The organism is Saccharopolyspora indica (assembly GCF_027853965.1).
GTDB lineage: Bacteria > Actinomycetota > Actinomycetes > Mycobacteriales > Pseudonocardiaceae > Saccharopolyspora > Saccharopolyspora indica.
Genome location: NZ_JAQGLB010000003.1, coordinates 1 through 115,343, shown reverse-complemented (window position 1 = coordinate 115,343; position 115,343 = coordinate 1). Strand labels below are relative to the sequence as shown.

The window sequence follows — 115,343 nt, the reverse complement described above, 5'->3', positions numbered from 1 at the left end:
CGGGCACCCGGGCGTCGTCGAAGAACACCTCCGCGGTGTGCGCCCCGGCCTGGCCCATCTTCGCGTTCGGCGGCCCGATCCGGACCCCGTCCAGCCCGGTCTCGACCAGGAACACCGAGATGCCGCCGTGCACGTCCTCGCCGGTGCGGGCGAAGACCACCAGCACATCGGCGTGCGGGGCGTTGGTGATGAACCGCTTGGCACCGGAGAGCACGTACTCCTCGCCGTCGCGGACCGCCTTGGTGCGCACCGAGCTCGGGTCCGAGCCCGCGCCGTCCTCGGTGAGCGCGAAGGAGGCGATCGCCTCCCCGGCGGCCAGCCGAGGCAGCCACCGCCGCTGCTGCTCCGCGGTGCCGTACTTGACGATCACCTGCCCGGCGATGCCGTTGTTGGTGCCGAACATCGACCGGAACGCCGGGACCGCGTAGCCCAGCTCCATCGCCAGCCGGACGTCCTCGCTCATCGACAGGCCGAGCCCGCCGTGCTCCTCCGGCAGGGCGAAGCCGAACAGTCCCATGTCCGCGGCGGCCTCGCGCAGCCGCGCCGGGATCGCATCGGTCCGCTCGATCTCGTCCTCGGCGGGCACCACCTCGCCGCGGACGAAGTCGCGCACCGTGCGCAGCACGTCGTCGAACACGTTCGGATCCATCGCACCACCCATCACTCGGCCCCGGCCTTGACGCCGGAGGTTTCGGTTTCCGCGGCCGCCCGCGCGGAGCGGGTCAGCAGGGCCCGGACGCCGATCAGCGACATCAGCACGGTGACCACCGCCCAGCCGATCACCGGCACGATCGAGCCGAAGGAGGTCAGCAGCAGCTGCCCGATCATCGGGGTGGTGCCGCCGAGCAGCGTCCCGGCCAGGCCGTAGGACAGCGAGATCGCGGTGTAGCGCACGCGCGCCGGGAACGCGTCGGCCAGCACCCCGGCGAGGATCGAGTAGAACATCACGTGCGGCAGCGTCGCGGCCACCATGCCGACCACCGACCACGCGAAGCTGCCGGTGCTGATCAGCAGGAACATCAGCGGCATCACCGGCAGCTCGGCGACCAGCAGGATGGTCACGACCTTGCGCACCCCGAACCGGCTGGCCAGCACCGCGCCGAAGGGCTGCACGAAGAACTGGGTGATGCTGGCGATGAGCACCACGGTCATGAACGTCTCGCGCTCGAAGCCCAGCTCGTTGGTCGCCCACGACACCGCGAAGGTGTTCTTGAAGTACGCCGCGGAGAACACGATCGCGCAGGCGAACACGCCGAGCGCCACCAGCCCGGTGTGGTGGCGGAAGGTGTCCAGCAGCGGGAACCTCGCGACCTGCCCGGTCTCCTTGAGCCTGGTCAGCTGCGGCGATTCGGCGATGCTCAGCCGGATCACCAGGCCCAGCACCACCAGCACCGCCGAGGCCAGGAACGGGATGCGCCAGCCCCAGCTGTAGAAGTCGTCGTCGGGCAGCTGCGAGACGAGGGTGAAGGCCAGCGCGGAGAGGATCTGGCCGGACGGCGAACCCTGCTGGGCCCAGGACCCGGAGGTGATGCTGCGGCCCTTCGGCGCGTGCTCGGTGGCGATGAGCACCGCGCCGCCCCACTCGCCGCCGACGGCCAGGCCCTGCACCACGCGCAGCAGCACCAGCAGGATCGGCGCGGCGATGCCGATGGTGGCGTAGGTGGGCAGCAGGCCGATGCCGACGGTGGTGAAGCCCATCAGCAGCAGCGTGATGATCAGCGCCTTCTTCCGGCCCACCCGGTCGCCGAGGTGGCCGAAGACGATGCCGCCCAGCGGGCGGGCCAGGAAGCCGACCCAGAACGTCGCGAACGACACCAGCACGCCGATCGCGGGGGTGACCACCGGGAAGAACAGCTTGCCGAACACCAGCGCGGAGGCGGTGCCGTAGATGTAGAAGTCGTACCACTCGATGCTGGTGCCGACGAACGAAGCGATGCCCGCTCTGCGGCCCATCCTCTCCTGCTCGGAAAGACGTCTCATCGCACTGGCTCCGTCCGGACTCCTGCCGCAGCAGGTCGAAAACCGTTGGGGCGCCGGATGATTTGGCCAACGCGTTGAACGCCGCGCCGCGATCCCCGGTGCCTCGAAGCTAGGTCAGCGGATGTGTTCCGTCTAACACCAAAATCGGCTAGGTTTGATTCGGCTGCGCGACACAATGCGCGTTGACCTGGGCAAAGCCGCTCGTGGTCGGGAGGTCGGTGTGGAGCTGCGCCACCTGCAGGCGTTCGTCGCCGTCGCCGAGGAGCTGAACTTCCGGCGCGCCGCGGTCCGGCTGCACATGTCCCAGCCGCCGCTGTCCCAGCAGATCAAGCGCCTGGAGCACGAGATCGGGGTGCCGCTGCTGCGGCGCACCACCCGGCAGGTCGCGCTCACCGCGGCAGGCGAGGCGTTCCTGCGCGAGGCGCGCAAGACGCTGGAATCGGCCGAAGCGGCGCCGAGGCTGGCGCGGCAGGCGGCGGCCGGTGAGATCGGCACGGTGCGGCTCGGGTTCAGCGGGCAGACCTCCTACCAGGTGATGCTGCTGATCGTGCGCAAGTTCCGGGAGCGCTACCCGGACGTGCGCTTCGAGATCCTCAGCCCGCTCTACGGCGGCGAGCTGGTCGACCGGATCCACCAGCAGGAGGTCGACGCCGGGCTGCTGCGGCTGCCGGTGCCGACCGAGGGCCTGCGCGTGCGGGAGCTGGAGCGGCACCCGCTGGCGGTGGCCCTGCCGGAGCACCACCGCCTGGTCGGCCGCGGCGTCGGGATGGCCGACCTGCGCGGCGAGCCGGTGATCAGCTACCCGACCAACCGGGGGTCGGTGGTCAACCAGCTGGTGCAGGCGGCTTGCCTGCGCCACGGCTTCAGCCCGCGCTTCGTGCAGGAGGCACCGGACACCCACACGATCCTGTCGCTGGTGGGGGCCGGCTCCGGGATCGGTCTGGTCCCGGCGACCGCGGGGCACCTGAAGGTGCCGGGCGTGGTGCTGGTGCCGGTGCACGACGCGCCACCGGTTCCGCTGGCGCTGGTGTGGCGCGCGGACGACGCGAACCCGGCGCTGGCCGGTCTGATCGGACTCCTGGACGAGGTCGTCGCCGAGCTCTGACCGCTCGGCCAGGGTGGTGGGCGGGCTGCCGATTTCGCGCGAAATCGCCAAAGCCTGGGCACAGGTGTCGACGATTTCGCGCGAAATCGCGTCAACGCGCTTCGGAACCGCACCCGCTCCCCCAGACGGAGCCCCGACGGTGTCCCTGATCGCCAGCCGGTCTGGTCGCCGCTGGTGTCCGGGCATCGCGGCTTGGCACGTCCGGTCCCGGGGCGTGGTGGGGCCGCTTGCGATTTCGCGCGAAATCGTCACCGCTCAGGCGTGGGTGTCGACGATTTCGCGCGAAATCGCGAACGTCCGGCACCACCGCCGACGGCCGAGATGCGGGCTGGCGGGCGTTGTGGCGGCGCTGGAGTCCGCTCCGAATCGCACCTCGACGATCTGCGTCACAATATCCATTGTGGACCTCGCTGCGAGTTTTACTTGGTGTGAAACGAGAATGGTGGAATGTGGCGCAGTGCACTCCGGTTCGGCGTAACTCCGGTGCGGTGGTCCACGACAAGCACGGTGGACAACCGGTCGACGCCGACCGGTCCGCACATCTGAACAAGGAGGTCTTTGGTGACTGCCGACCGGCCGGAGCGTCGGGCTTGGTGGATCTGGGGCGCGGCGGTGATCGCTTATCTCGCCGCGGTCTTTCACAGGGGGAGCTTGGGGGTCGCCGGAACGCAGGCGCTGGACCGCTTCGACGTCGGTCCGGCCGCGCTGAGCGCGTTCACGGTCCTGCAGGTCGGCATCTACGCCGCCATGCAGATTCCCACCGGATTGCTGGTGGACCGCTTCGGTTCCCGCCGGGTGATCACCGTCGCGGTGGTGCTCATGGGGGCCGGGCAAGTGCTCTTCGCCGTCGCCGACTCGTACTCGGCGGGCCTGGTGGCCCGCGCGGTGCTGGGCCTGGGCGACGCGCTGATGTGGGTGAGCATCCTGCGGCTGGTGGCATCGCACTTCTCCGCCCGCCGGTACGCGCTGGTGGCAACGGTGTCCAGCGCGCTGGGGGCGCTGGGGGGTGTTGCGGCCACGTTCCCGCTGGCGATGGCGTTGCAGAACCTGGGCTGGGCCGCGACGTTCCTGCTGGTGGGCGCGCTCACGCTGGGATACGCGACGGTGACCGGCACGGTCGTGCGCGACGTCGCGCCGGGTGGTGCGCAGCCGCGCCGCGGCGGGGCGGTGTTCCGGCAGGTGCGCGAGGCGTGGTCGGTGCCGGGCACCCGGCTGGCGTTCTGGACGCACTTCAGCACGCTGTTCGCCTCGGGTGCGCTGACGCTGCTGTGGGGCTTCCCGTACCTGGTGAACGGGCTCGGCGTGCCTGCGTCGACGGCGAGCGTGCTGCTCAGCCTGCTGATCATCGGCCAGGTCGTCGGCGGCCCGCTGGTGGGCGCGCTGATCGGCCGCCGCCCGGAGTGGCGGATGTGGATCGTGCTGGGCTACCTGGCGATCAACGCGCTGTCCTGGGTGGTGCTGCTGAGCTGGCCGCAGGGGCGCCCGCCGATCGCGGTGATCGCCACGACGTTCCTGATCTTCGCCTTCGGCGGCCCGGTTTCGTCCGTGGCCATGGTGCTGGCGCGCGACTTCAACCCGATGCACCAGGTCGGCACGGCGACCGGCCTGGCCAACTCCGGTGGTCACTCCGCGACGGCGCTGGGCGTGCTGTTCGTGGGGCTGCTCCTGGACCTGGGGCAGGGCATGCCGGGCGGTTCGGAGTACCGGGTCGCGATGCTGGCGCTGGTGGCGCTGCTGCTGTTCGGCGCGTCCCGCACGGTGGTGTGGTGGCGTCGCGCCCGCGCGGAGGTCTTCGCGGCGGAAGCCCGGGGCGAAGGAGTTCCGGTGCTGCTCACCCGCCACCGCTGGGACCTCGCGACCCCGCGCCGACCCGTCGCCGCCTGATCTGCAGGTGGAAGGGCGCCTTCGAACCGTCGAAGGCGCCCTTCGGCGTGCACCCGCACGGCACACGTATCCTACTTGTGGGAAAAGTGTGACCGCTCGTTGTGGGAGGCGCTGTGGACGCCAAGGATCTGCCGTCCGGGCCCGGCAAGTTCGCCGGGACCGTCAAGGTCGGGGAGAAGGGGCAGATCGTCATCCCCAAGGGGGCGCGGGACCTGTTCGGGATCAGCCCCGGCGACACCCTGCTGCTCCTGGCCGACGCCGAGCAGGGGATCGCGATCGTGCGCCAGGACCTCTTCGACAGCTTCATCGCCCAGGCCATGCCGTCGCGCCCGGGCGCGGAGCGGGCAGCGGACGAGAAGTGAGCGCAGTTCGCCGCTTTTTCGCTATGCGCGGCGGGTTTCCGCTCGTCGGAGGCGGGCCGGTGCGGTTTCCGGGAGGAACAGCAGGCAGACCAGCGACAGCGTCAGCAGGGCGGCCAGGTAGTAGCCGACGTTGAGCGGATCGCCGGTGCCCGCGATGATCCGGTTCGCGATCATGGGCGTGATGCCGCCGCCGAGGACCGCGCCGAGGTGGTAGCCGAGGCCGACGCCGGACTGCCGCTTCTCGCGCGGGAACGCCTCGGCGAAGAAGGTGTACATCGGTCCGAAGAGGACGCCGGTGCCGACGAATCCCAGCACCACGGCGGTGTTCACCGCGAAGACGCTGCCCGCCGAGGCGATCGGGAACATCACCAGCGCGGCGGCCAGGGACAGCACGGCTCCGGTCAGCATGACCGGCTTGCGCCCGATGCGGTCGGACAGCCACGCGGCGGTGATGTTGAGGATCGCGTGGCAGGCCAGACCCAGCAGGGAACCGTTCACGATCGCCTGGCGGGGCAGCCCGAGCCCTTCGGGTGCGCTGGCGGTGGCGTAGGAGAGCATGAACGTCAGCAGCGTGAAAGTCGTCGCGGTGAGCCCGATGTTGACCCCGGCGGTCAGCCCGATGCGGCGCCAGTCGGACTTGATCACGTCCAGGAGCGGCCGCGCGACGCGGGTGTCGTGCGCTTCGTCGGCGACCATCTTCCGGAAGACCGGGCTCTCCGCCACGCCCTTGCGCACCCACAGCCCGAGCAGCAGCACCAGGCCACCGGCCAGGAACGGCAGCCGCCAGCCCCAGTCCCGCACGTCCTCGTCCGGCAGGAACAGGACCATGGCGAAGGCGAAGTTCGCCAGGATCGTCCCGATCGGCGAGCCGAGGGCGACGAACGAGCCGTACACGCCGCGACGGTGCACCGGCGCGTGCTCGATCGCGAGCACCGCGGCCCCGGCGCTCTCGCCACCGCGAGCCACGCCGTGCAGCAGCCTGAGCGTGACGAGCAGCAGCGGCGCGGCGACACCGATGACGGCGTACGCGGGCAGCACGCCCATGCCCAGCGTGGCCAGTCCCATCAGCAGGAATGCGGCCGACAACGCCGTCCGGCGGCCCTTGCGGTCGCCGATCCAGCCGAACACCGCGGCGCCGAGCGGGGCCATCACGAACCCGGCGGCGAAGGTCGACAGGCTGAGGAAGGTGCCGAGCCAGGCGTCACCGGTCTTGAAGAAGACATCACCGAACACCAGCGCCGCGGCGGTGCCGTAGATGGTGAAGTCGTACAGCTCCAGGGAGGTGCCGACACCGGCGGCCACCCCCACCCGCAGCACGCTGGACGACTGCTCTGCCTGCCGGGTCGAAGTCATCGGAAGTCCTCACGCGCGGTCAGTGGTGACCGACACGTTAGGAAGTCGGGTGGACCGCACCCAGTGGTGAATCCCTCACCGGGCTAGGGGAATCCTGTACCGCACCGGGAAAAGCAGCGACCCCGGGGCCGTCTCCCGTCGGTGGTCCGACGGGCCGAACCGGACGCAGTTCGGAGCCCCGGGGTCGGGTAGCTGCCTGGTATTCGCCGACCGCTCACCCGCGCGACCAACGCACGCTGGGCCGGCTGGGCGGTCCTAGCGGACAGCCACCTCACAAGTCCTGTACGTCTTCAACGTCGGACCACCTCCTTTCCTGTGTACCGAGGAGGTTAGGCCCCGGCCCGCAACCCGGGCAACTGATTTTTCCGCGGGCCGGATCAGGCCGAGACGAGCCGGATGCCCGCGACCGCGTCGCTGTCGATGAGGCCGCCCTCGCCGCCGGGCACGGTGGGCAGGTCGCGCGCGGTGATCCCGTCGAGGTAGACCCCGGCCTCCTCACCGGCCTCGGCCGCGGCGGCGGACTTGCGGCGCACGTCGATGCTCTTCACCCGCACGGCGCGCTCGTCTCCGGGGAGGTGCAGGACGGCGTTCTGCCCCTGCTGCACCTGCCCGCTCTCGACCCGGCCGGTGAACACGAGTCCGCGCATCGGCACCGAGAAGACGGTCTCCACGACGAACGCGAACGGCTGCGGTGGCCCGGTCGGCGTTCTGCGCCGCGAGAAGAGTCCCATGACCAGCAGCTTAGGCGTGCTGTCCGGCTCCGATCAGCGCGGTCGCCGCTTCCCGGTGATCGCCGCGCGGCCAGCAGGACGGCCGCACCGGCCAGCGGAACGAGCGCCGCCGCGCACGTGGTTACCCAGGACGTCGCCGTGGCCAGCGGATGCGCGAGCGTGACGAGCCCGACGGCGATGGCGGGAAGCCCGGCGCCCAGGTAGAAGGCCAGGTGCAGCGCGCCGGTGATGGCGCCGCGCTCGCCGGCCGGCGCGACCGCGTCGACGGCTGCCGCCGCACCTCCGTAGGCCAGGCCGTGCCCGGCACCGGCGACGACGGCGGCGAGCAGGGTGACCGGGATCGAACCACCGGCGCTCCCCGCCAGCAGGCCGAGGCTGATCAGCAGTGCGGCGAGCCCGATGAGCTGCGCGTTCCGCGTGCCGAGCCGGGGCACGAGCGGTTGGGCCAGCACCGAGCAGATCAGGACCGCGCCCAGGATCCCGCCGATCACCGCCTGATCGCCCTGCGCGCTCCGGTCGAGGAGGGCCGGGATGACCGCGAGGAACAGCCCGGCCACCGTCCAGGCGAGAAAACCGGTCGCCGCGGCCGAGGTGAACAGCACCCGGATGCCCGGCGGGATCTCCGGCCGGGTCGGTGTCCACCGGCCGGTCCGCGGTGCGCAGCCGGTCAGGTTCGCCACGCGCCGCCATCCGATCCCGAGCAGCGCCAAGTGCAGGAGGAACGGCAGGACCTGCGGTGCAGGTGCGTACTGGGCCAGCACTCCGCCGGCGATCGGCCCCGCTGCCGTGCCCGCCACGAAAGCGGTGCTGGCCAGCACCGCGCCGCTCACCCGCGCAGGCGCCCGCTCGCTGATCAACGCACTGGCCGCCCCGGTCGCCGCGCCCAGCGCGAGTCCTTGCGCGGCTCGCGCGACCAGCAGCCACTCCAGGCTGGAGGCGAAGACGAAGCAGGCCGACCCGAGCGCGGCCAGCGCGATGCTGACCCGCAGCACCGACCGCGGCCCCACGGCGTCCGACGCTGATCCGAACAGCAGCAGCGCAGGCGCGCTGACCAGCGCGAACGTCGCGTAGATCAGCGTCATGGCGAGATCGCTGATCGCGAAGGAACCCTGGTAGGCCGGGTACAGCGGACTGGGCAGGTAGGCCCCGGCCGTGAGCACGACCAGCACGAACAGGCCGGTGCGCAGCTCACGCGCGCGATCGGCGAGCGGCAGGGGAGCGGGGGAGTTCGCGAGCGTCACGCCTCCCAGGTTGGCCGCTCCGACTCGGAAAGAAAATCAAACGATCTTCGACAGAACCGTGCAAAATGGTTGAATGATCGACCCGAGGCTCAAGGTGCTCCAGCTGGTGGCCCACCACGGCACGGTCACCGCCGCTGCCGCGGCGCTGCACTACACCCCGTCCGCGGTCTCCTACCAGCTCCGGCAGCTGGCCGAGGAGCTCGACGTCGAGCTGGTGGCTCAGCGCGGTCGCGGCATCCAGCTGACCGCGGCGGCCCGGGCTCTGCTGCGGCACGTGGAGGCCTTGCAGGCCCAGGCCGAACGCGCCTGTGCCGAGCTCGCGTCGCTCTCCGAGGAACCCAGCGGCTCGTTCACGCTGTGCGGTTTCTCCACGGCCGCGACGAACCTGCTGCCGCCCGCCGCCGCGGCGCTGCGCGAGCGCCACCCGGGCCTGCGGGTGCGGGTGATCGAAGCCGAACCGGCCCGGTGCTTCGACCTGCTGCTGGCGGGCGAGGCGGACCTCGCGCTGGTGATCAACTCGGCGGACACGCCGTCCACCGCCGACGAGCGCTTCGACCAGCAGCCGCTGCTGGACGACCCGCTGGACCTGGTGGTGCCCGCGCGGCACCGCTTGACGGAACTCCGCGCGGTCACCCTCGCCGACGCCGCCGACGAGCCGTGGATCGTGGCGCTGCCCGGCGGCGCCTACCACGATCTCGTCCGAACTGCCTGCATGGCAGCGGGTTTCACGCCGAACATCGCCCACTACGCCAACGAGTGGGACACCGGTGCGGCCCTGGTGGCCCACGGCTTCGGCATCATCCTGGTGCCCCGCCTCGCCCGCCTGCACGACGACTGGCCGGTCGTCCGCCTGCCCCTGCACGGAGAACCGGTCCCGGCCCGCCGGATCACGGCGGCGACCCGCCTCGGCCGACGAGACCACCCGGCGGTGGCAGCGTCCCTCGACGCGATCAGCGCCACGGCAGCAACGCTGCTCCCGCCATCACGCCTGCGGTGATCGCACCTGATCCGAAGTGGATGGTCGCTCACCCCGACGTCCGCGCCGTGACCAGCCAACCGCGAGCGGGAAGTCGCACGACGCCTCCTCTCTCGCAGTCGAGGAGCACCTGGATGACCGCCTGCCGCGCGTCGTCGACGGCGCGCGGGGCCGCGTTGCGGGTCATCGAGCTCAGCTGCCCGGCGAGCAGGAAGTCCGCGGCCTCAGCGGCGTTCGCGCCGACGACGCTCGGGACCTCGATCCCGGTGACGGCCGTCCGGTCGAAGCCGGCGGCGGTGAGCACGGCGCGGACGTGCTCGGGATCGGCGAAGTCCACCACACCGGGCGCGTGATCCTGCATCTCCGGCATCGGGAGGTGCGCTGCCAGCGCGGCGAAGAGAGCCTGAACCTCCTCGGCGGGGTCCCGGTGGCAGACGAAGGCCAACCGGCCTCCGGTGCGCAGCGCGCGGCCGATGTTGGTGAACGCCGCGGCGGGATCGGCGAAGAACATCACGCCCGCCTGGCTGATCACCACGTCGAAGTCCCGCTGCGGGAACGGGTGGACCTGGGCGTCGGCCTGTTCGAAGTGCACGTTGCCGATGCCCTCGGCGGCCGCGCTGCGACGTGCGCGGTCGAGCATCGGTGCGGAGAGGTCGACGCCGACGGCCCGTCCGCGATGCGCTCGCAGCGCGGCGACCCGGGTCGTCAGCCCGGTGCCGCAACCGATGTCGAGCACGCGGTCGTCTTCGACGATCGCCGCCGCGTCGAGGAGGCGTCCGGCGAAACCGCCCGCCATCGCGTCGTAGCGCTGGTGGTGATCGGCCCAGTGGTGGCCGTCCTGGCCGTTCCAGGTCCGGTACTGCTCGTGGTTGGCGATGTGCTCCAGCAAGGTGTTCTCCGTTTCCGCTCGGGGTGGCCGAGAGTGCCGGGACGCTCTGCCACCGGCCTCGCACGCCGCTGTCACGGCGGTGGCACAGTGGTGGGATGTGGATCGGTGTCCTGGGGCCGCTGCAGGTGATTTCCGGCGGTGAACCGGTCGAGATCGGTGGTCTGCGGCTGCGCGCGCTGCTGGCCCGGCTCGCCGTGGACGCCGGGCGCGCGGTCCCGGTGGAGGCCCTGACGGAGGCGGTGTGGCCCGAGAGCACGCCGGAGAACCCGGCGCACGCACTGCAATCGCTGGTCGCGCGGCTGCGGCGGGCGTTGCCGGACCGGTCCGCGCTGCGGTCGGTCGCGATGGGCTACCTGCTCGAACTCGGGCCCGCGCAGGTCGACCTGCTGCGGTTCGAAGAACTGGTCGCGGAAGGCCGCCGCGCGCTGCGCGATCGCCGGCCTGCTGCTGAGACCTTGCGCGCGGCGCTGGAGCTGTGGCGGGGCGATCCCTTCTCGGACGTGCCCGCGGCGCCTTACGCCGCAGCGGAAACCATGCGGCTCGGTGAGTTGCGGCTCAGCGCCGTGGAAGACCGGATCGACGCGGAGCTGATGTCCGGAGCGCACCGGCCGGAAGCGGTGGCCGAACTGGAAGTGCTCATCGCCGCCCACCCGCTGCGGGAGCGGCTGCGCGTTCTGCTGCTCACCGCGCTGGACCGGCAGGGCAGGCAGGCGGAGGCGCTCGCGGCTTACGAGGCCTACCGCGCGCTGCTGGCCGACGAGCTCGGCAGCGATCCCGGACCGGAGCTGCGGGAACTGCACCTGGGCCTGCTGCGCGGCGAACTCCCGCGCTCCGCCCTCCCCGCGGAGCTGACCAGCTTCGTCGGCCGCGCCGAGGAGTGCTCCGCCGTGGAAGAGCACCTCCGGCAGGACCGGCTGGTGACGCTGGTCGGACCCGGTGGCGTGGGCAAGACCCGGCTCGCCACGGCGGTGGCGGCCCGGTCGACCGGCACCGTGTGGCTGGCCGAACTGGACCAGGCGGCCGACCCGGCGGACGTGCCGCACGCCATCGCCGCGGCCATCGGCGTGCGAGGAGCGGGCGACATCGTCTCGCGGCTGGTCGAAGCGGTGGCCGCCGCGGAATCGGTGCTGGTGCTGGACAACTGCGAGCACGTCATCGATTCCGCCGCGGCGGTGGCGCACGAGCTGCTCCGCCGCTGCCCGCGGTTGCGGGTGCTGGCCACCAGCCGCGAACCGCTGGGCATCACCGGTGAAGTGCGCTTCCCGGTCCATCCGCTCGACCAGGACGCAGCCGTCCGCCTGTTCACCGATCGGGCGCGCGCGGCGAACCCCGGCTTCGCCGCCACCGACGAGGTGGCCGAGATCTGCCTGCGGCTCGACGGGCTGCCGCTGGCGATCGAGCTCGCCGCCGCCCGCCTGCGGACGATGTCCTTCGCCCACCTGGTCGCCCGGCTGGCGGACCGGTTCAGGCTGCTGACCGGCGGCAGCCGCACCGCGATGCCCAGGCACCGCACCCTGCGCGCCGTCGTGGCCTGGAGCTGGGAGCTGCTCACCGACGTCGAACGCGAGGCGCTGGAACGACTTTCGGTGTTCTCGGGCGGTTTCGGGGCGGACGGGGCCGAGCGGGCGGGGATCGCGGGGGAGACGGTCGACTCGCTCGTGGACAAGTCGTTGCTGCAGCTGTCCGGCGAGCGCTACCGCATGCTCGACACGATCCGGGCTTACGGCGTCGAGCGGCTGCGGGAGACCGATCGCCTGGATCGCGCGCGAGAACGGCACGCCGAGTGCTTCCTGGCCTTGGCCGAACTAGCCGAGCCGCAGCTGCGCGGATCCGGTCAGGTGCGCTGGGTGGAGCGGCTGGCAGGCGACCGCGACAACCTCACCGCGGCGCTGCGCTTCGCCTCCGACAGCGGTGCTTCCGACACCGCAGCCCGGCTCGGTGCGGTGCTCGGGCACTTCTGGCTCGTCCACGGTGATCACGCCGAAGCCGTGCAGCGGTTGGGCGCGCTGCTGCGCACCGGTTCCGGCGATGCTCGGACGACCACCTGGTACCTGCTCAACGCCATGTTCACCGGACAGCTCGCCGAGGCCAGAGCCGACGTCGAAGGCTCGCGGCAAGCTGACGAGCCGCTGGTCGACGCGCTGATCGCGCTGGCCGACGGCGACATCGCCGCGGGCTTGGCGGCGACCGAACCGCACTTGGCCCGAGCCGATCCGTGGACCCGCGCGATGTTGTGGCTCGCACGGGCTTTCCTGCACGGCTTCACCAGCGACATGCCCAACGGGATCCAGGACTTGGTCTCGGCAGCGGCGGATTTCGAGGCGTCGGGCGATGTCTGGGGACAGGCCCTGGTGCTGATGTCGCTGGCCTCCGCCCACACCGCGGCAGGCTCGGTGGAGGACGCCATCGCCGCCCTGGACACCTCGCGCGCGCTGGCCCGGGAACTCGGCGACGACGGCCAACGGGTCTGGCTGGCGGGAATCCGGATCAGCGCGGGCGAGGCCGCCACGGCCCGAGCGGAACTGCTGGAGATCATCGCCGAAGCGCGATCAGCGCACCACGTCGCGCTCGCCCGCCTGGCGCTGGCCGATCTCGCGCGCCAGTCCGGCGACCTGGAGCAGGCCGCGGACCTGCTCCGGCTCGCCGAGGAGCAGGCCACGCCGGAGAGCCGGCCGTTCCAGATCCTGCACCTGAGCGGAACGGGATTCCTCGCCACCGCCCGAGGCGATCACGACCTGGCCGAGAGCAGGCTGGACGCGGCGCTGTCGATGGCCGCCGCGATGCCCGACCCGCCCATGGTGGCCAAGGTGGGCGTGGGCAAGGCGGACCTGCTGCTGCGCCAGGGTGAACCGCACCGGGCCGCAGCGCTCCTCGGCGCCGCGTGCGTCGTGCGCGGTGGCCCCGACGCGCACGACCCGGACGTCGCACGGCTGACCCGCGACCTCCAGGAGGTCCTGGGGCCGCGGGACCACCGGACCGCCTACGACCAGGGCCGCGAACTGGCCACCGCCGACGCGCTGGAGCTGCTCCAGCGGTGGTGACTCAGCCCAGCTTCGCGGCGAACTGGTCGCGGCACCCCGCGCAGCAGAAGGCGTGCACCCGACCGTCGACCTCCAATGTGATCGCGCCATCGTCCAGCGGCACGATCACTCCGCACAGCGGATCCTCGACGGCCTTGCCCGCGGCCAGATCCGCCCGGTAGGGCTCGCTCATCATCTCGACGATCCGCGCCGATCTCGTCACCTCCCCGAACAGCCCGATCCCGCCCTCGGGAACGCCGAGCACGTGCACCTGAACGACCGGCTCCTGATAGGGCCGCGCATCACCGGTGACGGTCGCCAGCGCCTTCGTCGCCCAGGAGATGATGAACTCGCTCATCTCCTTGCGCCACGGCCCCGGCACGTGCACCCGGACCACGTACTGCGCGGGCCCGCCCGGTTCGAGCACCCGGCCGCCCGCGACCCACAACTCCGGTTCGTGCACCACCACGTGGAACAACGACCCGAACACCCCGGTGATCCCGGCGTGCCGCTCCGCGTCGGGAACGAACTCGTCCGGAGAGCCCAGCGTCTCGGCCACCTGCCGCCGCTGATCGGCGCTGAGCGCGCCCTTGGGGGCGAACAGCTCGACGAACATCATCCGACTACCTCCTTGATCCGGAGCCGCCGAGCTTGCACCGCTTCGCTGCCAGATCGCTCCCACGCCGCTGTCAGATCAGTTCTCGTCGGCGGGAGCGATGACGGAGAGGAGCTGCAACTTCTCGTAGCTCTCGCTGCCGGGGGCGGCGGTGTAGACGAGGAGCACGTGCGACTGGTCGGGGTCGAGGAGCGTCTGGCAGTGCAGTTCCAGAGCACCGACTTCCGGGTGCGCGTAGCGCTTGATGCCGTTGTGGCCGATGCCGATCTCGTGTTCGTTCCAGACGGTGCGGAACTCCTCGCTCTGGGCGAGCAGGAGTTCCATGAGGTGCGCGGCCCGCGATCCGGGTCCGCGGAGCGTGACCAGCTCGCGCAGCCCGGCGGCGAAGACGCGGGAGTGCAGCGCGTGGTCGCCGGGGTGGTACCGGGCCCGGGTGGCCGGGTCGGTGAACCACCGGTAGCCGATGCTGCGGGCCGGGCCGGTGTAGCGGGTGGTGTCGCCGGTGAGCGCGACGCCGAGCGGGGTCTGCCGGAGCGTCTCGCCGAGCTCGGTGACGATCTCGGCGGGGGTGTCGGCGAGCCGGTCGAAGATGCGGAGCAGACCGGGGCCGATGTGCTCGCTGGTCGCGTCCCTCGCGGGCGGGTTGTGCCCGGCGAGGCGGAACAGGTGGTCGCGTTCGTCGAGGGACAGGTGCAGGCCCTGCGCGATCGAGGCGATCATCTGCTCGGACGGGTGCGGCCCGCGCTCCCGTTCCAGCCGGCTGTAGTAGTCGGCGGAGATGTGGCAGAGCGCGGCGACTTCCTCGCGGCGCAGCCCGGTGGTCCTGCGCCGTTGCCCGCGCGGGAGGCCGACGTCCTCGGGCTGGAGCGACTCCCGGCGGTGCCGCAGGAACGCGGCGAGCCCGGCTCGATCGATCACGGCTGCTTCCTCCCCGGTACCGGAGCCGTTCATCCTGCCACCGGCGCCGGACGGCTGCCTCGGATCGTCGATCCCCCCTTCGCGGCCAGCCTGGGATCGGGAGGCCGTGGATGTCCCCGCGGAACGGGCGCAGCCTGGGGTCACCTTCCAGCGCAACCAGGAGCAGCACATGGCACGCACCCGACCGGACATCACCGTCGCCGACCTCTCCGGGAAGCTCGCCGTCATCACCGGCGCCAGCGACGGGGTCGGTCTGGGCCTGGCGACTCGCCTGGCCGCCGCCGGTGCCGAGGTCGTCATGCCCGTCCGCAACCGCCGCAAGGGCGAAGCGGCGATCGCGAGGATCGAGCAGCAGCACCCGGGAGCGGCGGTGTCCCTGCGCGACCTCGACCTCTCGTCGCTGGCTTCGGTCGCCGCGCTGGGCACCGCGCTGCGCGAGGAGAACCGTCCGATCCACATCCTCATCAACAACGCCGGCGTGATGACCCCGCCGGACCGGCAGACCACCGCCGACGGGTTCGAGCTGCAACTCGGCAGCAACCACCTGGGCCACTTCGCCCTCGTCGCCCACCTGCTGCCCCTGCTGCGCGCGGGCCGCGCACGCGTGACCTCGCAGATCAGCGTCGCCGCCAACCGGCACGCCATCAACTGGGACGACCTGAACTGGGAGCGCTCCTACCAGGGCCAACACGCCTACAGCCAGTCCAAGATCGCGTTCGGCCTGTTCGGCCTGGAACTGGACCGGCGCAGCCGGGCCGCGGGCTGGGGCATCACCAGCAACCTCGCCCACCCCGGCGTCGCCCCCACCAGCCTCCTGTCCGCACGCCCCGAGCTCGGCCGGGCACGAGACACCGCCGGCGTGCGACTCATCCGCGCTCTCGCCGCTCGCGGCATCCTCTTCGGAACGGTCGAGACCGCGCTGCTCCCGGCCCTGTTCGCCGCGACCTCGCCGAATGCGCGCGGCGAGCGCCTGTACGGCCCCAGCGGCCTCGGACACCTCTCCGGCGCACCCGCCGAACAGGCCCTCTACTCCCGCCTCCGCAGCGAGCCCGACGCCGAACGAATCTGGCAGCTCTCCGAGACCCTCACCCGCACCTCGTTCCCGACGGATCGGGCACCTCGCGGTCAGTCCTCGTCGACCGGGTCGGGGAGGGTCCAGCGGTCGGGGCGGGGGCGGATGCAGGCGTAGTAGTAGGCGTAGCCGATGGCCAGGATGACGAGGGTGATCGCCACCGGGATCCAGTCGCTGCGCAGGTTCTCGTAGATGACCACCGCCATCGCCGCCAGGGCCAGCAGCGGGGGCAGCGGCCAGGCGGGCATGCGGTAGACCGCGCGCTGGGTGCGGCCGCGCAGGCGGCCGAGAAGGGCCGCCAGGCCGACCATCACGTAGGTGATCACCAGGCTGGCCCCGGAGCCGAGCAGCAGCACCTCGAACGGCAGCAGCGCGTAGGCCAGCGCACCGAGCGTCGCCACCGTCAGGGTCGCCACCACGGGGGTGCGCAGGCGCGGGTGGATCCAGGCCAGCGGGCGGTTGATCGCGTCGGGCCAGGATCGGTCGCGGGCCGCGGAGTAGAGGCTGCGGCCGAGCTGGAGCATGATCGCGATGACCGCGTTGATCACCGCGATCGCGATGCCCAGGCTGACGATCGTGTTCAGCGCCGTTCCGCCGCGGGCCAGCAGGAAGTAGTTCATCGGCGATTCGGCGGCGACCAGGCCCGGCATGCTCGGCGTGCCCAGCAGCACCGCGACCAGCGGGACGAGCTCGGCGAGCACGGTGATGGCCAGCGACCAGAGGATCGCCCGCCCGATCGTCCTGGTGGCCTGGCGGGTCTCCTCGGCGTAGTAGACGGCGGTGCCGTAGCCGTTGTAGGCGAAGATCGCGATCGCGGTGTAGGAGACCACCAGTCCGGCCGAGGCCGCGGTCAGGGTGCCGCCGGGGCCGGCGGTCTGCGCGGTCCACAGCATGGAGACCGGTTGGGTGACGTTGACGAAGCCGAGCACGGCGAGCACGGCCAACGCGAGCAGTTCGAGCACCAGGAAGACGCCGGTCACCCAGGCGTTGGTGCGGATGCCCAGCACCGCGATCAGGCCGGTGGCGATGATGACCACCACGCCCACCCAGTGCCCGTCCAGTGCGGACCAGACGACGCCGAGGTACTTGCCGGTGCCGCCCGCGATCACGCCCAGGATCAGGATTCCCGCCACGATGGTCAGCAGGTACAGGGCGAAGCCGGTGGCCTTGCCGACGGTCCGCGCGACGAACGCGTACTCGCCGCCGGTGATGGGGAAGGCGCTGGACAGCTCGGCGTAGCACAGCGCCACCACGACGCCGACCACCGCGGCGATGGCGAAGGCGACCGCCGAAGCGCCCGCGACGCCCTGGATCACCGACGGCACGATGATGAACACGCTCGACGCCGGTGTCACCGCGGAGAGCGTGATCAGGATGTTCTCTCGAAAGCTCAGCGACCGGGAGAGGTCTTGGCGGTAGCTGGTGTCGGCTTGCGGCGTGACTTCTCCGGTCATCGGGCACCTCGACCTTCGCGACCATTGTTTGGCGCAAGAGTCAAAGAACGAACGCGTCATGTCAAGGGTGGTTGGGCCATCTTGTTGACTGGATTGGCGCGAGTGCCAGATAATCCTCGACATGGCGCGTCCCAGTCGGAAACCGGTGCGCCGCGAACACCTCGTCGCCGCGGCGACTCGTGCGGTCGGCAGCCAGGGGCTGGCCGGGCTGAGGGTCGCCGACGTGGCGGAGCAGGCGGGTGTGGTTCGCGGTTCGGTGCACTACTACTACCCGGATCTCTCCGAGCTGCTGCGCGAGGTGTTCCGGCGAGCGGTGGAGCGGTTCTGCACCGACCGCGCGGCGATGCTGTCCACAGTGGAGGACGCGCGGTGCAAGCTGGTCGCCGCGGCCCGCGCGGGAATCCCGTGGCGGGCCGACGACGAGCTGGTCAACGTGCTCTACGAGTTCAGCACCGCGGTCCGGCAGGACGCGAACTACTCGGTGATCGCGGAGAGCCTGTTCGACCGGCAGGTCACCATGTACGGCGCGGTGCTGGAGATCGGGCGCGCGCAGGGGCACTTCCGGCCGACCGCGCCGATCCCGGACATCGCGGCGAATCTGGTGTGCCTGGAGAACGGCTACGGCCTGGAGATCATCTCCGGCAACGCCGTGGTGCCCCCGCAGCGCGCGTTCGAGCTCATCCTGTCCTACGCCCGCGGCGCCACCGGCTGCGAGGACCTGACCGCCGACCTGGTCGAGGGGGAGAACAGTTGACCGCCACCCGAACGCCTGCCGGACTGCCCAGGGCTCGTGGGCTGGGAATCCCGTTCGACGGCACGCCCGGCCAGCACAACGCCATCACCGACGTCCCCGGGGTCGAGGTCGGGTGCAAGACCCTGATCGAGGGTGAGGCGGTGCGCACCGGGGTGACGGCGATCCTGCCGCGCGGCCGGTCCGGAGTGGCCGATCCGTGCGCCGCGGGCTGGTACTCCCTCAACGGCAACGGCGAGATGACCGGCACCGCGTGGATCGAGGAGACCGGCTCGCTGACGCTGCCGATCGGGATCACCAACACCCACGCCATCGGAACAGTCCACAGGGGACTGATCGACTGGGTGGTGCGGAACCGGCCCGAGCTGGCGCGCGAATGGCTGCTGCCCGTCGTCGGCGAGACCTGGGACGGCTACCTCAACGACATCAACGGCCCGCACGTCCGCACCGAACACGCCGCGCAGGCCGTGGACGCCGCCCGGCCCGGCCCGGTCGAGGAGGGCTCGGTCGGCGGTGGCACCGGGATGAACTGCTACGCCTTCAAGGGCGGCAACGGCAGCGCTTCCCGGCTCGTCGAGCACGAGTCCGACGGCTATGCGGTCGGTGTGTTCGTGCAGGCCAACTTCGGCTCCCGGCGGGAACTCGTGGTCAGGGGCGTGCCCGTGGGGGCGCAGCTGTCGGCGGACAACCTGATGGAGCAGAGCGACTGGCTGGCCGCACCCGGCGCGGGATCGGTGATAGTCGTGGTGGCCACCGACGCGCCGCTGCTGCCGGGGCAGTGCACCGCGCTCGCCCGCCGGGTGCCGCTCGGTCTCGCCCGCACCGGAACCACCGGCGGCCACTTCTCCGGCGACCTCTTCCTCGCCTTCTCCACCGCGAACCGAGGAGCCCTGACCAGCACCATGGCTCCAGGAGGCGCGGCCTACGAACAGCTTCGCTTCATCCCGTGGGGCCGGATGGATCCGTTCTACGAAGCCACCGTGCAGGCCACCGAAGAAGCGGTCCTCAACGCGCTCACGGCCAACGCGGACATGACCGGCCGCGACGGCCACCGAACCCCGGCCCTCCCGCACGACCACCTCACCGACCTGCTCCGCAAGTCGGGCGTGCAGCTCAACCGCGCTTGACGTGAGTTGGGGAAACGGCCCGGCTGACTCCGCCGAGAGCTCTCCGGCTCGGGTGCCCTCGGCGGAGTTCTTCGCGGTCAAACCCAGACGAGGTGCAGGTTCGACCGCCTGGAAAGCCGGTCCAGCGCGGCCTCGGCGGACTTGAAGCTGGCCCGCAACTGCCCGGAGGCGCTGACGACGTCGGCGCTGTCGTCGAAGGCCATGCCCCAGTACTCGACGTGCCCGTCCTGCCGATCGCCGACCTCCTCGCACAGCGCGAACACCCGAGGAGCGTTCTCCCGAGCGAGCTCCTGAAGAGCGGCCACGAACTCCTCCTCGCTCCACAACGGCAACCCCGACATAGCAACCTCCCTGTGATCCAGGTCATGACACTGGAAATGGTGTCGTAAAGATTTACGGATGGCGATAACTCGATGGGGTGCTCTTGATCGTCCCGGTCCTGGCGGGGGTGCAGACTGATCGTGGAGTCGTGACTGTCAGGAGGGTGTCCATGGTGGACCGGCAAGACCCCTCGGCCCTGCGCTGGCTCGTCGGTGTGGAGCTGCGCAACTTCCGCGTCCGGGCGGGCGAGACCAGCGCCGCAGCAGCGCGGGCGATCGGATGCTCACCTGGCAAGATCACGCACCTGGAGACCGGGCGTTACTTTCCGCAGCCCGACGAGGTGGCGGGGCTGCTGAAGTTCTACGGCGCTCCGGACTGGGAGGTAGAGCGGCTGAACTCGCTCGCTGGCCGCGCTGACCAGAAGACCTGGTGGGCACCTTGGGTGGATGTCCTGCCTGACTGGCTCAAGACCTACGTTGGGCTGGAAGGAATTGCGGGGTCGCTCTTCGCTTACCAGGCACTGATCGTGCCGGGTTTGATGCAGACGGAGGCCTATGCCGCGTCGTTGACGATGACGAGTGCTCGTGTCCGCCCTGATCACAACGAGCGTTTGGTGAGCTTCCGGATGGCTCGCCAGCGCAGGTTGGTCGACGGTGCGCCGTTGCAGCTGAACGCCGTGATCGAGGAATCGGTGCTGGATCGTCCGATCGGTGACCGCGAGGTGATGCGGGAACAGCTTCAGCATCTCCTCGACTTGTCGGCGCAGGACAACATCGACCTTCGCGTGCTGCCGACGTCGGTGGGACCGCATGCTGGGCTGAACGGAACGTTCACGGTGCTCAACTTCTCGGACGCGCAATCGATCGGTTACGTCGAGATCCCCGATGGCGCCGTCTACATCCAGGACCAGGACCAAGTAGCCGCTTACATTCACGCGGCCGACCGGCTACTGTCTTCCGCGTTGCCCGAGGAGGCTTCGGCGGAGGCGATCAGGAGTCGCCTGGCCGAATGAGGGAAGGCTGCTCGCGATGTCTGGCCGCGTGGTGTGGCGGAAGTCCAGCTACAGCGACAACGGCGCCGACTGCGTCGAGGTGGCATTCGTTCCGGGGCAAGGCCTCTCAGGATGGCGGAATTCCAGTCACAGCATGAACCAGGGCGCTTGTGTGGAAGTGGCGTTCAACGACGTCGCGGTGGCTGCGCGTGATTCGAAGGATCCGGAAGGTCCGGTGTTGGTGTTCTCGCGGGGTAGTTGGGCCGCATTCCTCGCTGGGCTGAGCGAGTGACGCGCCGTTGAGGGCTAACGGGGTTTAGCCGGGTTCGGTCGGAGCCGGGGGCCACGCTTCGGGGTTGAGGACGCCCAGCGCGTAGGCACGGGCCACCAGTGCCGTCCTGCCTCGCACGTTCCAGCGGCGGGAGAGCTGCGTCAGGTGGTAGTTGACGCCGTCCACGGTCAGGCCGACCGCTTTGGCGATCCTGGCGGTCGTGTCGCCGCCCGCTGCTAGGGCGAGGATTCGCGCTTCCACCCCGCTGGCCGGTGGTTCCGGCTGGTCGGGTGGTGCTTCGTCGCGTTCGCCGAGGATCCGGAGCACCAGCATCAGGGCCGGGGGAGCGTCCGCGGTGTCGCTGACCGGGGTGACGTCGACCTCGCCGTAGCGCTCGACGCCGGTCGGCGGGGTCCAGCTGACCTCGACCGGGTAGCGGGACCTGCGGTGCAGGCGGACGGCCTCGGCGATCGGGTGGAGCCGGGCCTTCGCGCGGGGCCGGAAGAAGTCGAGGGCGTTGCGCCCGCGCATCTGCCCCGGCAGCAGGCCCCACTCGGCGGCCATCGCCGGGTTCGCCAGCAGGATGCCGCCGTCGGCCTCGCAGAGCGCGATCGGCGTCGGCAGGTGGTCGAGCAGGAGGATCATGCGGTTGCGCCAGGTGATCGCTTCCCGGCGCCAGTCCTCCGCGTGCGGTGGTCCGCACGACTCGGGGTCCATGTGCTGCTCCCTGCGTGTTGCGCACGCCGGTCGATTTGGCAAGTCCCAGGTGCACCGGCGGACTACACGATTATGCAGTGCGGCGGCGGCCGCGGGGGTTCGCGCGGGGTGAGTGTGGAGGGGACCGCTCTCCCCGGCGGTTCCCCCAGCGCGAAAGGCGGTTGGCCCCCACATGGCCGCTCTGCTCCAGCCCGGCATCCCCGTCGTCGACGTGTCCGACGAGCCGACCAGCACGCCCGTCCTGCGGTCGATGCGGCTGGTCCGCCAGCACGGTCCGGCTTTCCTCCAGCGCCAGCACGGCCAGGACGCGCTGCTGGTCAGCAGCCTGGAACTGGTCACCGAGCTCTCCGACGAGCAGCGGTTCGGCAAGGCCATCGGACCGGCGCTGGAGAACGTCCGCGAGTTCGCCCACGACGGCCTGTTCACCGCCTACAACGACGAGCCCAACTGGGCCAAGGCGCACGACGTCCTGATGCCCGCCTTCGCCCTCGGTTCGATGCGCGCCTACCACCCGGTGATGCTGCGCGTCGCACAGCGGCTGATCGAGGTGTGGGACCGCAGGTGCGCGGCGGGCAGCCCGGTCGACGTGGCCGACGACATGACCCGGATGACGCTGGACACCATCGGCCTGGCCGGTTTCGGGTTCGACTTCGGTTCGTTCGACCGGGACGAACCGCACCCGTTCGTCGACGCCCTGGTGCGCTGCCTGCACTGGGCGATGACCAAGCTCAGCCGCGACCCGGACGCCGATCACGCGCGCACCGACGAGGCGTTCCGCGCCGACGCGGCCTTCCTCGCCTCGGTGGTGGACGAGGTCATCGCGACGCGCACCGCTCCCGGCGCACCGGCCCCGGAGAACGAGGACCTGCTGGGGCTGATGCTCAGCGCCACCCACCCCTCGGACGGGACCACCCTGGACCTGGCGAACATCCGCAACCAGGTGATCACCTTCCTGATCGCCGGGCACGAGACGACCTCCGGCACCCTGGCCTTCGCACTGCACAACCTGGTCAAGCACCCGACCGCGCTGCGGATGGTGCAGCGCGAGGTCGACGAGCTGTGGGGCGACCAGGGCGATCCGGAACCGACCTTCGAAGACGTCGGCCGCCTGCACTTCACCCGCCAGGTGCTCAACGAGACGCTGCGGATGTTCCCGCCGGCACCGGGTTTTTCGCGCCAAGCCCGCCACGACACGGTGCTGGGCGGCATCCCGATGCGGGCGGGGCAGTGGGCGTCGGTGGTGACCCCGATGCTGCACCGGGACCCGGTCTGGGGCGACAACCCCGAGCTGTTCGACCCCGCCCGCTTCACGCCCGAGGCCGAAGCGGCGCGCTCCCCGCACGCCTTCAAGCCGTTCGGGACCGGCGAGCGCGCGTGCATCGGTCGGCAGTTCGCGCTGCACGAGGCCACGATGCTGCTCGCGATGCTGGTCCACCGCTACCGGCTGCTCGACCACGCCGACTACCAGCTGCGCATCAAGCAGGCGCTCACCATCAAGCCCGACGGCTTGACCCTCGCCCTGGCCCGGCGCACCTCGGCGGACCGCGTCGCCGCGCCTGCCCAGGCCACCGAGGCACCCGCCGCGGACAGCGGGCTGCCCACGCGGGTCCGGCCGGGGACCGGAGTCCTGCTGCTGCACGGCAGCAACTACGGGACCTGCAAGGACTTCTCGGCCCAGCTCGCCGACGCCACCGCTGAGATCGGCTGCGACATCGCGATCGCTGCGCTCGACGAGCACACCGGCGCACTGCCCACCGACCGGCCCGTCGTCATCACCGCCGCCTCCTACAACGGCCAGCCCACCGACGACGCGGCCGAGTTCGCCCGCTGGCTGGAGAACGCCGAACCCGGTGCCGCCGACGGCGTCACCTACGCGGTCCTCGGCGTCGGCGACCGCAACTGGTCCGCCACCTACCAGCGCATCCCGACCTGGATCGACGCCCGGCTGGCCGACCTCGGCGGAACCCGGTTGCTGGAGCGCGCGGAGGCCGACGCCGCGGGCGATCTGACCGGCGCGGTCAAGGCCTTCACCGCCGCACTGCGCAACGCCGTGCTGGAGAGGCACGGCGATCCCGCCACGGTCGGAGCCGATCAGCCCGCGAGTCCCGCGCACATCGTCACCGAGGTCACCGGCGGTCCGCTGGACGAGCTGGCCGCCCGGCACGGCATGACGCCGATGACGGTCACCGAGACCGCCAGCCTCACCAGCCCCGGCTACCCGCGCGCCAAGCGCTTCGTGCGCCTGGCGCTGCCCGAGGGCGAGACCTACCGGACCGCCGACCACCTCACCGTGCTCCCGGTCAACGACCCGGCCCTGGTCGAGCGCGCCGCCCGGGTCCTGCGGGCGGACCTGGACACCGTCCTCAACATCGCGCCGCGCCGGGACGGGGTCGCGGTCGACCGGCCGGTGACCGTGCGCGAGCTGCTGACCCGGCACGTCGAGCTGCAGGACCGGCCGACCAGCGCCCAGCTGACCGTCCTCGCCGAGCTCAACCCGTGCCCGCCCGAGCAGCAGGCCCTGCGGGCCCTGGCCGGGGACCCGGATCACCGCAGCCTGCTGGAGGTCATCGAGGACAACCCCGCGCTGGCCGGGCAGCTGACCTGGCCGGTGCTGCTCGACCTGCTGCCGCCGATCCGGCCGCGCCACTACTCGATCTCGTCGTCACCGGCAGGCGATCCGCACCACGTCGAGCTGATGGTCTCCCTGTTGGAGGCCCCCGCGCGGTCGGGGCGCGGCACCTTCCGCGGCACCGGTTCGGGCCACCTGAACGACGTGCGCGCCGGTGACACCGTGCTCGCGCGTGTCCAGCCGTGCCGGGCCGCGTTCCGGATCGACCACGACGTCCCGGTGATCATGATCTCGGCCGGTACCGGCCTGGCCCCCTTCCGCGGCGCCATCGCCGACCGGCTCGACCGCGCGGCCGACGGCGCCCGGCTGGCCCCGGCGCTGTGCTACTTCGGTTGCGACGCCCCGGAAGCCGACTACCTGCACAGCGCCGAACTGCGCGCTGCGGAGCTGGCCGGTGCGGTCGAGATGCGCCCGGCCTTCAGCGCCGAACCGGTCGACGGGCAGGCCTTCGTCCAGCACCGCATCGCCGCCGAGGCCGACGAGCTGTGGCGACTGCTCGGCGACGGGGCGAAGATCTACGTCTGCGGCGACGGAACCCGGATGGCCCCGGGCGTGCGCGAGGCGTTCCGGGCCATCCACGCGCAGCGCACCGGTGGCGACGGAACCGCGTGGCTCGATTCGCTGGTCGCCGACGGCCGCTACGTCGAGGACGTCCACACCGCGCGCTGAGCCGCCGATCCCGTACGGAAACAGGAGGTTTCAACCCATGGACACCATGCTCGCCGGGCGGTTGCACGTGCCCAGCGGACAGTTCCGCGTCGAAGAGGTCCCGGTGCCCGTCCCCGGGCCGGGGGAGGTGCTGATCGAGGTCAAGGCCGCCGGGGTGTGCCTGTCCGACGTGCACCTGATCGACGGCAGCCTGAAGCCGTTCGTGCCCGTCGAGGAGATCACCCTCGGACACGAGGTCGCCGGGGTGATCCACTCGCTCGGCCCGGACCTGGGCGGCGACTGGACCGCGGGCACGCGCGTGGCGCTGCAGGCCGGGCAGAGCTGCGGCGAGTGCGCCAACTGCCGCCGTCGCCGCGCCCCCTGCCTGCTGGCCCGCACCCGCGGCGTGGACTACGACGGCGGCTGGGCGCAGTACGCGATCGCCCGCGAGGACACCCTCGCCCCGATCCCGGACGACCTGCCCTTCGACCAGGCCGCGATCATCCCGGACGCGGTCTCCACGCCCTACGCCGCCATCGTCGCCACCGGCAACGTCCGCCCAGCCCAGGCGGTGGGCATCTGGGGCGCGGGCGGCCTGGGCGCGCACGGCATCCAGCTGGCCCGGCTCGCCGGTGCGGCACCGGTGATCGCGGTCGACCCGCTGGCCGGCGCGCGCGAGCGCGCGCTCGCCTTCGGCGCCGACCTCGCGCTCGACCCGGCCGACCCGGACTTCGCCGCGGCGGTGCTGCGCGCCACCGACGGCCGGGGCCTGGACCTGGCCTTCGACTTCGCCGGTGTGCCCGCGGTGCGGGAGCAGGCCGCGCTCACCCTCTGCCGCGGCGGTGCCATGGTGCTGGCGGGGCTCACGCCGCAGCCGCTCACCGTCACCGACGGCACGCGCTTCAGCTGGAACCGCAACGAGATCCGCGGTCACTACGGGTCCGGTCCCGAGCACGTCGAGCAGTTGATCCGGCTGGCAGCCACCGGTCGCCTGGACCTGTCGCCGTCCATCAGCGGCCACCTGCCGCTGGCCGAGGCCGCGGAAGCGGTCCACCGGCTGGAGAACAAGGTGGGAGACCCGATCCGCCTGGTGCTCGTCCCCTGACCACGAGTGCCGCGCAGCCGCCGGGCTGCGCGGCACCGGTCAGCTGCCGGTGAGTTCGCCGGTGAGGCGGTGGTGGATCTTGGCGCTGTGGGTGTTCAGGCCGACGATCTCGACGGTCTTGCCGCGGGTTTCGTACTTGGTGGTGATGGCGTCGAGCGCGGCGACGGTGGAGGCGTCCCAGATGTGGGCGTCGGTGAGGTCGACGACGACCTTGTCCGGGTCGCTCGCGTAGTCGAAGTGCTGGACGAGTTCGTTGCTGGAGGCGAAGAACAGCTCGCCGGTGACCCGGTAGACGACCTCCGTGCCGTCGGGGTCGGTGACGGCGGTGACCTCGACGAGGTGGGCGACGCGGCGGGCGAAGATGACCATCGCGGTGATCGCGCCGACGACGACGCCGATGGCGAGGTTGTGGGTGGCCACCACGACGGCCACGGTCACGACCATGACCGTCGTCTCGCCGACCGGCATCCGCTTGAGGGTCTTCGGCGCGATGCTGTGCCAGTCGAAGGTGCCGACGGAGACCAGCACCATGACGGCGACCAGCGCGGCCATCGGGATCTGCGAGACCAGCGGCCCGAAGACGATGCACAGCACCATCAGGAACGCGCCGGCCAGGAAGGTCGACAGCCGGGTGCGGGCGCCCGCGGTCCTGACGTTGATCATGGTCTGGCCGATCATCGCGCAGCCGCCCATCCCGCCGAAGAAGCCGGTGACGACGTTGGCGATGCCCTGACCGATGGATTCGCGGGTCTTGTTGGATCGGGTGTCGGTGATGTCGTCGACGAGCTTGGCGGTCATCAGCGATTCCATCAGCCCGACCAGCGCGAACGCCAGCGCGTACGGGGCGATCAGGGAGAGCGTGTCCAGCGTGAACGGGACGTCGGGGATGCCGGGAACGGGCAGTGCGGAGGGCAGTGCGCCCTTGTCGCCGACGGTGGGCACGGCGATCCCGGCGGCGATGGTCAGCGCGGTGAGCGCGACGATGGACACCAGCGGCGCGGGGACGGCCTTGGTGAGCTTCGGGAACAGCACCATGATCACCAGGGCGGCGGCGAACAGCGGGTAGACCTGCCACGGCACGTCGATCAGCTCGGGGATCTGCGCCATGAAGATGAGGATGGCCAGGGAATTGACGAAGCCGACCATCACGCTGCGCGGCACGAACCGCATCAACCGGGCCACCCCGAGCGAGCCCAGGACGATCTGGAACACCCCGCCCAGGATGACCGTCGCGACCAGGTAGCCGAGCCCGTGCTCGCGGGCCAGCGGGGCCACCACCAGTGCGATCGCGCCGGTGGCTGCGGAGATCATCGCGGGCCGCCCGCCGACGATCGAGATGACCACGGCCATGGTGAACGAGGCGAACAGGCCGATGCTGGGATCGACCCCGGCGATGATCGAGAACGAGATGGCCTCGGGGATCAGCGCCAGAGCGACGACGAGTCCGGCGAGGATCTCGGTGCGGGCGACCTTGGGCGACAGCCACGCCGGCCGGCTCGGCCGCAGGCGGGACAACGGGGGAGTGGGCACTTCACGACCTGACATGCTCGGGCGCCGCACGGCGCGGAACGTCGTCGCGTCGAGGCACGACGCGACTCACGACGCGGCGGCGGTGCCGCGGGGTGGACGGGATGCCCGCCCCGGGACGTCGGCGCGGCGGAACCCTACCCTTACGTTAGATGAGAGTTGCTCGCGCGCCCCAGCCCTCCGGCGCGGGTGAGGCCGGGATCACTGGGAGGTCAGCCGGTGGCGGGCCGCTCGGTGCCGAGGTGCGCGCGGAGGGTGGCCGCGAACTCCTCGGCGATGCGCAGCTTGGTGCGCAGCTCCACGCAGCGCTGCTCGGCGGATTCGCTGAACGCGGCCAGCCTGCCCGCCGGGTCGTCGATCTTCGGGCTGGTGGGCGTGGGGTCGATGATGGCCAGCAGCTCGCGCATCTCCTCCAGCTGGAACCCCAGCGGTTTCATGCGCATGATGAGCTTGAGCCGGTCGACGTCGGGTTCGGTGTAGAGGCGGAAGCCGCCCTGGCTGCGGTCGCTGGGCACCACCAGTCCGACTTCCTCGTAGTAGCGGATGGTGCGCAGGGACAGCCCCGTGCGCTCAGCGACCTCGCCGATCTGCATCCGCTCGCTCACGTCATACCCTTCCCGGTCCGGACTCCGAACCCACCGTAATCGACGGGGCGGTCCGGCCGTTCCGGCGGCCGGACCGGCGTGGCGCTGCGGGCCGCCGGACTCCCGCACCATAGGGTCGGCCCCCACCGGCTCGCGCTGCTCGCGCAGCGGCCGCCGGTCGACCGGCCCCGGTGCGGGCGACCCCTGGGATCGGAGGGCAAGGATGGGTGCTCGTTTCGAGGAGATCGATTGGCAGGAGACGCCGATCGGTGCGATCAGCTTGCGGCGGCGGCGGGATCCGCTGCTGGGCGTGGACGTCTACGAGGTCAAGCTCGACGACGAATACCTGATGTCGAGCCTGTTCACGGTGGCCGAGGAGGAGCTCGCGCGGCTGGGCCTGGCCGAGCTGCCCGGCACCGGCTTCGACGTCGTGGTCGGCGGGCTCGGGCTCGGCTGCACCGCGCGTGCCGCGCTCGACGATCCGCGGGTGCGCTCCTCGATCGTCGTCGAAGGCCTGCCCGAGGTGGTCGACTGGCACCAGCGCGGCCTGCTGCCGCTGTCGGAGTCCCTGACCGGTGACCCGCGGAACCGGTTCGTGCGAGGCGATTTCTTCGCCATGGCCGCCTCGGTCCCGGGCTTCGACCCGGCAGCACCCGGTCGGCGGTTCCACGCGGTCCTGCTCGACATCGACCACTCGCCGCGCCACGTCCTGGACTCCGGCCACGCCGACTTCTACACCCCAGCGGGACTGCGCCGCCTCGCCGCCCACCTCCACCCCGGCGGCGTGTTCGCGCTGTGGTCGGACGACCCGCCGGAGGCGGAGTTCACCGCAGTGCTCGCCGAGGTCTTCGAGACGGTCGAAGCGCACACCGTGACCTTCGACAACCCCTACGGCGGCGGGAAGTCCGCCAACACGGTCTACGTCTCCCGGCTCGCCGCGCGCTGACCGCCGGACGATCGGGTGACTGCTGGGGGAGGAGTCAGCCGGTGGCCAGGTCGCGCCGCTTGATGGCCATCGATCCGACCGCGACGAGCACCGCGGTGAACACCAGCAGCCCGGTGTAGGTCAGCGGCGTCGGTTGGAAGTACGGGCTGATCGATGCGAACGGCGATGTTGCGCGGTACAGCCATTCGGGCAGGGAACCGGCTTTGACGGCGATCTCGACGGCGATCCCGATCGCGAGCGCGGTCCAGCCCACCCGCGGCGCGGTGCGGGCGCGCAGGCCGAACGCGGCGAAGGCGATCGCGACGATGACCCACACGGCGATCACCAGGGGCATGGTCAGCGCCAGCGGTCGGCCGAGCTCGTCCACGCGGCCGGTCGCTGCCCAGGTGCCGAGGCCCAAGCCCAGGCCCATCGCGAACTGCAGCACCACCGGGGCCGCCATCGCGACGGCCAGTTGGCCGAGCGCCCACCGCACGCGGCCGAGCGGGCCGCCGAGCAGGTTCGCGGCGATGCCCGAGGTTTCGTCCCGGTGCAGCCGAAGCACGGTGAGCACCGCGTGGATTCCGGTGACGAAGACGAAGGAGAACACGACGTAGACGTACAGCGCGTCGGCCGGATCGTCGATCAGCATCGCGGCCGCGTACGCCTGCACCCAGGCCGAGCGCCCGTACTCGGCCATCGCACCGGACCCACCTGCGCCGAGCGCGAGCCCCATCGCGAGCAGGAACGCGGAGAAGGCGATCACGTCGGGGCGGTGCAACCGCAGCGCCAGTGCCAGGTCGCTGCGCAACCACTCGGGCGCGGTGACCGGGCCGGGCCGCGAACCGAGCAGTGCGCCGCCGATGTCCCGACGAGCCGAGAGCCGGGCGGCGAGCACGACCAGCGCGATCGAGAGCGCCACCGCCAGTGCCAGCGGCCACCACCGGTCGGCGGTGTACGGGCGGATCTCCTCCAGCCATCCGTTCGGGATCAGCCACACCGACCAGGCCGCCGAGTCACCGCTGATGGCCGCGACGCCGCGCAGGAAGTGCATCGCGTAGATGACGCCCGCCGCGCTGACGCCTGCGATCACGGATCGTGTGGTGAGCTGGGCCGCCACCGCCGCGAACGCCGCGCCGAGCCAGGCCGCCGCGCCACCGGTGCTGCCCATCGCGAACGACCCCGGAACCGGTAACCCGAAGCCGATCAGGGCGAGAGCGCCGGCGACGGTGATGACGATTCCGGCGGCACCGATCACGGCCATCACGGCGGCCAGCGGTGCGTGCCTGCCGGTCACGGTCGATCCGAGGAGTTCGCGCCGCCCGGCCGCTTCCTCGCCGCGGGTGTGCCTGGCGACCAGGAGGGCGGCACCGAGCGCGGCGATCAGCACTGCTGTCGCGAACCCCTGCTGCGCGCTCAGCGCAGCGGTGGTGTCGCCGAAGGCCCGTCCCTGGAAGATGACGAACATGGGCGTGCCCTCGACCTGCTCGAACCGGTGCCTGCGGTCTGCCGCGGTCGAGTAGGTGGTCGCGACTCCCGATGCGCCTGCGAGCGGGGCGGAGAGGCTGAGCAGGAGCCACAGCGGGATCAGCAATCGGTCGCGGCGGAGGATGAGGCGGACCAGCCCCGCCGTACCGGCGAATTCGGCGCCCTTCACCGGACCTCCTCCAGGTTCTTCCCGGCGGACCGGTCGTAGTGGCGGAGGAACAGCTCCTCCAAGCTCGCCGGTTCGACGACGAGGCGGGAGGTGCCGATCGCCGCGAGCCGGGCGAGCACCGGGTCGAGCCGGCCGGCGTCGACCTCGAACCGGACGTGCGCGCCGTCGATCTGCAGGTCGTGGATCTCCGGGAGGGCGCCCAGCGCCGCCGGGTCACCGATGAGGACGCCGTGGACCGACGTGCGGGACAGGTGACGCAGGTCGGCGAGCGAACCGCGCTCGACCACCCGGCCGTCCCGGATGATCGTCACCTGGTCGCACAGCGCTTCGACCTCCGAGAGGATGTGGCTGGACAGCAGCACGGTTCGCCCTTCCGCGGCGGCCTCCCGCACGCATGCCCGGAACACCTCCTCCATCAGCGGGTCCAGGCCGGAGGTCGGCTCGTCCAGGATCAACAGCTCGGCGTCGGCGCACAGGGCGGCGACGAGCGCGACCTTCTGCCGGTTGCCGGTCGAGTAGGTCCGGCACCGCTTGCCCGGGTCGAGCTGGAACCTCTCGATCAACTCATCGCGGCGTCCGGCGTCGGCCGAGCCGCGCATCCGGCCGAGCAGGTCGATCACCTCGCCCCCGGTCAAGCTCGGCCAGAGCGTGACGTCACCGGGCACGTACGCCAGCTGCGCGTGCAGCTGGGCGGCATCGGACCACGGGTCGCGCCCCAGCACCGCCGCTTCGCCGGCGTCGGCGCGCATCAGTCCGAGGAGGATCCGGATGGTGGTGGACTTGCCCGCCCCGTTCGGACCGAGGAAACCGTGGATCTGACCGGCCGAGACGCTCAGGTCCAGTCCGTCCAGGGCCTTGGCCCGGCCGAAGCTCTTCACGAGGCCCTCGATCTGGACGACCTCACTCATGTTCCGCTCCTCGGGAGGTCTGGGCGTTGTCGAACAACGTCGCCATCGCTTGGTAGACGTCGGTGATCGCGGTGGGGATCAGCGCGCGGTTCTCGTCGTCGAGAGCGTTCACGCCGAGCCGGCGCGACAGGTGCGAGTGCAGTGCGATGGGCCCGAGGTGCATCGCCGACATGGCGGCGGCAGCGGCCCGGGCCCGGGCCGCTCCGGCCTCGTCCGGTCCGAACCGTTCCGGCCAGTTGGCGGCGAACCAGGACTCGGCCAGTTCGGCACCGGCGTCGAAGAGCTCGGCTGCGGTCGTGGATCCGTCGATCAGCGCGCGGCCGAGGTACCGGAGGACGAGCTCGTCCACCTCGCGGTTCATCGGCGTGGTGAACGGATCGCCGCTGCTCGCCGCTGCCCGCGCCTCGTCGAGCATGCTGCCGATCGCGAAGTCGTCGCATGCCTTGCGCAGCCCGGCCTTCGAGCCGAAGTGGTGCTGGACGAGCCCGATCGAAACCCCGGCCTCCGCAGCGACCGCCCGCATCGACGTCCCGTCGGCGCCCCGGTCGGCGAACATCCGCATCGCCGTGTCGCGGATCCGCGCACGAGCCGTCAGGTCTTCGGCACGCGGGTCGTCCCTGCTTGAAGGTGTTCCCATGGGCGGGACAATACAGATGACCAATAAGCAATACAAGTGTATGGGCGGATCGCGGGCCGCCTCGTCGATGCGGGTGGGGTGAGGGCCGCCTGCCCGTTTTGCGTAGAATGTTCATGGGTGTGCCGGGAAGTCTGGTCGGCGAGTCAGTCCGTGCTTCCGATCAGATGGGTTTCCGCATGGAGGAAAAGACCCCTTCCCGGCGTGGTCTTCTCGCACGCCTGTCCGGCACCGAGGCGCGCACCGTGTCCCAGATCCTGCGCGCGGAGTCCGTTGGGGGAGCTCTGCTGCTGGTAGCGGCGGTGCTCGCGCTGGTGTGGATCAACTCGCCGTGGGGCGAGGCCTACGAGGCCGTTCGCTCGTTCGTCCCGTGGCCCGGCGGGGCCGCGCTCGGCCTGGACCTCGACCTCGCCCACTGGGCGGCCGACGGCCTGCTGGCGATCTTCTTCTTCATCGTGGGCCTGGAGCTCAAACGCGAGTTCGTCGCCGGTGATCTGCGCGATCCCGGGCGGGCCGCGGTCCCGGTCGTGGCTGCGATCGGCGGCATGCTCGTGCCCGCGTTGATCTTCGTGGCGCTCAACATCGGCGCGGGCGGCTCGGCGCTGCGCGGTTGGGCGATCCCCACCGCGACCGATATCGCGTTCGCCCTGGCCGTGCTCGCCGTCATCGCCTCGCACCTGCCGACCTCGCTGCGGGCCTTCTTGCTCACGCTCGCCGTGGTCGACGACCTGCTGGCGATCGCGGTCATCGCGATCTTCTACACCGATGAGTTCAACCTGGGCGTGCTGGCAGCCGCCCTGGTGCCGATCGCGCTGTTCGGGCTGCTGGTGCAGCGGCGGAAGACCTCGTGGTGGGCGCTGATCCCGCTCGCGTTGCTGGCCTGGTACTTCGTGCACGCATCGGGGGTGCACGCCACGATCGCCGGAGTGCTGCTCGGGTTCACCGTTCCCGTCGTCGCGCGCGAGGGCGAGTCCACCGGGCTGGCCGAGCACCTGGAACACCTCTGGCGCCCCGTTTCGGCCGGTGTGGCGGTGCCGCTGTTCGCGCTGTTCGCCGCCGGGGTGTCCTTGCGGGGCGATGCGCTGGTCGGGGCCATGACCAGCACGGTCGCCCTCGGGGTCGTGGGCGGGCTGGTGCTGGGCAAGCTCGTCGGGATCTTCGGATCCACCTTCGTGGTGGCCAAGTGCACGCGGGCTCGGCTGGACCCCGGGCTGTCGTGGTGGGACATCGTCGGGGTCGCGTTGCTCGCCGGCATCGGGTTCACCGTCTCCCTGCTGATCGGGGAGCTGGCCTTCGACGCCGGCGATCCGCGCGGTGACTACGTCAAGACCGCCGTTCTGCTGGGATCGCTGATCGCGGCCGTCCTGGCCGCGATCGTGCTCAGCGCGCGCAACCGCGCATACCGGCGGTTGGAAGGTGCGGAGGTGAGCAGCACGAGCTGACGGATCGATATCCGGCTGGAGGTGGCGACGGCTCTTCCAGCCGGATCCGAACCGCGTCGCCGGGCTCCTCCGCGAGCGGCGGCGGTGTGCTCAGCCGATGGCCCCCGGGGTAATGGTGCCCGCGGTGCCGTCGACGGTGATGAGCTGCCCGGTTTCGATGCGTCGCGTGGCGTCGCGGACGCAGATGACCGCCGGGATGCCGTACTCGCGGGCGACGGTGGGCCCGTGCGCGATCGGAGATCCGGTTTCGGTGACCAGCCCGGCCGCGGTCATGAACAGCGGTGTCCAACCGGGGTCGGTGGTCGGGGCGACCAGGATCTCCCCGGGTTCGATGCGCGCCCCGGCGGGATCGAGGATCACCCGCGCCCGGCCGGTGGCGGTTCCCGGCGAAGCCCCGAGCCCGGTCCACGCCCCGTCCGCCGCTGCCCGCGGGGCGATCGCTTCCAGATCGGTGCCGTCGGAGAGCAGCGCCACGGGGACCTGCCGCCGGGTGATCTCTCGCTGGTAGGTGGCCTTGCGGGCACGTGCGAGCTCCCGCTGGTCGCATCCGGCGATCGCGGCGCGGATCTCTTCGAGCTCCAGGAACACGACATCGCCGGGGCGGTCGAGCACGCCGTTGGCGGCCAGGTCCTCGCCGGCCAGCAGCAGCTGCCTGCGCATCTCGGCCAGCGGGTGCACCCAAGCGAACTTGGCGAGCTCTCGCAGGCCGGTCAGCTGGCGGGTGCGGCGCAGGAGGAAACCGGCGAGCCGCCCGCGGACCGGATGCCGCCGCCGAGCACGCGCGGTCAGCGCCCCGACCGCCGCCTCGGCCTGCTCGGCGGCCCGCGCGAACCGCTCGTCGGGTGCCTGCTGGTCGGTGATCTTCAGGTAGTTGGCGATGGCGGCGAACACGGGTGCCGGGTCCTCGGCCCAGCGCGGCACGCCGATGTCCACCTCCGCGGCGCAGCGGTTGCCGTACTCGGCCAGGAACGAGGTCAGGCCGATGTCCGGCAGCTCGCCGTTCCGGTAGCGGTCGGCCAGCTCGGCGGGCGGTGTGCTGCTCAGCAGCTCGCGCTGCGCGGTGTCGAGATCGCGCACCACCTGCCACAGCGCGAGATCCATGATGGTGGTGATGTTGTGCGGCAGCCCGCGCAGCACGGTGTCGAGCTCGGTCTCCCCGGCGATGTCCCGGAGCAGACCGCGGGCGATCCGGTCGACCAGCAACCCGGTCATCATCGGCCAGATGACGTCCGCGATCTCCCGGCCCGCGTAGACCTCCTGCGCCTTCTCCGCGAGCCGGAACCGCTCGGCGGTGCCGATCGATCGTGATGCCGTCGCGGACTCGCGCCGGATCTCCTCCACGCGGTGGAAAGCCCGTGCCCGAGCCGCCTCCGGCCGGGCGAGCGAACCGCCGATGCCGGCCACCGCGGCTGGAACCAGCCGCACGAGCTTCAGCCACGGCAGGCGCAGCGGCATCCCGCGCTGCGGGGCGAACCGCGGATCTTCCAGCAAGCGCAGCGCGATCGCCTCGCACCGCGGCCCGTAGGTGCGCATCATCGCCGGGATCTGCTTGCGGGTCCACCTGCTGCGCAGGAAGTCGGTCCAGTCCGCGTAGAGGTGCCCGCCGACGTCGACGATCCAGGTGTTCGTCATCGTCTTCGCGCTGGAGGGGCCCAACCACATCTCGGCCGCCAGCCGCATCGCGGACATCCCGAGCGGCGTGAACGGCCGGAGCATGCCCTGCATGTGCCCCATCTCGAAGTAGACGCGCGGCTGCGAACCGCCGGAGGGAGGCGGCAGCGGGAACAGCGTGGTGATCGCCCTGGATTGCAGCGCCCACAGCGTCCCGCTGCGATCGAAGGCCCACTCGACGTCCTGCGGGATCCCGAAGTGCTCCTGCAACCGCGAACCGAGCTCGCGCAACGCCGTCAGCTCGGCCCGTCCGAGACAGCCGCCGGTGTCGGCGACCGCGTTGCCGAGGACGTAGTGATCCGCGTTGACGCTGCCGTCGACGACGGCGGTGCCCAGCCCAGGTGCGGCATCGACGACCATCTCCGCCCGGGAACCGGTGAGCGGGTTGGCGGTGAACAGGACACCTGCGGTCCCGGCGTCGACCATCCGCTGCACGACGACGGCCATGCGCACGGGCCCGTGGTCGATCCGGTTCGCCTCGCGGTAGGCGACCGCGCGTTCGCCGTGCAACGAGTCCCAGCACCGCTGAACGGCTTCGAGCAGCGCTTCCGGCCCGTCGACGTCGAGGAACGTGTCGTGCTGCCCGGCGAAGCTGGCGTCCGGGAGGTCTTCGGCGGTGGCGCTGGATCGAACGGCGACGGGCCCGGAACCCAGCCTCCGGTAGGCGTCGAGAACGTCCGCGGCCGGGACCGCCCCGGACCGGTGAGCCCGCGTCGTCACGCAGAACCCGTCCGGCACCGGGAACCCGGCGCGCAGCATCTCGCCGAGCGCGGCGGCCTTGCCGCCGACCAGCTCGGTCATCCCGGCGTCGACCTCGGCGAGATCGACCACGACAGCACCTCGTCCGGACGGCATGACAGCTCCTCTCGCCACGCCGACCAGGCTTCCCGGCACACCACCGGTTCCCCGCGGAACCGAGGAGATCAGGCTAGCCGGAGTCAGCGGCCTTGGGAACGCCGCGACGGCTCGTCATCCCTTCCTGCTGGTGAGGCCGTCGGCGACGAGGTCGATCAGGAAGTCGAGGACCCTGTCGCGCAGGGCCGGTTCCCCGAGCCGTTCGCCGAACATCGGCACGAGCAGCACGCACTGCAGCACGCCGATGACGACCTCGGTGTCGGCTTCGACCAGTCGGCCCGCGTCCCGCTGCTCCTCGACGTAGCGGGTGAGCGCGGTGACCGGGTTGTCGGTCATCGCGGTGACCCGCTCGGGGTCGAGCTTGCGGGCGACCGCCTGCATCTCCTCGGGGTGGGTCATCAGCCGCCGCCACAGCGGGTTGGTCGTCAGCTCGCCGAGGGTGGCGCGCAGGAACCGGCGCAGCGCGTCGCCGGTGTCGTCTTCGGTGAGCAGCGCCCGGTCGATGACCGCCCGCTTGACCTCGCCGGTCTGCTTCAGCATCAGTTCCAGGTACAGCGCTTCCTTGGAGTCGAAGAAGGCGTAGAAGCTGCTCTTGGCGATCCCGGCCGGTGCGACGAGTTCGTCCAACGAGGTCTTGCGCAGTCCCTGGGCGGTGAACAGCCGGTGCCCGGCGTCCATGAGCTCCCCGGTGATGCGGGCCTTCTCCTCGGCCGAGAACGCTGGCGGCATCGCTGACTCCTTGCTGCGAACGGTCGTCCACATGGTTTCAGGTGGGCGTGCGATCAGGACCGCAGGGCCAGCCGCAGTCCTCGCCGGCGAGCGATCACGACGATCACGGCGGTCATGGCCACCGCGCCGAGCCCCAGCGGGACGACGGTCGCCAGCCCGTCGGTGCCCGAGTTGGCGATCGTCCAGGCGATCTTCAGCGCGAGCCCGCCGTCGATGACGACCAGCCCCCAGCCCAGCGAGCGGTGCCAGAACGCGGCGCACAGCCCGGCGATCAGCGCCGGGATCAGCGGCAACGTCACCCACGTGATCCACGTCGGGTCGGTGAACAGCTGCTTCTCCATCTCCAGCACGCCCGCGATCCGCGGATCGATCTCGGTCGGTGCGGGGAACCAGAAGAAGCTCGACACCATCGCCGCGATCGTCACCGCCAGCCAGAGCGGGCGCCGCGTCCAGCAGAAGTAGGCGATCGGCAGGAAGAACAGCGGCCGGACGTACCAGCTGATCGGGTTGAGGTGCCGCGGCCACGCCCAGGCCAGGAAGTCGGTGATCAGGTCCACGATGAACTCCTTCGTCCGCGGGCGGGCGGAACCCGCCGCTGGCGTGAACATAAAAACAAATTGTCTTTTTGTTTTCAAGTCCTGTCCGGCTCTGCCGCTTCGATGTCTCCGCCGGCGGCCTGCTGTCCGTTGACGGAATCCTGACGGCTCGCGGTGTTCGGAAAATCCCGAAAAGTCCATATGCTCACCTGCACCCGACCGGCCGTTGCGGGAGCCGTGCACAGCGCGCAGGAGGACACGTGAAGGCGTTGCTCATGACCTTGGGAACGCGGGGCGACGTGCAGCCGTTCCTCGCTCTGGCACGGGGTTTGGCGGACGCCGGGCACGAGGCGGTCGTCGTCGCGCCCCACCGGTTCGCGGGCTTCGCGGCCGACCGCGGAGTGCCGTTCGCGGGCGTGGACGACGGGCCGATGCGCCAACTCGACGGCGACACCGCGGGTGCGGTGGTCCAAGGCGGCGCGCGGGCGCGGTTGCGGCAGGTGCGCACGATGCCCGCGATGTTCGCGCAGGTGCTCGAGGACTGCTGGGCGGCAGCTGCCCGCGACGCCGACGTGGTCGTGCACAACGGGCAGATCATCGCCGGTCAGCACGTGGCGGAAGCGCTGGGCGTTCCTGCCGTGCTCGCCCTGCCGCTGCCGATGTACGTGCCCACGCGCGAGTTCGCCTGGCCGGCGGTCTCGCTGCCCGGCTGGGTTCCGGGAGCGGTGAACAGGGCGAGCTACGCCGGGATGAAGTTGCCCGCGCTGATGTTCCACCGCGTGGTGGACCGCTGGCGGGCCCGAACCCTCCAGCTGCCACCCCGCCCGGGCAGGCACGATCCGCTGCGTCGTCCTGACGGTGGACCGGCGCCGGTGTTGCACGCGTTCAGCCCCGCCGTGCTGCCAACGCCTGCGGACTGGCCGGACTCCGCGGTGACCACCGGGTACTGGAACCTCCCGTCGGCCGCGGAGCCGCTGCCGGTGGCGGTCGAGGAATTCCTGGCGCAGGGCGCCCCGCCGGTGTACGCCGGGTTCGGCTCGATGTCGGGGCTCGATCCCGCGCGCACCGGAGCGGTGGTGCTGGCGGCCGCACGGCGAGCGGGGCGACGCCTGGTGGCCGGAACCGGTTGGGGCGGAATGAGGATCGACCAGAGCTCGGACGACGTGCTCGTCGTGGACGACGTCGATCACGCGGCGCTGTTTCCCCGGACCGCGGCGATCGTGCACCACGGCGGAGCCGGTACCACTGGCGCGGCCTTCGCCGCCGGACGTCCCCAGGTCGTGTGCCCGTTCGTCGCGGACCAGCCGTTCTGGGGCGGTCTGACCGCGCGAGCAGGAGTGGGCACGGCGCCCATCGCGCAGAAGCGCCTCACCGCCGACGCATTGGCGCGAGCGATCACCGAAGCCGTCACCAGCCAGCCCTTGAACGACAGCGCTCGCGCGATCGGTGAACGCGTGCGATCCGAAGACGGTGTGCGAGCAGCGGTCGGGGTGCTGGAGCGCATCGCGGCCTGAGTTGCATCCCGGATCCGCTGAAAGGGCGTGCGGTCGCGCGGTGTTCGGCGGCTGACCGGGAACGCCCGCGGTCGTTACGCTCGACGGGCGGGGGCCTGTCGCAGCGGGTAGGTGCGATCGTGGTGATGTTCGTTCTGGTGCACGGATCCTGGCACGACGGATCGCATTGGGCCGGGGTCGTCGAACGGCTCGAATCGCTCGGGCACGTCGCTCACGCGCCGACCATCGCGGGGCACGGCCACGGGGTCGACAAGGACGTCGGTCACGAGGACTGCGTGAATTCCATCGTGGACTTCATCGTGGCCGGGGAGCTCGCCGACGTGGTGCTGGTCGGGCACAGCTTCGGCGGCTCGGTCATCGCCGGTGTCGCCGAGAAGGTTCCCGACCGGTTGCGCCGCCTGGTCTTCTGCAACGCCTTCGTGCCGCTGCCCGGCCAATGCCTGCTGGACGACTGCCCGCCGCACTACCGGACGCTGTTCCGGCGGCTCGCCGAGGAATCGACGGACAACACGATCCAGCTGCCCTTCCCGCTGTGGCGGGAGGCCTTCATCCAGGACGCCGACCTGGAAACCGCGCAGCGCACGTACCGGACGCTGTCCCCGGAGCCGTTCCGCCCGCTGCAGGACATCCTGGAACTGGCCGAGTTCCACCGGCTGGACCTGCCCAAGTCGTACCTGAACTGCACCGAGGACATCGCCCTGCCGCCCGGCGAATGGGCCTGGCACCCGCGCCTCTCCGCCAGGCTCGGGCAGTACCGGCTGGCCCAGATGCCGGGCAGCCACGAGACCCTGCTGGCCGATCCGTCCGGACTGGCGGACAAGATCGTCGAAGCAGGCCGCGACTGACCCGGCCCGCCGGATCAGAAGCCGACCTGGTCCTTGCCCTTGAGCTGGAGGATCTCGCGGGCTTCGTCGGGGGTGGCGACCTCCAGGTTCAGGGCTTCCAGCACGGTGCGGATGCGGGTCACCTGGTCGGCGTTGGTCTTGGCCAGCTCGCCCGGGCCGATCCACAGCGAGTCCTCCAGGCCGACGCGCACGTGCGAGCCCTGGGCCGCGCCGATGGTGGCCAGCGGGATCTGGTTGCGGCCGGCGCCCAAGATCGACCACTGGTAGGAGTCGCCGAGCAGGCGGTCGGCGGTGCGGCGCATGTGCATCAGGTCCTCGGGGTGCGCACCGATGCCGCCCAGCAGGCCGAAGACCGACTGCACGAACAGCGGGCCCCGGACCAGGTCGCGCGAGGCGAAGTGCGCCAGGTTGTTGAGGTGCGCGATGTCGTAGCACTCGAACTCGAACCGGGTGCCGTTGGCCGCGCCGATGGCCAGGATCGCCTCGATGTCGGCGAAGGTGTTCTTGAAGACCAGGTCCCGGCTCTTCTCCAGCGCCTCCCGCTCCCAGTCGTGCCGGAACTCGGTGAAGCGCTCCAGCATCGGGTACAGGCCGAAGTTCATCGAGCCCATGTTCAGCGACGCCAGCTCGGGCTCGAACACCGCGGCCGGGCGCATCCGCTCCTGCACGGTCATGTGCGGTGAGCCGCCGGTGGTGATGTTGACGACCGCGTCGGTGTGGGCCTTCAGCTGCGTCAGGATCGGTTCGAAGTGGGCGGGATCCTGCGACGGCCTGCCGTCCTCGGGGTCGCGGGCGTGCAGGTGCACGATCGCCGCTCCCGCCTCGGCCGCGCCCAGTGCGGCCTCGGCGATCTCGGTGGGCGAGACCGGCAGGTGCTCGGACATCGACGGGGTGTGGATCGCGCCCGTCACCGCGCACGTGATGATGACCTTGCGGTTGGTTGGCATCCGCGTCAGACCTCCACGGTGGATCAGTAGAGCTTCTCGGTGTTTCCGTCGACGGCCATCGCTTGGCCGTTGACGTTGCGGGCGAGCGGGCTGGCCAGGAACGCGGCCATGTCCGCGATGTCCTCGGCGGTGACCAGCCGGCGCATCGACGACTGGTCCTGGTAGGCGGCCGCGATCTCGGCCACGGGCCTGCCCAGCATCTCGGCCTTGGCCTCGATGACCGCGCGGATGCGGGGGCCGTCGACCGCGCCGGGGCAGATCGCGTTCGCCCGGATCCCCTCCGGGCCGAGCTCGATGGCCAGCGTCTTGGTGAAGCCCACGACCGCCCACTTCGACGCCGAGTACGCGCTGCGCCCGGCCATGCCGAGCCGGCCGGCCGCCGAGGACAGGTTCACGATGGACGCCCCCGCCGACTCGCGCAGCAGCGGCAGCCCGTGCTTCACGCAGTAGAACTGGCTGTGCACGTTGACCTCGAAGGTCCGCGCCCACGCCGCGCTGTCCAGGGTCTCCACCGGCCCGGTCGGACCGGCGATGCCCGCGTTGTTGACCAGCACGTCCAGGCCGCCGAGCTCCGCGCGCACGGCCCCCATCAGCTCCTCGACCCGGGCTTCGATCGAGGCGTCCGAGACCAGGGCGGCCAACCCGCGAGCCCGGGCGGCCTGGACCGCGTCCTCGTTGATGTCGGTGACCAGCACGCGGGCCCCCAGCCCGGCGAACCGGTCGGCGATGGCCAGCCCGATGCCGTCCGCGCCCGCCGTGACGAGCACCCGCTTCCCCGTGAAATCCACTTCTCGCACCCCTTCTGGAAAGTCCTGCGTCACGAGCGCTTCTCGCCGTACTTGAGGAAGCACGACAGCGCGGTGCCGACGGCGCACACGCCGACCACGAACCACAGGCCCGACAACTTGCTGCCGGTGAGGTCTTCCATCGCGCCCATCACGTACGGACCGAGGAACCCGCCGAACAGCCCGATGGTGTTGACGAACGCGATGCCACCGGCCAGCGTCGCCCCGCTCAACCGGGACGCCGGGAAGGTGAACAGGATCGGCTGCATCGCGAAGAACGAGAACGCGCCGAGGCAGAACCCGATGAGCCCGACGACCGGGCCGGAGACCGCGCCCAGTGCGAAGCCGACGCAGATCCCGCCCATCGTGATGCTGATCAGCCCGCGGGATCGCCCGCCGCTGGTGGCGAACCGCGGCACCAGGAACGCGCCCAGCCCGGCGAAGATCCACGGGACCGAGGTCAGCAATCCGATCTGCAGCGTCGACAGCTCGCCGTAGGTGCCGATGATCGACGGCAGGAAGTACGACAGCGCGTACACCGCGATCTGCTGCGACAGGTAGACCGCCACCACCAGCAGGATCTGCTTGTCCCGCCACACCTGGCGCATGCTGTGCGTGCCGGAGGCCTCGGCACCCGCCTCGTCCTCGGCGGCGATGCGGCGCTGCAGGTCCTCGGCCTCGGCCGCGGTCAGGAACTTCGCCTGGTCCGGCCGGTCCGGCAGCTTCTTCCACACCACGTAGGCGAGCAGGCAGGCCGGTAGCCCCTCGATGAGGAACATCCACTGCCAGCCGTGCATGCCGCCGAGACCGTCGAGGCCGAGCAGCAGAGCGCCCAGCGGGGGACCGAGGATGCTGGCCGTGGACACGCCGAGCAGGAACAGGCCGTTGGCCTTGGCGCGGTCGGCGCGGGTGAACCACTGCGTCAGGAAGTACATGACGCCCGGGAACAGGCCCGCTTCGGCCGCGCCGAGCAGCATCCGCATGACGTAGAACGACCACTCGCCCTGCACGAAGGCCATCCCGGCGGAGATCAGACCCCAGGTGATCATGATCCGGGTGATCCAGAACCGCGCCCCGACCCGGTGCAGGATCAGGTTCGACGGGATCTCCGCCAGCGAGTAGGTGATGAAGAACAGCCCGGCGCCGATCCCGTAGGCGGTGGCGGAGATGCCCAGGTCGATCTGCAGCTGCTCCTTGGCGATACCGATGTTGGTCCGGTCCAGGAAGCTGATGATGTAGGCCCCGATGAGCAGCGGGAGCAGCTTCCGGAAGATGACTCTGTTCAGCTCGCGCGGCGGGCGGACCACCGGTTCCGCGGCGTTTTTCGGCATGGCGTGACCTTCAGTTCCGTTCCAGGCTTGCAGGAAGCTCGGGCGTTGGGGATCCGCTTCTCAGCGGCGGGAATCGTCGGCCTTCGGTGCGCAACCGCAGGTGCGGCCGATGTGCAGGCGGTGCGCGCACACCAGCGACTGGTAGCTGTTGGACGGTTTTTCCATGCGCTTGAGCAGCATTCCGAAGGCCTCGCGGCCCATCTCCTCGTGCGGCTGCATCACGGTGGTGAGCCCGATCAGCCCGGACATGCTGTGCGGGATGCCGTCGTGCCCGGTCACCGCGACGTCCTCGGGCACCCGGATGCCGTGGTCGACGGCGTACTCCAGGATGCCGATCGCCTGCTCGTCGCTGCCGCACAGGACGGCGCGCGGCGGGTCGTCGCGGGCGAACAGCCGCGCCGCCGCGCGGCGGCCGCCATCGCTGTCGAGCTCGGTGCTGATCTTGCGGTCGCCGCTGATGTCGATGCCGTGCGCGCGGGCGGTCGACACGAAGGCCTGCTCCCGCGCCAGCGACGCCGAGGAGAACCGCGGTCCGATCACGACGGCGATGTCGGTGTGGCCGTGCGCCAGCACGTGCTCCATCAGCGACGTCGCCGCGGCGGCGTCGTCGATGCCGACGAAGTCGCCTTCCAGGTGCTGGGACCGCCGCGACAGGTAGACGTACGGGATCCGGGCGGCGCGCAGCGTCCGCAGCGCGGTGGCGTCCTCCCGGAACGCGGCGCTCAGGACGACCCCGTCGACGTTGCGGTGCACCAGGCTGGTGGAGACCTTCCCCAGCGTCCGCAGGTCGTCCTGGGTGGTCGCGACGAACACCTCGTACCCGGCTTCGGCGGCCGCGGACACGATGCTCTGCGCGAACCGCGGGTAGGTCGGGTTGATGATGTTGGGTTGCACCAGCCCGATCACGCGGGTCCGGTTCGGGTCGGCCGGCTTCCCCCGGTTCGGCGGGCGGAAACCGAGCTCGTCGGCGACGGCGAGGATGTGCCGGCGGGTGGCCGGTGCGACCCCGCCCTTGCCGTTCATCACGTAGGAGACGGCGGCGGTGGACACACCGGCGGCGCGAGCCACCGCGGCCGCCGAGACGGTGCCCGGTCGGCGCGCGGAGCGACGAGTCGCGATCTCCACAGCCGAGTCTCCCTTGACGTGATGCGGATCTCCGATCCAGCCAGAACCTAAGTCGCCCGCTGAACGTTAAGCAACATTAAGCCCGCACCCATCCTGACCAGCAGCGCAACGGCCACCGGGAACCCGCTGCGACGTTCCGCGACGGGACGCTGACGATGTGCGGTCGTCCGGTGAGACGACCTGCTGCTGCGGACGCACCACCAGGTGCGGTGACTACTTGACCAGTCCGAAGCCGGGCTGGCCGACCCAGGCTCTCAAGAACTCCGCCGTGCCGAGCACCGTCGGGCACGCCTCGCCGACGACCCCCAGCACACCAGGAAGTCCCGTGACCACTGGCTGCTGCCCGTCCAGCAGTTCGGCCGACACCGCACCACCGAGGACGTCGACGATCGCGGCGGTCAGCAGCGCCGTGGCCACGTGGTCGATCCTGCGGTTGCAACCGGCGCTGACGTTGACGGCATGGGTCGGTTTGAAGCCGAGGGCCGCCTCGACCTCGGGCTCGTCCGCGTGCTCGGCCTCGAAGGTGTCCTCGTCGCCGACACCGGGTCCCATCAGGTGGACGAGGAAGGGCCGATGGCCGTCGAGCCCCTGCGGTTCGAGGCCCAAGCGCTCCACCGGCACGTTGACGTCGAAGCGCCCGGGGCGAAGCTGCTCGAAGCGGGTGGAGAGCCCCTGCACCGAGGCGCGGAACTCGCCCAGCGCAGCCGCGGAGACCGGCTCCGCCAATTCGATCACCAGCACCGGACCAGCCATGCCGGGAGCCTAGCTCGCCGGTGGGCCCCAACACCGGTCAGTTCTTCCCACGCCGAGTCCGACCGGCCTGGTCTTCCAGGAACCGGTGCCAACGCACGAGCCGTGCCGAGAGACCACAGGTGCGGCAACGCGTGCGCGGTCGGTTCCTCGTGACCGCACGGGCCTCCGGAGTTTCGGTACGGTGGTCGTAGAGCGTTGGATCTTGGATGGGGAGCTCGGGTGGGACTTTTCGGCGGGATGATGGGCAATGCTTCGCGGACCGATCCGCGGGCGGCGGCGCAGGAGTTCGGGCGCCTGCTGGCGCAGGGGGAGGAGATCCACGCCGCCTACCAGCTGATCCGGGACTCGTTCCTGTTCACCGACCGGCGCCTGATCCTCGTCGACAAGCAGGGCGTGACCGGCCGCAAGGTCGAGTACCACTCGATCCCGTACCGCGCGATCACCCACTTCTCGGTGGAGACCGCGGGCACCTTCGACCTCGACGCGGAGCTCAAGATCTGGCTCTCCGGCACGGCCGAACCGATCGCGAAGCAGTTCGGCAAGGGCGTCGACGTCTACGAGGTCCAAGCCCTCCTGAGCACCTTCATCCGCTGACCGGGGCAGGCCTGGTTCAAGCGGATCGCCGACCGCGCTGACATCCGGTCGGCCCGGTTCTCCGCCGCGGTCTGAAGATCCGCGGACGCGAGGACCACCTGACGCGTGGAAGCCCCGGCCGATGGTGTCCGTCGGTCGGGGCTTTTGTCGTCCTCCGGTGGGCTCGGCGCGTGGTCGTCCTGCGGTCGTGGTGTCCCGGGGAGACGTGAAAACACTGGTCAGCGGCACCTTCTCATCCCGGGACGGCGGTGGGGCGCAATCGGGTTGTTGCTCCGTTCGGGGGGTGCCATCGTTTCTCGCCGAGCAGCCGTGTTCCGCGTTCTGGGGGTGGAACCGGACGTCTGCGGGGCCGTTCTTCGCGGTCCGCGCCGTGCTCTCGCCGCGGCTGCTCGAGCCACGAAACGAGGAGAGGCAAGCATGGGGGTACACGAACGATTCGTCGCTCGGGGGACGGCGGCCGACGTGCGATCGGTGGCGGTGATCGGGATGGCCTGCCGGGTTCCCGGCGCGACCGGTCCCGACGAGCTGTGGGAGTTGCTGAGCACCGGTGTCGACGCCACCGGTGCGACGCCGCCGGAGCGCTACGACGCCGACGCCTTGCACGCGCCGGGGGCGGTGCCGGGCAAGATCGCCGCGCGGCGCGGCGGCTACGTCGACGGCGTGGCGGACTTCGACGCCGAGTTCTTCGGCATGTCGGCGGCCGAAGCGGTCGAACTCGATCCGCAGCAGCGGCTGCTGCTGATGACGGCCTGGGAAGCGCTGGAGGACGCGGGCCAGCGCCCCGACCTGCTGGCGGGCAGCCGGACGGGCGTCTTCGTCGGCAGTTCCCGAGCGGACTACCTGGAGAACGCCTTCCAGCAGGGGCTGAAGGCGGCGACCGCGGCGCAGTTCAACAACGTCCGCTCGCTGCTGCCCGCCCGGGTGTCGCACTTCTTCGACCTGCGCGGGCCCAGCGTCGTGGTGGAAACCGCCTGTTCGTCGTCGCTGGTGGCGGTGCACCAAGCGGTGCAGAGCCTGCGTGCCGGGGAGAGCCCGCTCGCGCTCGTCGCGGGCGTCAACCTCCCGCTGCGGCCGCACGAAGGCGTCATGATGTCGCAGGCCGGTGGCATGGCCCGGGACGGCCGCAGCAAGTTCGGCGCGGCCCACGCCGATGGCCACTCGCCCAGCGACGCGGTGTCCGTCGTCGTGCTCAAGCCGCTGGCCGCCGCGCTCGCCGACGGCGACCGGGTGCGGGCCGTCATCGCGGGCAGCGCGATCGGCAACGACGGCCGCACCAGCGACACGGTGCTGAACCCGTCGCTGACCGGGCAGCGCGAAGTGCTGGGCTGGGCCTACGCGGACGCCGCGATCGATCCGTCCGATGTGGACTACGTGGAGGCGCACGGTTCCGGTTCGCCGCTGCTGGACCCGCTGGAGCTCACCGCGCTGGGCCAGGTCCTGGGTGCCGGGCGGGCCGCCGACCGGCCGCTGCTGGTGGGGTCGGTCAAGTCCAACATCGGGCACGCGGAGGCCGCGGCGGGCCTGACCGGGCTGATCAAGGTGGTGCTGTGCCTGGAGCACGGTCAGATCCCGGCCAGCCTGCACGCCGCAACGCCGAACCCGGCGGTGGCCTGGGACGAGCTGCCGCTGGAGATCCCGGCCGGGCTGCGCGAACTGCCCGAGCTCGGACGCCCCGCCGTCGCCGGGTTTCCGCGCAGGGCTCCACCGCGCTGAACGCGCACGTCGTGCTGCTGCAGGCAGCAGCACCGAAGCCCCAGGTGACGGACGAGCGAACCGACGTGCCGCAGCTGCTCGCCCTGTCGGCCGAAACGCCCGACGCGCTCGCCGCGCTGGCCCGCGCGTACGCCGCCTACCTCGCGCCCGGCGGGCCGGGAGCCGCGTTCGCACTGCGCGACATCTGCCGCAGCGCGGCGATGCGCCGCCAGCACCTCAAGCACCGCCTCGCGGTCGTCGGGCGCTCGCACGCGGAGCTGATCGACGCGCTCAGCGGAACGGGCGGCCCGGCCGATCCCGCCATGACCGAGATCGCCTACCGCTACCACGCCGGTGGCGCGCTGGACTGGGACGAGGTGTTCGGCGGCGAGGGCGCGTTCGTCCCGCTGCCCACCTACCCGTGGCAGACCAAGCGCTACTGGCCCGGCGAGCAGCACGACGAGGACGACCTGGCGACCTGGATCCTCGGCAGGCACAGCCGCACCGACTTCCACGCCGATTCCACGCTCGCCGACATCGGCATCGACTCGCTGGCCAAGCTCCAGCTGATCATCGAGCTGGAGAAGCGGATCGGCCGCGAGGTCGACCTCGCCGCGCTCGACCGGCTGCGCACCGTCGGCGACCTGCGCCGGTGGACCAGCGAACTGGAGGTGGCGGCGCGATGACCGAGCACGCCTACGACTGGTTCGCCCGCTCCGCCGACACCTTCGGCGACTCCACCGCGCTGGAGGTCGCGGGGGAGGCCCTGACCTACGCCGAGCTGCGCGACCGGGCAGAACTGCTGGCCGGGCGCTTGGCCGGGACGCGCCGGATCGGGCTGCTGGCGAGCCGTTCGGTGACCGCCTACGTCGGATACCTCGCCGCGCTGCGAGCCGGGGCGACCGTCGTGCCGCTCAACCCGGAGCACCCGGCACCGCGCACCCGCGGCGTCGTCGAAGCCGCCGGGATCGACCTGCTGATCACCGAATCGGCAGACGGGGCACCGGAGATCGTGCCCGCGGCCGGTGCCCGGGAGGTCGTGCCGGACGACATCGCCTACATCATCTTCACCTCGGGCTCCACCGGGACTCCGAAGGGCGTGCCGACCACCCACGGCAACCTCGCCGCCTACCTGCGGCAGGTGGCCTCCCGGTACGGGATCGGGCCCGGCAGCAGGGTTTCCGGCAACTTCGAGCTCACCTTCGACGGCTCGGTGCACGACCTGTTCGTCGCCTGGTCGCAGGGCGGCGCGCTGGTGGTGCCGCAGCGCGGCCAGCTGCTCGCGCCGGTCCGGATGGTCAACGCCCTGCGGATCACGCACTGGTTCTCGGTGCCCTCGCTGATCTCGTTCGCCGCGCGCCTGGGCAGCCTCGAACCGGCGAGCATGCCGACCCTGGAGTGGAGCCTGTTCGGCGGTGAAGCCGTCCCGCTCGACGCGGTGCGCCGGTGGAAGGCGGCCGCGCCGGGCAGCGAGGTGGAGATCGTCTACGGCCCGACCGAGCTCACCGTCACCTGCACCTCGTACCGGCTGCCCGCCGACCCGGCGGACTGGCCGGACACGCCCAACGGCATCGCGCCGATCGGGACCTGCTACCCGGAGCTGGAACACCTGGTGCTGGACGACGACGGTGCCCCGGCCGACTGCGGTGAGCTGTGCTTGCGCGGCCCGCAGCGCTTCGGCGGCTACCTCGACCCGGCGAACGACGAAGGGCGTTTCGCGCCCGGCGGCTGGTACCGCACCGGCGACCGGGTGGCGGTGCAGGACGGCGTCCTGATCCACCTGGGGCGCACCGACCAGCAGGTCAAGGTCCGCGGCCACCGGATCGAGCTGGGCGAGATCGAAGCGGTGCTGCGGCAGCTGCCCGGAGTCCGCGACGCGATCGCCCTCGCCGTCCCGGCCGACGACGGCTCGCTGGAGCTGGCGGCCGCGGTCAGCGGAACCGAGTGCGCACCCGAGCGGCTCTACGCCGCGCTAGGCGACCGCTTGCCGCCCTACATGCTGCCGCGCCGCATCACCGTGCTCGACCAGCTGCCGCTCAACGCCAACGGCAAGGTCGACCGGCGAGCCCTGCACGCCGAACTCGGGAGCTGACGCCATGTTCGACGCGATCGTCGTCGGAGCCCGCTGCGCGGGCTCGCCGACCGCCATGCTGCTCGCCCGCGCCGGGCACCGGGTCCTGCTGCTGGACCGGGCGTCCTTCCCGTCCGACACCCTGTCCACGCACGTCATCCACCAGCCGGGCGTCGCGGCGCTGGCCAGGTGGGGCCTGCTGGACACCTTGCGCGCCTCGGGCTGCCCGCCGCTGGAGCAGGTGCGCTACGAAGTCGCCGACGTCCGCATCGAAGGCTGCGCGCGAGGGGTGGCCGGGCAGCGGGCCGGCTACGCCCCGCGCCGCCACGTCCTGGACACCATCCTGGTCGAGGCGGCGGTCTCGGCCGGGGCCGAGCTGCGCGAAGGCTGCCGGATCACCGGGCTGCTGCACGACGGATCCGGGCGGGTCGTCGGCGTCGAAGGCAGCCACCGCGGCGAGCGCTTCGCGGAGCGGGCCCGCCTGGTGATCGGCGCGGACGGCATGCGCTCGGCCGTCGCCCGCTTCGCCCAGGCCCGGCACACCGTCCAGGATCCGCGGCTGACCTGCGCCTACTACTCGTACTGGGCGGACGTGCCGACCGATCTCGAACTCCACGAGAAGGCCGGGAGCTGGGTGGCCGCGGTGGCCACGCACGACAACGCGACGCTGGTGCTGACCTACTTCCCGCAGTCCCGCTTCGACGAGGTCCGCGCCGATCCGCTCCGCGCGCACCTGGACCAGGTGCGCACCACCGCGCCCGCGCTGCACGACCGGTTGCGCGGCAAGGAGCGGGTCGAACGGCTCCGCGGCACCGGTGACCAGCAGAACTTCTTCCGGCAGGCGGCCGGTCCCGGCTGGGCGCTGGTCGGCGACGCCGGGCACCACAAGGACTCCATCACCGCCCGCGGGATCAGCGACGCCTTCCGGCAGGCGGAGCTGCTGGCGCAACGGGTGAACGGCCTGCTCACCGGCGACCCCGTCCTGCTCGACGCTGCCCTCCAGCAGTACGCGGCTGATCGCGACGCCGCACTGGCATCGGGATACGCCTCGACGCTGGAAGTGGCGAGACTGGTGCCGCCGAGCGAACACCGCCTCGCGCTGCTGCGAGCGGTACGAGCAGACCCGGAACTCACCGCGATCTACTTCGACCTGTTCGCAGGCATCGGAACCGCGGCCGACCTCCGAACCCCAAGGCTCCTGGAACTACTAGGAGCGCCCGCATGAGCCACCACAGCCCTGCGTCGTGCCGAGTTCTGCTCAACGGCACCTCAGGGGACCGTGACGCAACCCAGCCACAAGAAACCCCGAAACGCAAGATCACTCCCCAACGCGACCACCACTGTGAATCGCGGAGAGGCGGTTCAGCCCAGCAGCACGGGCCTGCCGGTGATCTCCAGCGGTTCGCCCGGAACGACCGGGGTGCTGGTGCCGTCCAGCCGCCGGACCAGCGTCGTGCCCGGATCCGGCATCATCCGCGCGGTGCCCTCGTGCGTCCACCGGATGACGAACGGCTTGCCCTGCCGGGTGAACCGGCACTGCCACACGTTGTCCGGCAGGCCGGCCTCCGGTCCGTGCCCGCAGGAGTCGATCTTCGCGTCCGCCAGCCAGCCGGTCAGCTCGCCGACGAACCGGCCTGCCTTGGTCGGCTGGAACCCGTTCGTCTGCAGCACGATGGGCACCCGGTCACCGCCCCAGCTGTAGAAGTAGAAGCGGTCGTACCAGCGCCACAGCGAGACCAGGTAGGAGCGGACCGCGTAGTCGGCGGCGAGCTCCGGTTCCACCCGCTGCTGCTGCGTGACCTCGGTGCCCCAGCCGGTGGCCCACAGCTTCGGCCCGATCAGGGCGCGGGCCAGCGTCTGGTCGATCTCCCTGGTGAGCTCCATCATCGTCTCGGGCGGGTCCGAAGCGTTGCGCGGGTACAGCTTGACCGCGGCGTAGTCGCAGTGGCTGTACCCGCCCTGCTCGGCGAAGCGCTGCATCACCAGCTGGTTCTCCGGTTCCCAGAGGCCGGTGAAGCCGGGGCAGACGACGTTGGCGTCCGGGTCCAGCTCGCGGATCACCGCACTGGCCGTCCGGGTCATGGCCACCAGCGACTCGACCGAACCGTCGAAGAACGGCGGGGTGCCGATGTCCCACAGCTCGTAGGACTCGATGCGCCCGTCGGCGTGGGTCACCAGGGCGCGCACGAACCGCTCCCAGTCGGCCAGGTCGTCGGGCGGGGTGGTCCGGGAACCGTCGGTGTAGGGCGTGCGTCCGCCGTTCGGGGCCGCCCACGCCGGTGTGCCGCCGAAGACGTACACCACCGGCAACCCGGCGGTCCCAGCTCCGTTCAGGTGCTTGTCCAGGACCGTCCAGTCGAATCGGCCGCGCTCCGGTTCGAGCACCTGCCACCGGGTCTTGGAGTCCCACAACCGCACCGAACCGACCGGGAAGGTGGGCATGGCACCGGTGGCGCTGTTGATGGTGACCCCGACGAATCCGGGGGAGACGAGACCGGGGTTGAAGGTCCAGTTGGGTGCAGCGATGTCGCGCCGCGCGGGGATCTCGGTGCGGTTGAGGTTCTCCGGCAGGTACGCGTAGGCCCCGGCGATCGCGATGACCGCCACCGCGGCGACGACCAGCCACCAGCGGCGCCGCTTCGGTGCCTGATACGGAACCGGACCGGGCACCGCTTCGGCTCCCGGCTCGGGCTCGGTCGCCGCTTCCGGCTCGTCCGCGGGCTCGGCCTCCACCAGGCCGTTCGCCCGCTCCCACAGGCGGTAGAGCTCGGAGAGCGCGTCGCGATCGGCGCCGCACACCTTCGCGATCAGCTCCACGGTGCCGAAGCTGGCGGGCACGCTCTGCCCGCTGCAGTACCGGTGCACGGTGGATCGGCCGAGGTGGGCCCGGTCCCCGATCTGCTGGTAGCTGTAGCCGCTGGAACGCTTCAGCTCGTTGAGCGCGTCCGCCAGTGTTCCGGTCCCCGCTGGTCGACTCATGCAACCCCCCGGTCCGACATCACCGGACAGGAGTGTCGCACGCGATCACCCCGGCTGTACCGCCTCTCCGCGATTCGCAGTGGTGTCGCGTTGGGGAGTGATCTTGCGTTTCGGGGTTTCTTGTGGCTGGGTCGCGTCACGGTCCCCTGAGGTGCGGTTGAGCCGGGCGCAGGGCTCTGGTTCGGCTTCGGGGTCTCGATGAGGTGCCCGGAACTCGCCAGAGGAGCTTCGATGTGTGCATTTCGTAGCCGAAAGTGCCGGATATTGCGCCGAATGTGCAAGTCGGTTCGCCCGGTCGGTGAGTGGCCTCGGTGTGGGTATCCACAGTGGACTACGCGGCGGTTGGGGTGGGAGTCCGGGAGGTGTGGCCCCGTTGCGGCTGATCGGTGTCCGTGGCTGCGGCGCTTGACCATCTGGGGGAACGTCGGTCAAGCGCCGCAGCTCGGGAACCGGCCGCAGAAGCGGCGAACTCGGCGGCCGGCATATTCGGTCGCGAACGTCACTCGCGTGTCCCTACGGTAGGCGGCGGTCTGGCATATACCAATCGATTTCGGAATATGCCACCCCTTTGAGCGACTGGCCACACCGGTTCACCGAGCCCGGCCAGCCGCGCCGGGTGACCCGCCCGGTTCGGTCGGGCACGTGCTGACCTGCGGCGTCGCGAGTCCGGGCGGGTGCGCTGCCCGGAGGAGCGGCTAGCCGCCGTCCCGGGAGCTCCGGCGCTGTTCGGCGCGGTGGGCGAGGGTGCTGACGATGCGCCGCCAGGCTGGCGCCGCTTCGGAGATCCGGGAGACGACCAGCCGCAGGTAGCTCGGCTGCTCGCCGTCGTCCTCGTGCTCGGCCGCTCGCGCGTCGAGGTCGTCGATGAGCCGGTCCACCCGCGGGTCGTGCGGCTCCCAGTCGGCCGACCGGTCGCAGGCGAGGTACAGGCGCACCACCTCGGGATCGTCGAGCTCGGCGTTCTTCTCCCGGATCCGCCGCGGCACGACCTGCGGGTCCAGCGCCCGCATCAGGATCCACGAGTCGCGTTCGAGCCGGATCCTCTCCTCGCCGATCCCGAGCGCGCGCATCCGGTCCAGGACGGCGACCACCTCCGCGGGCAGGACGAGCCGTTCGCCGCTGTCCAGCCGGCCGATCCGGCGGCGGTACTCGGCCAGCTGGTCGATCTTGCGCTGCAGTTCGGCGTCGATGTCGGTGATGGCGGCGGCGAACTCGGTCGGCTGCGCGTGCAGCATCGCGTCGATGCGGGCCAGCGGTACCCCGGCGTCGGCGAGGGTCCTGATCCGGATGAGGTCCACCGCCGCCTGCGCGCTGTAGCGGCGGTAGCCGGAGGCGTCGCGCTCGGGTTCGGCGAGCAGGCCCACGTGGTGGTAGTGGCGGACGGTGCGCACGGTCACGCCGGCGGTCGCCGCGAGCTGGCTGATCGTGAGCACCGTTCTCCTTCGCGTCTCGTGCCGAGTCTAGAGCCGGTCGATGACGTCGCGGATCGCCTGGACCACGGCGTCGGGGCGGTCGAAGCAGAGCCGGTGGTGGCTGGTGCCGGCGAGCAAGCGCTGCTCCCCGCGCGGGACCGAACCGACCAGCGCCGCGTCCATCCTCCTCCGGCCGTCGTGCATCTCCTGCTCGGCCGGATCGGAGCCCAGCACGGTGAGCGCGATCAGCGGAACGTCGGGCAGACCCGGTCCGGCCCGCAGCTCGTCGGCGATCTCGCCCAGCCCGGTGCGCTCGGCGACGCCGGTGCGGAGCCACTCGTCGCTGGTGCGGGCATCGATCAGCGGCTGCCGCAGGTGCTCTGGGTAGGCCGCGTACATGTCCGCCAACACGTCGCGCAGGGCCGGGCGCTGCTGCTTCACCTGCTCCAGGTCGGCCGTCCGCTCGGCCGCCGCGAGGCTCGCGGCGGGCGGCATGAAGTCGTCCCAGTCGCGGTGGATGGCGTCCAGCCAGACCAGGCCGGCCACGTCCCGCGGGTGCAGCTGCGCGAACCGGTGCGCGTAGAAGCCGCCGAGGGAGTGCGCGACGAGGACGTACGGGCCTGGGATGCTCTGAGCGCGCAGCAGCTCGTGCAGTTCGGCGGCGACCGCGGCGGCGGTGCGCGGCAGCGGGAGGGGATCGCTGTACCCGGTGCCGCCCCGGTCGTACGCGACAGCGGTGGTGAACTCCGAAACCCGTTGCTGGACGCCGAAGTAGTCCAGGCCGACGGCGCTGGCGCCGGGGAGGAACACGACGGCCGGACCGCCGCTGCCGGACCGGTGCACGAAGAGCCGTCGACCGTCGATCTCCTGGAAGCCCCCGATCGGTGGGGCGGGGCTGCTGTGGTTCGTCACGCACCAGAGCCTCCAACCCTGACGCAGGGTCAAGGTCAACCCACTCCGGAAGGTGCGCAGCCGTTGCAAGCGGGCGCCGACCGGCGTGCGGCCGGTCGGCGCCCAGGTGTTGCTGTGTCGGGGTTGTCGAGCTGTCAGGTCAGCTGTTGCCCGCGAAGGACGAGGCGTCGCCACCGAAGCCGCCGCCGCCGTTGCCCGCGGAGGCGTTGCCGCCGTCACCGCTGGACAGGAGGCTGATGCCGCTGAGGACGTTCACGCCCACGCCGCCGTTGCCGCCCTGCCCGTGGCCGCCCACGGCGCTGGAGTTGGCGTGGTCGCTGCCGTGGCCGTGGCCGTGTCCGTGGCCGCTGGCGAAGGCGGGCGAGCCGATGGCCAGCGCGGCGGCGCAAGCAGCGGTGACACCGATAAGACGAAGCGTAGTGCGCATTGCTTGAACTCCCATCCATGTTCTGATCGTCACCGTGTCGGCAGGTGTCCCGGGGGTCCGGGAACTTGGGGGGTGCGCCGACCGGCAGTGGCTACGTTTGCACCGCTTCGGAGCTCGCGCTTCGGCTGCCACACCAAAGAGAATCTCAGCCACCCGTGCGGACGATCGGGCTCCGCCGACCGGATGGCCGTGATCCGCCGAAGATGAAAGTTCCTATCAGTGGCCAGGAATCCGAAAGATTCTTTCCGTTGATTCGGTGAAGTGCTGATTTGAAGGAGATTTCGGATGGTGCGACTCGAGTGGGCGTGTTCTCGGGTTCGCGGTCCGAAGGGGTGACTCGGATCGCCTCCGCTCAATCGCAGTGTCGTCCAAGGGGTTTCGGAAGGACACCGACGCCTGTCCGCAATGTCTGAATCACTGTGGTGGGCCCTTCGGGTGCTGGAGCCTCGTTCCGGACTGCGCGGCCGCGGTCGATGTGGGTGGTGGGTGGTCGTTCGGCCGGACGTCGCGGCGGAGCGGTTCCGAAGTGGATTTCCTGATCTCACCCGAACGTGTACTTGCTTCCGGAGGTCATCGGCGGGTAGCTGTTCGGAACTCGTTGTGGTGATGAAAACCGGTACGCCGCAACGTTTTCTGATGGACTGGCAGTTCGCCGCCGAGTGAGGTGAGCTGTCCGCGCCGACGGGCTTCCGAGTCCCCGCGAAGTCCGTGCAAATAGGACGTTTTTGATGTGATCACCGGAGATCAGGAGTGTCGATGGAGCCATCACCCCGACGCGCCGGACGTGGCGCTGTGTCGTTTCCCCGCGCTCGTGGTACCCAGCGTGCCATGCCCAAGGAGATCGACCATGGAACGCTCCCGCTTACGGCTGCCCAGACGGGTGTGTGGTTCGCCCAGGAGTTCGATCCGGCCAATCCCATGTACCGAGCCGCGGAAGCGGTGGAGATCGCCGGTCCGCTGGACGTAGCGCTGCTCGAGGTCGCGTTGCGGCAGGCCATCGGCGAGACCGAGGCCTTCCGCGCCCGGTTCGACAGCGACGGTCGCGGCCGGGTCTGGCAGACGGTGGAACCGCTGCTGGACTGGGTGCTGCCGCAGGTGGACCTGCGCGGCGCCGTCGACCCGCAGGCGGCGGCCGAGGAGTGGATGTGGGCCGAGCTCGGCTCGCCGGTCAGCCTCCGCAGCTCGCCGCTGTTCTCCTTCGCCGTGCTGCGCACCGGGCAGGAGCGCTACACCGTCTACCTGGGGCTGCACCACATCGTCATGGACGGGTTCGGCCTCGCGATGTTCATCCGGCGCGTCACCGAGATCTACACGGCGGCCGAGGCGGGAGAGCCCTTTCCACCGTGCCAGTTCGGCTCGCTGGCGGAGCTGCTGGCCGACGAAGCGGCCTACGAGGAATCGGACCGGTTCGCCCAGGACCGGCAGTACTGGGCGGAGCACCTGGCCGACTGGCCCAAGGCGGACCGCACGCGCCGGCTGGCGTCCATCGTGCCGCGCACCTTCATCCGGGAGACCGGCTACGTCAGCCCGGAGGACGTGGCGGGACTGCGGGCGCTGGCCCGTGCGGCGCGCACCAGCCTGCCGCCGGTCGCGATGTCCGCTCTCGCGCTGTACGTGCACCGCCTGGCAGGCGCCGACCAGGTCACGCTCGACCTGACCGTCAACGGCCGGGCGGGGAGCGTCGCGCGCCGGGTGCCGTCGATGGTGGCCAACGTGCTGCCGCTGCGGACCACGACGACCCCGTCGAGCTCCGTGGCCGAGCTGATCCGCACCACCGCCAACAGCGCGAAGGAGCTGCTGCGCCACCAGCGCTACTCCTCGGCGCACCTGGTGCGGGACCTGGGGATCGCGCACCACCGCGGCGGCTACCTCGGCGACTGGGGCATGAACGTCATGACCCACGACTCCCAGCTCCGGTTCGGCAGTCTCCCCGCGGTGCTGCGCAACCTCTCGAACGGCCCGGTGACCGGGCTCGGCGTCAACGTCTACGACCGGCCCGCCGACGGATCGCTGCGGATCGACTTCAACGCGGACCCGGCGAAGTACGACCGCGCGACCACGGCCGCGCACCACCGCCGCTTCCTGGAGCTGCTGCACGAGCTGGCCGGCATCGATCCCGAGCAGCAGGTGGGTGCGATCGACCTGCTGTCGGCCGACGAGCGCCGGCTGGTGCTCGGCACCTGGAACGACACCCGGCAGGACACCCCGCCGGCCACCGTGCCGGAGCTCTTCGAGGCCCAGGTCCGCGCGGATCCCGACGCCACGGCGCTGGTCTGCGGCCAGGAGCGGCTCTCCGCCGCCGAGCTCAACGCCCGCGCCAACCGCCTGGCGCACCTGCTGGTCGAGCGCGGTGCCGAACCGGAAGCGCGCATCGCGGTGGCCCTGCCGCGCAGCGCCGACTACCTGGTCGCGGTGCTGGCCGTGCTCAAGTCCGGCGCGACCTGCGTGCCGCTCGACCCGGGCCACCCGGCCGCGCGCGTGCAGGCCATGCTCGCCGATGTCCAGCCGCGACACGTGCTCACCACCGCGGAGATCGGCGCAGCGCTGCCGTCCGGGCACCCGCTGCTGGTGCTCGACGAGCTCGCCACCGGTCAGCAGCCGGACACCGACCTGAACGGCACCCACCGGCCGGACCACGCGGCGTACATCAACTTCACCTCGGGTTCCACCGGCGGTCCGAAGGGCGTGGTCGTCGAGCACCGCCAGCTGACCAACCTCTTCCACGACCACCGGCGCGAGCTGATCGAACCGGCGGGCCGGCGGTTGCGCGCCGCGCTGACCGCGTCGTTCTCCTTCGACACGGCCTGGGAGAGCCTGCTGTTCCTGGCCGCGGGGCAAGAGGTGCACCTCGTCGACGACGCGGTGCGCCTGGACCCGGCCGAGCTCGTGCACCACTTCGCCCGCCACCGGATCGACTTCGCCGACCTCACCCCGTCCTTCCTGCGCCGCTTGCTGTCCGCGGGCCTGCTGTCCGGCCCGGAGAAGTTCCCCTGGCTGCTCATGGTCGGCGGGGAGCCGATCGACGCCGCGCTCTGGGCGGAGCTGCGCGACTGCCCCGGCATCACGGCCTGGAACTACTACGGACCAACGGAATCCACTGTGGACGCCGTGTACTGCCGGATCGAGGGCGACCGGCCGCGCATCGGCCGCCCGGGCCACAACGTCCGGGCCTACGTGCTCGACCGGGCGATGCAGCCCCAGCCGCCGCTGATCCCCGGCGAGCTGTACCTGGGCGGTGCCCAGGTCGCCCGCGGCTACCTGAACCGGGAGGAGCTGACGGCGCAGTGCTTCCTGCCCGACCCGTTCGGGCCGCCCGGGGCGCGCATGTACCGCACCGGCGACGTGGTCCGCTGGACGCGGGACGGCGCGCTCGAATACCTCGGCCGCACCGATGACCAGCTCAAGATCCGGGGCGTCCGCATCGAACCGGGCGAGATCGAGGCGGTGCTCGCCGAGCACCCGGGAGTGGCCGAGGTGGTGGTGACCGCGACCGCGGCCGCCGAACCCGAGCTGGTCGCCCACGTGGTGCCGGGACCGGAGCCGGTCGACGCGGCCGAGCTCCGCGCCTGGACGGCGAAGCGGCTGCCCACCTCGATGGTGCCCTCGTCGTTCGTGCTGCTCGCCGAGCTTCCCCTGACGGTGCACGGCAAGCTCGACCACAACGCCCTGCCCGCCCCCGAAGCCCGCGCCGGCCGTCGCCCCCGCACGCCCCGCGAGGAGCAGCTGTGCGCGCTGTTCGCCGAAGTGCTGGGCGTCGCCGAGATCACCATCGACGACGACTTCTTCGAACTGGGCGGGCAATCGCTGAAGGTGGCCGAACTCGTCACCCGGCTCCGCGCCGAGCTGCGCACCGAGGTGCCTCTCGGCGCGGTCTACGAAGCCCCGACGGTGGCCGAACTGGCCGGTCTGCTGGAGCAGGAGACCTCGTCGAACGCCTTCGAAGCGGTCCTGCCGCTGCGGGCGAACGGCAGCAGGCCGCCGCTGTTCTGCGTGCACCCGGTGGGCGGCTTGAGCTGGTGCTACGCCGGTCTGCCGCGCCACCTGCCGGAGGACGTGCCGGTGTACGGCCTGCAGTCGATCGGGCTGACCAGGGCCGAGGCCCTGCCCTCGACGTTCCGCGAGATGGTCGAGGGCTACGCGCGGCAGATCCGCTCGGTGCAGCCGACCGGGCCGTACCACCTGCTGGGCTGGTCGCTCGGCGGTGCGCTGGCGCACGCCATCGCCGCCCGCTTGCAGGCCGACGGCGAGCAGGTCTCACTGCTCGCCCTGCTGGACGCGCGGCCGGTGGATCCGCAGGCCCACCAGGTCGAACCCGCCCGCGAGGACGTCCGGACGCTGCTGTTCGAGGCGGCGGGCCTGCCGCCGGACGCCGACCACCACCCGGCGCTGGGGGAGGAGCAGCTCGCCGCGCTCACCACCGTCCTGCTCAACGCGGCCGAACTGGTCCCGACCTACACGGAATCCAGCTTCGACGGCGACCTGCTGTACTTCCGGGCGACGAGGGCCGACCACGTGTCCGACGGCGAGGAGTGGAGCTCGCGGATCACGGGCTCGGTGATCTCCCACGACATCGAGTGCACCCACAACGCGATCACCCAGGCCGAACAGCTGGCGGTCATCGGAAGCCTGCTCACCCACCACCTCCAGCGACAACCGGCAGCGGTCCGTTGACCTGCGGCGGGGCCCGGGCAACCCCGAGCCCCGCCGTTTCCGGACATCGGACAGCACGGGTTCCGGTGCGGGTAGGCTCGGGCGGGACTTGTGCGAGCTGTGGAGTTGAGCCTGTTCGATGGTGGGGTCCGAGCTTCGACGTGATCCGGACGCGCAGCCGGGCACCCAGATCAAGCCCGTCGTCTGGGCTGCCGGGGCGCTCGGCGTTTGCGCGCTGGCGTTGGCCGCGGTGGCCATTCCGCTCGACGCCGTGGTCTTCGGGATGCCGGTTCCGCTGGCCTTCGTGCTCGGTGCCGCGCAGCCCGCGGCGATCGTTCTCGCGCTCTTCCACCCGCGGTCGGCTGCCGGGATCTCCTGCGCCGCCGTGTTCGTGCTGGCGGCCGCGGTGGGCGATGTGGGCGTGTGGCCGGTTTCGGTCACGACGCTGATCGGGCACGCGCTGCTGGTCGGGGTGCTCGGCGCGCAACCTTCCTGGCCGGTCGGGCTGTGGTGCTGGGGCGGCGGTGTGGTGGCCGCTTTCGGCGCCGCCGCTCTCGTGCCGCACACCACGTCGACGGGTGCGGTGATCGGCAACCTCTTCCTGTTCGGCTCCGTCACCGCAGGCACCTTCGCCCTCGCGATGTTCGTCCGGCAGTGGCGGCGGATCTCCTCGCAACTGGTGCAGGAGCGCAGGCTCAGCGCCGACGAGCACGCCAAGCGGGTGATCGCCGAGGAGAAGACGCGGGTCGCGCGCGAGCTGCACGACGTGATCGCGCACAGCATGTCGCTGATCAACGTGCAGGCGACCACCGCGCAGTACCGGCATCCGGGGCTCGACCCGGCGATCGGCGCGGAGTTCGACGAGATGGCGGCGGCTTCGCGGCAGGCGCTGGGCGAGATGCGCAGCGTGCTGGGAGTTCTGCGCAGCACCCAGACCGACGGCGAACTGGTTCCGCAGCCGGGCCTGGACCGCATCCCGGAGCTGATCGACAGCGCCCGCCGGGCGGGCGTGGACATCACCGCGCACGGCGCTGAACTGCTGGACGAGCGCGCGGGAAGCGAGATCGCCGGTATCGCGGCGTTCCGGATCGTGCAGGAGGCCTTGAGCAACGTGACCAGGCACGCCCCTGGTGCGCGCACGGAAGTCCGCTTCGAGCGGTCCGGTGACGAGCTGACGATCACCGTGCGCAACGGGGCGCCGGAGCGAACTGCGAACCCGGTGCAGGGCGGCGGGCACGGGCTGGTCGGCATGCAGGAGCGGGCCGCGATCGTGCGCGGCGAGCTCCGGTTCGGCCACCTCGACGACGGCGGTTACGAAGTACGAGCGGTTCTCCCGCTGCACAGCAACGATTCGCAGGAGCAGGACAGTTCATGACCATCAAGGTGCTCGTCGTCGACGACCAGGCGATGGTGCGGGCCGGGTTCGCCGCGCTGCTCGGCGCGCAGCCCGACATGGAAGTGGTCGGGGAAGCCGACAACGGCGCTCGCGCGATCGAGCTCTCCCACGCCCACCAGCCCGACGTCGTGGTGATGGACGTGCGGATGCCGGTGCTCAACGGGATCGACACCACGCGGCAGCTGATGAACCCGCCGGAATCGGTGGAGCACGTGCCGCGCGTGCTGATGCTCACGACCTTCGACATCGACGACTACGTGTACGAGGCGATCCGGGCCGGTGCCAGCGGGTTCCTGCTCAAGGACGCGCTGCCCGCCGATCTCGTGTCGGCGGTGCGCGTGGTCGCCGCCGGTGAGGCGCTGCTGGCGCCGACGGTGACGCGGCGGATGATCGAGCACTTCGCCCGCTCGGCCCCGCCGCGCCAGAGCACCGCGCCGCGGCTGGAGGCGCTCACCGAGCGGGAGCGCGAGGTGCTCACCCTCGTCGCGCAGGGGTTTTCGAACAGCGAGATCGCCGTTGCGCTGTTCATCGCCGAGCAGACGGTGAAGAGCCACGTCAGCCGCATCATCGGCAAGCTCGGGATTCGCGACCGGGTGCAGGCCGTCATCGTCGCTTACGAGTGCGGGCTGGTCTCCGCCAACGGCACCTGAGGCATCGGAACGCGTTCAACTCGCAGCCTCAGGACGTCCGCGCGCACGGCCGTGCAGCCCTGGATCGGCAGTACCGGTGGGGGACGAATTCGCCGCACCCCCTACCGCGGTACGGGGTGCGAATGCGCTCTCCGGACCGACGCGAATTCCGGTGCTGAATTCATACGCTCTTCCCGGTCCGGAATTCGTCCGGACCCGTTCACGGGGAGAAGCGGCAGTGACCATTTTGCGCGCACCTATCGCACCGGCGGCGAAAGCCGCTCCAGCACCGTGCCGCGACCGGGTGCTCGACCTGGTCCGCGCCGGATGCCTGGTCGTGGTGGTCGTCCTGCACGCCATGATGGCGGGCATCGAGGTCGGCGAATCGGGAATCCAGATCCGCAACGCGCTGGAGAACCAGCAGTGGTTCACCCCGGTTTCCTGGGTCATCCAGGTGATGCCGCTGTTCTTCATCGTCGGCGGATTCGCCGGCATCACGCAATGGCGCCGAATGCGCGACAACGGGGCGGCGCCCGCTGATTTCGTCCGGGCCCGGCTGGTCCGGCTCTCCCGGCCCGCACTCGTCGCCTTCGCCGCGATCGCAGCCGCGCTGGCGGTGGCGACCGCGGCCGGAGCACCTGCGGACCTGCTCGCGCAGGTCGGCTTCCGGATGGGGCAGCCGATGTGGTTCATCGGGGTCTACCTGGGAATCTCCGCGCTGGTCCCGCTTCTGGGCCGACTGCACGAGCGCGCGCCGCGGGTGACGCTGGCGGTGCTCGTCGCGTGCGCCCTCGGCGTCGATCAGCTGGCGATCGCCACCGGAGTCCCGGCGATCGGGTTCGCCAACCTGGCGTTCGTCTGGCTGGCCGTCCAGCAGATCGGCTTCTGGTACGCCGACGGCTGGTTCCGGTTCCGCACGGACGGCCAGCTGCTGACCGGCGCGCTCGGCGCGTTCGCGCTGCTGCTGGCCGGTACGACCAGCGGCCTCTACCCGGCGGACATGCTGGCCAACCTCAACCCGCCGACCGCGAACCTGGTGCTGCTCGGCGTCGTCCAGGTGTGCCTGCTGGCGCGGTTCACCGAACGACTGGCGGTCTTCGTGGAACGGCCGGGAGTGCGCTCCGCGGTCGACGCGGTCGGCAAGCACTCGCTGACCGTCTACCTCTGGCACATGCCCGCCCTGGTCCTGTTCGCCGCGGTTCTGCTGGTGCTGGGGCTGCCCTGGCCCGAACCGCTCGGCGTCGAGTGGTGGATGACCCGCGGTTCGTGGCTGGCTGGCGTCGCCCTGGTCCTCATCCCGCTCACCGCGCGGCTCGGCCGGTTCGAGCGCGGATCCACCGGAACTCCGCGCCGCGCACGAGGACTGGCTCCCGCCGGTGTGCTGGTCGCCATCGCGGCCGTCGTCGCGGTGCTGGTGTCCGGGTTCACCGTCATCTCGACCGCGATCGCCGCGGTCCTGCTCCTGATCGCCCTGCGCATGCAGCACGGCCCGAGCCGGATGTGACCACAGTGGACATGGGGGAGCCGTGCGAATCGCGCGGCTCCCCGCCGCACTCGCCGGTCACGCGCCACCGCTGCGGCGGCCGACGGGCAGTAGCATTCGCCGCATGTCGCAGACCCGGGAACAGGTCACCGAGCCGAGCCGGAAGGCCGCCCTCGTGGTCGGTCTGTGCTGGCTCACCGTGGTGTTCGACGGGTACGACCTGATCGTCTACGGCGCGGTGCTGCCGGAGCTGCTGCGCGAACCCGGCTGGGCGCTCACCGCCGGGACCGCCGGCCTGCTGGGCAGCCTGGCCTTCGCGGGCATGCTGGTCGGCGCGCTGGTCGCGGGAGTGCTCTCGGACCGCATCGGCCGTCGACGCGCGATGCTGCTGTGCACGGTCTGGTTCTCGGTCTGCACGGTGCTCTGCGGCTTCGCCTGGGATCCGGAATCTTTCGGCGCGCTGCGCTTCCTCGCCGGGCTCGGGCTCGGCGGGCTGGTGCCTTCGGTGAACGCGCTCGCCGCCGAGTTCGTCGCCCCGCACCGCCGGTCGCTGGTCTCCACGCTGATGATGTCCGGCGTGCCGATCGGGGGCAGCGCCGCATCGGTGCTGGGCATCTGGCTGATCCCGAACTGGGGTTGGCGCAGCATGTTCGGCGTGGGGGCGGCCGGTGTGCTCGTGGCGGTGCTGTGCTGGCGGCTGGTCCCGGAAACGGCCGCTTACCACCGGTCCCGCGGAGAGCACGAGCGCGCTGCGGCGGTCGAGCGCGAGTTCGGTGCCGTTGCGGAGAATTCCACCGAGCACCAGCCCGCCAGCGGATTGTTCGCCCGGGCGCACCTCGCGGCGACCGCGCTGTTCGCGCTGTCGACGTTGATGGTCCTGTTCGCCTGGTTCGGCCTGGGCACCTGGTTGCCGCAGCTGATGCGGCAGTCCGGCTTCGACCTCGGCTCCGCGCTGACCTTCCTGCTGGCGCTGAACCTGGGTGCGGTGGCCGGATCGCTGCTGACCGCGTGGGCGGGCGACCGGTTCGGCCCGGTGCGCGTAGGCGCGGTGGCGGCCGTGATCGCCGCGCTCGCCCTGGCCGGGCTCATCGCGCACCCGCCGAACGCGATCACCTACGGGTTGCTGGTGCTGGCCGGTGTCGGCACGCACGGCACGCAGTGCCTGATCATCGCCGGAGTCGCGAACCACTACCCGGCGCGGCTGCGGGGCACCGCGCTGGGCTCGGCGCTGGGAGTGGGCCGCATCGGAGCCGTGGCCGCGCCGCAGGTCGGCGGGCTGCTGCTGGCCGCCGGTCTCGGAGTCGGCGCGAACTTCCTGGCGTTCGCGGTGGCCGCGGCGTTCGCCGGGGTCCTGCTCTGGGCGTGCCCGCGGCAGGAGGTCGCGGCGTAGCTCGCGAGGTGCGGGGAGATCCCATCAGACGCGGCTGGCGCTTGTGCGGCCCCGGCAGAACCCATCGAAGCTTCCCGCTCGGGAACTGTTCAGCGGCAGGAGGTTTCGAAGGGGGTGCCGGTGCTCCAGGCGATGGCCTTCTGCTCGACTTGGCCGTCCGGTTTCAGCAGCATGATCGGCAGGGCCTTGCCGATCGGGTTGCCGTGGCTCTCCGGGGTGTAGATGAGCTTGCCGGTGGCGCCGTGCAGCGGGCTGTCGCAGGTGTAGGACAGGTCGATCCAGTCGGCCACCAGTTCGGTGTTCCTTCCGACGTCGGCGACCTGGCGCGCGGCGCCCACCGAGAGCAGCAGTGCGTCGTGGTGCGACATCGCGTAGCCGTCCCGCAGGTCGTCGTTGAGACCCGTCGCCCGGAAGGCCTTGGCGAAGGCCTCGTAGTTGTCCTGGTTCGTGGTGTCACCGGTGTGCTTCCACATGTCGGCCGTCGCCACGCTCGTGTAGTAGACGTTGGCCTTGACGCCCTGCATCTCCGGCAACGGCCCGCCCAGCAGGCTGGGCGCGTCGTCGCTGGTCAGGACATCGAACTCGGAAAGGCCGTCGCAGGCGCCGCCTTGCCCCACCGCGCGCAGGAAGGCCCTGAGATCCGCGCCGCGGCCGGCGAAGAAGACCAGGTCCGGGCTCTCCTGGCACATCCGCGTGTGGATCCGGTGGAACTGCGGCTGGAGGTAGATGTCGCGGTTGGTGCCCTGGCCCTCCAGCTGTTCCGACGGCGAGGTGAAGATCGCCTCGCTGAGACCGGGGCTGTCGGCGAAACCGTTCTGGTAGGCCGTCCGGAACGCATCGCCGAGGGAGTTCGCGTAGATGTCGTCGCTGTTGTCGTCGCGGACCAGCATCACCTTCCGGTAGTCGCGGCCGCGCAGGTAGGACACCGCCGCGTTCGCGGCATCGGTGTTGGTCGGCGTGATGCGGTAGAACCGCTCGATGAACTGCCCGGTGCCCGGGACCCGGTTCATCTCGTCCCCGCTGGCCACCGTGGTGACCACGGCGATCTTGTGGTCCGACAGCGTGCTGGCGGCCTCGCGGGTCGCGGCCAGGCTCTGCCCGATGCCGATGACCGCCACGATGCGCTGCTCGTCGCGATGATCGATGATCTGCCGCACGGCTTCGGCCTGCTGGCGGGCTTCGCCGCCGTAGTTGGCCAGCAGCAGCTTGACCCGCGGCCGCTGCGAACCCACGACCGCGGTGTCGTTCACCCGCTGCTGGGCGGTGATCGCGCCCATGATGCCGTGGTGCACGTTGAGCAGCGCGACGCTGTCCGATGTGGAGTCCGGGGCCATGCTGTTGAGCACCACGACGGTGATGAAGTCGGGCTCGGTGATCCGGGCGTTCTGGTCGGCGATCCGCTGCTGCAGGTCGTTCATGGTCTCGTCGGCGGAGAACGGCGTCATGTCCAGGCTCAGCCCGACGCACTGGCCGTCGGCCTCCACCATGCCCGCGCCGCAGCGCTCCCACGGCCGCCACCACGTCAGCCCGCCTGCCACCACCGCCAGCACCAGCAGCGCCGAGATCGTCTTGTGCCGCCGCCACCACGGCCAGGGTCGCATCGGGCCGCGTGTCGACTGGGGTGATCGAGTCATCGCCAGGTCCAATCCGTCGGTTGCTAGAAGAGCCTTTCCGTCTGGCGCGCGGCCTCGTAGAGCGCGGCGACGTCGGAGCGCCGGGACAGCGGGGCGAGCTCGCGGAAGCACTGCGCCACCACGCGCTTGCGCTCGTCGTCCGGTCCGACCAGCGGGTTGGCCAGCAGCCAGGCCGCCGCGACCAGCCGGGCCAGCACGTTGCGCACCATCGAGCGGTCCTCGGCGCCGCCGCGCAGGTCTTCCTCGACCAGCGCCTGGTAGAGCGCGTCGTGGCCGAGGTCCAGCGGTTTGTCGTCCGGTGCTCCGGTCACCAGCGTCAGCAGGTCCACCCAGTCCTGGTGCGGGATCCGGTCGAACCGCTCCTCCAGCATGTCCACGACGGCGGAGAACTCGCCCAGCGCCAGCAGGCAGTAGGCGCGCCGCTCCGGATCGCGCCGCACGCTGGAGTCCTCCAGCATCGCCCGGAACTGCACCTCGTAGGACGGCTCCCCGGTGCGGGCGGCCAGCGCGGACAGCAGGGTCCGGGCGATCCACGGGTGCATGACGGTGTGGTCCTCGGTGCCGCCGCGGCGTTCCGGGGCGATCACCCACAGCGCGGTGCGCAGTTCGGTGAGGATGCGTCCGATCTCCGGCTGCGAGACCAGGCCCGCCGACTCCGCGGGCACCAGCCACGGCGCGGTGGCCCACGCCGCGGCGGTGACGAACTCCTCGATGCCGACGTCCACCAGGTGGTGCGAGAGCCGCAGCTCTTCGAGGCGTTCCTGGCAGCTGCGGGCTTCGGCCGGATCGTCGGGCCACAGCACGTCGCGCCGCTGCCGGTCCAGCCCGCGTCCGTTGAGCAGGGCCTTGATCGCGTGCACGGCGTGCGGCAGTCCGCCGCTGGCGCGTTGCGCGAGCCTGGCGGCGGGGGAGCGGACGCCGGTGCCGAGGATCCGGGCGGTCTCCTCTATCTTCAGCGGTTCCAGCAGCACCGGGAGGTAGGGCGCGGTCGGTCGCCGCTGCGCCGGATCGGTGCGCCAGTGACCGGTGCTCGGGCAGCGCGGCACCACCGAGACGTCGTCGGGCAGGCTGTCGACCGACTTCCACGGCGGGTGCCAGTCGGACTCCCACTCCGGGTGCCAGCGGCCGCTGGTGGCGACGAGCAGCAGCGGATCGTGCTCCTCGTGCTGGCGCAGGTGCCGTTCGCGGGCGGCGGTGATGTCCTCCAGGAAGCGGAACCCGTTGCCGTGGTCGACGTTGTCCAGCAGCACGACCCAGTTGTGCAGGTGCGGCTGGCGGGCCGGGTTCAGGCACGAGCACGGGCTCTTGGGCTCGGGTTTGGCCAGCACCGGATGGCTCTCCCGCACGTCGGCCAGGAACGCCGAGGTCAGCCAGCTGGTCCGCTCGGCGGAATCGGCCCTGGCCCGGATGCTGAGCTGGATCAGGGCGTCCAGCGGGCCGGCGCCCTCGGCCTCGGGGATGTCGGCGTGCCAGCGCTTGGCGTTGGACAGCGGTTTGCGCCCCAGGTGCCGGATCAGGGTGGGCAGCAGGTTGACGGTCGCCGCCAGCAGTGGGTCGAACAGCGGCTCGGCGGCGTCGGAGAGCTCCTGGACGATCTGTGCGATCCGGTCCGCGGACGGGTTCCGGGAGAACTCCCGGATCGCCCGGTCGATCTTGGCCCTGGCCTGCTCGCGGTCGTTCGGCAGCACCGCGTGCACGGCGATCAGGCCCAGCGCGAAGCGGGTGAACCGCGGTGGCTTGCGGGACGGCCAGCGGCGGGACAGCTCGAAGGCGATCTTGGCCAGCGCCTCGACCGTGGTCGGTGCCTCCGCGGCGAAGTCCAGCGGCTGGTTGTGCACGACGCCGCTGCCGCAGTCCCGCGAGATGGAGTTCAGCGCCTCGGTCTTGCCGGAGCCGGCGGGGCCCAGCAGCACGACCACCGGCTGCGGGCCCGCGGGCTCCCCGACCCGGCGGTTCCACAGCAGACGCCGGGTCAACGACGCGCTGTCGGTCAGCCTCCCCGGCTCGGCCATCCCCCGCACCCCCGCAGTAGTGATCTTCCCCCGGTGTGAGCCACGTTACTCGGCTCGTTCGCGTGGTGGTCCGGAAGGGAAAAAGCTGCCACGAGCGTTTCGGGGGCGCCCCGAAACGCTCACGGCAGCTCGGCGAGGATCTCGGCGACCAGGGTGCGGCCGGTGTCGATGGGTTCGGTGCTGTGGCTGAGCTTGGATCCGGCGACCGCTCCGTCGTAGATGACCTGGACCCGCTCAGCGAGCGGCTCGGGATCGTGCGCCCCGGCCTCGGTCAGCAGCGTCACCAGCAGGTCGCGCAGCCAGCTGCGGTGCCGGGCCACGGCCGCGACGACGGGGTGCTTCCGGTCGGGGAACTCGGTGGCGGCGTTGAGGTAGAGGCAGCCGCGGAAGCGCGACCTGTTCGCGGTCGTGCGCGCGAGGTCGAACAGCGCCAGCAGCCGGTCGGCCGGATCGTCCAGTCCGGCAACGGCTTTGGCGTAGCTGGCGCGGTCGAGCTCGTCCTGCCGGTCCACGTACGCCGCGATCAGCGCGTCTTTGGAGCCGAAGGCCTGGTACAGGCTCGCACGGGCCACCTGGGCCTCCGCCAGGACCCGGTCGACGCCGACCGCGCGGATGCCCTCCTTCGGGAACAGCTTCGCCGCCGCTGCCAGCAGTCGCTCCGACGGTGCGGCTGCGGCTCGTGTTGATGAGGCCACGACCACATCCTATGCCCACCGGCGTAGACAGAACGATCGGTCTATGCCTAGGGTGAGCGCATGCGGAACGTGGAACTCGTCGAGCGCCTCCAGGTGGACCTGCTCCGGGTCACCAGCGCCGCGTGTACGCCTGTCCGCGGCTGAGCGCTCGCGCCACCTCTCACCACCTCATCGGCCGGATCGGCTGAACCCCCTCGTCCACCGGTGCGCCTTCACCGCCGCGCGGACGGGTTCGCACGCCGTCGTCCGGTGTTCGCCCAACCCCAATTCCGGAGGGAAGAAGCATGTCGCTGTTCCTGTACGAGATCGTGCCCGCCGACGCCGGCCGCGACGGGATCGAGGCGCTGCTGCGCGAGATCGGCGGAGCCGCGTCGTCGGCCGGCGGCGAGGTCATCGAATCGCAGGTCACCGGCTCGCACGACCAGGTCTTCGTCGTCGTCGAGGCCGCGGATGCGGCGAGCCTGGGCACCGTCCTGACCGCCGAGCGGCTGGCCGGGGCGGCCGAGGTGGCGGGGCCGGACCAGGTCCGGCTGATCGGCGCGGAGCTGGCCGAGATCAAGGCGGCCCGGCCGAAGGCGGGCTACCTGGTCGAGTGGGACTTCCCGGCCGACCTGGACATGGACACCTACTTGAGCCGGAAGAAGGCGAACGCGCCGAAGTACGCCGAGGTTCCCGAGGTCAGCTTCCTGCGGACCTACGTCCGCGAGGACATGGTCAAGTGCCTGTGCCTGTACGACGCGCCGGACGAGGGCATCGTCCGCAAGGCGCGCGAAGTCGTCAACACCCCGATCGACCGGCTGCACGCGCTGGAGCGGGGCGAGCGATGAGCGCCCGACCGTCCACGCTGGACACATCGCTCGACTACCCCGGCCGCCAGGACGTGCTGGAGTTCTTCGCCCGGAAGGCGTCCGAAGTGGACCGGGGCGACTGCGACGTCCGCCCGGGACTCCGGCTGCTCGGCGAACTCGGGCTGCTCGACCTGGGCGCGCCCGACAACGCCGACGACCGGCTGGCCACCATGCTACTGGTCGTGGAGGACGTCGCGGCCGGCTGCCTGAGCTCCGGCTTCGCGCTGTGGGCGCAGCGCATGGTGATCGAATACCTCGGCCGCGGCAGCGACCGGCCGGCGGCGGCCCGGGAACTTCCCGCGCTGGCGCGGGGAACGGTCGTCGGCGCGACGGCGATGGCACCGGCGATGCGGCACGTCGCCGGTCTGGAACCGGTGCCGGTGATCGCCACGCGCACCACCGGCGGCGTCCGGCTGGACGGGCCGATCAGGTGGGCCTCGAACCTCTTCGACGAGGCGCTCGTGGTCGTCCCGGCCCGGTTCGACGACGGCAGCGGTGTGGTCGTGCAGCTGCGGACCGGCGATCCGGGCGTCACCGTGCACACCGCTCCGGAACTGCTGGCGCTGGGCGCGACCGCGTCCTCCTCGATCAGCCTCGACGGCGTCGAGATCCCCGCCGACGCGGTGCTCAGCGAGGACCTGACCGGCTTCGTCCGCTCCTTCCGGCCGACGTTCCTGCTGGTGCAGAGCGCCTTCTGCAGCGGGCTGGCCGGAGTGTCCCGGGAGCAGTCCAGGAAGCGGCTCACCGGGCTCAACGCGGAGTTCGGCCCGGACCTCGCCGACGTGGACGGCAGGCACGAGTCCGTGCGGCGGCGGCTCTTCGAGCACGCCCGCGATCCGCGGCGGGCCGGCGACCGCGAGCTGCTGCAACTGCGGCTCGACGCGGCGCGGGTCGCCGGGGACGCCACCCGGCTGGAAGCCGCGATCAGCGGTGGTGCCGGTTACGTCGCGGGCAGCGCGACCAGCAGGCGGCTGCGCGAGGCGGCGTTCCTCCCCGTGCAGGCTCCGACCGAAGGGCAGTTGAGGTGGGAACTCTCGCGGTCCGCGTGATCGGCGCGGGCAAGACCTACGGGCCGCGCACCCTCTTCCACGACCTCGACCTGGAGGTGGCCGACGGCGAGTTCCTCGTGGTCGTCGGGCCCAGCGGCGGCGGCAAGTCCACGCTGCTGCGGGTGCTCGCCGGACTTGAGCCGCTCGACGCCGGAACCGTCGAGTGGGGTGACGGCGCAGGCGGCAGGCCGCCCACCGGCGTCGTGTTCCAGCAGGCGCTGCTGATGCCGTGGCTGACCGTGCGGGACAACGTGCGCCTGGGCGGCGGTTACCGCGCCAACAGAGGGCGTTTCGAGGCCGACCGGGCCGATCGGCTGCTGGCCCGGTTCGGGCTGGCCGACCTCGCCGATTCCCATCCCGACCAGCTCTCCGGCGGCCAGGCGCAACGCGTCGCGATCGCCCGCGCCGCCGCGATCGGCCCGCGCCTGCTGCTGCTCGACGAGCCGTTCAGCGCGCTCGACCCGGGCACCAGGGGAGATCTCCAGCGGTGGCTGCGCACCACCACCCGGGAGCTGGAGCTGACCACGGTGCTGGTCACGCATGACGTGGACGAGGCGCTGCTGGTCGGCGACCGCATCGCGCTGCTCGACGGCTCGGGTGCGATCGGCCGCGTCTGGGAGAACGGCGCCGACAACGGTGCGCTCCGCGGGGAAATGCTGGCGCACTACGAGAAGGCGGGCGTGTCGTGAACCGGCGCACGCTGCTGCGCGGCGGTGCGGCGCTCGGCGCGCTCGGCGGCCTGGTGGGCATCGCCGACCTGGCCGCGCACGCAACCCGCCGCACGGTGGCCCCGAGCGATCGGCTGCGCGTCGGGTACCTGCCGATCACCGATGCCGCGCCGCTGCTGGTGGCGCACGGCAGCGGGCTCTTCGACGCGACGGGTGCCGGTGTCGAGCGGCCGGTGCGGTTCCGCGGCTGGGCGTCGCTGGCCGAGGCGTTCCTGAGCAGGCAGGTCGACGTCGTCCACCTGCTGATGCCCTTCGCCGTCCAGCTCCGGTACTCGCTGGGGGAGCAGGTGCGGATCCTGGCCTGGAACCACACCAACGGCTCCTCGCTGACCGTGCGCCGCGACATCCGCTCGCTCGACGAGCTCGCCGGGCGGCGGGTGGCGATCCCGTACTGGTGGTCGATCCACAACATCGTCCTGCAGGACGTGCTCCGGCGGGCCGGGCTGCGGCCGGTGGTGCGCGAGGAACCGTCCGCCGCGGCCGGAACCGTCGAGCTGGTGGTGATGAGCCCGGCGGACATGGTGCCCGCGCTGGACAGCGGATCCATCGGCGGCTACGTCGTCGCCGATCCGTTCAACGCCGTCGCGGAGATCAAGGGGATCGGGCGCATCCACCGCTTCATCGGCGACGTGTGGCGGGACCACGCGTGCTGCGTCGTGCTGGCCCACCAGGACCTCCTGGACGGCGATCCGCTGCGGGTGCAGGCGCTGGTCGACTCGATCGCCCTCGCCCAGCTGAGCATCGAGCAAGACCGCGGGCGCGCTGCGCGCGTGCTCTCCGGCGACCGCTACCTGCCGCAGCCGCTGCCCGCGATCACCAGGGCGCTGACCTACGACGGCTCGGGCCTGCACCACCCGGAGTGGTCCGGCCAGCGGATCGGGTTCCAGCCCTTCCCGTTCCCCGGCTACACCGCCGGTCTGATCCGCGCGATGCACGGCACCGCGGTCGACGGCGACACCGCGTTCCTGCGGCGGATCGACCCGGACCTCGCCCACGGCCAGCTGGTCGACGACCGCTTCGTGCGCAGGTCCATCGACCGGCTCGGCGGTCCCGCCGCGTTCGGGCTGCCCCACGACCTCCACCGCACCGAAGAGGTGAACCCGGCGTGACCGTCTCACCGCCGTCCCGCGCGCGTTGGATCGCGCCGGCCACCGCGATCGCCCTCGCCGTGCTGCTGTGGTGGTTCCTCACCACCGTGCTGGCCGGTGAGGACAGGCTGCTGAACTCCTTCGCGCCGCAGCACGCCGTTCCCGCGATCGCCGACCTGGCCCGGCGCGGCGTGCTGTTCGGCGACATCGCGGCGAGCCTGTGGCGGCTGCTCGGCGGGCTGCTGATCGCCGCCGCGATCGGCGTGCCGCTGGGCTTCGCGGTCGGGTCGCTGGCGGCGCTGGAGCGCGCCACCCGGCCGGTCTTCCAGTTCCTGCGCATGGTGTCGCCGCTGTCGTGGGCGCCGGTGGCCGTCGCGCTGTTCGGCATCGGGCACCGGCCGGTGGTCTTCCTGGTGGCGGCCGCGGCGCTGTGGCCGATCGTGCTCAACACCGCTGCGGGCGTGCACGCCGTCGACCCGGGGCACCGGCTCGTCGCCCGCTCGCTCGGCGCGACGAGGACCGAGGTGCTGACCAGCGTCGTGCTGCCCGCTTCCCGGGGCCACGTCCTCACCGGTGTGCGGGTTGCGCTCGGCATCGCCTGGGTGGTGCTCGTCCCGGCGGAGATGCTCGGCGTCGATTCCGGGCTCGGCTACCAGATCCTCAACGCCCGCGACCAGCTCGCCTACGACCAGATGATGGCCGTCATCCTGGTGATCGGCGTGCTCGGCTACCTCCTCGACGGCATCGCCCGCCGCGCGCTCGCCCACCGGCGGTAGCTCGCGCAATTCCGCGGCCGACCGCGCGGGAATTGAATCCGATCGCACGTTCTCCCGCAAGAGTGCCACCACCCGAGGGAGGTTTTTCATTCCGACGGGTAGATGATCTTGCTCGTGCGTCTCGTCGCGGAAATCCGTGGCTAGTATCGCGCCGGTCGATCAACCGGCCGATGCCGAGAATGCGAGGGTGGTTCGTATGAAGCTCCAGGTCTCGTCCACGAGGGAAAACCGCAGTGCTGCGCGCAGTGGCCAGGAAAGGACACCGGCGATGGCCGCTGCGGGATGCGCCTCCAGCTCCTCCGCCGCGACGCGTCCCGCGCGAGCCAAGAAGTAGCGGAAGTCGCTGAAGAGCCCCGGGTGCGAGCGTTCTCCCGCCCGGGGCGCCGGTCAGACCGAGAACGGGGAAGTCGTGGCGGTCGAGAACGAACTTGTTCCGCTGGCATTGCACGCCAATTCCTTTTCCGCGGCGACGCCGTGGTTCAATTCGACGGCCTACCGGCCCAATCAGGTTCGGCACGCCCACCTCGGGTGCGCCGAACAGGTCCGGCCGGCCGAAGAATTCCTGCTCGCCTCGCGGTTGCACCGGCACGACCGGGAAACCGCGAATTCGGTGGCCGACTACCTCGACGAGACGTTCACGGCCCTGATCGCCCGGACCGACGTGGAATCGGTGCCGGATGAGGAGCGGGTCGACCTGCCCGCGTCGTCACCGCTGGACCGCAGCCTGGACGAGCTCATCCAGCGGCGCGTCAGCGCCCGGTCGTTCAGCGCAGAACCCGTCGACCTGGCGGAGATCGCCACGTTGGTGCGCGCCGCGGGCGGCTGCACGCATCCGGCCGACGGCACCCGGCGCGTTCCGGGCCGCGCGGTGCCCAGCGCCGGTGGGCTGTTCCCGGTGGAGCTGCACGTCGTCGCGCTCCGGGTGACCGGGCTCGACCGCGGTGCCTACCGCTTCGCGCCCAGGCTGGACGCGTTCGACCACTACGGCGGTGCCACCGCGGTTCAGGCGCTGTTCGCCGACGGCCTGGGCGATTTCGGCGGGACCGCGCGCGAGGCCGCTTGCATCGCGCTCCTGGTGGGACGGCCGTGGCGGTCGATGCGCAAGTACGGCGCCCGGGGGTTGCGCTTCGTGCTGCACGAAGCCGGTGCGATGTCCGAGCACCTCCACCTCGCGGCGAACTCACTCGGACTGGCCAGCACGGACTGGGCCGGTTTCTACGACGAGCCGGCGAGCCGGGCGCTCGGGCTGGACGGTCTCTACCGAACGCTCCTGCACGCGGTGCTCATCGGCCGCCCCGACGAAGCGTGATTGGAGTACGGCACATGCACCTCACCGGTGCTCCCCGCCTCAAGCGGTCCTTCTCGATCGTCCCGCACAGCCCCGACGAGGTGGAACTGCGCTCGGGCGTGTGGAACTCGCTCTCGCACACCATCCGCGACCAGTCCGCATCGGGACGGCTCTTCACCCTGATCAACGGCTTGGACGGCACGGCGCTCGACGACCTCGCCGACGACGCGGGGACGAGCCGCGCGGAGGTCGACCAGCTGGTGGCCTACCTGCGAGATCTGGACGCCATCGAGGACACCCCGCGATCCGCGCTGGACCACTACCTCGACGACTACGCCCACGTGCTGCGCCCGGCCACCCCGCCCGAGCCACCGGTGGTGCGGCTGCTGGGGGACGGTGACCTCGTCGAGCAGCTGAACGGAATGCTGACCAGCAGCGATCCAGCGCTGGGCACCGCGGGCGGGACCGATCTCCAGCAGCTGCTCGACGACACCGGCTGGGCCGACCACCCGCTGAGCCTGCGCGAGCGGCTGGAACCGCTCGAGCACTGGCGGGGATCGTTGCTGGTGTGGGCCGACACCCGCATCGACCCGGTGCGCCTGGACCTGCTGAACCGGATCGCCCTGCACCTGCGGATCCCGTGGATCCACGGGGTGATCGACGGGCCGTTCCTGCACGTGGGGCCGACCTTCCTGCCCGGGGCCACCGCCTGCTACGCCTGCTTCGAGACCCGTGTCCTGATGGGACTGATCAATGCCGACGGCTACCTCCGCTACAAGCGCGCCCTGGCGCGCGCGGCGGCGAACGGGGGCCGCCCACCGCTGCTGCCCGCGGTGACCGGGCTGCTCACCTCCTACCTGGCCCTGGAAGTCATCAACTTCGCCCGCACCGGATCGAGCTTCACCGCGGGCAAGACGCTCGGCCTGCACCTGCCGACGTGGGAGATCGCGGTCAACGAGGTGCTCCCGCTGCCCGGCTGCCGCGTCTGCGCGCCGGCTCCGCAGCTGGCGGAGACGTCGCTGTACTTCGACGTGAAGGCGTGGCTCGATGAGCGGAACTGACCTGGCGCTCGCGCACCGCACCCTGCCGAAGCGCGCCCAGGCGGACGAGCTCGCCCGCCGCGCGGTGAGTCCCGTGTGCGGGCTGGTGCCCAACCTCGGCACGACCTTCCGCAGGCGCCACGGGCTGCGCTTCGCGCTCACCGCGACCGAACCCCGGGGCCTCCACCAGCTCGTCGGTGCGCCACCGGTGCGGCCGGGCTCGTTGCACGTCGGCGCTTGCGGTCCCGACGTCGAGGACAACCGGATCCGCACCATCGCCGAATCGGTCGAGCGCTACTCGCACTTCGCGTTCCCCGCGCACCAGCGCGAGAACTTCGTCTTCGCCGCCCGCAGCGATCTGGTGGCCAGCGGTGAGCCGGTCGTCGGCACGACGGCGCTGGAAGTCTTCGCCGAGCTCCAGTTCGCCGATCCGGACTTCCCCTTCGAACCGTTCGATCCCGATGCGCCGATGAGCTGGATGCCGATGACGTCGCTGGTCGGCGGCGAGGACCTGCTCGTCCCCGCGCAACTGCTGCTGGTGGGCTACCAGATTCGCGACCACGACGGTGAGCCGTACGTCCAGAGCGCGGTGACGACCGGCACGGCGGTGCACACCGATCCGGTCAAAGCGCTGCTCAACGCGCTCCAGGAGCTCGTCCAGCTGGACGCGGTCATGGGGCACTGGCACACCGCGGTGCCCTCCGCCCGGATCGGCTGGGACCGGCGGACGCGAGCCCTGCGCCACCTCGTCGACGAGCACTGGAGCCCGCGGTTCCCCGACCCGGAGTTCCACCTCCTGCCCAGCCCCGACCTCCCCGGCTTCACGGTCGCCTGCCTGGTCCGCGGGCGGGCGGGGCACGGCCCGGCGATCGTGCTGGGACTGGGCACGGACGGCAAGCTGACCGCAGCGATGTACAAGGCGCTCGTCGAAGCGTCGGCGATGGTCGCCCTGGGCACGTGGCAGGACGGCCCCGCCGAACCGGGCTTCTTCGACCTGGACAGCAACATCGCGCACTACGCGGACCCGGTCAACGCCCAGGTGGTCGAGGAGCGGTTCGCGAACTGCACCTCGTCGCAGGCCTCCGACCTGCCCGCCGACACCACCACCGACCCGTCCGAAGCAGCCCGGCACCTGATCGCCGCCTTCCGCGATTCCGGGAAACGCCTGCTGCACGCCGACCTCACGACTCCCGACGTCCAGCAGCTCGGTTTCCACGCCCAGCGGGTGTGGTCGCCGGACGTGCTGCTGCTCTCGCTGCCCGGCGCGCCGCCGCTGCGGCATCCCCGCTTCGACGCCTACGGCGGATTCAGCAACCAACGACCGCATCCCTACCCGTGATCAGGTCATGCCGAAGGTCAGCCGCATGTCGACGACCTGCTCACCGGCCACCCAGGCCAGCGGCGCGTAGTGCTCCACGACGCCGAGCGGCGGCCGCAGCAGCGGGCGCCCGGCCGGATCGGTCGGCCACTCCACGTCGCCGGTGGCCGTGCGGGCGGGCACGATCCAGTGGTCACCGCTGCGGTACTCGGATTCGGTGCGGTGGAAGAAGATCTCCACGCCGTCCTCCAGCGGGAGCCACCGGCCCTCCTCGACCGGGACCGCTCCGCCGCGGGTGCCGTGGTGGTCCCAGCGGCGCAGGAACGGGTGCCGCTCCGGGCGGTGCGGGACGGCCGGTTCCGCGGACAGCCGCACCCGCCGCTCCGGCAGGTCGAGCTCCTCGACGCGCAGCAGCGGCCGCGGTTCCCGGCGGCTGGTGAGGGCGGTGTCGAGGAACTCGACGAAGTCGCCGACGTCGAGGTCGAGCTTGGTGTCGCCGCCCAGCGACGCCAGGTCCACCCAGGTGCCGTCGACGTCGTCGACGCCGAACACGACCGAGCCGTTCTCCCGCGACCACTTGAAGGTCGCCTCCGCCGCCGGACCGCCGTCGTGGACCTCCACGCGGTAGAGCTGGTTCTCGGGCCCGCGGTAGCGCGCATCGGGCCGCAGCACGCACGGATCGTCGGCGTCGTCGGGCCGCTGCGCGCGGACGGCGAGCCGGGCCGGGTTCTCGGCGCGCCCGCGCACCCACTCGTCGAAGGACTGCTCGACCGCGCCGATCGGCGCGTCGGCGTTGCGCACCTGGAGCTCCGAGCTCGGCAGCGCCAGCACCTGCCAGACCACCTTGATCCGCGCCGAAGTGTCCGCGCCCAGCGCGACTTCCCGCAGCTCGGGGTCCTCGGCCGCGGTGACCAGCCGCTCCCACACCTTCAGGTACACCAGGTACGGCGCCTCGGCGGGCAGCCGGTCACCGGGCAGCTCCGGGTCGCGGAACCCGTCGGGCTGGTCCCAGTACGTCCAGGGGCCCGGCGGATCCGGTGGCGCGGGATCGCCTTCCTCCGGCACCGGGATCCCCGGTTCGGGCCGGTGCGCGTCGCAGAGGATGCCGCCGACGTAGTAGCGGCCCGGCCCGATGGACAGGTCGTCCAGTCCGTGCCTGCCCGCCAGGCGCTCGATCTTGAACCCGGCGGAGGCGGCCGGACCGCCGTGCGGGCCGATCAGGTCGACGAGCGCGATCCGGTGCTGGTAGAGCTGGTTGAGGACCTGCTCGTTGAGGTCGGCGTCGACCTGGACCCGGCCCTGCTGGGCGATCACCGCCGAGTAGCCGCGCTCCGGGTGGAAGGTGATCCGGGACAAGTCTGCGTGCATGGCAGGTCCTTTCAGGAGGCGAAGATCAGGCCGACGTCGCAGCGGGCGGGGCTGTGCTCGGCGAGGCGCGCTCGCAGGTTGTCCTCCCGCTGCGGTTCGTAGAGGTCGTGGAACACGCCGAGCTCGGAGCCGTCCTCGGCACCGCGCCGGATCTCGGCCGGGCAGTCGTCGGTCAGCCGCGCGTAGTCCGGCGTGCCGTAGCGGCGCGAGGCGAACACCGGGCGCACCGGGGCCAGGTCCGCCGGGCAGCGGTAGCGGCGGGGCGTGCGCGACCCGGGAGGTACGTAGGTGTGGCGCAGGCAGCCGATTCCGCGCCGCGCCACCCGGAACCGGCCGGTGACGATGCTGTTCTCGGCGATGCGCACCGCGTGGGCGTGCACCTCGCCGAAGAACGTGCTGCGGTGCGCGTGCAGCGTGGCGTGCGCGTGCCGGCAGTCGGGTGCCGACAGGGCGGGCAGCTCGCGGTCGGTGGCGTCGACGATGCTGTCGCGGATGTGGATCGGCAGCGGATCGGTGCTGACCTCGTCGCCGATCACCGAGATGGTGCCCAGCACGCAGCGGTCGACCTGCACGCACGCGGTGGTGCGTTCCAGCAGCAGGCTCGGTTCGGCGGGCCACTGCGGTTCGCAGTCGTCCTGCAGCGACCAGCCGGGCACCAGCGTGCAGTGCCGCAGCACCAGCGCTTCCAGCGGTCCGGTGACCCGGATGCCGCGGCCGGTGATGAGCAGTCCGTCCACGACGACCCGCGGCCGGTCGTCGGCGGCTTCCGCCGGGACCTGGATGGTCAGCGCGTCGGGGCGGTTGCTGTGGGTGTCGGGCAGCCGCAGCACCGGGCGGCAGCCCTCGGCGCCGCGGATCTGCAGCCGGTCGCCCGCGGTGAGCTCGAAGTCCAGCTGTTCCTGGTGGGTGCCGTTGTGCGCGATCTCGATGACGGCTTCGGGGCGGCGCGGTTCCTCGCGCCAGGCCCGGTAGGCGTCCATGATCAGCTCGTCGGGGCCGACCCGGTAGACCTTCGCCGCGGGCGGTGTTCCGGGCTCGCGCGGGTACTCGCCGCCGCCGAGCTCGGTGGAGAACGCGTGGTGGTAGGTCACCGACACGCCGAGGTGCGGGGCCTGGCGGGTGCTGAAGGCGATGCGACCCAGCACCGGGTCCACGGCCACTTGCCCGTAGCGCGGCCGGTAGCGCCAGTCGGAGAGGTCGGCGATCGCGATCCGCGACGGCGGTACCGGCCGGTCCGGCCCGTCGAGGTGCAGCGAGAAGCTCTTGCCCGGTCCGTAGTAGTCGGCCAGCCGGTCGGCCACCTGCTTGCGCCGCAACGGCGCGGGCACGTTGTCGATGGTGGCGACGTGGCTGGTCGACGGCTCCGGCACCGGCTTGGTCACCAGCGGGGTGTCGTTGCCCAGCACGGAGAACGTGTAGTGGCCGTGGGTGCGGTCGATGCAGTAGGCGGGCGCGTTGGTCACCGAGTACGGCTTGAGCCGCCATGCGAACACGCCCACACCGGCCGGGGTGAGGCCACCGGGGCGGTGGCGGGAGCCAGCGCGCCGGACGTCCGCGGTTCGGGCGATCTCGCTGAACGGCCCGTTCGCGAGGTCCAGCGCGGTGCCGTGGCGCACGTCCGCCAGCCCGCCGCGCGGCCGGACGTGCGGGCCCAGCAACCGGATCGGCTGCGAGTGCGCGACCAGCCGGGACAGCTCGACGGCTCGCGCGGGCCAGCCCGCGGTGTCGGCAGCCAGCTCCTCCAGCAGCGCGAGAGTGCCCTTGCGGCGCCGGTTTCCGGCGGTGGCGGCCACGTCCCGGCGCGGTGCCAGCGCCTCGGCCAGCCGCCGCCGCGCCTGCGCCGGATCGGCGCCGTCGCGCAGGCCCGCGGTGGACACCCGCTCGTAGCCCGGCAACCGGTCGTAGCCGACCAGGTCGCCGAGGTAGGGCAGCACCCACTCGGCGGCGGTCTCCACGAACCAGTCGTCGTACTGCTGCTCGATCGCCTCGCGCACCAGGTCCAGCTGCTCACCGACGATGCCGAGGAGCTCGCGCAGCGGCTCGCCCTGCTCGGCGTCGCGCATCCGGTGCCATTCCGGCAGCAGCCGCGCGAGCGCGTCCGGATCCCTGCTCATCGCTCCTCCGTGAGGGTCAGCGTGTCGGCGTCCAGCAGCGCCAGCTGCGCGGGCCGGATTCCGCGGTGCACGAACACCGTCCGCCCGGCCGGCAGCGGCCGGGTGTCGGTGATGTCGGGGTTGAGCCGCAGCAGATCGGCAGTGCTGATCCCGTGCCGCGCGGCGATGCTGGTCAACGTCTCGACCTCGCTGAGCCGGTACCGCTCCTCGACGTGCTCCGCGAGCCGGGCAGGCACCGTCGCAGCAACGGAATCTTCGGCGTGAAGGGCACCTTTCACCAACATACTTGGCGAAAGGTGCCCTTCACCTCTGCCCGTTCGAGTAGTGCGCGCACCACCCGAATCGCTCCTCACCCGAAGGAGATCGGCGTGAAGGGCACCTTTCGCCAGCTTAGTCGGCGAAAGGTGCCCTTCACCTCGTTCCAGGGCGGACGCGCCGAACACATCGACGTCCACATGGGACACTCCGGGTACCGTGTGGGCGGTGGCCAGTACCTCTGAGAGGTGGGCTGGAGTGCCGAGTTCTCTTCCGGGGTAGCCGAGTTCGGTCAGCAGGGCGCGGCGCAGGCGCGGGTGCACCCAGTCCCAGGAGTGGTCGGGGAGCAGCTTCACCTTCGCCTCGACGACCAGCCGCACCAGTTCCCGGGGCTCGACCCGGATCGGCAGGCGGGGGTCGCCGTACCGCAGCAGCGAAGCCCGCAATGAGCGCAGCAGGTCCGAGTCGGGGTCGATCGGGATGTCGTCGACACCGGCGACGGTCACGTGCAGCAGCTCGCGCCTGCCGTCGAACACCCGGCGGGCCGAGGCGCGGCCCACTCCGGCGCGGGAGCGGGAGAAGTCCTCGTAGTCCCGCAGCGACACCAGCCGGTCCAGGGCAGAGACCCCCAGCGGGACGGTGCGGCGGGTCTGGGCGGGCCCGTCGCCGTCCGCACCGCCGGTGGCGGGCAGCGGATTGGTCACGGCGGTGACGCCCAGCGGGCGGGTGACCGCCTGGGTGATGCGCTCCGCGCCGACGTTGGCGGCCTTGCCGGTGCCGAACCGGTAGCGCGCCCGCACGTTCTCGTGCCCGGTGGGCAGCCGCGCACCGTGCACCCCGTCGCCGAAGGTCACCGTGGTGCGCCCGTCGGCGGCGCTGCCGGTGACGTACACCCGCTCGTCCGGGCCGCGCCCGGCGAGGCTGTCCACCTCGTGCCAGCGCAGCCCGTCGACCCGCACCTCCAAGGTCGGGGTGGCGCCGAGCGGGTTGTTCGCGGGCAACCAGGTCAGCGGTGACTGCCACAGCGCGAAGCTCTGGTGGGTCTTCGCGGCATCACCGCTGCCGATGGGCTCATCGCGGCTCTCGCCGTGCGTGGCGGGCACGACGTTTCCGCGCACCACGACGGAATCCCGGCGGTAGCGGTGCTCGAGGTCGGTGGTCAGCGTCAGCGCGGTGTGCGGGTGATCGCCCGGCAGCTGCGGGTCCTGGATCGTCTCGACCTCGGCGATGACCACGGCCTCGGTGGCGTGCCCGGGCAGGTCGGCGCGCGGCCCGGACACGATCAACCGCCGCCCGGGTCGCAACGCGTCGTGCAGATCGGCGAGTTCGATCGCGTTGCCGTGCAGGTCCTCGTCGATCGGCTCGTCGGCAGGCCGCAGCGGCTCACCGGCGGCGTGCACCGTGGTATCCCGGATGTGCGAGAGCTGCGTGTCGTGCTCGTCCAGCCACGGATCGGCCAGCGTCAGCACCGTGCCGCGACCGGTGATGCCGTACCGCGCGTAGGACATCGTGCGCACCGCGATGACGTGCGTGACCACGAACGCCAACGCGCGATCGCCGGGCACTCCACCGGGTTTTCCCTTGGCCGGGCGCTCGATCACGATCCGGCTGCCCGCGGTGATCTCGTCGTGCACCCCGTCCAGCGGAAGCACGGTGCGGCCGTCGGTGGGGCTGGTGGACAGCGCGATCTCGACGGCGGCCGGTTCGCTCCCGGCGGTGTAGCGCACGGTGACCTGGTAGGGCCCGAACGGTGAGACCGCCTCCTCCTGCGGCGCCAGGTCCAGCTCCAGCGGCGCTCCGTTGTGGATGCTGACATGCACCGACTTCTGGTCGTCCGGGCGGGAGATGAACAGGCGGCACGAAGGGAGCTCGGGCAGCAGCCGCGCCTCCACGCCCGGCCGGGGCTGGCCGTTGCGCACGCCCAGCTTGCCGAGCGTCGTCTCCCTGCGGCTGGAGAGCTCGACGCGTCCGGGACCGAGGTCGAAGGAGACCTCCTCGGCGGGCAGCTGCTCGACGTGCTGCCACCCGCCACCGGACTCGGTGCGCTGGAACTCGGCGCGCACCAGCTCATTGCCCGCCGCGTCCATGGCGATGCGCACGCTGGTGAGCGTTCCGCCGGGCAGCGGCCAGTCGCTCTGCCGCACCACCCGGCCGTTGTCGTCCTGCACCGGCTGCAGCGGCGCGGTCGCGCCGAACGGCGTCGCGGTGACCTGCATGGCCAGCAGCTCGCCCAGCAGCTCCGGCGGAGCCTGCGGGGAGCCGGGCGGCCTGCTGGGCGACCGGGGCGGCAGCACCGCCACCGGTGCCAGGTCGGCGGCGCGGTCGCGCAACTCGGTGAGCACCGCGTGCAACCGGCCGAACCACTCGGCGACCTGCGGATGCGGATCGGCCAGCACCTCCGCCTCGGCCAACCGCTCCAGCGGTCCGGCGAGCCGCTGCGCGAACTGCGCGGGCGAGGTGATGCCCGGCAGCTCGGCGCGCAGCGGAGCCAGCACCTGGAGGTCGAACTCCTCGATCAGCCTGCTCACCGGGCGCGGGTTCGGGTGCTCCGGGCCGGGCTCGCCCGAAGCCGGGGTGATCCACTGGACGATCTCGGCCTGCAACTCGGCCAGCGTGGGTTTCGGGGACTGCGGCAGGGTGATCGCGGTGATGTCCTCGTCCCGGTCGACGCGCACGTCGCCGACCGGCAGCAGCAGCCGCGTGCGGCCGAAGTCGAACAGCAGCTTCTGCCCGGTGCGCAACGAAGTCGTGGTACCGGCCACGAACAGCTCCGAGCGCTGCTTCAGGTCCTCCGGGGTCAGCAGCGCGGGCCTGCGCCGCCGCACCCGCAGCCGGTTCCACGCCCAGTGCGCGGTGAGGTCCTCGCTGGTCTCGAAGGTCTGGGCGTCGTGCTCGGTCGCGCTGGGCACGCTGTTGCTGCGAGCACCGCGCGGGATCAGCACCGGGGTGTCCTCGCCGCGTGGATCCCGCTCGACGGTGTAGGCCACGTAGGTGTCGGCGGCGACGCCCGGCCTCGGCTTGTGCCCGACCAGCCTGCCCAGCAGCGCCAGGGAGCGTTCGTCGTCGGCGGTGCCCAGGTAGCCCTCGTCGGCGATCCGCTCGGAGTGGAAGGTCAGCAGATCCCCGAGCACGGCCGCCGCGTCCAGCAACCCGATGGTCGGATCGTCGGTCGTGCGCACGGTCAGCCCGCGCAGCGCCGGGTTCGCCGGGGAAGCCAGCCGGTCGAGCATCGCCGCCAGGAACGTGCCGTGCACGCCGACGCGGTAGTCCAGGGCTGCGCGGCCGGGTGGGTTGTGCGGCGGGGACGGGGCGTGGCGCTCGTCGTGACCGCCGCAACCGCAGGTGCAGCTCACCGTTCACCTCCGAAGTCCAGTGCGAGGACGCCGTTTTCCGGGTGCTCGGGATCGTTGTCGCAGCAGGCGATCTCCAGGCCGTGCACCCGCAGCAGGCCGTCGGCCAGCTCCCCGGCATCGCCGTGGAACAACCGCCGCAGCCGGGTGACGCGCGCATCGGTCACCCCGGGCACGGCGGTGGCCGCCGCGACCAGCCGGCTCACCCGCACCGGTTCGCCGAAGCTCAGCGCGTCCGGGTGGAAGAAGCCGTGCCTGCCGAACACCCGCCGCAGCTCGGCGATGATCTGCCCGCGCTGGTGCCCCGGCTCCGTGCACACCCGCAGCGCGAGGTCCAGCGGCACGCGCTGCGCGGGCCGCACGATCAGCTCGTGGCCGATGCGGCGGTAGCGCCGCAGGTGGTCGCCGACCTCGGCCAGGAGCCCGGGGGAGGGTTCGCCGCTGCCTTCGGCGTCGATCGCGACGTGCACCTGCTGCTGGCTGCCGGTCCAGCGCAGCTCCGCCGCGGCCCGCTGCACGCCGCGCAGCTCCCCGGCCACCGCCGCGTAGTCCTCGGCCGTCACCGCGCGCAGCCGGGTGCGCCGCAGGTCCAGCGGGGCGAGCTGGCGGACCTGCTCGACCGGCTCGGGCTCGGTGCCGCCGACGGCGGGCAGCGGGTTGCGCACCTGCACCGCGGGCAGCGGCCCGGACCGCACCACGAGCCGGTTGATCGCCTCCGCGCCGACGTTGCCCGCCTCGCCACCGCCGAGCCGGTAGCCGATCTCCAGGCGGGCTCCGGGTTTCGGCTCGGCCCCGTAGCGGCCGTCGCCGAAGCGCAGCACCAATCGCCCGTCGTCGTCGAGCTCGCCGACGAAGTGCCGGTCGCGCGGGCCGCTGCGGAGCAGGTCCCGGCGCGGCGTCCACACCTCGTCGCCATCGACGATGCGCACGGCGGGCAGCGCGGCCCGCGGATCCTGCACCACCGCGGTCGCCGGACCGTGCAGCACCGGCTCGGCCGGTTCGAGGCCTTCGGCGTAGCGCAGGCCCCAGCCGCAGGCGATCTCCCAGGCGATGTCGGGCCCGAGGACCGTGCCCGCCCGCGCCCGCGCGGTCAGCACGTCCAGACGACGTCGCTTGGCCACCAGCAGCTCGTCGCTGAGGTGCAGCAGCTCCCGCAGCACCGGCACCGGCCGCAGGCGCAACCGCTCGGCGAACCGGGAACCGAAAAGCGCTGCCAGCTCGTCGATCTCGTCCTCGTTGAGGCCGTCCTCGCGCGCGCTCCGCCACAGCTCGACCAGTCGCTGCTGCACCCGTCCGGGAATCCCCGCCAGCCGCGCGGCCTGCCCGGCCGCGATGTGCCCGGCGACGGGGAACGGCACCGCCTGCGCGACGGGGGAGCGCTGCAGGACCGGGCGGAACCGCGGCTTGATCCCCGGGTACACCGACTGGGCCAGCAGCCGCCGCAAGGCGTCGGCCTGCGCGTGGGTGGTCGCGGGCACGACCTGCTGGCGCCGCCGCCCGGCGTTCTCCAGCCCGATGCCGGCCCGCTCGGTCGCCGCGATGCCCAGCACCGCGTGCAGCTCCCGCACGTCCTTGACCGCCAGCGACCGGCGCCGCGTCTTGTCGATCAGCGCCCCGATGAGCTCGGCGGGCTCGTTGCCGTCGGTGCGGTCGTGGCAGCCGAAGCCCGGCTCGCACCTGGGCAGCACCGCGGGTTCCGGCGGCACGGTGGCGATCTCGGGGTTGTTCTGCGTGCGGCCGTGATCGACCAGCACCACGTTGCCGCGCGCCACGCTCACGTCCGGCACCGGGGAGCAGTCGAAACCACCCGCGGTGGACAGGCACAAGCCGAAGGTCAGCGCGTCCTCGCGCGCCCAGGTCACCTCCAGCACCGGCTGATCCAGCAGCTCGTCGACATCCGGTGTCACCGACGTCAGCCGCACGGCTTGGCGGTGCGCCGGATCGGCATCACCGGGCGTGCCGCTGCGCGCGCCCCGAACCTCCTCCAGCACCAGCAGATCACCGGGCCGCAGGTCCAGCGCACGGCCGTCACCCGTCCACTCGTCGCGCAACGTCGCCGCGGTCGCTCCCCGCGGCAACCGGCACAGCTCGTCGCCCCAGGTCCAGAACCGGATCTCGTTGTGCGCCCGGAGCAGCCGCAGCGGATCGCCGGACAGCGGCTCGAAGACCTCCACCGAGTCCTGCTCGTCGAGCAGGCCCAGCTCGCGCTCGTCGATGACCGGGCCCGGCTCCGGCGGGTCGTGCGGGCCGCGCGGCCCGGCGTCGATGGCGGCGAAGCGGAACGTGCCCGGCTCCAGCAGCAGGTCCTCCGCGGTGCCGACGACCACGAAGGCCCGCGCGTTGCACCCGTCGTGCATGGCGTAGTCGATCAGCCGCACGTGCCTGCGCACCGACACCCGGCGGCGCGCGGTGTCCAGGTAGGCCTCGGTGGCCACCGCGTCCTGCTGGTAGCTGAGCTGGTCACCGGCGTGGGCGAACAACTCGACCAGCGTCATCCCGAGATCGGGGGCCAGCCGCTCGGTCCAGGTAGGAGTGGTCAGCGCGAGCCGGTCCAGCAGCAGCTGCCGCAACGTGGAGTAGTCCCGCGCGGTGTAGTCGATCAGCGGCGCCGGCGGCTCCTCCGGCGGGCAGCCGGGCTCCTCGGCGCAGTCGAACGGGGTCGGCCCGCCGGGCCGGAAGGTGAACTCGGCGCTGAAGTACCGCTGGTCGAAACCGGGGTAGGGCTCGGTCCCCGGCCGCCCGTGCGGGTCGGCGCCGACGATGGACAGGCGGTAGCGCGCGGTGTCGCCGGTGCGGTCGAGGGTGACGCGCATCAGGTCGTCGAGCTCGGGATCCTCCTCCCGCTCGACCTCGACCCGCAGCACCTCGATGCCGGTGATCCGCCTGCCGCCGTCGATGCGCACGTTCTCCGGGCCCACCCCGTGCGGCGCCTTGCCGATGAAGGTGACCACCAGCGTGCGGCCGTCGTCGGCCGCTTCCACCGCGTCGACCCCGCCGAACCGGTGCTCCCGGACCTTCTCGCGCCTGCCGTCGGTGCCGCAGCGCAGCTCCGCATCGGTGCTCACACCGCACCACGCCCCTCGAACTCCTCGTCCCGGCGGCTGCCGGTGGCCCGCACCCGGTACTGCATCCGCACCCGCACGGTGTCCTCGTCGGCCACGATGTCCAGCGCCTCGACCTCGACGAGCTCACCGAGCCACCGCTGCACCGCGGCGTGCACCGACAGCTCCAGCGTCGCGGTGAGCTCCGGGCTGTTGGGCGCGAAGACCACGTCCAGCAGCCCGCACCCGAAGTCCGGGCGCATCACCCGCTCACCGGGATTGGTGAACAGCAGCTGCTCGACGAGATCCCGCACGTGCGCGTCGTGCCCGGACCGCGCGGTCCGCCCGCGCTGGTCGATGCGATAGGGGAAGGCGATGTCGGTGCGCTTCACCGGCAACCCACCTCCTGACCACCCGTGCGCGCCACCGGTCGGCCGCGCGGCAGCAGATCGGCCCCGAAGCACTGCCCGTCGGTGGAGTCCAGCAGCACCGGCACACCGTCGATCAGCACCGCGTCCCGCGGCGGGCTCCACCGCACCGTCAGGCACGGATCAGGCCGCCCGCGCGCGACGTTCGGGCACCCGCGCACCGCGAACACGTCCCCGGCGGTGCGCACCGGCTGCCCGTCGACGCGGACCGCCGCGGCAGCGGATGCGGTGACGACCAGCCCGCCGTGCGGGCAGTGCAGCGCGGTGGAGGCGTGGATGAAGTTCCCGCGTCCGGTCAAGGCTTCCCCCTATCGCCGTCTGGGCACGATCAGCCGCCCCTGGTTGATGTTGACCTCGTCGCCGGCGAGCTCGATGACCGCGCCCTGGCCGGTGCCGATGGTCACGCCCTTCTCGTCGATCTGGACGTAGGCGCCGTTGGGCGCGCGCAGCAGGATCCCGTCGCCGCCCGGCGCATCCGACATCAGCACCTTGTGGTTGCCCGGCGTCTGGATCACCACCGGCCGGTCGTCCTTCCGCGCATCGGGCGGCAGCTCGGCCCGGTCGCCGTACCAGCAGCCGGTCCAGATCGGGAAGCTCGGATCGCCCTGCTCGAACTCCACCCACACCCCGGCGCCGATCTCCGGCACCACGTACTGCCCGGCTTCGCGCCCGGTGAACGGCAGGCACGGCAGGGCCCACGTCGAGGTCAGGTCGCCGAGCACGTCGGGGACCTGCGCGGTGATGCGGCCGATGCCCAGCGGATCGGCGTTGTCCATCACGCGACCCCGGAACTTGCCGAGGAAGCGGCTGTTCGGTGCGTCGGCCATGCGTTCCTTCCTTGCCTAGGGGCGGACCCGGTCGCTGCCGGCCACCAGCCCTTCGCGGGAGAGCGTGAAGTTCTGCTGGTAGGAACCCACCCGGAGGTTGTGGGTGACGGACTTGACGTAGTAGTCGCCGTCGTAGGTCACGCCCGCCCCGCGCACCCCGACCAGCTCCCGGGGCCGCAGCACGTACCCGTGCCGGTTGACGTCGAGCTGCCCCGAGCCGGAGATGGCGTCGGCCGAGGTCGCGGCCCGCGCGAGCGCCTGCGCGCGGGCGCGCTCGGGATCCATCTTCGCGGTGCCGGGCAGCGCTTTCCGCTTGAGCGCGGGGGAGGCCCGACGGGCCAGCGGAGGCCGCAGCGGGCCGATGTCGGGATCGGGCAGCAGCGTGATGTCGCGGGTCGACGGGTCCTGCACGCGCGCTTCGGGCTGCTCCCGCGCGGTCCCGTCGTAGGCGAAGGTCAACTGGTCCACAGTGGAGTTCGCACCCATGTTGACGTTGAGCGCGTGCTGCCGCTGCCCGAGCCGCTTCTCCGGGCCCCAGTAGGCGGTGGAGCGGCCGGGCCGGGGCCCGGGTTCGAGGTAGAAGGTGTAGCCGTTGGCGTGCGCGAGGTCGTTGACGTACTGCAGATCGGTGCTGGACTGGTAGTCCACCCGCAGCTGCTCCTGCGGTGGCTGGTGGATCTGCTCGCCGACGATGCGCGGCTCGATGCCGTAATCGGCGTACTTCCGCAGGATCCGCTCGACGCGCTGCGAGGGCGCGAGGTTGGGATACCGGTCGGCGCGCTCTTCGAGGTCGAGCAGCAGCGTGAGATCCTCGCCGGTGATGGTCAGCGTCGACTGCCCCGGCTGGTTGCTGGAACCGACCTCGTTGCGCACGATCAACCCGTCGAGCAGCACGACCGGTGTGGCCCGGATCGAGATGGACACGATGATCCGGGTCTTCGGGTCGAAGAACCCCTCGGGCAGCAGCCGCTGGATGATCCGGCCCTTCTTGGTGAGGTCGAAGGCCAGCTGGAACCCGCTGCGCTCCCCGGCGGTGCTGGTGATCTGCGCCGACAGCAGCGCCGCGGTCACCTCCGGCGGCACCGGCCGGGCGAGCTTGGGCCCCATCCGGAGGCTCAGGTGAACCGGGCCCTGCCCGACGGGAACCTCAGACATGGTCGAACCCGTCCGGTATCGCGATGACCCGCCCCGCCTCGTCGGTCAGCTCCCGCGGGTCGAGCACGGGATTGGCATCGGCGATGCGCCACCACTGCCCGGGATCCCCGAAGTACCGCTGCGCCAGGTGATCCGGCCGCTCCCCGGCACTGACCACGTGCGCCTCGGCGTGCTCGTGGTCGAGCTCCGGCAGGAGGCGGCGCTTGACGTACCGGACCTCGGTCCCGTCGGTCTGCCGGTGCACGCCGATCTCGGCATCGTGGTACCGGCTGGTCCGCGGATACGGATGCGACCCGGGCACGGAATCCAGCGCACTCTCGAACGGCTCGATCACGCCCTACCTCCCCAATCCGATGTCCCGGTTCCCGAGCCTCATAGCCCCGAGCGACCCCTGCGCGGCCACCCCGGCCATCCGCTCCTTCTGAGCCAGGTGAGCCATGTACAGCTCGGCACCCCGATGCCCGGCGGGCAGATCGCTCACGGTCAGCAACTTCATCCCCAGGCTCAGACTGGCCCGGATGGGATTGAGGTTGACGTCGAAAGCGGACTCGTTCACCGACATCTCAGTTAGCTTCACCGGAACAACCCGCTTGCTGCCCCACGTGAACAGAGTGAGCGGCATCTCGATCGGACTGATCTCGATGGCCCCGTTCTTCGAAAGCCTCGTGGCCTCCCGCAACTTGGCGGTCGTCGGCTGCACGAGCATCTCCAGCGTGGCGAGCTGAGGATGAATCCCGTGCGGCGCAGCAACATCCAACTGATCGGTGGCATCCAGCTCAGCAGTGATCTTCCAAGTCTCCTGAGCAGGCCCCTTCAACCTCAGCGCCTCGTTCTTGTCCCCACCCCCACTACCCCCACCGCCACCATCCCCCTCACCTCCAGCAGCCTGAGGAGACACAGACCGCTCCAACGCATCAGGGTTGAACTGCAACACAATGATCCGCTGCGGCGTCCCCCGCTCAGGATCAACAACAACAATGCCGGAACGGATGGGCTTGGGGATGTCTGCGTACCGAGTCATTTGGCATCCAATCGTTGCGGTGGTCGAAGTATTTTAAAGATCCATTTAGGTTTCACGCAGATAGTAAACAGGGCTGCTGGAGAAGTGGACTTTCCGCGCTATTAGTGTGTCGATTAGTTCGCCGTTCCAGATTAAGATTGATGGACAGTGGAAGACCTGCTCTCGGTGCTGATATCGGGTGGCCCAGGCTAATCCGTGAGAGGAGATCGCTTTAGCATTTTGGTCCGTTAGGTACTCGCGTCCATCGTGGGACAACACCCATTTGTCACCCGCCCTTGGCCATTTCCGGAAAAGCGTTCTTATCCTTATTGGGTCAGGCAGCTTTGCTGCATGTGAAAGAAATGAGAATCCCTCTCTTGCGTGTGGCGTCCACTGTGTATCGGTCGTTAGTTCGGCGATCGCCTCTATGAGATCTCGATTGGCTATGATGTTGCCGTCTTCGGCGTAGGTTAACTGCGGGCCGGGAGGTAGCTCGTCGAGCTCTCTTTCTGGCACGGGGCACAGGTAGGCGGCTTGCTCTGCTCTGGGGTGAATATCGTCTTGAGGGGCTAGATCGAATACTTGGAATTCATACTTTCGATTGGCCAGTGCCTCGACTGCGGCGTCGATTTTGCCGGGTGGGAGTGACCATGTTTCGGGACTACGTTCGACCAGAATTGATCCCATGTTGATTAACTCTGATCGAGTGTTCTCGTCAATGTTTGTGGTTACCGTAATGGTCCCCAACGTGTTTACCCTCCTTCGATATCGGTGCCTATGAAAGTTTAAGGAACGGTCCGCGCCCCTGGTCTTCCTTCTTGAGTGGTAGCGGATTCTTGCCGAGTACCTCTTCCATGCATCTAATGGACCAGTCCATTTTTTCGCGGAACCCAGCTCCTGCCAGGAATTGGTGGACCGGTTTTCCGTTGGTGGAGGGGAGATAGTGTTTTGATGTTTTCCGAGGATTTCCGCGTGGTTGTTCCTTGTCCATCCAAGTGTTGAAGTCTTGGTTCGCGTTGGCCGAGGTAAGTACCAGGTTGAGCATGTGGTGCGGCCCGTTTAGTCGTTGCTCGATGATGTGATGCCACTGAGGCTTGAGTGGCTTTCCCTCCTTTGAGTAGCTTATCGGGTTGTCGGGATTGGTGAAACCTGCTGTCATGCGGTAGTTCAGCGTTTGTCGGGCGTTGTTGTATTCGCTCCAGAGATTTCTGTGTCGTATATTTTCAAATTCTTGGCCGATCTTGAACACCTTGGGATTGAAGTACTTCTTCTCCCAGCGGGTATTTACGTCCTTGATCGGAACTCTGAATTCGTTCTTTCCTTTTGGTCCATGGCCGTAGAAGTCGAAGCTGTGCTGATGTCCTCCTCTTCGTATAACGCGCGTGATCTCACCGGTGTACCATTGTCCCTTTTGGGCTCGGCCGGTCCATTCTTCCTGTACCACATCCTTGGGTTTCGGTTCCCCCGGCGGGATGCTGTAGACGTCACGCTCGGAGTTCGGTTCGGTGTACTCGCCGGGGATCACTGGACGCGACGGGTTTAAGGTTGCCATTACAGTGAATGGATCGCCGCCGATGGGCCTGAGGCTGGTGAGGCGGTATCGGACTCTCAGCGTTGTGAGAAGTTCGTTGAACAATGATTGACGAACGCCGCGACTCATGACTCGGTACAGTTTTGGACGGATTCGTGCCACTATCCGGGCAAGTTGATCGTCCTTGGACTGCTCTGACTCTTCCTCCTCTTTGCGCTTTTTCTTCTTCTCCTTCTTGGCTTGTGGTGAATTCTTATCGTCCTTGCGCTTCGGCTTCCTGCTGTCAGAACCGGAGTCCTTGTGCTTGTCGCGTCGGCCGCCGTCGTCCTTGCGCTTACCCGGGCCGTCTTTGTCCTTTTTATCGTCCTTGCGCTTGTTGGAGTCGTCGTCCTTGTCCTTGCGCTGGGAGCCGTCCTCGTCTCGGCGGCGAGTGGAATCGGAGTCGTCGCCCTTGCGGTTGGTGGTGTCCTTGTCGTCCTTCTTGGTTCCGGTGTCGTCGCCCTTGGGCTTCTGCTTGTCGTCGTCCTTCTTCTGGTCCTTCTTGGTGTCGGTGTCTTCGCGGGGTTTTCGGGGTGGGTCTGCTTTGGGCTTGGGCTTGGGCTTGGCGGAGGGGGTTGGCTTGGTGTCGGGCTTGTCCTCGTCCTTCTTGCCCTTGGGGTTGCCGTCCTTGTCCTTGGCGGAGGGGGAGTCGTCTCGGTCGGTGGGCTTGCGGTCTCGGGAGTCCGGGTTGTCCTTGTCCGGGCGTTGGTCCCGGTCCTTGGGGTCCTTGTCCGGGCGGTCTCGGTCGTTGTCCTCGCGGCGCCGGCGGTCTTGGTCGGATTCCGTTCTGCCGCGGTGGTTGCGGTCGGGCTTCGGGGCGTCTCGGTCCGGGCCGGGTTTGCCGCCCGGTTTGTTGGCCGCTTGGCGGGCCGCTGAGCTGGGGGAGACGCGGTCGTCCTGGCGCTCGCGGTCCTTCTCGTCGCGGCCGTTGTCGCGGCGGCCGGTGTCGTTGCGGCGTTGGTCGTTGCGGCGGCCGGGACGCTCGTTTCGCCGGTTGGTTCCGGGGCGCGCGTTGGGGCGGTCGGGGCCGCGGCTGCCTTCGCCGGGACGGGTGTTGCGCGGGCCCGGGGTGTCCTTGCGCTGGCCGGGGCGGCCTCCGGGGCGTGGGTCTTCGTCGTCGGCGCCCTGGCCCGGCTTCTTCTTGCGGCCCTTGGTGGCCATTCGCTTGGCGATGTCCTTCAGGCGGCTGCCGACCTTGCCGACGTACTTGCCGATGCCGGAGAGCAGGAACTCGTAGGCCAGCTCCAGCAGGGCCACCACACCGGCCGCCACTGCCTTGGCGAACAGGACGCCCGCGCCGCCCTTGCGCACCGATCTCAGCCAGGTCAGGACCGCGCCGAACGCGCGGAGGATCTCGCCGAGCGCGCCGATCGCCGTCTTGATCGCGTCGATGACCGCCATCACCCAGCCAGCGCCGGGGATGAGCTTGGCGATGACCTTGGTGATCAGGACCTCGCCGAGGATGAGCGGCAGCTGGGGGACGACGGCGTCCCAGACCTGCTTGACGATCCACTCCAGCGTCAGGCCGCCCTTGATCAGCTTGTTGATGATCTCCTTGGGCAGGCCGATGATCTCCTCGATCTTCTGCTGGAACCAGGTCTTGACCGCGTTCTTGACCTCGCGGAAGAAGTGGTTCTTCGCGCCGTCCTCGGCGGAGCTCTTCGCGCCGCTGAGCCAGCCGCCCGGGTCGCTGAGGAAGTCGGCGGCGATCATCATGAACTGGCCCAGGCCGCTGAGCAGCTTCGACGCGAAGTCCAGGACCGCCTTGATCGCGTCCTTGACCGCCTGGACCATCGCCTCCAGCGCCTTCTTCAGGATGCTGAGGATGTCGTTGAGCAGCTTCGCGATCGCTTCCAGCAGGTCCTTGATCAGCTGCTTGAGGGCCTCGGCTAGCTTGGTCACCAGCGCGATGGCGGCCTCGATCAGGTCCGTGATGAACTTGCGGATCTCGTTGGCCAGGTCGATGATCGCCTGCACCAGGGCCTTGGCCAGCTCGACCAGTTCCTCGACGAGCTTCTTGATCAGGCCGATGATCGTCTCGCGGATCTCGTTGATCAGCGCTTCGATGTCGAACTTGAAGTTCTCGACGAACTCGATGATCTTCTCGCGCGCGTTGCGGAGGATCTCGATGATCTTGTCGCGCAGCTCGATGAACTTCTGCTTGATGTACTCGAAGGCCTTCTCGACCCAGTTGCCCGCCTGGTTCTCGGTCTCGTTGCGCTTGGTCTTGGCCTCGCCCTCGGCGTCGCGCCCCTTCTGGCGGATCTTGCCGTTGTCCTCCTCCTTGCGCTCCTCGGCCTTCTTGTCGGTGTCCTTCTCCTGCTTGTCGACGTCCTTCTCGGCCTGTTCGCGCTTCTCGGACTTCTTCGTGCCGAGCTTCTTGAGCTCGGCGTCCTGATCGTCGCGCCAGCGCTGCCGCTCGCCGGTGACGTCGTCGAGCGTCGTCTGCCGCTGCCCGGACTGCTCCTTGGTGTTCTTCTGGACCTCTCGATCCACCGACTGCCGGTGCTTCTCCTTGGACTTCTGGGAGTCGGCCTCCTTCTTGCGCTTGGCCTCGGCCAGGCTCTGCTCGCCCTTGCTGAAGGAGGACTTGAACTCCTTGCCGCGCTCGTGCTCGGCGACCTCCGAGGCCGCCTCCTCGGGCACCGCGCCGGTGTTCGCCCCACCATCCGGACCGCCGCCCTTGCCGCGCTCGCGCTCCGGCACCTTCCCGCGCAGCTCTTCCTTGGGGGCCTTGGGGTAGACCTGGTCCTCGCCCATGCGGCGCTCGGTGTCGTCGCGGCCGGTCTCGGCGGTCTCCTCGCCCTTGGTGTCGACGGATTCGTTCTGCTCGCGGGACTTCTCGCCGGCATCGCCCTTCATCTCCACGCCCGGCGCGGTGCCTGCCTGAGCCTCCTTGAGGGCTTCGTCCTGGGTCGGCATGCCGGCGAACTTGGCCGCGAGGTCCTCGGGCTTGACGTCGGAGTCGAACCAGCTGGCGACCGTCCCGACCACGTAACCGAGGCCCATCAGGAAGGTGTCCCAGCCGTCGGGTTCCTCCACCTCCTCGGCGGGGATCTTGCCCTCCGGCTTCTTCTGGTCCTTGACCTCGGCGTCCTTCTTCTCCGGCGCGTCGGCCTTCTCCGCGGGGGAGGTCGAGTAGTCGGCGGGGGCGTCGGCCTTCGGTTCGCCGTCGAGGGTCTGCGGGGCACCGGAGGGCCGTTGCATGGCGGGCGGGGCGGAGGAAAGCTTCTTGTGCTCGTCACCGACGGAGCGGTCCGCGGCGCTGTTGACGCCGTTCATCGCCTTCATCGCCTGGTGCGGCTTGAGACCGGATGCCGTGCGCAAGCCCGCCTCCGGAGAGGCCTGGGCCAGGTTGGGCACGGCCTGGCTCTTCTTGCCCTTCGGCGCGGGTTTGGCGCCGCCGCCTCCGGTGCTGCCCCGGCCGCCGCCGCGCGGTGCCGCAGGAGCGGGACCGGACTTGGACGGCGCCGACTCAGCGGCTGCCTCCTGCTTCTCCGGTCTGGTGGGCTCCTCGGCCTTCTGCGGAGCCTCGGGTTTCGGGGCTTTGGACTTCGGGGCGGGTGCCTTCGGTGAGGGACTCTCCGTGCGCGCGGGTTCTTCGGTCGGCTTGGGCGGCGCTTCGGCCTGCGGCTTCGGGGACTCCGGCTCGGACTTGCCGGACTCCTCGGTCGGCTTCGAACTCTCCCCACCGCCCGGTTGCTCGCCCTGACCTCCCGAATCCTTGGAATCGCCGGGAGCTCCGGAGTCGGTCTTGTCCTGCGCACCGGACTCGCCGCCGCTCTTGTCCTGGCCCTGCTCGCCGTCCTTGTCCTGCTGCCCGGCCTCAGGGCCCTTGCCCTGTTCTTGCTTCCCGGACTCGCCGCCCTTGTCAGCCGAGTCCTTCTTCTCGCCGGACTCCTTCTTCTCGCGGCCGCCTTCGCCGGGCTTCTCCTTCTCCTGCTTGGCGGCGGATTCCTTGACCGCACCACCGGCCGCGTCCTTGTCGCCCTCGGCCTTGCCCGCTGCGTCCTGGGCGGTGCGCTGGGCTTCCGCCGGGCCCTTCTCCTGGTCCTCGGCCGCCTTCGGATCCGCGGGCTGCTTGCCCTTGGCCGATCCGGGGTCGGTGGCCTTCTCGGTGGCGAGGTCGGCGAGGCTCGCCGCTCCGGGGCCGCCTTCGGTCTCCACCGCGGGATCGGACTCCAGCGGCGGCCCGGTCTCCTCCTCAGGTTCGGCTTCGGCCGCCTCGTCCTCGGCGTCCTCGGCATCGCGCTCGGCTTGCACCTGGTCGGCCTTCGTGGGCGGGGGAGCGGGGAAGGACGGCATCGCGCCGCTGCCCGACGCACCCGGTTCCGCCTTGTCAGCCGTGGGCACCCCGGAGACGTCCAGGTCCTCCTCGGGGAGGAAGTCCTCGGGCTGCAGCTTGACGTCCCAGGCGCTTTCCTCGCCGCCGCCGACCTCGACCTCCGAGTCACCGCCTGCCGGAGGCGAGACGGGCTTCTCCTGGGGACCTTCGGCGTCCTGGTTGCGCGTGCCCTCCAGCTCGCTGACCGCTCCGGGCTGCGGTTCGGCCTTGCCCGCGACCTTCGGTGAGCCGTTGTCCTGCGGCTTCTCCTCCTTGTCGGGCAACGGCTCCGCCGTACCCGGCTGCTCCTTCTTCTCCTCCGCCTTCTGCTCGTCCTGCTCCTGCTCGGCGCCGTCCTTCGCCTCGCCACCGGCTTCGTCCTTCTTACCGTCCGAGTCCTCCTTCTCCCCGGACTCGCCCTTCTTCTCCCCGGGGCCGCCTTCCTTCTCGCCTTTCTCGGCCCCCGCCCCGGACTTCTCCTCGGCGCCCTTCTCGCCAGGGCCGGACCGCTCCTCGGACTTGTCCTCCGAAGCGGATTCCCCGGTCTGCTCGGATTCCTCCGATTCCGGCGCCTCGGGATCCTGACCAGCGGATTCGGTCTCGCCCGCGCCGGGTTCAGCGGGTCCGGCGTTCTCGGGCGTGCTGCCGTCGGCTCCCGGGGCTTCGCCCTGCTCCTTGTCCGGCCCGGCAGCTTGGGCGGGCTCGTCCTCGTGCTCCTGCTGGTCGGCCGACTCCTGCTGTTGGGTCTCGCGCTCCAACCGCAGGTCGGCCTCGGCGTCGGGCTCGACCTCCGGGGCGGACAGGGCGCTGCGCTCGACGTTGTCGTCGGCCTCGATCTCCTCGACGAGGTCGAGCACGCGCTCCTGCTCCGAGCTGAGGAGCCTGCTCTCCAGCCGGTCCAGCACGGATTCGCGCAGCTCGGGCGACATGCGGGCCAGCTGCTTGCGGGTGCGCTTGGAGCGGTCCTCCGGGTCACCGCGCAGCGACCGGACCAGGCCGTTGACCAGCCGGTCCACGAACGTCGCCGGGTCCACGACCTCCATCCGCGTCCGGTCGGCGTCGACCTTGGCGTAGCGGAGCCAGCCCGGGGTCTGCGCGGCCCGGACCTCCGGGTTCCGCTCCCGGGCACCGGATTCGGCCTCGCGCTCGATCGCCTGCTGCGGCAGGCTCACCGCGCCGAGGTCGCGGCCCGCGCGAAGGGCGCCGAGGCCGTTGGGGTTCTGCACGGTGTGCAGGAGCTCGTGGGCCAGGAGGCGCTCGCCGTCCGCGGTGCCGGGGCGGAACTTTCCGGGGCTGAACAGGATGTCCTGGCCGATCGCGACCGCGTCCGCGCCGAGCATGTCGGCCAGCTCGCCCGCCTCGCGGTCGGTGTGCAGGCGGACCCGGCTGAAGTCGTGGCCGAGGCGTTCCTCCAGCTCCCGGCGAGTGCTGTGGTCCAGCGGCTGACCCGCGCCGCTGACGATCTCCTTGGGTTCGGGCGCGCGGTTCTTCGGTTTGCGATCCTTGCGCTTGCGCCGCTTGGCGTCCTGCGACGAGCGCGATCGGTGCGCCGGAACCGGAGAGCTCACGCCGAACGCCCCCTCCCGGCCAGACCCGCGTGCACCGCGCGCGCCAACGCCTCGCCCAAGCGGGCGGGAGAGGAGGTGACCGGCAGCTCGGGCAGCTCCGTCACCTCGTCGAACCGCCGGGCACCGTCGGCGGCCACGGGCACCCCGCGTTCGCGCACCAGGCGGGTCAGCTCCGCTCGGAAGGCCGCCGCCACCCGGTCCGGGTCGACCCGGTCGAAGCCGTCGAGCACCAGCTCGCCGACGGTGATCCGCACATCCCGGTTCACACCCATCCCTGCACCTCCGAAGGCGTCAGGGAACGCTCCAGCTTGAGGTACTCGGTGTGCGCGGCGGCCAGCATGTGCCGCATCTGCAGCCGCTCGCCCTCCTCGGCGGCCAGGAAAGCACCGGACAGCGCGATGTTGCGGATCGACCCGCCCGCCACGGTCAGCTGCGCCAGCAGAGCCGGTTCGAGGTCCTTGACCGGCGCCTGCTCCGGCACCACCCGCCGCCAGATCTCGGCGCGCTCGCGCTCGCTCGGGAACGGGAAGTCCACCACGAACCGGATGCGGCGCAGGAACGCCGTGTCCAGCGCCTTCTTCATGTTGGTGGTCAGGATCGCCAGGCCCCGGTAGGCCTCCATGCGCATCAGCAGGTAGCTGACCTCCAGGTTGGCGTAGCGGTCGTGGCTGTCCTTGACCTCGCTGCGCTTGCCGAACAGCGCATCGGCCTCGTCGAACAGCAGCAGCGCGCCACCGCGCTCGGCGGCGTCGAAGACCTTGCGCAGGTTCTTCTCGGTCTCGCCGATGTACTTGCTGACCACCTGGGACAGATCGATGATGAACAGGTCCAGGCCCAGCTCGCGGGCCATCACCTCGGCCGCGAGGGTCTTGCCGGTGCCGGAACCGCCCGCGAACAGGGCGGTGACGCCGAGCCCCCGCCGCAGCGTGCCGGAGAAGCCCCACTCGTGGTGCACGGTGGCCCGCTGCCGGACGTGCGCGACGATCTCCCGCAGCACCCGCATCTGCCGCTCCGGCAGCACCAGATCGCCCCAGCCCGCCTCGGGTTCGATGCGCCTGCCCAGCTCGTCGAGCCCCATCCGCGCCTCGTTGAGCCCGGCCTGCCACGCCAGCCCGACCGCGTCGTCACCGGAGGCGTCCCGGCGCACGGCGGCAGCGGCGGAGGAGACCACGTGCGGCGGCAGCGAGAACTGCGAGACCAGGTTGGCGATGTCGGCGTCGGACACGTCCGGCACCTCGGCGAAGGCGTCCCGCCACAGCTGGAGCTGCTCGTCGTTGTCCAGCGCCGGGACCAGCACCCGCTCGGCCCGGGACCGGCTGCTCGGGCGCGGCTCGGCACTGGCGACGACCAGCGGAACCGCGGTCGACTCCAGGAACGCCTCGATCGCCGAGGCCTGCTCCCGGTCCGGTTCGCCGACCTCCAGCAGCAGCGCGGCGGGCAGCAGCACCGCTTCGCGCTGCCACAACCGGGCCAGCTGATCGCGCTCGGCCGGATCGGTCGGCACGTCCGTCCCGTCCATCGCGTACAGGGCCAGGTCGCAGCCGGCGGCGGCCGCGGTGACGATGTCGCTGCGAGTTCGCTCGTCGCCGCCGACCAGCTCCACCCGCAGCGGTGCGTCCGAGCGGCCGTCGGCCCAGCTCATCGCCACGCGCTCGGCGGCCGCTCCGTAGGACGGCGGCAGGGAGTCCGGCACCGGGGCCCGCCGCAGCAGCCCGTGCAGCCTGACGTCCAGGTAGGGCGCGCCGAGCAGGAAGTGCAGGATGCGCTCGTCGATGCGCAGCCTGCCGGTGGTCAGCCCGGATTCCTCGTCGAGCTCCACCAGCCGCCAGCGGCGCAGCGGCGAGACCGGGGCGAGCGCGCTCCAGTGCGGCTCGGTCAGCGCGGCCAGGGCGAGCGAGAACGTCGGGAACGCGCGCGTAGATCCGCTGGCCGCCGCGCACCGGCCAGCCGTGGTCGCGTCCATCTCCATCGCCGCGCACAGCAGCAGGACCTCGCGCTCGAACGTGCTGAGCCCGAAGCAGGAAGCCAGCGCTTCGAGCGCGTCGGGGCAGGGCAACGCGGTGTCGGGGTCGACGCCTTCCACGTGCTCGTCCAAGCGCGCGAGCACCGCGCGCACCGCATCCGCGGGTGATGCGGCGTTCTCCTCGGTCATCCGGACCCCCCTCGCCTACCAGCCTCCGGATCGGAATCCGATGTGGACTTTCGTGGGGCGGTCTTCCGCTGCGTCGACGTGGTGCGGGTCCGCCGCGGCTTCGGGGTGGGCTCGGTGGGCTCCGGCTCCGCGGATGTGGGTTCGGCGGATTCGGACCTCGCGGGTTCCGATCCACCGGGTTCCGGCGCTGGGACGTCGGGCGGGATGACTTCGACGGTGGTGTTGAGCTGCTCGACCGGCTTGGCGGGTTCCGGCTGCTCCCGGCCCTCGATGAACACCAGCGAACCCTGGTAGGTCACCGACACCGTGTAGGGCGTCTGGTGCAGCATCCCCCAGAGCTTCGAGGTCTCGTCGACGTCCATCTGGATCGGCGTGAACCGCACCTTCTGAGCCGACCCGGCCAGATCGCTGCCGACCAGGTGGGGCTTCTCGGCGGCCTGCTCGATGAGCTCGGCGGGCAGCACCGGGATCTCCTGCAGCGTGCGCACCACGCACCCGATCAGCCGCTGCCCGACCAGCTCGGTCTCCTCGCCGTACGCGCTGATCAGGTAGTTGAGGTCCAGCGCCGCGGTCGGCCGGGCCCGCAACCGGCCGTCCGGCGCCCGGCTCGGCAGGTCGGTGTTGCGCATCGACGGGTTCGGCGCGACCTGGTAGAGGAACACGGTGATCGTCGGATCGGTCGGCGGGTCGGCCGGTGGCTTGCGGGTCTCCACGGAGACCGCCATGTCGATCTCGGGCCGCAGGTTGTTCTCGATCAGCAGCGCGAGAGCCTGCGTAACAGTGGCGATGGCGAGCCCATTGCTCATGCTCCCCCGCCTCCCCGGAATTTTTCAGTGGTGGTGGCGTCCTGAGCTATCTCGCGTTCCGGGGTTTCTTGTGGCTGGGTTGCGTCACGGTCCCCTGAGGTCGCGTTGGGGAGCACTTGCGTTGCGATGAGGGTGCTCATGACTTCGCTCGCTCACTGAGGTAGTCGGTGAGAGTCACCACCGGGGCTTGGCGCTGATGGCGTTGCGGCTGGGTGCTTTGCTGGGGGCGTGCCGCGTTGACCTCCAGGCGTCCGATCTCCACCTGGATCACTGGTTCCGAACGTTGCGGGGCGGGTTGGCGGGAGGTGCGGGCACTTGCTCGGGCTGCCGCGGAGGTGAGGCGGGTGCGCGGCTGCTCGGACGGGAGCGGGGCAGCCGCGACCCGCAATACGCCGGGAGTGCTCGGCTGCGGTGCTTGTTGCTCGGGCTCGGTTCGTTGTGGTTGCTGGGGTTTCGCCGGTTCTCCGGGGATCAGGATCCGTTCCGCAGATGGGGGAGCGGGTGCCTGTGGAACTGCGGTCCGGGCCGGTGTGGCTGGTCGGGGAGGCTCTGGTGGTGGTTGTTCGGTGTGCACGAAGGTGATTCGGTCGGTGGTGTGCACCTCGCGTTCCACCCGCAGCAGTTCAGCGGGCGGCGCCGGGGTCGGTGCCGCTGCGGGCGGGAGGAGGGTTTCGGCTTGCTCCTGCGGGTCGGTGCGCAGCGCGTCGATCCGTTCGAAGGGGCCTGGGAGGCGGGGGCGCAGCACTGCGCGGGTCGTCGGGGCCAGGAGGCGGTCGAAGTGGTCAGGCATCAGCGCACAACTCCAGGTAGTAGCGGCGCCGAAGCGGGCTGAGCGCCAGGATCGACGGCTCGGTCCACCCGTAGGCGGAGGCCAGCAGGTGCACGTCCAGCAGCACGTCGCGGGCCCAGGCGTCCAGCTCCGACCACAGGTACGTGGCGATGTCCAGGGCGCTCGGCGTGGTGTGCCCGCACTCCGGGCACGACACGCTCAAGGTCAGCTCCGCCGCCGGGTCGGCTTGCTCGGCGAGCTCGGCCATCCGCCGCTGCACCCGCTCCGGCAGCACCTCGCACCCGACCGGCTCCCCGTCGTGCACCGCGGAGAGCGTGCAGCGCGAGAGCAACCGCAGCCGGCGCTCCTCGGCGGTTCCACCGGCCGCGGCCACCTCCAGGTCGGCCACCGTGGGCAGCCTGAACTCCACCAGGTAGCCGTCCTCGCTCACCTGGAGCTCGCGTTCGGACGGGTGCTCGGCGAGCCCGTCGACGTCCAGGTCGAACTCCATCGCCTCCGCGCAGGCCGAGCACTCGACGAGCACCTGCAGCCGCTCCCCGAACAGCGCCCTGCGCAGCAGGAGCAGATCCGCCGCCCGCGCACCGACCGGCGACGAGCGCAACTCCTCGTCGGCCGACCCCGGCCGGGCCGCGCGGTGCAGCAGCAGCGCGCGGCCCCCGTGGTGCAGCGGCAGACCGGCTTCCCAGACCGCCAGGAGCTGCCCGGGCTCCGTGGTGACCATCTCAGGCCGGGTTGGTGAAGGCCGGCTCGACCGGTTCGGCCACCTCGTAATCTCGTTCCCAGCCCTCGCACTCGAGCTTCAGGCTCTGGATGGCCACCGCGTTGGCGTTGGCGTCCATCTCGCCCAGCACCTGGTACTCGCTGGGCCAGGTCCGGTAGAGCTTGTGCGACACCGCGACCTGACCGGCCTCGTTGAGGACCTGGATGACGATGTCCTTGCGGAAGTCGGCCAGCGACACCTCCGCGCCCAGCCCGGCGCCGACCTGCCACACCTTGTTCGCCCAGCGGTCGAACTCCGGGTCGTGCGTGACACCGCGCTCCAGCGTGATGCCCTCGAACTCCGAGCGCCCCGGCGCCTTGCGCGGCGAGCTCGGATCGCCGCCGTGCCGGTGCTTGACCACCTCGGTGGTGCGCTTCAGCGGGCTGATCTTGCTGATCCCGGCGACCGTCCGGCCGTCCCACAGCACCAGGAACTTGAAGTTCTTGTACGGGTCGAAGCGGTGCGCGTTGATCTGGAACTCGGCCATGCTCACACCTCCGGTTGACCGGTGAGCTGCTGGATCGTCACGATCACGAATTCGGCAGGTTTGACCGGAGCGATCCCGACCACGACGTTGACCACGCCGCGCTCGGTGTCGGCCTCGGTGGTGGTCTCGGAGTCGCACTTGACGAAGTACGCCTCGCGCGGCGTCCGGCCCCGGAACGCGCCCTGCCGGAACAACGTGTGCAGGTACCCGGAGGCGCTGAGCCGGATCTGCTGCCACAGCTGGTCGTCGTTCGGCTCGAACACCACCCACTGCAGCCCGCGCCGCAGGCTCTCCTCCACGTGCAGCGCCAGCCGCCGCACCGGCAGGTACTTCCACTCGCTGTCGGCCGAGTCCGCCCCGGCCAGCGTCCGCGAACCCCACACCAGCGGCCCGACCACCGGGAACGTCCGCAGGCAGTTCACCCCGAGCGGGTTGAGCAGCCCGTTCTCCCGGTCCGAGAGCTGCACCGAAAGCGACTGCACACCGCGCACTTTCGCCTCGGTGCCCGCCGGAGCCTTCCACACCCCGCGCTCTCCGTCGGTCCGCGCGATGATCCCGGCGACGGCCCCGCACGGCGGGTAGGCGCGCAGCCGCCCGGTCAGCGGGTCGGCCGCCTGCAGGTGCGGGTAGAACAGGCCCGCGTGATCGCTGCGCACCGGCTCGAACGCCGAGATCCCGGCCCGGACCGAGTCCACGCCGCCCCACGCGGACGGGGCGTCCACCAGCTGGAAGATCCGGCGCTCCCGGCACAGCCGGTCGGCGGCGGCGATCACCGCGACAGCGTCCTCAGTGGACTCGTAGTCGGAGAGCTCCGGCAGCGCGAGGAGGTTGACGTCGTGCACGTCGCGCAGCGCCTGGATCCCGGTCTTGGCCGCTTCGGAGCCGATGAGGTCGCGCGGCCCCGGCGGATCGCCGTCCGCGCCACCGCACAGCGCGAAGACCGGCGGGTTGACCTTCTCGTCGAGGCCGAGATCACCCGCGCAGTCCCCGCTGAAGCGCACCTCGTCGGCGGGATCGGTGGAACCGGCGATGATCTGCAGGCGGTTGCCGAAGGGAACGACCTCCGCACCGGCGAACGCCCGCTTGCCCGGGGCGTCCGGCAGCGCGCGCAGCTTGCGCTCCAGCAGCAGCGCCAGCTCGACCAGCGTGGTCGGCGCTTCGCCGTCCTGATCCGGGTCGTGCAGCGTGAAATCGCGCTCGACGTCGCCGATGCAGACGGTCAGTTCGACGGCCAGGTCGGGGAACTCGCCGTCGAACTCCCCGGACACGGTGCCGGAAGCGGCCGGACGGCCCTCGTCGAGAGCCTCGGCGTGGATCAGCGAGGAGCCGGAGTTGACCACGGTCTCGACGAACCGGCCGTGGCCGCGGTCCATCGACAGCCCGGTGAACACCTCCCGCGCCCGGTTCTTGACGTCGGAGACCTGCAGGTTGAAGGTCTCGTCGGGTGTCGAGGTGTTGTAGTCCACGGTGACGTGCAGCCCGTTGCCCCACACGCCGGGCTCTTTCGCGCGCACCGCCAGCACCGGGCAGTCGCCGTCCTGCTCGTCCGGGAGCTGCACGCAGGCCGCCTCGCCGGAACCGCGTTTGGCGGCGCGCACGATGACCGCGATGCGCCCGCCGTTGCCGAAGAACTGGTGCACGGCGTAACCGACTGCGCTGTTGGGCGTCAGCCCGCCGAAGTGGTGCTCGAAATCGGCGAAGCTGGTGATGCGGACCGGGGTGTTGAGCGGTCCTCGCTTGGTGTGTCCCACGAACGCGGTCACCGAGGTGGTGACGGTGGTGATGGTGCGCGCGCTGCTGGGGATCTCCTCGACGTAGACACCTGGATAGGTCGTGATCGTCGGCATGCCCCTCCAATCCCTAAGGATGCCTGAACGCATGCGGCATCAAGGGGAAGGGACGCGCGTTTGTGGACGCGGCAGCCCGCGCGCACGAACGGGGTGCGGATCCATCCTCCCCCAGTGCGGTGCAGAACCGTTGCGGCCCTGCGCTCTTGCACGCGATGAGCCGAGCCCGGGCCCCCTGCCCGGCAGCGCTCGCGCTGAGCTCGGTGCGCGACGCCGAGTGTTGTGATCTCGGGACGACAGGTCAAGCGAAAACCACGAATGGACTAGACCGAACCCGATTCTGTCCGGAAGGCGCCACCCCGCGTATCCGGAATCGCCGGATGATCATTGCCCGGCAACAGTTTTCGATCATGAGGCGATCGGCTCGCACCCGGCAACCGCTGGCCGAGCCGCGGGCCGAATCCCGAGGGCTGTCACGAACACGTGCTCGGCGTCGTCTTCCCCGCAGCCGCCGAGGGCCTGGACCCTGACGCCGCCGTCGGAATCGGCTAGAAGTAGGATTAGTTATACAAGTTATACTTCTCGGAGCTAGGGAGAGTGCTCGTGGCCGGTAGTGGAGGGCGGGCGGCCCTCGGCCGCATGGCGGAACGCCGTGTGGAGATCGACGGGTTCGTCACCAACTACGGCGAGGGCCCGGACAACGGGCCGCCGCTGGTCCTGGTGCACGGGCAGGGCTCCCAGTGGGAGGACCACGCGAAGGTCCTCCCCGAGCTGGTCCAGCGCTACCACGTCTACGCCGTCGACGTCGCCGGTCACGGTCAGTCGGGGCGGCTCGGCGCGCAGGACTACACCAACGCGAACGTCGGCGCGCTGCTCGCGGCGTTCCTCGACGTGGTGGTGCGCGAGCCGGCTGTCGTGTCCGGGCATTCATCGGGTGCTCTGCTGGCGCTGTGGCTGGCCGCGAACCGCCCCGAGCTGGTCCGGGGACTGCTGCTGGAGGATCCGCCGCTGTTCTCCTCGATCCCACCGCGGGCCGAGCGCACGACCGGCGGCATGCTGCCGCGGCTGGCCGTCGAGCACCTCCGCGCCAAGCCCGCCGAGAGCTTCCAGCGGTACTACGTCGAGCACAGCGAGTACTTCGCCTTCTTCGGGCCGCTCGCCCGCGGCATCGTCCGGTACTCGCTGCGGTGGATCGACAACAACCCGGGCCGGCCGCTGCGGATCTTCTTCCTGCCCTGGTTGGTGAACGTCTACTTCGAAGGGCTCGTGAACTACGACCCGGTGTTCGGCACCGCCTTCGACAGCGGCCACTGGTACGACGGGTTCGACACCGCCGCGGCCCTCGCCGCCGTCGAGGCCCCGACCACGCTGATCCACACGAACTGGTGGTTCAAGCGCAACGGCACCTACTACGACGAGCGGGACGTCCTGATGGCCGCGATGGACGGCGCGGACAAGGACCGCGCGATGGAGCTGCTCCGCGACCCGGAACTGGTCGAGATCGCGTGCGGCCACCTCGTCCACGTCGAGCGCGCGAAGGAGTACCTCGCCGCGCTCGCCGCGCTGTCGGAGCGGGTGGGCGTGCCCGGTCGGAGCTGAACGTCCTCTTCGGATCCGGGGCCGATCGCGGTCCCGGATTCGCTGCTCGACAACCTTCGTGCACTCGAGGACAACAGCGACGCCTCGCCCAGCGGTTAGCGTGCTCCGGGTCACCAGGACCTGATCGAGCGAGGAGTCGAACGTGCCCGGAAAGGCCGCTGGCCGGCAGAAGCTGAAGTACGTCGACGCGATCGCCCAGTCGGTGGGCTTCCTCGGTCCGGTCTTCTCCGCCTCGATCCTGCTGATCCTGCTCGTCGACGGCGCCTCCGGGAAGTCGGCCGGTGCCGCGGCACCGCTGTCGGTGCTGCTGGCCACCGCGGGCGTGCTCGCCCTCGGCTGGATCGTCGCGCAGTTCGCCAAGCGCATCCACACCGCGGGATCGCTGTACAGCTACGTCACCGCCGGGCTCGGCGTGCGGATCGGGGGAGCGACCGGGCTCGTCTACTACCTGGGCGTGCTCATGCTGGGTTCCGCGCTCGGGGTGTACATCGGCGGATACCTGCACGACACCTTGCGCACCGAGTTCGGCACCGGACTGCTGCCGGTCTGGTGCTGGCAGGTCGTGATGCTGACGCTCGCCGTCTCCATCGCCTACATCGGCGTGCACATCTCGATCAAGGCGCAGCTGGTGCTGGCCCTGGTGTCGATGCTGGTGCTGGTCGGGTTCTTCGTGTTCCTGATCGTGCACGCGGGCCCGGCGAACAGCGCGGTGGCCTTCACCCCGGCCGCCTCGCCGGACGGCTGGAGCGGTGTCCTGTTCGGCGTGCTGTACGGCGTCCTGCTGTTCACCGGGTTCGAGGCCGCGGCGAACCTCGCCGAGGAGACCGAGGACCCGGGCCGCAACATCCCGCGAGCGGTCATCACCTCGGTCGTCATCGCGGCCGCCTTCTTCCTGCTCGCGACCTACTCCCAGGTCGCGGCGCTCTCCTTCGACCTGCGCGAGATCCAGGCGGCCATCGGCAGCGGGCAGTCCCCGCTGGTGTTCCTCGGCGGGCCCGGCGACGGGTTCGGTTCGGTGGCGTTGCGCCGGGTGCTGGAGCTGGTCGTCCTGCTCGACATGGTCGCCGTCTACCTCGGGGTGGTGGTCTCGGCCAGCCGCGGCATCAGCGCGATCTCCCGGGACGGCTGGCTGCCGAAGCGGCTCGCGGTGACGAGTGCGCGGCGGGGCACGCCTGCCGCGGCCATCGGTGTCGTCACGATCTTCGTGCTGGCCTGGATCGTGGTCTCCAACGTCGCCGCGCGGCCGTTCGGGGACGGGCCGGGTTACTTCGCGACGTTCCACTGGGTCACCACGTTCGGCGGCTTCACCCTGATGGTGGTGTACCTGCTGCTGTCGCTGGGAGCCGTTCGCGGACTGCGGGGGCACCGCCGCCCGGCCTCGGTCTGGGTGGCCAGCACCGTCGGCGCGGTGCTCACCGGCGGTGCGATCTTCGGTTCCCTCTACGGGGTTCCCGCACCGACGGTCTGGGCCCCCTGCAGCTCGCTGATCGTCTTCGCCGTCGTCCTCGCAGTCACGGCCGCCCGCCGGCGACCCGCGGCCGGCTGATTCAGGACGCGGATTCCGCGGCCGTCCCGAAGGTCTCCTGCGCGGCGTTGAACGCGTCCGGGTCGACGCCGAACGGGCCGCTGAACGGTTGCAGCAGCGCGAACGACATGTAGACGGTGAACCCGAGGGTCGCCGTGAGCACCGCCATCACCGCGACGTTGGCCGGGCGCATGCTCAGCCCGATCAGCAGCGGGAAGACGATCATCAGCACGGCGCCGAGAACGCTGGCCACCAGCAGCACGATGTTGAAGCTCTGGTCGTCGGTCGCGATGGTGACCCGCTCCTGGCGGTTCTCGGTGATCTGGCGGATGTCCTGCAGCGACTGCTCGCGGGAGGTCTTGAGCGCCTCGCTGTCCACCGGCAGCGCCAGCACCTGCGCGCGCAGCTCGCCCAGCAGCCGCTCGGCCTCCGGGTCGGCCGCGCCGGCGTCGTGGGCGAGCCACTCGTGGTCGGCGACCCTGGTGGTGTAGTCGGAGATCGTCGACTGGATGGCACCGGCGTGCGGCTGCGGGGCGATGCTGGCCTGCCAGTAGACGTCGATGAGCGCGTTGGTCTCGTGCTGCGAGGCCTTCTCGATGTCGTCGCCGTTCTGCCAGGCGAACACGATGTAGAAGGCGAGCACCACGGTGAACAGGGCGGCCAGCACGCCGCCGACGAAGGACTGCGAATCCGAATCCGATTCACCGGATGCGGCCGCCTTGCGGCGGGCGTTCAGCACGGTGAACCCGGCGACGGCGACGGTCAGCAGGGCGATCGCCAGCAGGCTGATGAGGATCACGACGGTAGGTCCTAACGAACGCGTGGGAGGACGAGGCGCCAGGCGCCCGAGAACCGGAGCGCGGCCAGGGGCGAAGGTACCGGTGAGATCGGCGGATTCCCTTGAATCGGGATCGATTCCGCTCAATCGGGTGGTCTTGAGAAATCCGAACCGGACATCGCTGGTCCACGCGAAGCTACTCTGACCGGGTGAAAGGGGTCTTTCCCCAGCAGGTCAACGTCATTCTCGAGTCCATTGTGGACGAAACTTCACGGTGGGCGGAGCCGAAATCAGGCCGTGCTACGTTCTGCGTCGATCACGTGACGGACCGTGATCCTGTCTTCGGGTATATGCCGAAAACACTGACTACAGAGGGGGATCTGCAGTCGTGCGCACCTTGACGGGCGCGCGTTCATCGAGCTTGCTGGTGTGCGCGCTGCTGCTGCTCGCACCGTGGCTCGTGGCCGCGCACGGGCCGGCCGAGCATGACCGGAACGCCGCATCGGCGACGGTCGGTGGTGTCCTCGTTCCCGGTGTCAACTCGATCGCCGAGCTGAGGATTCCTCACGAATTCCGGAGTGTGACCGCAGAGCTCGAGTGGGGCGACGACGCGATGGGCTGGTGCCGCTTCGTCCCGGGCGTGTGGCCGGCCGACCCCGCGATGGCTCTGCACGTGGGCTCGGAGCGGATCGTGGCCGAGCGCATCACCCGGGACGAGCACGGCAACGCCACCGCGCACGCCGACGTGTCGGATCGCTTGCCCGGCATCCTCGCCGCCGACGGGCGCACCGTCGTGGTCCGGGGCGTGGCTCCCGGATCCGGTGAGCCCTGCTGGGGAAAGTGGCGGCTGCGTGTGAGCTGGCACGCGGCACTGGAGGTCCGCACCAGCGCGCAGCCGTCCGCCGCGCACCCCGGTGACCGGATCACCCAGCACGCGGTCATCACCAACACCGGCGGCGTCGCGCTGACTCGGATCGAAGCCGAGCTCGGCACCGGCCCGTGCCGTCGCAGCGTCGACCGGCTGGAGCCGGGGCGCAGCACGGAGGTTTCGTGTGACGGTGCCGTGCCGGAGGACGGCGGGTTGACTGCACGCGTTCGAGGCACGACTCCGGAGGGACGCCGAGTGGCGGCGGAGGCGACCGGGCACGTCGAGATCCTGCAGGAGGCGCAGATCGCGCTGTCCATCGGTGACATCGCGCTCACCGAGGGCGCCGATGCTGCGCTGGTTCCGGTGATGGTGCACAACCCGTCCTCGGTGCCGCTGCAGGATGTCGTGGTCACCGGTCGACCGGCTTCGTGCGGGCGTGAGATCGGTGAGCTCGCGCCCGGGCGGACGATCACCTACACCTGCCGCGTGGGAGCCGGTGAGCGGGTCGATCTCACGGTCACCGCTACCGCGGCTTCCGGTGGTGCGGTGGCGGATTCCGCCCAAGCGGTACGTGCCACGGCACATGCGGTGGCTCCTGTCGCCCCGACCTTGCCCGGGGTGGAGACGGAAGTGCCACCGCCCGGGGTTCCGGAGCTGGCGGAGACCAGTGGCGTGCGGGAAGCGCCAGCGAGAGCAGCCGGGATCATCGCGGTTCTCGGTGTGCTCGTGATGACCGTCAGCGTGGGTGCGCTGTCCTCGGCCACTCGCATCGGTCGTTGACCGGTGGGCGAAACCCGCGCTGCGCAAGAGAAAACGAACATCGATGAAAGGAAGTCAAACATGAGCCTGTCCCGTTCCGTTCCGGTGCTGCTGGCCGTGAGTGCGCTTGCGATGGGCCTGTCCGCGGGCACCGCGGCAGCCGCTGGTGGCGATGTCGTCGTCTTCGAGACGGAGGTGCAGCAGCTGACGACCTACACCTCTCCGGAGGGCTGCCACAAGCTCCCGATGGCCGCGCACGTGCTGGTGAACAACACCGACAAGCCGGTGCAGATCTACGGCGACCCGTTCTGCCTGACGCCGTCCCTCACCGTTGCGCCCGGCTACGGCTCGCACGTCGCTCCCGGTAGCGGGAGCTTCTCGGCGTGACCCGGCGAGCAGCAGCAATGGCATCGACTCATCCGCTGGAGACCCGCGTTGTCGCTTGATCTCGTCGTCGTAGGACTCGGCTACGTCGGGCTGCCGCTGGCGGTCCGGGCGGCCGAGGCCGGTCTGGCCACGGCCGGGCTCGACATCTCCGATGTGGTGGTGGAGGGGCTCAACGCCGGCCGCTCGCACGTCGGGGACGTCTCCAGCGAGGCGGTCGCAGAGCTCCTCGCGAGCGGGTTCCGGGCAGGCAGCGATCCTGCGGTGATCGGCGCTGCGGACACCGTGGTGATCTGCGTGCCCACCGGGTTGTCCGCCGACGGGGAACCCGATCTCGCGGCGGTGCGCTCTGCGGCGTGCGCGGTGGCTGATCACCTGCGGCCGGGAATGCTGGTGGTGCTGGAGTCCACCTCGTACCCGGGTACCACGGAGGAGACGGTCCTGCCGTTGCTGGAGGAGCGCAGCGGGCTGGCGGTGGGTTCCGACTTCCACCTGGTGTTCTCACCGGAGCGGATCGATCCCGGCAACGCTTCGTTCGGGGTGCGCAACACGCCGAAGGTAGTCGGTGGTGTCACGCCGCTGTGCGCGAAGTACGGCGCGACGTTCTACGGCCGGTTCGTGGATTCGGTGGTGGTGGCGCACGGCACCCGGGAGGCGGAGCTGGCGAAGCTGCTGGAGAACACCTACCGCTACGTCAACATCGCTCTGGTCAACGAAGTCGCGCAGTTCTGCGATCAGGTGAACATCGACGTGTGGGACGTGTTGCGCTGCGCTGGGACCAAGCCGTTCGGCTACGTTCCCTTCGACCCGGGCCCCGGAGTCGGCGGGCACTGCATCCCGATCGACCCGCTGTACCTGGCGAGCAAGGCTCGCGAGGAGGGCTTCACCTTCGACGTGCTGAGCGCGGCGCGCGAGGTGAACGACCGGATGCCGCGGTACATCGTCGACCGAGCCGAAGAGCTGCTGCAGGAGAAGCCGATCCGTGGTTCCCGGGTGCTGCTGCTCGGAGTGACCTACAAGCGCGACGTCGCCGACACCCGGGAGTCCCCGGCGTTCCCGGTGGCGCGCGAGCTGCGCAGGCGGGGCGCGGAGGTGCTGTTCCACGACCCGCACGTGGATTCGTTCGCCGTGGACGGATCCGACATGACCAAAGTGGACGATATTGGCGCCGGGTTCGTCTCGGCGGACCTGGCGATCCTGTTACAGGCGCACGGGGAGTACGACACCCGAACGCTGTCCAGGGCTGCGTGCCCGTTGCTGGACACCCGCGGTGTGGTCGCGGGTGAGCAAGTGGCTCGGATGTGAGCCGACAACTCAGACCTGCGCGGGAGACGGAAGTCCCCGCGTTGGGGGCGGGAAGCCCTTCCCGTCCTGCTTTCCCCAGTGGTAATAGAGAAATGGGAGTGTGACCAATGGCCAACGCCATCGCCACCGAGCGGCTGCGCAAGCGCTTCGCCAAGTGGGACGCCGACGGCAGCGGAAGCCTGGAGCGGTCCGACTTCGTGCAGGAGGCCGCGGAGATCGCTCAGGCGTTCGGCAAGAGCGTGACCAGCTCGGAGGCCCGTGCGCTGACCGAGGCGTTCACCTCGATGTTCGAGCAGGTCGCCAAGGGTGCCGGCTCGCTGAGCGAGGAGCAGTTCGTCGCGGCGGCCGGCCCGCTCGTCGAGGCTGGTGCCGAGACCAAGTTCGACCAGGTGCTCCGTCCGGTCGTGAAGGGCGTCGTCGGTCTCTGCGACCAGAACCACGACGGCCAGATCAACGGCGAGGAGTTCGCGACCTGGCTGATCGCGGTCGGTGTGGATGAGTCGAAGACCTCCACCCTGTTCGAGCAGGTCGACAAGGACGGCAACGGTGAGCTGTCCGTCGACGAGCTGCTGAACGTGGTGCGCGACTTCCACTACGGCAAGTCCGACGTCGAGCTGCTCGGCTGAGCAGTGTTGTGAGTTGAATGGCCGGTGGCGTCGTGTCGCCGGCCATTCACCTTTGAGCTTTGCCCGTGTTCGTTCTGTGTCGATGGGTTCTTGGTTGATCAGCTGTGGTCGACTTGTGCTTTCTCGTCGTGCGCGGGGTGGAGTGTTCGTGGATTCCCTGGCGTTGGGGTTTTGGTCGTCAGGGAATCCACGCGTCTTGGGGCGCGTCCTGTTTCTGTTGTTGAGTTTTCAAGGTGCGCGGTACTTTTGTCTGTTGTGTTGTGGTGGGGGTCATCCCCGTGGTTTGTGGGATTGTGGGGGCTGTGGTCCGGATGTCAAGCCCGGCCTGGCGGCCGCCCCTTCGGGGTTTCAGGCTTGACATCCGGACCACAGCCCCGTTTTGGCTCTATGTCACGGGGATGACCCGGTATGGAACGGACCCCGGGCCGTGCAGGCGGGTCGCGGGGCGTGGGTGGTGGGGGCTTTGCGGGGTTGGGTGGTGGTGTGTTCCGGCGCCGACAGGTGGTGTGCGGGGTTGGTGTGCGGTGCGGGCTGGCGGTTGATCGGGGTGTGGCGACGGGGCCTGGTGGTGGCCGTTTCGTGCTGGGTGATGGTTTGGTTCGTCATCAGTGGGTTCCTTTCTTGTGGGGGTTGTTTGGTTTCTGGGTGTGGTGCTGGTGTGTTGGTGGTGGGTTGATGTCGCCTGGCGGCGTGTAGCTTTCGGTTGGCCGGTTGGCCGGTTGGCCGGTTGGCCGGTTGGCCGGTTGGCCGGTTGTTCGGTTGTTCGGTTGGTGGGCAGGGTGGGGTGCCCCGCCCTGTCTCGGGTGGGGTCAGCGTGTGTTCGCTAGCGGTCTGCCCGCTGGCGGTCTGCCCTCCGGTGGTGGTTTCAGGAAGCCGAGGGCATGGCGGTGTGTGGCGGGTTGGGCTTTCCCGCCAGGTCGGGGTGTGCGTGTCGGATCGATGTTTGTCGGTGGGGTGAACATCGGGCGACCACGCTGGAGTTCGATGTTCCAGTGGTGGTTGTGGATGGTGCGGTGGTGGTGAGCGCACAGCATCACCATGTTCTCCACACTTGTCGGGCCACCATCAACCCAGTGCACGATGTGGTGGGCTTGGGGTGTTCCGGCCGGGTGGTCGCATTCCGGGAACGCGCACACCCCGTCCCTCGCGAGCAGCGCCGCGCGGATGTGGGTCGGTGCGGTGCGCTGTGAGGTTCCGACATCCAGGGGGAGGCTGTCCCCGCCCATAACCATCGGGAGGACGTCGCAGTCGCAGGCGATCCTGCGGATGGTCTGGGGGCTGAGGTACTGGCCGGTGCTCTCCAGCATTCCCGCACTACCCACAGCCAGGATCTCGCCATCGTTGTTGGTGGACACCGGGAGCTGGTTTTTGAGGTCGGTGTAGTCGATGGTGATGGTCAGGTGGGGTTTCTGGCCTCCGGTGCGGGGCATGCCGTCGGTGTCGAGGACGAGGTCGAGGAGGGTGGACAGGCCGTCGGCGTTGCGCTGTCCGACCGTGCGCGGGTCCTTGACCCCATCGGTTTCCGGGCGCGGCGCGGCCAACGGCCGCAGGGCCGTGACGAACTTCGCGCCGGTTTCGCGGTCCAGCCGGGCTTTGATGACGAGCATTCCGTCGCGGGCGGTGGCGTAGTGCAACTCGCGCGATTCGAACTGGGCCTGCTCGTCGGCCACAGCGCCGTCGGCGTCGATCATGTAGCGGATCCGGTCGGCGAGTTTGGCGAGGTCGCGGGGGCATTGGCGGCAGGCGTTTTCCACCAGCAGTCGCTCGATTTCGGCCGCGCGGTGCTGGGTGTGTTCGGGCAGCCTGGTCAGGCAGCGGGAGATTACCCGTGCGTGTTCCAGGCTGATCACGCCCTCTGCCAGGGCTTCCCCGGTCACCGGGAGGGCAGCGGTGGTGGGCTCTGCGGTGGTGCCCGGACCAGCGTCATCGCCAACGGCCGGGGCCGTGGCGGTGGCGATGCGGACCCGGGTGGTGGCGTCCTGGCCGTCGATGTTGAGCAGGGACTTCAACCATGCTTGGGTGGAACGCGCGCCCTGCACTGCGTGGAGGCGTCGGCGGTCGGCTTCGGCGATCAGCCGGAGCTGTTCCATTCGGGCTTGGCGGATCTGTTGTTCCACTTGGCCGATCCGGGCCGTGAGTTCGGCATCGGTCAGGGAGTCAACCGCAGGCGTCCACGGCCCTCCCGGCGTGGGCGCATCCCACGCGGGCAGGGCGGACACGATCACGCCCGCGCCAGCGGCGGGGGTCGTGTCCTGGGTGGTCATCAGCGGTGTCATGCATCAATTCTCTCAGCAATCGAACGAGAATTCGAGCACATAATCGTCCCACAAACGGGTGATCACAACACCCACCAAACACGAAATCCCTTACCCAGAACCAAAAACCGCCGACATCAGACGGGTATTCGTCGGCGTGTCGTTGGCATGCGGCCAAACGTGAACATGAAAACCACGATTGTCCTATGAGGACTAAATGGGACATCTCAGCAACGGCAGGCTTGGCCGGTTGACAGTCAGACCTCGGGAGCCACGCCGCCAGCCCGCAGAGCACAGCAACCAGGCACTCGAACCACCGGCGACGAAGCAGCCCACCACCTAACGCTGCAAGGCCCCGACCACCCACGACCGGCGAGCTACCTGCACGCTACGGGGTCCGTTCCATACCGGGTCATCCCCGT

The 115,343-nt window shown here is 70.8% G+C and carries 92 protein-coding genes (1 of these 92 running past the window's edge); 40 read left to right on the top strand and 52 right to left on the bottom strand.

The features are described 5' to 3' along the window. Window positions 1-649, bottom strand: partial view of an acyl-CoA dehydrogenase family protein gene (locus OU416_RS07910; protein WP_270926187.1) — the 5' portion only. The gene continues 491 nt to the left of window position 1, outside the view; the window shows 649 of its 1,140 coding nt (coding positions 1-649); it begins with the start codon at window positions 647-649; its stop codon lies off the left edge, out of view. A gap of 11 nt (window positions 650-660) precedes the next feature. Further along, window positions 661-1,980, bottom strand: a complete 1,320-nt coding sequence (locus OU416_RS07905; protein ID WP_270926186.1) for an MFS transporter — start codon at window positions 1,978-1,980, stop codon at window positions 661-663. A 220-nt stretch (window positions 1,981-2,200) separates the two neighbouring features. Between OU416_RS07905 and OU416_RS07900 the strand changes: the two genes are divergently transcribed. Then, window positions 2,201-3,085, top strand: coding sequence for a LysR substrate-binding domain-containing protein (locus OU416_RS07900; protein ID WP_270926185.1), 885 nt, complete (start codon window positions 2,201-2,203; stop codon window positions 3,083-3,085). A gap of 255 nt (window positions 3,086-3,340) precedes the next feature. Here the strand turns inward: OU416_RS07900 and OU416_RS07895 are convergent, their stop codons facing one another. Then, on the bottom strand, window positions 3,341-3,475 hold the full coding sequence (locus tag OU416_RS07895; RefSeq protein WP_270926184.1) for a hypothetical protein: 135 nt from the start codon (window positions 3,473-3,475) through the stop codon (window positions 3,341-3,343). Between the two features lie 171 nt (window positions 3,476-3,646). Here OU416_RS07895 and OU416_RS07890 point away from each other — a divergent pair, with 171 nt between their 5' ends. Both OU416_RS07890 and OU416_RS07885 read left to right on the top strand, forming a co-directional pair. Continuing rightward, on the top strand, window positions 3,647-4,969 hold the full coding sequence (locus OU416_RS07890; RefSeq protein ID WP_270926183.1) for an MFS transporter: 1,323 nt from the start codon (window positions 3,647-3,649) through the stop codon (window positions 4,967-4,969). Between the two features lie 113 nt (window positions 4,970-5,082). Continuing rightward, on the top strand, window positions 5,083-5,331 hold the full coding sequence (locus OU416_RS07885) for an AbrB/MazE/SpoVT family DNA-binding domain-containing protein (RefSeq protein WP_270926182.1): 249 nt from the start codon (window positions 5,083-5,085) through the stop codon (window positions 5,329-5,331). A gap of 21 nt (window positions 5,332-5,352) precedes the next feature. On the opposite strand, the gene OU416_RS07880 is transcribed toward OU416_RS07885, so the two are convergent. The 3 genes from OU416_RS07880 to OU416_RS07870 all read right to left on the bottom strand — a co-directional run bounded on the left by OU416_RS07880 (window position 5,353) and on the right by OU416_RS07870 (window position 8,656). Continuing rightward, on the bottom strand, window positions 5,353-6,684 hold the full coding sequence (locus tag OU416_RS07880) for an MFS transporter (RefSeq protein ID WP_270926181.1): 1,332 nt from the start codon (window positions 6,682-6,684) through the stop codon (window positions 5,353-5,355). Window positions 6,685-7,061: 377 nt separating this feature from the next. Then, on the bottom strand, window positions 7,062-7,238 hold the full coding sequence (locus OU416_RS07875) for a hypothetical protein (protein WP_270926180.1): 177 nt from the start codon (window positions 7,236-7,238) through the stop codon (window positions 7,062-7,064). Continuing rightward, window positions 7,229-8,656, bottom strand: coding sequence for an MFS transporter (locus OU416_RS07870; protein ID WP_270926179.1), 1,428 nt, complete (start codon window positions 8,654-8,656; stop codon window positions 7,229-7,231). The genes OU416_RS07875 and OU416_RS07870 overlap by 10 nt, the downstream gene beginning before the upstream one ends. Window positions 8,657-8,729: 73 nt before the next feature. Here OU416_RS07870 and OU416_RS07865 point away from each other — a divergent pair, with 73 nt between their 5' ends. Beyond that, entirely contained in the window at window positions 8,730-9,653 is a 924-nt protein-coding gene (locus OU416_RS07865; RefSeq protein WP_270926178.1) for a LysR substrate-binding domain-containing protein, read from the top strand. Window positions 9,654-9,681: 28 nt separating this feature from the next. On the opposite strand, the gene OU416_RS07860 is transcribed toward OU416_RS07865, so the two are convergent. Further along, a complete protein-coding gene (locus OU416_RS07860; protein ID WP_270926177.1) occupies window positions 9,682-10,521 on the bottom strand; it encodes a class I SAM-dependent methyltransferase in 840 nt (279 codons plus the stop codon). 95 nt (window positions 10,522-10,616) lie between these two features. Here OU416_RS07860 and OU416_RS07855 point away from each other — a divergent pair, with 95 nt between their 5' ends. After that, window positions 10,617-13,562 (top strand): BTAD domain-containing putative transcriptional regulator, encoded by a 2,946-nt coding sequence (locus OU416_RS07855; RefSeq protein WP_270926176.1) that lies wholly within the window; start codon window positions 10,617-10,619, stop codon window positions 13,560-13,562. A gap of 1 nt (window position 13,563) precedes the next feature. Here the strand turns inward: OU416_RS07855 and OU416_RS07850 are convergent, their stop codons facing one another. Together OU416_RS07850 and OU416_RS07845 are read right to left on the bottom strand one after the other, a co-directional pair. Then, window positions 13,564-14,160, bottom strand: a complete 597-nt coding sequence (locus OU416_RS07850; RefSeq protein WP_270926175.1) for a hypothetical protein — start codon at window positions 14,158-14,160, stop codon at window positions 13,564-13,566. 75 nt (window positions 14,161-14,235) lie between these two features. Further along, the gene (locus OU416_RS07845) at window positions 14,236-15,075 is read right to left on the bottom strand and encodes a helix-turn-helix transcriptional regulator (protein ID WP_270926174.1); all 840 of its coding nucleotides are present in this window, start codon (window positions 15,073-15,075) and stop codon (window positions 14,236-14,238) included. 169 nt (window positions 15,076-15,244) lie between these two features. Between OU416_RS07845 and OU416_RS07840 the strand changes: the two genes are divergently transcribed. Further along, window positions 15,245-16,264, top strand: coding sequence for an SDR family oxidoreductase (locus OU416_RS07840; RefSeq protein ID WP_270926173.1), 1,020 nt, complete (start codon window positions 15,245-15,247; stop codon window positions 16,262-16,264). Here the strand turns inward: OU416_RS07840 and OU416_RS07835 are convergent. Next, on the bottom strand, window positions 16,201-17,601 hold the full coding sequence (locus tag OU416_RS07835; protein ID WP_270926172.1) for an APC family permease: 1,401 nt from the start codon (window positions 17,599-17,601) through the stop codon (window positions 16,201-16,203). The two genes, OU416_RS07840 and OU416_RS07835, sit on opposite strands and share 64 nt — an antisense overlap. Window positions 17,602-17,722: 121 nt before the next feature. Here OU416_RS07835 and OU416_RS07830 point away from each other — a divergent pair, with 121 nt between their 5' ends. Continuing rightward, complete coding sequence (locus OU416_RS07830; RefSeq protein ID WP_270926171.1) at window positions 17,723-18,355, top strand: TetR/AcrR family transcriptional regulator; 633 nt, start codon at window positions 17,723-17,725, stop codon at window positions 18,353-18,355. Beyond that, window positions 18,352-19,479: a DmpA family aminopeptidase gene (locus OU416_RS07825; protein WP_372907249.1), complete on the top strand. Its 1,128-nt coding sequence runs from the start codon at window positions 18,352-18,354 to the stop codon at window positions 19,477-19,479. The genes OU416_RS07830 and OU416_RS07825 overlap by 4 nt, the downstream gene beginning before the upstream one ends. 77 nt (window positions 19,480-19,556) lie before the next feature. On the opposite strand, the gene OU416_RS07820 is transcribed toward OU416_RS07825, so the two are convergent. Further along, a complete protein-coding gene (locus tag OU416_RS07820; RefSeq protein WP_270926170.1) occupies window positions 19,557-19,784 on the bottom strand; it encodes a hypothetical protein in 228 nt (75 codons plus the stop codon). Between the two features lie 185 nt (window positions 19,785-19,969). Between OU416_RS07820 and OU416_RS07815 the strand changes: the two genes are divergently transcribed. Continuing rightward, on the top strand, window positions 19,970-20,812 hold the full coding sequence (locus OU416_RS07815; RefSeq protein ID WP_270926169.1) for a helix-turn-helix domain-containing protein: 843 nt from the start codon (window positions 19,970-19,972) through the stop codon (window positions 20,810-20,812). A gap of 16 nt (window positions 20,813-20,828) precedes the next feature. Beyond that, the gene (locus tag OU416_RS07810; protein ID WP_270926168.1) at window positions 20,829-21,083 is read left to right on the top strand and encodes a DUF397 domain-containing protein; all 255 of its coding nucleotides are present in this window, start codon (window positions 20,829-20,831) and stop codon (window positions 21,081-21,083) included. A gap of 24 nt (window positions 21,084-21,107) precedes the next feature. Here OU416_RS07810 and OU416_RS07805 read toward each other — a convergent pair whose 3' ends face one another. Next, window positions 21,108-21,779, bottom strand: a complete 672-nt coding sequence (locus tag OU416_RS07805; protein WP_270926167.1) for a PAS domain-containing protein — start codon at window positions 21,777-21,779, stop codon at window positions 21,108-21,110. A 172-nt stretch (window positions 21,780-21,951) separates the two neighbouring features. Here OU416_RS07805 and OU416_RS07800 point away from each other — a divergent pair, with 172 nt between their 5' ends. After that, window positions 21,952-25,077, top strand: coding sequence for a bifunctional cytochrome P450/NADPH--P450 reductase (locus tag OU416_RS07800; protein WP_270926166.1), 3,126 nt, complete (start codon window positions 21,952-21,954; stop codon window positions 25,075-25,077). Between the two features lie 37 nt (window positions 25,078-25,114). Continuing rightward, window positions 25,115-26,161, top strand: coding sequence for a zinc-binding dehydrogenase (locus tag OU416_RS07795; RefSeq protein ID WP_270926165.1), 1,047 nt, complete (start codon window positions 25,115-25,117; stop codon window positions 26,159-26,161). A gap of 39 nt (window positions 26,162-26,200) precedes the next feature. Here the strand turns inward: OU416_RS07795 and OU416_RS07790 are convergent, their stop codons facing one another. Continuing rightward, window positions 26,201-27,691 carry a SulP family inorganic anion transporter gene (locus tag OU416_RS07790; protein WP_270926164.1) on the bottom strand — a complete coding sequence of 497 codons (1,491 nt, stop codon included), beginning with the start codon at window positions 27,689-27,691 and terminating at the stop codon, window positions 26,201-26,203. Window positions 27,692-27,900: 209 nt separating this feature from the next. Beyond that, complete coding sequence (locus OU416_RS07785; RefSeq protein WP_372907251.1) at window positions 27,901-28,281, bottom strand: MerR family transcriptional regulator; 381 nt, start codon at window positions 28,279-28,281, stop codon at window positions 27,901-27,903. Between the two features lie 214 nt (window positions 28,282-28,495). On the opposite strand from OU416_RS07785, the gene OU416_RS07780 reads away from it, so the two are divergent. Further along, complete coding sequence (locus tag OU416_RS07780; RefSeq protein WP_270926162.1) at window positions 28,496-29,218, top strand: polyamine aminopropyltransferase; 723 nt, start codon at window positions 28,496-28,498, stop codon at window positions 29,216-29,218. Window positions 29,219-29,252: 34 nt separating this feature from the next. Here OU416_RS07780 and OU416_RS07775 read toward each other — a convergent pair whose 3' ends face one another. The 3 genes from OU416_RS07775 to OU416_RS07765 are packed head-to-tail and all read right to left on the bottom strand — an operon-like array spanning window position 29,253 to window position 32,399. After that, window positions 29,253-30,854 carry a hypothetical protein gene (locus OU416_RS07775; protein WP_270926161.1) on the bottom strand — a complete coding sequence of 534 codons (1,602 nt, stop codon included), beginning with the start codon at window positions 30,852-30,854 and terminating at the stop codon, window positions 29,253-29,255. After that, window positions 30,851-31,762, bottom strand: a complete 912-nt coding sequence (locus OU416_RS07770) for an ABC transporter ATP-binding protein (RefSeq protein ID WP_270926160.1) — start codon at window positions 31,760-31,762, stop codon at window positions 30,851-30,853. Before OU416_RS07770 ends, OU416_RS07775 begins: the two co-directional genes overlap by 4 nt. Next, window positions 31,755-32,399 (bottom strand): TetR/AcrR family transcriptional regulator, encoded by a 645-nt coding sequence (locus OU416_RS07765; RefSeq protein ID WP_270926159.1) that lies wholly within the window; start codon window positions 32,397-32,399, stop codon window positions 31,755-31,757. The genes OU416_RS07770 and OU416_RS07765 overlap by 8 nt, the downstream gene beginning before the upstream one ends. Before the next feature lie 176 nt (window positions 32,400-32,575). Between OU416_RS07765 and nhaA the strand changes: the two genes are divergently transcribed. Further along, window positions 32,576-33,838, top strand: coding sequence for a Na+/H+ antiporter NhaA (gene nhaA, locus OU416_RS07760; RefSeq protein ID WP_270926158.1), 1,263 nt, complete (start codon window positions 32,576-32,578; stop codon window positions 33,836-33,838). A 90-nt stretch (window positions 33,839-33,928) separates the two neighbouring features. On the opposite strand, the gene OU416_RS07755 is transcribed toward nhaA, so the two are convergent. The 3 genes from OU416_RS07755 to OU416_RS07745 all read right to left on the bottom strand — a co-directional run bounded on the left by OU416_RS07755 (window position 33,929) and on the right by OU416_RS07745 (window position 37,701). After that, window positions 33,929-36,364, bottom strand: a complete 2,436-nt coding sequence (locus OU416_RS07755; protein WP_270926157.1) for a PEP/pyruvate-binding domain-containing protein — start codon at window positions 36,362-36,364, stop codon at window positions 33,929-33,931. A gap of 114 nt (window positions 36,365-36,478) precedes the next feature. Beyond that, window positions 36,479-37,093: a TetR/AcrR family transcriptional regulator gene (locus OU416_RS07750; RefSeq protein ID WP_270926156.1), complete on the bottom strand. Its 615-nt coding sequence runs from the start codon at window positions 37,091-37,093 to the stop codon at window positions 36,479-36,481. Between the two features lie 53 nt (window positions 37,094-37,146). Next, window positions 37,147-37,701 carry a hypothetical protein gene (locus tag OU416_RS07745; RefSeq protein ID WP_270926155.1) on the bottom strand — a complete coding sequence of 185 codons (555 nt, stop codon included), beginning with the start codon at window positions 37,699-37,701 and terminating at the stop codon, window positions 37,147-37,149. A gap of 188 nt (window positions 37,702-37,889) precedes the next feature. On the opposite strand from OU416_RS07745, the gene OU416_RS07740 reads away from it, so the two are divergent. Next, entirely contained in the window at window positions 37,890-39,143 is a 1,254-nt protein-coding gene (locus OU416_RS07740; protein WP_270926154.1) for a glycosyltransferase, read from the top strand. Window positions 39,144-39,268: 125 nt separating this feature from the next. After that, window positions 39,269-39,988 (top strand): alpha/beta fold hydrolase, encoded by a 720-nt coding sequence (locus tag OU416_RS07735; protein ID WP_270926707.1) that lies wholly within the window; start codon window positions 39,269-39,271, stop codon window positions 39,986-39,988. 14 nt (window positions 39,989-40,002) lie between these two features. On the opposite strand, the gene OU416_RS07730 is transcribed toward OU416_RS07735, so the two are convergent. From OU416_RS07730 to OU416_RS07710, 5 genes are all read right to left on the bottom strand, one after another. Continuing rightward, on the bottom strand, window positions 40,003-40,935 hold the full coding sequence (locus OU416_RS07730; RefSeq protein WP_270926153.1) for a BKACE family enzyme: 933 nt from the start codon (window positions 40,933-40,935) through the stop codon (window positions 40,003-40,005). A 23-nt stretch (window positions 40,936-40,958) separates the two neighbouring features. After that, the gene (locus tag OU416_RS07725; RefSeq protein WP_270926152.1) at window positions 40,959-41,723 is read right to left on the bottom strand and encodes an SDR family oxidoreductase; all 765 of its coding nucleotides are present in this window, start codon (window positions 41,721-41,723) and stop codon (window positions 40,959-40,961) included. A 29-nt stretch (window positions 41,724-41,752) separates the two neighbouring features. Beyond that, window positions 41,753-43,051: an MFS transporter gene (locus OU416_RS07720; protein ID WP_270926151.1), complete on the bottom strand. Its 1,299-nt coding sequence runs from the start codon at window positions 43,049-43,051 to the stop codon at window positions 41,753-41,755. A gap of 60 nt (window positions 43,052-43,111) precedes the next feature. Then, window positions 43,112-44,176: a LacI family DNA-binding transcriptional regulator gene (locus OU416_RS07715; protein WP_270926150.1), complete on the bottom strand. Its 1,065-nt coding sequence runs from the start codon at window positions 44,174-44,176 to the stop codon at window positions 43,112-43,114. A 213-nt stretch (window positions 44,177-44,389) separates the two neighbouring features. After that, complete coding sequence (locus tag OU416_RS07710; RefSeq protein ID WP_270926149.1) at window positions 44,390-44,929, bottom strand: DUF6368 family protein; 540 nt, start codon at window positions 44,927-44,929, stop codon at window positions 44,390-44,392. A 219-nt stretch (window positions 44,930-45,148) separates the two neighbouring features. Here OU416_RS07710 and OU416_RS07705 point away from each other — a divergent pair, with 219 nt between their 5' ends. The 5 genes from OU416_RS07705 (at window position 45,149) to OU416_RS07685 (ending at window position 50,511) form a co-directional block, all read left to right on the top strand. Next, window positions 45,149-45,523 carry a PH domain-containing protein gene (locus tag OU416_RS07705; RefSeq protein WP_093357271.1) on the top strand — a complete coding sequence of 125 codons (375 nt, stop codon included), beginning with the start codon at window positions 45,149-45,151 and terminating at the stop codon, window positions 45,521-45,523. A gap of 417 nt (window positions 45,524-45,940) precedes the next feature. Then, window positions 45,941-47,236 (top strand): beta-ketoacyl [acyl carrier protein] synthase domain-containing protein, encoded by a 1,296-nt coding sequence (locus OU416_RS07700; RefSeq protein WP_270926148.1) that lies wholly within the window; start codon window positions 45,941-45,943, stop codon window positions 47,234-47,236. A 44-nt stretch (window positions 47,237-47,280) separates the two neighbouring features. Continuing rightward, the gene (locus tag OU416_RS07695) at window positions 47,281-47,901 is read left to right on the top strand and encodes an acyl carrier protein (RefSeq protein WP_270926147.1); all 621 of its coding nucleotides are present in this window, start codon (window positions 47,281-47,283) and stop codon (window positions 47,899-47,901) included. Further along, window positions 47,898-49,307, top strand: coding sequence for an AMP-binding protein (locus tag OU416_RS07690; protein WP_270926146.1), 1,410 nt, complete (start codon window positions 47,898-47,900; stop codon window positions 49,305-49,307). Before OU416_RS07695 ends, OU416_RS07690 begins: the two co-directional genes overlap by 4 nt. Window positions 49,308-49,311: 4 nt before the next feature. Then, a complete protein-coding gene (locus OU416_RS07685) occupies window positions 49,312-50,511 on the top strand; it encodes an NAD(P)/FAD-dependent oxidoreductase (protein WP_270926145.1) in 1,200 nt (399 codons plus the stop codon). Between the two features lie 137 nt (window positions 50,512-50,648). Here the strand turns inward: OU416_RS07685 and OU416_RS07680 are convergent, their stop codons facing one another. The 4 genes from OU416_RS07680 to OU416_RS07665 all read right to left on the bottom strand — a co-directional run bounded on the left by OU416_RS07680 (window position 50,649) and on the right by OU416_RS07665 (window position 55,016). After that, window positions 50,649-52,265 carry a helix-turn-helix domain-containing protein gene (locus OU416_RS07680; RefSeq protein WP_270926144.1) on the bottom strand — a complete coding sequence of 539 codons (1,617 nt, stop codon included), beginning with the start codon at window positions 52,263-52,265 and terminating at the stop codon, window positions 50,649-50,651. Between the two features lie 695 nt (window positions 52,266-52,960). Beyond that, complete coding sequence (locus OU416_RS07675) at window positions 52,961-53,698, bottom strand: MerR family transcriptional regulator (protein WP_270926143.1); 738 nt, start codon at window positions 53,696-53,698, stop codon at window positions 52,961-52,963. A gap of 27 nt (window positions 53,699-53,725) precedes the next feature. Beyond that, window positions 53,726-54,589: an alpha/beta fold hydrolase gene (locus OU416_RS07670; RefSeq protein WP_270926142.1), complete on the bottom strand. Its 864-nt coding sequence runs from the start codon at window positions 54,587-54,589 to the stop codon at window positions 53,726-53,728. Window positions 54,590-54,728: 139 nt separating this feature from the next. After that, complete coding sequence (locus OU416_RS07665) at window positions 54,729-55,016, bottom strand: hypothetical protein (protein WP_270926141.1); 288 nt, start codon at window positions 55,014-55,016, stop codon at window positions 54,729-54,731. An 828-nt stretch (window positions 55,017-55,844) separates the two neighbouring features. On the opposite strand from OU416_RS07665, the gene OU416_RS07660 reads away from it, so the two are divergent. The 5 genes from OU416_RS07660 (at window position 55,845) to OU416_RS07640 (ending at window position 64,564) form a co-directional block, all read left to right on the top strand. Further along, window positions 55,845-59,687: an amino acid adenylation domain-containing protein gene (locus OU416_RS07660; protein ID WP_270926140.1), complete on the top strand. Its 3,843-nt coding sequence runs from the start codon at window positions 55,845-55,847 to the stop codon at window positions 59,685-59,687. A gap of 118 nt (window positions 59,688-59,805) precedes the next feature. Further along, window positions 59,806-61,041 carry a sensor histidine kinase gene (locus OU416_RS07655; RefSeq protein WP_270926139.1) on the top strand — a complete coding sequence of 412 codons (1,236 nt, stop codon included), beginning with the start codon at window positions 59,806-59,808 and terminating at the stop codon, window positions 61,039-61,041. Beyond that, window positions 61,038-61,712: a response regulator gene (locus OU416_RS07650; RefSeq protein WP_270926138.1), complete on the top strand. Its 675-nt coding sequence runs from the start codon at window positions 61,038-61,040 to the stop codon at window positions 61,710-61,712. The genes OU416_RS07655 and OU416_RS07650 overlap by 4 nt, the downstream gene beginning before the upstream one ends. Window positions 61,713-61,929: 217 nt before the next feature. Beyond that, window positions 61,930-63,195: an acyltransferase family protein gene (locus OU416_RS07645; RefSeq protein ID WP_270926137.1), complete on the top strand. Its 1,266-nt coding sequence runs from the start codon at window positions 61,930-61,932 to the stop codon at window positions 63,193-63,195. A gap of 103 nt (window positions 63,196-63,298) precedes the next feature. Further along, entirely contained in the window at window positions 63,299-64,564 is a 1,266-nt protein-coding gene (locus OU416_RS07640) for an MFS transporter (RefSeq protein ID WP_270926136.1), read from the top strand. A gap of 89 nt (window positions 64,565-64,653) precedes the next feature. On the opposite strand, the gene OU416_RS07635 is transcribed toward OU416_RS07640, so the two are convergent. The 3 genes from OU416_RS07635 to OU416_RS07625 form a co-directional block, all read right to left on the bottom strand. Beyond that, window positions 64,654-66,165 carry an ABC transporter substrate-binding protein gene (locus tag OU416_RS07635; RefSeq protein WP_270926135.1) on the bottom strand — a complete coding sequence of 504 codons (1,512 nt, stop codon included), beginning with the start codon at window positions 66,163-66,165 and terminating at the stop codon, window positions 64,654-64,656. 56 nt (window positions 66,166-66,221) lie between these two features. Beyond that, window positions 66,222-68,210 carry a hypothetical protein gene (locus OU416_RS07630; RefSeq protein WP_270926134.1) on the bottom strand — a complete coding sequence of 663 codons (1,989 nt, stop codon included), beginning with the start codon at window positions 68,208-68,210 and terminating at the stop codon, window positions 66,222-66,224. Between the two features lie 119 nt (window positions 68,211-68,329). Continuing rightward, window positions 68,330-68,905, bottom strand: coding sequence for a TetR/AcrR family transcriptional regulator (locus OU416_RS07625; protein ID WP_270926133.1), 576 nt, complete (start codon window positions 68,903-68,905; stop codon window positions 68,330-68,332). A gap of 284 nt (window positions 68,906-69,189) precedes the next feature. Here OU416_RS07625 and OU416_RS07620 point away from each other — a divergent pair, with 284 nt between their 5' ends. From OU416_RS07620 to OU416_RS07585, 8 genes are all read left to right on the top strand, one after another. Continuing rightward, a complete protein-coding gene (locus OU416_RS07620; RefSeq protein ID WP_270926132.1) occupies window positions 69,190-69,732 on the top strand; it encodes a DUF4242 domain-containing protein in 543 nt (180 codons plus the stop codon). Then, window positions 69,729-70,802, top strand: a complete 1,074-nt coding sequence (locus tag OU416_RS07615) for an acyl-CoA dehydrogenase family protein (RefSeq protein ID WP_270926131.1) — start codon at window positions 69,729-69,731, stop codon at window positions 70,800-70,802. The genes OU416_RS07620 and OU416_RS07615 overlap by 4 nt, the downstream gene beginning before the upstream one ends. Continuing rightward, a complete protein-coding gene (locus OU416_RS07610; protein WP_270926130.1) occupies window positions 70,778-71,491 on the top strand; it encodes an ABC transporter ATP-binding protein in 714 nt (237 codons plus the stop codon). Before OU416_RS07615 ends, OU416_RS07610 begins: the two co-directional genes overlap by 25 nt. Further along, window positions 71,488-72,639 carry an ABC transporter substrate-binding protein gene (locus tag OU416_RS07605; RefSeq protein WP_270926129.1) on the top strand — a complete coding sequence of 384 codons (1,152 nt, stop codon included), beginning with the start codon at window positions 71,488-71,490 and terminating at the stop codon, window positions 72,637-72,639. The genes OU416_RS07610 and OU416_RS07605 overlap by 4 nt, the downstream gene beginning before the upstream one ends. Continuing rightward, the gene (locus OU416_RS07600; RefSeq protein WP_270926128.1) at window positions 72,636-73,394 is read left to right on the top strand and encodes an ABC transporter permease; all 759 of its coding nucleotides are present in this window, start codon (window positions 72,636-72,638) and stop codon (window positions 73,392-73,394) included. Before OU416_RS07605 ends, OU416_RS07600 begins: the two co-directional genes overlap by 4 nt. Before the next feature lie 610 nt (window positions 73,395-74,004). Next, on the top strand, window positions 74,005-74,703 hold the full coding sequence (locus OU416_RS07595) for a SagB/ThcOx family dehydrogenase (protein ID WP_270926127.1): 699 nt from the start codon (window positions 74,005-74,007) through the stop codon (window positions 74,701-74,703). A 14-nt stretch (window positions 74,704-74,717) separates the two neighbouring features. Then, the gene (locus OU416_RS07590; protein ID WP_270926126.1) at window positions 74,718-75,743 is read left to right on the top strand and encodes a TOMM precursor leader peptide-binding protein; all 1,026 of its coding nucleotides are present in this window, start codon (window positions 74,718-74,720) and stop codon (window positions 75,741-75,743) included. Beyond that, complete coding sequence (locus OU416_RS07585) at window positions 75,730-77,061, top strand: YcaO-like family protein (RefSeq protein ID WP_270926125.1); 1,332 nt, start codon at window positions 75,730-75,732, stop codon at window positions 77,059-77,061. The genes OU416_RS07590 and OU416_RS07585 overlap by 14 nt, the downstream gene beginning before the upstream one ends. Here the strand turns inward: OU416_RS07585 and OU416_RS07580 are convergent, their stop codons facing one another. The 18 genes from OU416_RS07580 to OU416_RS07495 all read right to left on the bottom strand — a co-directional run bounded on the left by OU416_RS07580 (window position 77,062) and on the right by OU416_RS07495 (window position 104,882). Further along, a complete protein-coding gene (locus OU416_RS07580; RefSeq protein WP_270926124.1) occupies window positions 77,062-78,408 on the bottom strand; it encodes a DUF6519 domain-containing protein in 1,347 nt (448 codons plus the stop codon). Window positions 78,409-78,419: 11 nt separating this feature from the next. Further along, window positions 78,420-80,522, bottom strand: a complete 2,103-nt coding sequence (locus tag OU416_RS07575; protein WP_270926123.1) for a hypothetical protein — start codon at window positions 80,520-80,522, stop codon at window positions 78,420-78,422. After that, entirely contained in the window at window positions 80,519-84,130 is a 3,612-nt protein-coding gene (locus OU416_RS07570; RefSeq protein WP_270926122.1) for a putative baseplate assembly protein, read from the bottom strand. Before OU416_RS07570 ends, OU416_RS07575 begins: the two co-directional genes overlap by 4 nt. After that, window positions 84,127-87,192: a putative baseplate assembly protein gene (locus OU416_RS07565; RefSeq protein WP_270926121.1), complete on the bottom strand. Its 3,066-nt coding sequence runs from the start codon at window positions 87,190-87,192 to the stop codon at window positions 84,127-84,129. The genes OU416_RS07570 and OU416_RS07565 overlap by 4 nt, the downstream gene beginning before the upstream one ends. Then, entirely contained in the window at window positions 87,189-87,560 is a 372-nt protein-coding gene (locus tag OU416_RS07560) for a GPW/gp25 family protein (RefSeq protein WP_270926120.1), read from the bottom strand. Before OU416_RS07560 ends, OU416_RS07565 begins: the two co-directional genes overlap by 4 nt. After that, window positions 87,557-87,895, bottom strand: coding sequence for a hypothetical protein (locus OU416_RS07555; RefSeq protein WP_270926119.1), 339 nt, complete (start codon window positions 87,893-87,895; stop codon window positions 87,557-87,559). The genes OU416_RS07560 and OU416_RS07555 overlap by 4 nt, the downstream gene beginning before the upstream one ends. Window positions 87,896-87,904: 9 nt before the next feature. Next, window positions 87,905-88,423 carry a phage baseplate assembly protein V gene (locus OU416_RS07550; protein WP_270926118.1) on the bottom strand — a complete coding sequence of 173 codons (519 nt, stop codon included), beginning with the start codon at window positions 88,421-88,423 and terminating at the stop codon, window positions 87,905-87,907. 15 nt (window positions 88,424-88,438) lie between these two features. Then, window positions 88,439-89,578 carry a hypothetical protein gene (locus OU416_RS07545; RefSeq protein WP_270926117.1) on the bottom strand — a complete coding sequence of 380 codons (1,140 nt, stop codon included), beginning with the start codon at window positions 89,576-89,578 and terminating at the stop codon, window positions 88,439-88,441. Next, on the bottom strand, window positions 89,571-89,912 hold the full coding sequence (locus OU416_RS07540; protein WP_270926116.1) for a LysM domain-containing protein: 342 nt from the start codon (window positions 89,910-89,912) through the stop codon (window positions 89,571-89,573). The genes OU416_RS07545 and OU416_RS07540 overlap by 8 nt, the downstream gene beginning before the upstream one ends. A gap of 3 nt (window positions 89,913-89,915) precedes the next feature. After that, window positions 89,916-90,599: a hypothetical protein gene (locus tag OU416_RS07535; RefSeq protein ID WP_270926115.1), complete on the bottom strand. Its 684-nt coding sequence runs from the start codon at window positions 90,597-90,599 to the stop codon at window positions 89,916-89,918. A 45-nt stretch (window positions 90,600-90,644) separates the two neighbouring features. After that, entirely contained in the window at window positions 90,645-91,325 is a 681-nt protein-coding gene (locus OU416_RS07530; RefSeq protein ID WP_270926114.1) for a hypothetical protein, read from the bottom strand. A gap of 28 nt (window positions 91,326-91,353) precedes the next feature. Continuing rightward, the gene (locus tag OU416_RS07525; protein ID WP_270926113.1) at window positions 91,354-98,040 is read right to left on the bottom strand and encodes an eCIS core domain-containing protein; all 6,687 of its coding nucleotides are present in this window, start codon (window positions 98,038-98,040) and stop codon (window positions 91,354-91,356) included. Then, window positions 98,037-98,312, bottom strand: coding sequence for a hypothetical protein (locus tag OU416_RS07520; protein WP_270926112.1), 276 nt, complete (start codon window positions 98,310-98,312; stop codon window positions 98,037-98,039). The genes OU416_RS07525 and OU416_RS07520 overlap by 4 nt, the downstream gene beginning before the upstream one ends. Then, on the bottom strand, window positions 98,303-100,192 hold the full coding sequence (locus tag OU416_RS07515; protein WP_270926111.1) for an ATP-binding protein: 1,890 nt from the start codon (window positions 100,190-100,192) through the stop codon (window positions 98,303-98,305). The genes OU416_RS07520 and OU416_RS07515 overlap by 10 nt, the downstream gene beginning before the upstream one ends. Next, on the bottom strand, window positions 100,189-100,998 hold the full coding sequence (locus tag OU416_RS07510; protein WP_270926110.1) for a DUF4255 domain-containing protein: 810 nt from the start codon (window positions 100,996-100,998) through the stop codon (window positions 100,189-100,191). The genes OU416_RS07515 and OU416_RS07510 overlap by 4 nt, the downstream gene beginning before the upstream one ends. A gap of 782 nt (window positions 100,999-101,780) precedes the next feature. Further along, a complete protein-coding gene (locus tag OU416_RS07505; RefSeq protein ID WP_270926109.1) occupies window positions 101,781-102,509 on the bottom strand; it encodes a T4 family baseplate hub assembly chaperone in 729 nt (242 codons plus the stop codon). A 1-nt stretch (window position 102,510) separates the two neighbouring features. Continuing rightward, a complete protein-coding gene (locus OU416_RS07500) occupies window positions 102,511-103,035 on the bottom strand; it encodes a phage tail protein (RefSeq protein WP_270926108.1) in 525 nt (174 codons plus the stop codon). Between the two features lie 2 nt (window positions 103,036-103,037). Continuing rightward, complete coding sequence (locus OU416_RS07495) at window positions 103,038-104,882, bottom strand: phage tail sheath family protein (protein WP_270926107.1); 1,845 nt, start codon at window positions 104,880-104,882, stop codon at window positions 103,038-103,040. Between the two features lie 579 nt (window positions 104,883-105,461). Between OU416_RS07495 and OU416_RS07490 the strand changes: the two genes are divergently transcribed. After that, on the top strand, window positions 105,462-106,421 hold the full coding sequence (locus OU416_RS07490; protein WP_270926106.1) for an alpha/beta hydrolase: 960 nt from the start codon (window positions 105,462-105,464) through the stop codon (window positions 106,419-106,421). A 142-nt stretch (window positions 106,422-106,563) separates the two neighbouring features. Continuing rightward, complete coding sequence (locus OU416_RS07485) at window positions 106,564-107,967, top strand: APC family permease (protein ID WP_270926105.1); 1,404 nt, start codon at window positions 106,564-106,566, stop codon at window positions 107,965-107,967. 1 nt (window position 107,968) lies between these two features. Here the strand turns inward: OU416_RS07485 and OU416_RS07480 are convergent, their stop codons facing one another. Continuing rightward, window positions 107,969-108,745, bottom strand: a complete 777-nt coding sequence (locus OU416_RS07480; protein ID WP_270926104.1) for a bestrophin-like domain — start codon at window positions 108,743-108,745, stop codon at window positions 107,969-107,971. Window positions 108,746-109,112: 367 nt separating this feature from the next. On the opposite strand from OU416_RS07480, the gene OU416_RS07475 reads away from it, so the two are divergent. The 4 genes from OU416_RS07475 (at window position 109,113) to OU416_RS07460 (ending at window position 112,666) form a co-directional block, all read left to right on the top strand. After that, complete coding sequence (locus OU416_RS07475; protein WP_270926103.1) at window positions 109,113-110,372, top strand: COG1361 family protein; 1,260 nt, start codon at window positions 109,113-109,115, stop codon at window positions 110,370-110,372. Window positions 110,373-110,432: 60 nt separating this feature from the next. Next, window positions 110,433-110,738: a hypothetical protein gene (locus OU416_RS07470; RefSeq protein WP_270926102.1), complete on the top strand. Its 306-nt coding sequence runs from the start codon at window positions 110,433-110,435 to the stop codon at window positions 110,736-110,738. A 48-nt stretch (window positions 110,739-110,786) separates the two neighbouring features. Beyond that, window positions 110,787-112,040, top strand: coding sequence for a nucleotide sugar dehydrogenase (locus OU416_RS07465; RefSeq protein WP_270926101.1), 1,254 nt, complete (start codon window positions 110,787-110,789; stop codon window positions 112,038-112,040). Window positions 112,041-112,147: 107 nt separating this feature from the next. Further along, on the top strand, window positions 112,148-112,666 hold the full coding sequence (locus OU416_RS07460) for an EF-hand domain-containing protein (RefSeq protein WP_270926100.1): 519 nt from the start codon (window positions 112,148-112,150) through the stop codon (window positions 112,664-112,666). Between the two features lie 809 nt (window positions 112,667-113,475). Here OU416_RS07460 and OU416_RS07455 read toward each other — a convergent pair. Further along, window positions 113,476-114,942: an HNH endonuclease signature motif containing protein gene (locus OU416_RS07455; protein ID WP_270926099.1), complete on the bottom strand. Its 1,467-nt coding sequence runs from the start codon at window positions 114,940-114,942 to the stop codon at window positions 113,476-113,478. Between the last annotated feature and the right edge of the window lie 401 nt (window positions 114,943-115,343).

Coding starts and splice junctions, on each gene's coding strand:
- OU416_RS07905 (WP_270926186.1), bottom strand. CDS start 1,980: ATGAGACGTCTTTCCGAGCAGGAGAGGATGGGCCGCAGAGCGGGCATC.
- OU416_RS07880 (WP_270926181.1), bottom strand. CDS start 6,684: ATGACTTCGACCCGGCAGGCAGAGCAGTCGTCCAGCGTGCTGCGGGTG.
- OU416_RS07865 (WP_270926178.1), top strand. CDS start 8,730: ATGATCGACCCGAGGCTCAAGGTGCTCCAGCTGGTGGCCCACCACGGC.
- OU416_RS07855 (WP_270926176.1), top strand. CDS start 10,617: ATGTGGATCGGTGTCCTGGGGCCGCTGCAGGTGATTTCCGGCGGTGAA.
- OU416_RS07850 (WP_270926175.1), bottom strand. CDS start 14,160: ATGATGTTCGTCGAGCTGTTCGCCCCCAAGGGCGCGCTCAGCGCCGAT.
- OU416_RS07840 (WP_270926173.1), top strand. CDS start 15,245: ATGGCACGCACCCGACCGGACATCACCGTCGCCGACCTCTCCGGGAAG.
- OU416_RS07835 (WP_270926172.1), bottom strand. CDS start 17,601: ATGACCGGAGAAGTCACGCCGCAAGCCGACACCAGCTACCGCCAAGAC.
- OU416_RS07830 (WP_270926171.1), top strand. CDS start 17,723: ATGGCGCGTCCCAGTCGGAAACCGGTGCGCCGCGAACACCTCGTCGCC.
- OU416_RS07815 (WP_270926169.1), top strand. CDS start 19,970: ATGGTGGACCGGCAAGACCCCTCGGCCCTGCGCTGGCTCGTCGGTGTG.
- OU416_RS07810 (WP_270926168.1), top strand. CDS start 20,829: ATGTCTGGCCGCGTGGTGTGGCGGAAGTCCAGCTACAGCGACAACGGC.
- OU416_RS07805 (WP_270926167.1), bottom strand. CDS start 21,779: ATGGACCCCGAGTCGTGCGGACCACCGCACGCGGAGGACTGGCGCCGG.
- OU416_RS07800 (WP_270926166.1), top strand. CDS start 21,952: ATGGCCGCTCTGCTCCAGCCCGGCATCCCCGTCGTCGACGTGTCCGAC.
- OU416_RS07795 (WP_270926165.1), top strand. CDS start 25,115: ATGGACACCATGCTCGCCGGGCGGTTGCACGTGCCCAGCGGACAGTTC.
- OU416_RS07785 (WP_372907251.1), bottom strand. CDS start 28,281: ATGCAGATCGGCGAGGTCGCTGAGCGCACGGGGCTGTCCCTGCGCACC.
- OU416_RS07780 (WP_270926162.1), top strand. CDS start 28,496: ATGGGTGCTCGTTTCGAGGAGATCGATTGGCAGGAGACGCCGATCGGT.
- OU416_RS07770 (WP_270926160.1), bottom strand. CDS start 31,762: ATGAGTGAGGTCGTCCAGATCGAGGGCCTCGTGAAGAGCTTCGGCCGG.
- OU416_RS07765 (WP_270926159.1), bottom strand. CDS start 32,399: ATGGGAACACCTTCAAGCAGGGACGACCCGCGTGCCGAAGACCTGACG.
- nhaA (WP_270926158.1), top strand. CDS start 32,576: ATGGAGGAAAAGACCCCTTCCCGGCGTGGTCTTCTCGCACGCCTGTCC.
- OU416_RS07755 (WP_270926157.1), bottom strand. CDS start 36,364: ATGCCGTCCGGACGAGGTGCTGTCGTGGTCGATCTCGCCGAGGTCGAC.
- OU416_RS07750 (WP_270926156.1), bottom strand. CDS start 37,093: ATGCCGCCAGCGTTCTCGGCCGAGGAGAAGGCCCGCATCACCGGGGAG.
- OU416_RS07745 (WP_270926155.1), bottom strand. CDS start 37,701: ATGTTCACGCCAGCGGCGGGTTCCGCCCGCCCGCGGACGAAGGAGTTC.
- OU416_RS07735 (WP_270926707.1), top strand. CDS start 39,269: ATGTTCGTTCTGGTGCACGGATCCTGGCACGACGGATCGCATTGGGCC.
- OU416_RS07730 (WP_270926153.1), bottom strand. CDS start 40,935: ATGCCAACCAACCGCAAGGTCATCATCACGTGCGCGGTGACGGGCGCG.
- OU416_RS07720 (WP_270926151.1), bottom strand. CDS start 43,051: ATGCCGAAAAACGCCGCGGAACCGGTGGTCCGCCCGCCGCGCGAGCTG.
- OU416_RS07710 (WP_270926149.1), bottom strand. CDS start 44,929: ATGGCTGGTCCGGTGCTGGTGATCGAATTGGCGGAGCCGGTCTCCGCG.
- OU416_RS07700 (WP_270926148.1), top strand. CDS start 45,941: ATGGGGGTACACGAACGATTCGTCGCTCGGGGGACGGCGGCCGACGTG.
- OU416_RS07690 (WP_270926146.1), top strand. CDS start 47,898: ATGACCGAGCACGCCTACGACTGGTTCGCCCGCTCCGCCGACACCTTC.
- OU416_RS07685 (WP_270926145.1), top strand. CDS start 49,312: ATGTTCGACGCGATCGTCGTCGGAGCCCGCTGCGCGGGCTCGCCGACC.
- OU416_RS07680 (WP_270926144.1), bottom strand. CDS start 52,265: ATGAGTCGACCAGCGGGGACCGGAACACTGGCGGACGCGCTCAACGAG.
- OU416_RS07665 (WP_270926141.1), bottom strand. CDS start 55,016: ATGCGCACTACGCTTCGTCTTATCGGTGTCACCGCTGCTTGCGCCGCC.
- OU416_RS07660 (WP_270926140.1), top strand. CDS start 55,845: ATGCCCAAGGAGATCGACCATGGAACGCTCCCGCTTACGGCTGCCCAG.
- OU416_RS07655 (WP_270926139.1), top strand. CDS start 59,806: ATGGTGGGGTCCGAGCTTCGACGTGATCCGGACGCGCAGCCGGGCACC.
- OU416_RS07650 (WP_270926138.1), top strand. CDS start 61,038: ATGACCATCAAGGTGCTCGTCGTCGACGACCAGGCGATGGTGCGGGCC.
- OU416_RS07640 (WP_270926136.1), top strand. CDS start 63,299: ATGTCGCAGACCCGGGAACAGGTCACCGAGCCGAGCCGGAAGGCCGCC.
- OU416_RS07635 (WP_270926135.1), bottom strand. CDS start 66,165: ATGCGACCCTGGCCGTGGTGGCGGCGGCACAAGACGATCTCGGCGCTG.
- OU416_RS07630 (WP_270926134.1), bottom strand. CDS start 68,210: ATGGCCGAGCCGGGGAGGCTGACCGACAGCGCGTCGTTGACCCGGCGT.
- OU416_RS07620 (WP_270926132.1), top strand. CDS start 69,190: ATGTCGCTGTTCCTGTACGAGATCGTGCCCGCCGACGCCGGCCGCGAC.
- OU416_RS07615 (WP_270926131.1), top strand. CDS start 69,729: ATGAGCGCCCGACCGTCCACGCTGGACACATCGCTCGACTACCCCGGC.
- OU416_RS07590 (WP_270926126.1), top strand. CDS start 74,718: ATGCACCTCACCGGTGCTCCCCGCCTCAAGCGGTCCTTCTCGATCGTC.
- OU416_RS07585 (WP_270926125.1), top strand. CDS start 75,730: ATGAGCGGAACTGACCTGGCGCTCGCGCACCGCACCCTGCCGAAGCGC.
- OU416_RS07580 (WP_270926124.1), bottom strand. CDS start 78,408: ATGCACGCAGACTTGTCCCGGATCACCTTCCACCCGGAGCGCGGCTAC.
- OU416_RS07575 (WP_270926123.1), bottom strand. CDS start 80,522: ATGAGCAGGGATCCGGACGCGCTCGCGCGGCTGCTGCCGGAATGGCAC.
- OU416_RS07550 (WP_270926118.1), bottom strand. CDS start 88,423: ATGGCCGACGCACCGAACAGCCGCTTCCTCGGCAAGTTCCGGGGTCGC.
- OU416_RS07545 (WP_270926117.1), bottom strand. CDS start 89,578: ATGTCTGAGGTTCCCGTCGGGCAGGGCCCGGTTCACCTGAGCCTCCGG.
- OU416_RS07535 (WP_270926115.1), bottom strand. CDS start 90,599: ATGACTCGGTACGCAGACATCCCCAAGCCCATCCGTTCCGGCATTGTT.
- OU416_RS07520 (WP_270926112.1), bottom strand. CDS start 98,312: ATGGGTGTGAACCGGGATGTGCGGATCACCGTCGGCGAGCTGGTGCTC.
- OU416_RS07515 (WP_270926111.1), bottom strand. CDS start 100,192: ATGACCGAGGAGAACGCCGCATCACCCGCGGATGCGGTGCGCGCGGTG.
- OU416_RS07510 (WP_270926110.1), bottom strand. CDS start 100,998: ATGAGCAATGGGCTCGCCATCGCCACTGTTACGCAGGCTCTCGCGCTG.
- OU416_RS07505 (WP_270926109.1), bottom strand. CDS start 102,509: ATGGTCACCACGGAGCCCGGGCAGCTCCTGGCGGTCTGGGAAGCCGGT.
- OU416_RS07500 (WP_270926108.1), bottom strand. CDS start 103,035: ATGGCCGAGTTCCAGATCAACGCGCACCGCTTCGACCCGTACAAGAAC.
- OU416_RS07495 (WP_270926107.1), bottom strand. CDS start 104,882: ATGCCGACGATCACGACCTATCCAGGTGTCTACGTCGAGGAGATCCCC.
- OU416_RS07490 (WP_270926106.1), top strand. CDS start 105,462: ATGGCGGAACGCCGTGTGGAGATCGACGGGTTCGTCACCAACTACGGC.
- OU416_RS07470 (WP_270926102.1), top strand. CDS start 110,433: ATGAGCCTGTCCCGTTCCGTTCCGGTGCTGCTGGCCGTGAGTGCGCTT.
- OU416_RS07460 (WP_270926100.1), top strand. CDS start 112,148: ATGGCCAACGCCATCGCCACCGAGCGGCTGCGCAAGCGCTTCGCCAAG.
- OU416_RS07455 (WP_270926099.1), bottom strand. CDS start 114,942: ATGACACCGCTGATGACCACCCAGGACACGACCCCCGCCGCTGGCGCG.